At 48.0% G+C, this 115,343-nt stretch carries 86 protein-coding genes and 1 tRNA gene (2 of these 87 cut by a window edge); 63 read left to right on the top strand and 24 right to left on the bottom strand.

The window, feature by feature from the left end:
- Positions 1-477 carry the 3' portion of a sucrose-specific PTS transporter subunit IIBC gene (locus C9J01_RS06905; RefSeq protein ID WP_107297336.1) on the top strand. It extends 963 nt beyond the left edge of the window, so the window shows 477 of its 1,440 coding nt (coding positions 964-1,440); its start codon lies beyond the left edge, outside the window; it ends in the stop codon at positions 475-477.
- Between the two features lie 79 nt (positions 478-556).
- Here the strand turns inward: C9J01_RS06905 and C9J01_RS06900 are convergent, their stop codons facing one another.
- Entirely contained in the window at positions 557-1,768 is a 1,212-nt protein-coding gene (locus C9J01_RS06900; RefSeq protein WP_107297335.1) for a multidrug effflux MFS transporter, read from the bottom strand.
- 90 nt (positions 1,769-1,858) lie between these two features.
- Between C9J01_RS06900 and C9J01_RS06895 the strand changes: the two genes are divergently transcribed.
- Entirely contained in the window at positions 1,859-2,350 is a 492-nt protein-coding gene (locus C9J01_RS06895) for a MarR family winged helix-turn-helix transcriptional regulator (RefSeq protein ID WP_107297334.1), read from the top strand.
- A 65-nt stretch (positions 2,351-2,415) separates the two neighbouring features.
- Here C9J01_RS06895 and C9J01_RS06890 read toward each other — a convergent pair whose 3' ends face one another.
- Positions 2,416-3,513: an ROK family protein gene (locus C9J01_RS06890; protein ID WP_107297333.1), complete on the bottom strand. Its 1,098-nt coding sequence runs from the start codon at positions 3,511-3,513 to the stop codon at positions 2,416-2,418.
- Between the two features lie 234 nt (positions 3,514-3,747).
- On the opposite strand from C9J01_RS06890, the gene C9J01_RS06885 reads away from it, so the two are divergent.
- From C9J01_RS06885 to C9J01_RS06855, 7 genes are all read left to right on the top strand, one after another.
- The gene (locus C9J01_RS06885) at positions 3,748-5,046 is read left to right on the top strand and encodes an extracellular solute-binding protein (protein WP_107297450.1); all 1,299 of its coding nucleotides are present in this window, start codon (positions 3,748-3,750) and stop codon (positions 5,044-5,046) included.
- Positions 5,047-5,088: 42 nt separating this feature from the next.
- Complete coding sequence (locus C9J01_RS06880) at positions 5,089-5,970, top strand: carbohydrate ABC transporter permease (RefSeq protein ID WP_107297332.1); 882 nt, start codon at positions 5,089-5,091, stop codon at positions 5,968-5,970.
- Positions 5,971-5,972: 2 nt separating this feature from the next.
- A complete protein-coding gene (locus C9J01_RS06875) occupies positions 5,973-6,890 on the top strand; it encodes an ABC transporter permease subunit (RefSeq protein ID WP_107297331.1) in 918 nt (305 codons plus the stop codon).
- 2 nt (positions 6,891-6,892) lie between these two features.
- Entirely contained in the window at positions 6,893-7,969 is a 1,077-nt protein-coding gene (locus C9J01_RS06870; protein WP_107297330.1) for an ABC transporter ATP-binding protein, read from the top strand.
- Entirely contained in the window at positions 7,962-8,783 is an 822-nt protein-coding gene (locus tag C9J01_RS06865; protein ID WP_107297329.1) for an inositol monophosphatase family protein, read from the top strand. The genes C9J01_RS06870 and C9J01_RS06865 overlap by 8 nt, the downstream gene beginning before the upstream one ends.
- A gap of 18 nt (positions 8,784-8,801) precedes the next feature.
- A complete protein-coding gene (locus tag C9J01_RS06860; protein WP_107297328.1) occupies positions 8,802-10,457 on the top strand; it encodes a cellulose binding domain-containing protein in 1,656 nt (551 codons plus the stop codon).
- 173 nt (positions 10,458-10,630) lie between these two features.
- A complete protein-coding gene (locus C9J01_RS06855; RefSeq protein ID WP_107297327.1) occupies positions 10,631-11,128 on the top strand; it encodes a peptidylprolyl isomerase in 498 nt (165 codons plus the stop codon).
- 85 nt (positions 11,129-11,213) lie between these two features.
- Here the strand turns inward: C9J01_RS06855 and C9J01_RS06850 are convergent, their stop codons facing one another.
- Together C9J01_RS06850 and allE are read right to left on the bottom strand one after the other, a co-directional pair.
- Complete coding sequence (locus tag C9J01_RS06850) at positions 11,214-12,443, bottom strand: pyridoxal-phosphate-dependent aminotransferase family protein (protein WP_107297326.1); 1,230 nt, start codon at positions 12,441-12,443, stop codon at positions 11,214-11,216.
- Between the two features lie 268 nt (positions 12,444-12,711).
- The gene (gene allE, locus C9J01_RS06845; protein ID WP_107297325.1) at positions 12,712-13,500 is read right to left on the bottom strand and encodes a (S)-ureidoglycine aminohydrolase; all 789 of its coding nucleotides are present in this window, start codon (positions 13,498-13,500) and stop codon (positions 12,712-12,714) included.
- A gap of 300 nt (positions 13,501-13,800) precedes the next feature.
- Between allE and C9J01_RS06840 the strand changes: the two genes are divergently transcribed.
- Complete coding sequence (locus C9J01_RS06840) at positions 13,801-14,742, top strand: carbamate kinase (RefSeq protein WP_107297324.1); 942 nt, start codon at positions 13,801-13,803, stop codon at positions 14,740-14,742.
- Here the strand turns inward: C9J01_RS06840 and allS are convergent.
- Complete coding sequence (allS, locus tag C9J01_RS06835; protein WP_107297323.1) at positions 14,731-15,657, bottom strand: HTH-type transcriptional activator AllS; 927 nt, start codon at positions 15,655-15,657, stop codon at positions 14,731-14,733. The genes C9J01_RS06840 and allS overlap by 12 nt on opposite strands.
- A 359-nt stretch (positions 15,658-16,016) precedes the next feature.
- Between allS and fdrA the strand changes: the two genes are divergently transcribed.
- From fdrA to C9J01_RS06805, 6 genes are all read left to right on the top strand, one after another.
- Positions 16,017-17,678 carry an acyl-CoA synthetase FdrA gene (fdrA, locus tag C9J01_RS06830; protein WP_107297322.1) on the top strand — a complete coding sequence of 554 codons (1,662 nt, stop codon included), beginning with the start codon at positions 16,017-16,019 and terminating at the stop codon, positions 17,676-17,678.
- 12 nt (positions 17,679-17,690) lie between these two features.
- Complete coding sequence (locus tag C9J01_RS06825; protein ID WP_107297321.1) at positions 17,691-18,956, top strand: YlbE family protein; 1,266 nt, start codon at positions 17,691-17,693, stop codon at positions 18,954-18,956.
- Positions 18,957-18,995: 39 nt separating this feature from the next.
- Positions 18,996-19,808 carry an oxamate carbamoyltransferase subunit AllH family protein gene (locus tag C9J01_RS06820; RefSeq protein ID WP_107297320.1) on the top strand — a complete coding sequence of 271 codons (813 nt, stop codon included), beginning with the start codon at positions 18,996-18,998 and terminating at the stop codon, positions 19,806-19,808.
- 188 nt (positions 19,809-19,996) lie between these two features.
- Positions 19,997-21,046: an ureidoglycolate dehydrogenase gene (allD, locus tag C9J01_RS06815; RefSeq protein ID WP_107297319.1), complete on the top strand. Its 1,050-nt coding sequence runs from the start codon at positions 19,997-19,999 to the stop codon at positions 21,044-21,046.
- A 100-nt stretch (positions 21,047-21,146) separates the two neighbouring features.
- Positions 21,147-22,373: an allantoate deiminase gene (allC, locus tag C9J01_RS06810; RefSeq protein ID WP_107297318.1), complete on the top strand. Its 1,227-nt coding sequence runs from the start codon at positions 21,147-21,149 to the stop codon at positions 22,371-22,373.
- Between the two features lie 14 nt (positions 22,374-22,387).
- Positions 22,388-23,629 carry an MFS transporter gene (locus C9J01_RS06805; RefSeq protein ID WP_107297317.1) on the top strand — a complete coding sequence of 414 codons (1,242 nt, stop codon included), beginning with the start codon at positions 22,388-22,390 and terminating at the stop codon, positions 23,627-23,629.
- Positions 23,630-24,412: 783 nt separating this feature from the next.
- On the opposite strand, the gene C9J01_RS06795 is transcribed toward C9J01_RS06805, so the two are convergent.
- The 3 genes from C9J01_RS06795 to C9J01_RS06785 all read right to left on the bottom strand — a co-directional run bounded on the left by C9J01_RS06795 (position 24,413) and on the right by C9J01_RS06785 (position 27,458).
- On the bottom strand, positions 24,413-25,678 hold the full coding sequence (locus C9J01_RS06795; RefSeq protein WP_107297316.1) for a dicarboxylate/amino acid:cation symporter: 1,266 nt from the start codon (positions 25,676-25,678) through the stop codon (positions 24,413-24,415).
- A 328-nt stretch (positions 25,679-26,006) separates the two neighbouring features.
- A complete protein-coding gene (locus tag C9J01_RS06790) occupies positions 26,007-26,978 on the bottom strand; it encodes a LysR substrate-binding domain-containing protein (RefSeq protein WP_107297315.1) in 972 nt (323 codons plus the stop codon).
- A 279-nt stretch (positions 26,979-27,257) separates the two neighbouring features.
- A complete protein-coding gene (locus C9J01_RS06785; protein ID WP_107297314.1) occupies positions 27,258-27,458 on the bottom strand; it encodes a hypothetical protein in 201 nt (66 codons plus the stop codon).
- Positions 27,459-27,799: 341 nt separating this feature from the next.
- Between C9J01_RS06785 and C9J01_RS06780 the strand changes: the two genes are divergently transcribed.
- The 7 genes from C9J01_RS06780 (at position 27,800) to C9J01_RS06750 (ending at position 35,430) form a co-directional block, all read left to right on the top strand.
- Positions 27,800-28,711 (top strand): LysR substrate-binding domain-containing protein, encoded by a 912-nt coding sequence (locus tag C9J01_RS06780; RefSeq protein WP_107297313.1) that lies wholly within the window; start codon positions 27,800-27,802, stop codon positions 28,709-28,711.
- A gap of 143 nt (positions 28,712-28,854) precedes the next feature.
- The gene (locus C9J01_RS06775; protein ID WP_107297312.1) at positions 28,855-29,739 is read left to right on the top strand and encodes a carbohydrate ABC transporter permease; all 885 of its coding nucleotides are present in this window, start codon (positions 28,855-28,857) and stop codon (positions 29,737-29,739) included.
- 10 nt (positions 29,740-29,749) lie between these two features.
- Positions 29,750-30,727, top strand: a complete 978-nt coding sequence (locus C9J01_RS06770) for a carbohydrate ABC transporter permease (protein ID WP_107297311.1) — start codon at positions 29,750-29,752, stop codon at positions 30,725-30,727.
- 6 nt (positions 30,728-30,733) lie between these two features.
- Positions 30,734-32,017 carry an extracellular solute-binding protein gene (locus C9J01_RS06765; protein ID WP_107297449.1) on the top strand — a complete coding sequence of 428 codons (1,284 nt, stop codon included), beginning with the start codon at positions 30,734-30,736 and terminating at the stop codon, positions 32,015-32,017.
- Between the two features lie 69 nt (positions 32,018-32,086).
- Positions 32,087-33,550: a CehA/McbA family metallohydrolase gene (locus tag C9J01_RS06760; protein WP_107297310.1), complete on the top strand. Its 1,464-nt coding sequence runs from the start codon at positions 32,087-32,089 to the stop codon at positions 33,548-33,550.
- Positions 33,540-34,262, top strand: a complete 723-nt coding sequence (locus C9J01_RS06755) for an HAD family hydrolase (RefSeq protein WP_107297309.1) — start codon at positions 33,540-33,542, stop codon at positions 34,260-34,262. The genes C9J01_RS06760 and C9J01_RS06755 overlap by 11 nt, the downstream gene beginning before the upstream one ends.
- A gap of 37 nt (positions 34,263-34,299) precedes the next feature.
- Entirely contained in the window at positions 34,300-35,430 is a 1,131-nt protein-coding gene (locus C9J01_RS06750) for an ABC transporter ATP-binding protein (protein WP_107297308.1), read from the top strand.
- Positions 35,431-35,504: 74 nt separating this feature from the next.
- Here the strand turns inward: C9J01_RS06750 and C9J01_RS06745 are convergent, their stop codons facing one another.
- Positions 35,505-38,420, bottom strand: a complete 2,916-nt coding sequence (locus C9J01_RS06745; RefSeq protein ID WP_107297307.1) for an AMP-binding protein — start codon at positions 38,418-38,420, stop codon at positions 35,505-35,507.
- A gap of 232 nt (positions 38,421-38,652) precedes the next feature.
- On the bottom strand, positions 38,653-39,552 hold the full coding sequence (locus C9J01_RS06740; RefSeq protein WP_107297306.1) for an NmrA family NAD(P)-binding protein: 900 nt from the start codon (positions 39,550-39,552) through the stop codon (positions 38,653-38,655).
- A gap of 138 nt (positions 39,553-39,690) precedes the next feature.
- On the opposite strand from C9J01_RS06740, the gene C9J01_RS06735 reads away from it, so the two are divergent.
- On the top strand, positions 39,691-40,587 hold the full coding sequence (locus tag C9J01_RS06735) for a LysR family transcriptional regulator (protein WP_107297305.1): 897 nt from the start codon (positions 39,691-39,693) through the stop codon (positions 40,585-40,587).
- A gap of 28 nt (positions 40,588-40,615) precedes the next feature.
- On the opposite strand, the gene C9J01_RS06730 is transcribed toward C9J01_RS06735, so the two are convergent.
- The 3 genes from C9J01_RS06730 to C9J01_RS06720 all read right to left on the bottom strand — a co-directional run bounded on the left by C9J01_RS06730 (position 40,616) and on the right by C9J01_RS06720 (position 45,665).
- Complete coding sequence (locus C9J01_RS06730; protein ID WP_107297304.1) at positions 40,616-41,320, bottom strand: DUF1826 domain-containing protein; 705 nt, start codon at positions 41,318-41,320, stop codon at positions 40,616-40,618.
- A 320-nt stretch (positions 41,321-41,640) separates the two neighbouring features.
- Complete coding sequence (gene katG / locus C9J01_RS06725; RefSeq protein ID WP_107297303.1) at positions 41,641-43,842, bottom strand: catalase/peroxidase HPI; 2,202 nt, start codon at positions 43,840-43,842, stop codon at positions 41,641-41,643.
- A gap of 281 nt (positions 43,843-44,123) precedes the next feature.
- The gene (locus C9J01_RS06720; RefSeq protein ID WP_107297302.1) at positions 44,124-45,665 is read right to left on the bottom strand and encodes a bifunctional metallophosphatase/5'-nucleotidase; all 1,542 of its coding nucleotides are present in this window, start codon (positions 45,663-45,665) and stop codon (positions 44,124-44,126) included.
- 263 nt (positions 45,666-45,928) lie between these two features.
- On the opposite strand from C9J01_RS06720, the gene C9J01_RS06715 reads away from it, so the two are divergent.
- On the top strand, positions 45,929-47,032 hold the full coding sequence (locus C9J01_RS06715; RefSeq protein WP_107297301.1) for a transposase-like zinc-binding domain-containing protein: 1,104 nt from the start codon (positions 45,929-45,931) through the stop codon (positions 47,030-47,032).
- Positions 47,033-47,071: 39 nt separating this feature from the next.
- Here the strand turns inward: C9J01_RS06715 and C9J01_RS06710 are convergent, their stop codons facing one another.
- Positions 47,072-48,919: an ABC transporter ATP-binding protein gene (locus tag C9J01_RS06710; protein ID WP_107297300.1), complete on the bottom strand. Its 1,848-nt coding sequence runs from the start codon at positions 48,917-48,919 to the stop codon at positions 47,072-47,074.
- Positions 48,920-49,265: 346 nt separating this feature from the next.
- Between C9J01_RS06710 and C9J01_RS06705 the strand changes: the two genes are divergently transcribed.
- Together C9J01_RS06705 and C9J01_RS06700 are read left to right on the top strand one after the other, a co-directional pair.
- A complete protein-coding gene (locus C9J01_RS06705; RefSeq protein ID WP_107297299.1) occupies positions 49,266-49,673 on the top strand; it encodes a GNAT family N-acetyltransferase in 408 nt (135 codons plus the stop codon).
- A gap of 113 nt (positions 49,674-49,786) precedes the next feature.
- On the top strand, positions 49,787-50,650 hold the full coding sequence (locus C9J01_RS06700) for an SMP-30/gluconolactonase/LRE family protein (RefSeq protein ID WP_107297298.1): 864 nt from the start codon (positions 49,787-49,789) through the stop codon (positions 50,648-50,650).
- A 70-nt stretch (positions 50,651-50,720) separates the two neighbouring features.
- Here the strand turns inward: C9J01_RS06700 and C9J01_RS06695 are convergent, their stop codons facing one another.
- Positions 50,721-51,941 (bottom strand): response regulator, encoded by a 1,221-nt coding sequence (locus C9J01_RS06695; protein WP_107297297.1) that lies wholly within the window; start codon positions 51,939-51,941, stop codon positions 50,721-50,723.
- A 540-nt stretch (positions 51,942-52,481) separates the two neighbouring features.
- Complete coding sequence (locus C9J01_RS06690) at positions 52,482-53,585, bottom strand: M20 family metallopeptidase (protein WP_107297296.1); 1,104 nt, start codon at positions 53,583-53,585, stop codon at positions 52,482-52,484.
- Between the two features lie 179 nt (positions 53,586-53,764).
- On the opposite strand from C9J01_RS06690, the gene C9J01_RS06685 reads away from it, so the two are divergent.
- From C9J01_RS06685 to C9J01_RS06675, 3 genes are read left to right on the top strand one after another with little or no spacing between them, the layout of a single operon-like run.
- Entirely contained in the window at positions 53,765-54,757 is a 993-nt protein-coding gene (locus tag C9J01_RS06685; protein WP_107297295.1) for an ATP-grasp domain-containing protein, read from the top strand.
- Positions 54,754-56,202 carry an ATP-grasp domain-containing protein gene (locus C9J01_RS06680; RefSeq protein WP_107297294.1) on the top strand — a complete coding sequence of 483 codons (1,449 nt, stop codon included), beginning with the start codon at positions 54,754-54,756 and terminating at the stop codon, positions 56,200-56,202. The genes C9J01_RS06685 and C9J01_RS06680 overlap by 4 nt, the downstream gene beginning before the upstream one ends.
- Positions 56,199-58,862, top strand: coding sequence for a M14 family zinc carboxypeptidase (locus tag C9J01_RS06675; RefSeq protein ID WP_107297293.1), 2,664 nt, complete (start codon positions 56,199-56,201; stop codon positions 58,860-58,862). Before C9J01_RS06680 ends, C9J01_RS06675 begins: the two co-directional genes overlap by 4 nt.
- Positions 58,863-58,982: 120 nt before the next feature.
- On the opposite strand, the gene C9J01_RS06670 is transcribed toward C9J01_RS06675, so the two are convergent.
- Positions 58,983-62,984 (bottom strand): AsmA family protein, encoded by a 4,002-nt coding sequence (locus tag C9J01_RS06670; RefSeq protein ID WP_107297448.1) that lies wholly within the window; start codon positions 62,982-62,984, stop codon positions 58,983-58,985.
- Between the two features lie 267 nt (positions 62,985-63,251).
- Between C9J01_RS06670 and C9J01_RS06665 the strand changes: the two genes are divergently transcribed.
- Together C9J01_RS06665 and C9J01_RS06660 are read left to right on the top strand one after the other, a co-directional pair.
- The gene (locus C9J01_RS06665) at positions 63,252-63,893 is read left to right on the top strand and encodes an ABC transporter ATP-binding protein (protein ID WP_107297292.1); all 642 of its coding nucleotides are present in this window, start codon (positions 63,252-63,254) and stop codon (positions 63,891-63,893) included.
- Positions 63,886-64,656, top strand: a complete 771-nt coding sequence (locus tag C9J01_RS06660; protein ID WP_107297291.1) for an ABC transporter permease — start codon at positions 63,886-63,888, stop codon at positions 64,654-64,656. Before C9J01_RS06665 ends, C9J01_RS06660 begins: the two co-directional genes overlap by 8 nt.
- A 69-nt stretch (positions 64,657-64,725) precedes the next feature.
- Here the strand turns inward: C9J01_RS06660 and C9J01_RS06655 are convergent, their stop codons facing one another.
- Positions 64,726-65,448 carry a YebC/PmpR family DNA-binding transcriptional regulator gene (locus C9J01_RS06655; protein ID WP_107297290.1) on the bottom strand — a complete coding sequence of 241 codons (723 nt, stop codon included), beginning with the start codon at positions 65,446-65,448 and terminating at the stop codon, positions 64,726-64,728.
- A 237-nt stretch (positions 65,449-65,685) separates the two neighbouring features.
- On the opposite strand from C9J01_RS06655, the gene C9J01_RS06645 reads away from it, so the two are divergent.
- Positions 65,686-65,988: a PTS fructose transporter subunit IIB gene (locus C9J01_RS06645; protein ID WP_107297288.1), complete on the top strand. Its 303-nt coding sequence runs from the start codon at positions 65,686-65,688 to the stop codon at positions 65,986-65,988.
- A gap of 41 nt (positions 65,989-66,029) precedes the next feature.
- Positions 66,030-66,821 (top strand): PTS sugar transporter subunit IIA, encoded by a 792-nt coding sequence (locus C9J01_RS06640; protein ID WP_107297287.1) that lies wholly within the window; start codon positions 66,030-66,032, stop codon positions 66,819-66,821.
- A gap of 36 nt (positions 66,822-66,857) precedes the next feature.
- Here the strand turns inward: C9J01_RS06640 and C9J01_RS06635 are convergent, their stop codons facing one another.
- On the bottom strand, positions 66,858-67,703 hold the full coding sequence (locus C9J01_RS06635) for an AraC family transcriptional regulator (protein WP_107297286.1): 846 nt from the start codon (positions 67,701-67,703) through the stop codon (positions 66,858-66,860).
- Positions 67,704-68,114: 411 nt separating this feature from the next.
- Between C9J01_RS06635 and C9J01_RS06630 the strand changes: the two genes are divergently transcribed.
- The 4 genes from C9J01_RS06630 to C9J01_RS06610 all read left to right on the top strand — a co-directional run bounded on the left by C9J01_RS06630 (position 68,115) and on the right by C9J01_RS06610 (position 72,683).
- Positions 68,115-70,016: a PTS fructose transporter subunit IIABC gene (locus tag C9J01_RS06630; protein ID WP_107297285.1), complete on the top strand. Its 1,902-nt coding sequence runs from the start codon at positions 68,115-68,117 to the stop codon at positions 70,014-70,016.
- A gap of 304 nt (positions 70,017-70,320) precedes the next feature.
- Entirely contained in the window at positions 70,321-71,514 is a 1,194-nt protein-coding gene (manA, locus tag C9J01_RS06620) for a mannose-6-phosphate isomerase, class I (protein ID WP_170114878.1), read from the top strand.
- 107 nt (positions 71,515-71,621) lie between these two features.
- A tRNA-Ser gene (locus C9J01_RS06615) sits at positions 71,622-71,712 on the top strand.
- 239 nt (positions 71,713-71,951) lie between these two features.
- Positions 71,952-72,683: a glutathione peroxidase gene (locus C9J01_RS06610; RefSeq protein WP_107297447.1), complete on the top strand. Its 732-nt coding sequence runs from the start codon at positions 71,952-71,954 to the stop codon at positions 72,681-72,683.
- A 79-nt stretch (positions 72,684-72,762) separates the two neighbouring features.
- Here C9J01_RS06610 and C9J01_RS06605 read toward each other — a convergent pair whose 3' ends face one another.
- Positions 72,763-73,176 carry a VF530 family protein gene (locus C9J01_RS06605; protein ID WP_107297282.1) on the bottom strand — a complete coding sequence of 138 codons (414 nt, stop codon included), beginning with the start codon at positions 73,174-73,176 and terminating at the stop codon, positions 72,763-72,765.
- 201 nt (positions 73,177-73,377) lie between these two features.
- Between C9J01_RS06605 and C9J01_RS06600 the strand changes: the two genes are divergently transcribed.
- The 3 genes from C9J01_RS06600 (at position 73,378) to C9J01_RS06590 (ending at position 75,053) form a co-directional block, all read left to right on the top strand.
- Complete coding sequence (locus tag C9J01_RS06600; protein ID WP_107297281.1) at positions 73,378-73,797, top strand: GNAT family N-acetyltransferase; 420 nt, start codon at positions 73,378-73,380, stop codon at positions 73,795-73,797.
- Between the two features lie 47 nt (positions 73,798-73,844).
- The gene (locus C9J01_RS06595; protein WP_107297446.1) at positions 73,845-74,336 is read left to right on the top strand and encodes a nucleotidyltransferase domain-containing protein; all 492 of its coding nucleotides are present in this window, start codon (positions 73,845-73,847) and stop codon (positions 74,334-74,336) included.
- A gap of 66 nt (positions 74,337-74,402) precedes the next feature.
- Positions 74,403-75,053, top strand: a complete 651-nt coding sequence (locus C9J01_RS06590; protein ID WP_107297280.1) for a LysE family translocator — start codon at positions 74,403-74,405, stop codon at positions 75,051-75,053.
- Between the two features lie 26 nt (positions 75,054-75,079).
- Here C9J01_RS06590 and C9J01_RS06585 read toward each other — a convergent pair whose 3' ends face one another.
- On the bottom strand, positions 75,080-76,804 hold the full coding sequence (locus C9J01_RS06585) for a sodium:solute symporter family transporter (RefSeq protein WP_107297279.1): 1,725 nt from the start codon (positions 76,802-76,804) through the stop codon (positions 75,080-75,082).
- A 401-nt stretch (positions 76,805-77,205) separates the two neighbouring features.
- On the opposite strand from C9J01_RS06585, the gene C9J01_RS06580 reads away from it, so the two are divergent.
- The 22 genes from C9J01_RS06580 (at position 77,206) to C9J01_RS06475 (ending at position 112,721) form a co-directional block, all read left to right on the top strand.
- Positions 77,206-78,174, top strand: coding sequence for an AAA family ATPase (locus tag C9J01_RS06580; RefSeq protein ID WP_107297278.1), 969 nt, complete (start codon positions 77,206-77,208; stop codon positions 78,172-78,174).
- On the top strand, positions 78,171-79,091 hold the full coding sequence (locus tag C9J01_RS06575; protein WP_107297277.1) for a DUF58 domain-containing protein: 921 nt from the start codon (positions 78,171-78,173) through the stop codon (positions 79,089-79,091). The genes C9J01_RS06580 and C9J01_RS06575 overlap by 4 nt, the downstream gene beginning before the upstream one ends.
- Positions 79,084-79,569: a DUF4381 domain-containing protein gene (locus C9J01_RS06570; RefSeq protein ID WP_158264499.1), complete on the top strand. Its 486-nt coding sequence runs from the start codon at positions 79,084-79,086 to the stop codon at positions 79,567-79,569. The genes C9J01_RS06575 and C9J01_RS06570 overlap by 8 nt, the downstream gene beginning before the upstream one ends.
- Positions 79,563-80,531: a VWA domain-containing protein gene (locus C9J01_RS06565; RefSeq protein WP_107297275.1), complete on the top strand. Its 969-nt coding sequence runs from the start codon at positions 79,563-79,565 to the stop codon at positions 80,529-80,531. Before C9J01_RS06570 ends, C9J01_RS06565 begins: the two co-directional genes overlap by 7 nt.
- Complete coding sequence (locus tag C9J01_RS06560) at positions 80,524-82,389, top strand: VWA domain-containing protein (RefSeq protein ID WP_107297274.1); 1,866 nt, start codon at positions 80,524-80,526, stop codon at positions 82,387-82,389. Before C9J01_RS06565 ends, C9J01_RS06560 begins: the two co-directional genes overlap by 8 nt.
- Positions 82,390-82,395: 6 nt before the next feature.
- A complete protein-coding gene (locus tag C9J01_RS06555) occupies positions 82,396-83,640 on the top strand; it encodes a BatD family protein (RefSeq protein ID WP_107297273.1) in 1,245 nt (414 codons plus the stop codon).
- A gap of 597 nt (positions 83,641-84,237) precedes the next feature.
- On the top strand, positions 84,238-84,633 hold the full coding sequence (locus C9J01_RS06550) for a DUF2799 domain-containing protein (RefSeq protein ID WP_107297272.1): 396 nt from the start codon (positions 84,238-84,240) through the stop codon (positions 84,631-84,633).
- Between the two features lie 396 nt (positions 84,634-85,029).
- The gene (bglX, locus tag C9J01_RS06545) at positions 85,030-87,417 is read left to right on the top strand and encodes a beta-glucosidase BglX (RefSeq protein ID WP_107297271.1); all 2,388 of its coding nucleotides are present in this window, start codon (positions 85,030-85,032) and stop codon (positions 87,415-87,417) included.
- Between the two features lie 46 nt (positions 87,418-87,463).
- Positions 87,464-89,116, top strand: a complete 1,653-nt coding sequence (locus tag C9J01_RS06540; RefSeq protein ID WP_107297270.1) for a sulfatase family protein — start codon at positions 87,464-87,466, stop codon at positions 89,114-89,116.
- Positions 89,117-89,191: 75 nt separating this feature from the next.
- Positions 89,192-92,542 carry a hypothetical protein gene (locus C9J01_RS06535; RefSeq protein ID WP_107297269.1) on the top strand — a complete coding sequence of 1,117 codons (3,351 nt, stop codon included), beginning with the start codon at positions 89,192-89,194 and terminating at the stop codon, positions 92,540-92,542.
- Positions 92,543-93,018: 476 nt separating this feature from the next.
- Positions 93,019-94,137 (top strand): ABC transporter ATP-binding protein, encoded by a 1,119-nt coding sequence (locus tag C9J01_RS06530; protein ID WP_107297268.1) that lies wholly within the window; start codon positions 93,019-93,021, stop codon positions 94,135-94,137.
- 39 nt (positions 94,138-94,176) lie between these two features.
- On the top strand, positions 94,177-97,560 hold the full coding sequence (locus tag C9J01_RS06525; RefSeq protein ID WP_107297267.1) for a GH36-type glycosyl hydrolase domain-containing protein: 3,384 nt from the start codon (positions 94,177-94,179) through the stop codon (positions 97,558-97,560).
- Between the two features lie 216 nt (positions 97,561-97,776).
- Positions 97,777-98,763: a LacI family DNA-binding transcriptional regulator gene (locus tag C9J01_RS06520; RefSeq protein ID WP_107297266.1), complete on the top strand. Its 987-nt coding sequence runs from the start codon at positions 97,777-97,779 to the stop codon at positions 98,761-98,763.
- 134 nt (positions 98,764-98,897) lie between these two features.
- Positions 98,898-100,142, top strand: a complete 1,245-nt coding sequence (locus C9J01_RS06515) for an extracellular solute-binding protein (RefSeq protein ID WP_107297265.1) — start codon at positions 98,898-98,900, stop codon at positions 100,140-100,142.
- Positions 100,143-100,495: 353 nt separating this feature from the next.
- The gene (locus tag C9J01_RS06510) at positions 100,496-101,098 is read left to right on the top strand and encodes a carbohydrate ABC transporter permease (protein WP_237156886.1); all 603 of its coding nucleotides are present in this window, start codon (positions 100,496-100,498) and stop codon (positions 101,096-101,098) included.
- Between the two features lie 2 nt (positions 101,099-101,100).
- Positions 101,101-101,922 (top strand): carbohydrate ABC transporter permease, encoded by an 822-nt coding sequence (locus C9J01_RS06505; RefSeq protein WP_039464854.1) that lies wholly within the window; start codon positions 101,101-101,103, stop codon positions 101,920-101,922.
- Entirely contained in the window at positions 101,922-102,401 is a 480-nt protein-coding gene (locus C9J01_RS06500; RefSeq protein WP_107297263.1) for a hypothetical protein, read from the top strand. Before C9J01_RS06505 ends, C9J01_RS06500 begins: the two co-directional genes overlap by 1 nt.
- A 94-nt stretch (positions 102,402-102,495) precedes the next feature.
- Complete coding sequence (locus C9J01_RS06495) at positions 102,496-104,667, top strand: glycoside hydrolase family 3 N-terminal domain-containing protein (RefSeq protein ID WP_107297262.1); 2,172 nt, start codon at positions 102,496-102,498, stop codon at positions 104,665-104,667.
- A 90-nt stretch (positions 104,668-104,757) separates the two neighbouring features.
- The gene (locus C9J01_RS06490) at positions 104,758-106,356 is read left to right on the top strand and encodes a sulfatase family protein (protein WP_107297261.1); all 1,599 of its coding nucleotides are present in this window, start codon (positions 104,758-104,760) and stop codon (positions 106,354-106,356) included.
- 117 nt (positions 106,357-106,473) lie between these two features.
- Positions 106,474-108,135 carry a methyl-accepting chemotaxis protein gene (locus C9J01_RS06485; protein WP_107297260.1) on the top strand — a complete coding sequence of 554 codons (1,662 nt, stop codon included), beginning with the start codon at positions 106,474-106,476 and terminating at the stop codon, positions 108,133-108,135.
- Positions 108,136-108,160: 25 nt separating this feature from the next.
- Positions 108,161-110,791 carry a glycoside hydrolase family 3 C-terminal domain-containing protein gene (locus C9J01_RS06480; RefSeq protein WP_107297259.1) on the top strand — a complete coding sequence of 877 codons (2,631 nt, stop codon included), beginning with the start codon at positions 108,161-108,163 and terminating at the stop codon, positions 110,789-110,791.
- Between the two features lie 448 nt (positions 110,792-111,239).
- Complete coding sequence (locus C9J01_RS06475) at positions 111,240-112,721, top strand: alkaline phosphatase (RefSeq protein WP_107297258.1); 1,482 nt, start codon at positions 111,240-111,242, stop codon at positions 112,719-112,721.
- A 159-nt stretch (positions 112,722-112,880) separates the two neighbouring features.
- On the opposite strand, the gene C9J01_RS06470 is transcribed toward C9J01_RS06475, so the two are convergent.
- The 3 genes in view from C9J01_RS06470 to C9J01_RS06460 are tightly spaced (at most 17 nt apart) and all read right to left on the bottom strand, a layout consistent with a single transcriptional unit that may run on beyond the window.
- Positions 112,881-113,825, bottom strand: a complete 945-nt coding sequence (locus C9J01_RS06470) for an aldose epimerase family protein (RefSeq protein ID WP_107297257.1) — start codon at positions 113,823-113,825, stop codon at positions 112,881-112,883.
- Complete coding sequence (locus tag C9J01_RS06465; RefSeq protein ID WP_107297256.1) at positions 113,825-115,300, bottom strand: sulfatase-like hydrolase/transferase; 1,476 nt, start codon at positions 115,298-115,300, stop codon at positions 113,825-113,827. Before C9J01_RS06465 ends, C9J01_RS06470 begins: the two co-directional genes overlap by 1 nt.
- A gap of 17 nt (positions 115,301-115,317) precedes the next feature.
- A protein-coding gene (locus tag C9J01_RS06460) for a CehA/McbA family metallohydrolase domain-containing protein (RefSeq protein ID WP_107297255.1) crosses the window boundary here: on the bottom strand, positions 115,318-115,343 show its 3' end. It continues 1,393 nt past the right edge of the window; the window shows 26 of its 1,419 coding nt (coding positions 1,394-1,419); its start codon lies off the right edge, out of view — the gene reads right to left on this strand; the stop codon is at positions 115,318-115,320.

Here is a 115,343-nt window from a genome sequence, read left to right as displayed (position 1 = left end):
GGTATGCACCACAGTTTCATCGCGTTTGAAACCCAACTGCTTGCTGATATTGCGGTAACAGGCGGTACTTTCATCTTCCCAATTGCGGCAATGTCCAACGTGGCGCAAGGCGCGGCTTGTTTGGCGTTTGGCCTGACAACCAAAGACAAAAAAGCTAAGGGTATTGCGATGCCATCAGGCGTGACAGCCTTGCTGGGTATTACGGAGCCTGCGATGTTTGGTGTGAACCTGAAATATCGCTACCCGTTTATTGCTGCCATCATCGGTGCGGCTATCGCAAGTGCTTTCATTACCTTGTTCAAGGTAAAAGCAACGGCCCTGGGTGCGGCAGGTTTGCCGGGCATTATCTCAATCGACCCTAACTCGGTGATGTATTACATCCTTGGTATGGTAATTTCCTTTGGTGTTGCGTTCTGCCTGACTATCTTGTTCGGCTTGAAGCAAAAGAAGGCTGCACAGAAAGCTGCTATGGCTTAATTAAAGGCTAAAATCGAGGTTCGGTTACCAATAGAAAAGGGGCTGCCATAGCCCCTTTGTCATTCAAGGCGTTTGTATTTCATTGCTGAGAAGCTTGAGTAACCTGCTCTACATCTTCTTTGTTACAGCTTTCCATCCGTGCGCCGATGATCGCCCCGGTCAATGCGATTGTTGTTGAACCAACCATTGCGATGATCATCGGCCACAGTGATGTGCCACCGAGCATCGCCGCCAGCGCACTGACCCCTGCACCAACACCATATTGAACCGCACCTAGCAGGGCTGATGCGACCCCGGCATTTTTACCGTAATAACGCATAAAGCAAGCGCTTGAATTCGCCATGATACCGCCGTTGGCAGCAATCGAAATGACGAAGCCCGGTACGATAAACCACAGCTTTTCCGGTGCAATAAAGTGGCTGGTGATCAGCACCATACCGCCGATAAACTGCAGGGTTAGGAAAGCCTTGAGCAAGGTAGACGGCTCATAGGTACGCAGCAGAAAAGTATTGGTCCGGTTGATGATCACAATGCCGATGACATTGGCGATAAATAGCCCCGAAAAGAGCTCGGCTGAGACACCGAAGTGTTCGATATAGGCCAAAGGAGCACTGGTAATAAACGTCATCAGTACCGCATAACCAAATGCCTGAGCGACAAGAAACCCCAGAGCCCTGCGCTCTTTGATGACTGATAGGTAGCCACCCGATCCCTTTTCCTTTTTAGTCGGTTTGGTTTTTGGCATGACGACCATGGCATTCAGTGCAATCATAGCTGATAGGAAGCAAAGCAGATAGAAGATCCAATGCCAGCTTTGGCTGCGAAGGATCAACGTACCGACCGTCGGGGCGATGGAAGGGGCTAGCATCATGATCAGCGCAATGAGAGAAAACAACCGGGCGGCTTCTTTGCCAACTGCGTTGTCCCGGATGGTAGCAGGCACTCCGACAACAGCAATACCGCCGCCTAGCGCTTGTACTACCCGCCATGCCCATAGCATTTCCAAAGACTCCACACCCGCCATCATGAAACTGCCGGCAGCAAAGAGCAACAAACCGGCCACCATGGTCGGTTTACGGCCCAACTGATCAGACAGAGGCCCACCGATCAGTTGGCCGATAGCCATTCCGAGGACATAGATACTGACAGTGACGGCTACCAGCGAGGTGTTTACGCCAAGATCGCCGGCAATGATAGGGATCGCAGGTAGATAGCTATCAATTGCAAAAGGAGAAAGGGCAAAAACGGCGGCAAGCAATAGCAACAAGGAAGTGGGAATGTGTTTACTCATAGAACCTCTTATTTATCTTTCTAGAAAGATAATATATAGCATTTGTCTTTCCAGCAAGATATATTTGGCGTGTTAGGAAGGAGAGTGCTGATGGCAAAACAAGAAACTATCGCCAACATATTGAAAAACATCGAACAAAACTGGCCGGAGTCATTCGAGAAATATTCGCCGCCTAAGCTGCGGATCCACCGCCTCCATGACTACTTTCAGCAAGATTTGGAAAAAGTAATTAGCCAGCATGCGCTTCAGCACGCTGATTTCGGTGTATTGACCACATTGAGAAGGGCGGGGGAGCCTTACTGCTTATCACCAACCGAACTTTATAGTTCAATGCTGTTGAGTTCGGGCGGCCTGACAAAGGTATTGGCCCGGGTGACTGACGCTGGCTTTGTCGAGCGGGTCGATAACCCAGAGGATAAACGCAGTAAATTGGTTCAGCTTACCGATAAAGGACGGGGGTTGATTGACGTCATCATTCAGGAGTTGCATTTGGTCGACCAGCAACGCCTCAATGTTCTTAGCCAGCAAGAAAAACAACAGCTCGATGGTTTGCTGGCAAAAATGCTGACAGCCTGGGAGTAGTTTACTTTTGACCTTGGGTGATCTGGCTTGATATGGGCTCCATAGTGGTATGGAGCCGATGTTGGCTAAGAGAATACCTTAAAGAAAGGGATACTGGCTGCCCCTAGACTAGCGGATAACAGGCCATTGTCTGCAGCGAGTATTTTGGGTTTAGAGTAATTGGGTTTTACTGCAATAATTTTTTCCATATCCATTTCATCAGCAATGTACTGGGCGATTTGTTTAGGGATCAACCCGCCAATAATGATTGCATCGGGTGCCAACAACCACACAACTGGCTCGATAACTTTTTCAAGTTGAGTGGCTGCATGTTTTGCCCATTGTCTCGTTACGGGGTGGCAGGTAATACTTTCTTCAGCTAAGTCTGAAAATGATTGGCACTCTATGCCATTTTCACCAAGCTTGTTGACCAAATCCAGTGCTGATGGGCGTGGCCTGCCATGAGGAAAGAGTGCCCCAATTTCACCAGCATTGTTAACATTACCCCGGTATAGCCCACCATTTAGGATGCTCGCAGAGCCGACGCCGTAGCCTAGATGAAGATAAAAGACATTGTCATATTCTCCCCAGTTACCGGCATATTGCTCCCCAATCGCACCCGCATTGGCGAGGTTGTCAACAAAAGCCGGTAATCCCACTTTCTCTGAGAAGAGCTGTTCGAGATCTTTTTCACGCCATTGCTGGATTATCTCTGGTGGGTACAGGTAGCCATTATTTCGGTCAAAATAGCCAGACAGTGCCAAGCCAACGCCATAGACTTTATCCGCTGGGATTTTCTTAGCCTTAATCATTGCTTGTGAGACCGATTTTAGTTTTTGCGCGACATGCTCCGGAGTTGATATGTCACATTCGATACTCCTTGAAGCAACGATATGGCCGCAGAAATCAGCCAAAACCACTTGTATCCTGTTTAGCTCCAGTGCTAAACCGATGGAATACCCACCACAAGGGTTTGCTTGGAGGGGGACAATAGGTTGGCCCCGCCGAGTCGGAACCCGCTCGCCTTCAACAAGAAATCCAGTAGAAACTAACTCTTTGCTGATCTTTGTAACCGCACTGGCAGTGAGGCCAGTGATCTGGCTTATCTGAACCCTTGATAGCGATTTATGCTTTTTTACAAGGGAAATCAGCTTCTTATGGTTGGTGTTTAATCCGTTATCCATGGCTGTTGTTAAGTCATCTACAATGCTCTCATATTGCTTTAAACCCCTGGTTCAGTCAAATGATCGCACTTAAGTTGAATTTATAAACTTAAAATAATTTTAATTATCAATGTCTTAACATCAAAAAAGAAAAGATAAATTTTTCTTAAATAATTATGAAATATTAAGTTGATTAAATGAACTTAATTGAGCGGCTGGAGCTGCATTTTGTATTTTGTAATGGGTTTAGAGGGAATGATGGTTACAAAAACGGCGTTATCAAGCTTAGTGCTATTGGCATGTACATCAACAGTGCAAGCGTCTGAGAAGACAGAAATTGAGTTTTGGCATGCGTTGGGTGGCAAGAACACCGATGCGGTTGAACATTTATGTTCAGCGTTTAACGAGCAATCAAAGACTGCCCAAATAGACTGTATCTTCCAAGGGGATTACCAGACCGCGATGCAAAAAGCCGTCGCTTCTGTGCGTTCAAAGACTCACCCGGTTCTAATGCAGTTCAATGATGTTGGTACCACAGATATCATGATGTCGGGAATTTTCAACCCAGTTGAAGAAACCATTACCGATGCCAATTGGGCATCGTACATCAGTGGTGCACGGGGCTATTACGAGTCTGCTGATGGGAAAATGATGTCCCAACCATGGAATAGCTCGACCCTAGTCATGTATGCCAACAAAAAAGCACTGGCTGATATTGGTGTAGAGCAAGTCCCTACAACCTACGAAGCCTTGTTACCTGTTCTGGAAAAGCTTAAGGAAAATGGCCATCAGTGTCCTATGGTTACCGATGGTGGCTCATGGCGTATCCTCGAGCAGGTTGCTGCCCGCCACGGTGCTGAAATCGCGACCAATGCCAATGGTTTTGATGGCTTGGATGGTGAATATGTCGTTAACCAAGGCCTGATAGCCCAGCATTTGAACAACCTGAAAACATGGAACCAAGAAGGCTTACTCAAGCTAACTGCAGAGACGGCTTCGGGTAACCAGACTGCGGCAATGGCTTCAGGTGAATGTGCTTTGATGGAAAGCTCCCTATCAGCTTACGGTGCGGCCAAGTCAACCCTAGGGGATGACCTTGAGCTAACCCTTGCCCCAATGTACGAAGGTCATGAGCGACATAATACTTTTGTTGGTGGCGGTTCGGTGTGGCTGCTTAAAGGGCATGATGCCAAGAAAGATGCGGCAGCTATTGAGTTTCTAAATTTCATTCGTCAACCAGAGCAACAGCTGACGTTCACTTCAATGACCGGCTACCTGCCAGTAACCAGTGATGGCTATGACTTCATCAAAAAAGCTGGTGTATTGGAGCAGGCTGAATTTGGTTCTATTGCCCCGGGTTTTGAATCGCTTGATCAGATGAATAACCCTGCATCTAAAGGTATTCGCCTTGGGTTTTATACCCAATTCCGCAGTATCTTTGAAGAAGAGACCCAGAAGGCCTTTGCTGATCAAATCTCAATGCAGCAAGCGCTGGACAACACCAAGGCTCGCGGTGACCAGTTGCTTCGCCGTTTTGAAAGAACCTACCAGTAGTAATGGAGAGGGGCGCGCAAGGCGCCCCGATACGAAAACCCTATGACATCTGTCTATAACAAAAAGTGGCTGGCAATGTTTCTCGCCGGTCCCCAGGTTCTCGTTCTATCGCTGTTTTTCTATCTGCCGATAATGAAATCCATCGAGTGGTCGACAACCTTGCAGCACCCTTTTGGTGGCCCATCGAAATGGGTGGGTATTGAGAACTATATTATTACCCTGACTGACGCCGAATTTTATCGCAGCCTGATGTTAACGATGAAGTTTATGTTCTTTGGCTCGACGTTGTCGGTGTTAGTGCCTTTGATTTTGGCTTTGGCTGTACATCGGCAGGTACGGATGTCGGGAATGGCGAGAAATTTACTGGTATGGCCCAAGGCCGTTGCCGGCGCATCTATTGGTGTTGTGTTCGCATTTATTTTTAATCCATTTGTGGGTGTTTTTTCTTTCGTAAATAGTATTGAACCTAACCTTTGGAACCCGGGATTGAACGGTAATGATGCCTTTTGGACAATCATCATCGCCCATGTGTGGGGAGGGATACCGTTTAACTTCATTATTTTCCTCGGGGGCCTAAATGCGATACCCCACAGCCTTAACCAAGCGGCAGCAATGGATGGAGCATCAGGGTTACGGCGGATATGGGATATCTATATTCCGCTGCTAACACCGCAATTGTTCCTCAGTTTTGTGCTCGAAGTGACGGATTCTGTGGTATCAGCTTTTGCGTTAGTTGCCAGTATGACTCAAGGGGGCCCTGGAGGGTCAACCAAATTTCTGGTCTACAAAATTTATGAAGACGGTTTTTTAGGGCTGGATTTATCCGGTGCGTCAACTCAGACCGTTATTCTAACTGTATTTGTATTGTTGGTTGCATTCTGTCAGTTCTTATTCCTTGAAAAGAAAGTGAAGTACGCAAGGTAGTTATGATTGAAAATAACAAAAAACTCGACCGTGTTGCGGTAACCATTATTGGTATCGGTTTATTATTTATTCTAATGCCAATTTATTTAATGGTTGTCACGGCGACCCATTCATACGATGACTTTATTCGAAATGGCGTAAGCTATTTCCCTGGAGGTCATTTTATTGAAAATATTAGGTTGGTTGTCAGTGAAACAATCTTGCTCAAGCAGTTAGTAAATAGCATTATCGTGGCAACATTATCAGCAACAGGAAAAGCTTGCTTTGCATTCTTTTCGGCTTTTGTCATTGTCTATTTTAGGATCCGTTACGGAACATTACTGTTCTTCTTTATCTTGCTTTCTACCATGGTACCGATGGACTTGAGGGTAGTCGCGAGCTATGAAGTTGCTTCAAACGTACTGTCACCGTTCAACTACCTGATGGGCTTACTAGGCATTAATAGTTTAATGAGCTTTGCCTTTGGTAAAGAAGTCTATTTAGAGTGGAGCCTATTGGATTCATATTTAGGAATGGCCGCACCTATTTTGGCATCGGGAACGGGGACTTTTTTATTCCGCCAATTTTTCAAGACCATTCCAAAATCATTGGTTGATGCTGCAACAATGGATGGCGCTGGTCCATTAAGGTTTATGTATGACATTCTTTTACCACTTTCTAAGTCTACATTTATTTCCCTTTATGTACTGATGTTCATGGGAGGTTGGAACCAATATTTGTGGCCGCTCATTGTTAGTTCGAAACCAGAAATGCAGACCTCACTTATAGGTTTGGTAAATATGACCATTGTTACTGATGGGGCGATACCTAATTACCCTATGGTCATGGCTGGTGCGATATTGGTTAATATAATCCCCGTATTATTAATTGCCATTATGCAGAAGTATATTGTTCAAGGTTTAACTCTTTCGGAAAAATAAAAATGTCAGTAGAACTAAGCCACCATAACGGTGAAGACATTACCCTTAGGAATATTAGTAAAAGCTACGGTAATAGTGATGTTATCGATAAGCTAAATATTACATTTAAATCAGGCGAGTTTAATGTCATTTTAGGCCCGTCAGGGTGCGGTAAATCAACAACGATGAATATGATTGCTGGTCTTGAAGGGGTAACGTCTGGTGAAATTTATATTGGCCAAACCGATATCACTCACCTAGAGCCCAAAGACCGTGGTTGTGCCATGGTATTCCAAAATTATGCCCTCTATCCGCATATGACAGTGTTTGACAACATTGCTTATTCGCTAAAAATCCGTCGGGTGCCAAAGCATGAGATCAAAAAGAGGGTTGAAGCAGTTGCCAAAATGGTCTCTTTAACCGATTACCTAGATAGGCTTCCCTCAGAACTGTCTGGTGGTCAGCGTCAGCGGGTGGCTATTGGTAGGGCGATTGTGCGAGAGCCTAAGGTTATGCTATTCGATGAGCCGTTATCAAATCTAGATGCCAAGCTCCGCCATGAGATGAGGATGGAACTCACCATGCTGCACAACCGTTTGGGCGCGACGTCTATCTTTGTGACCCATGATCAGGTAGAGGCGATGACTTTGGCTGATAAGATTTTGATCCTCAACCAGGGCAAAGTTGAACAGTTCGATACACCAAAGAATATCTACCAAAAGCCAGCTTCCACTTTTGTTGCAGACTTTATTGGTTCGCCGGCAATGAATTTATTTGCAGTTCACAAAGTCGATGGTTGGTACTTTGATAAAGCGGGAAATGAGGTAACCAAGGGACATGATCTTGAGCGAGCCGTTTTGGGCGTACGCCCTGAGGGTATTGCCATCAACCCTGAAGGCCGGATTAAGGGCAAACTTAAGTATATTGAAGATATGGGGGCATATCAGGTTCTGACATTGGACGTTGGGCATGATCAAGATTTCCGAATTAATACGACGCTTGGGCTAGAGCTGAATGTTGGTGAAAAAGTCAGTTTTGATATATTAGAGGAAAACTGCCACTTATTCCATCCAGATACAGGAAGGAGGATAGGTGAATAATATTCCAGCAATTATTGATGACGTGCTTCACGTCATCAAAAAATGTTCAAGGCAAACTATTCTATCTGGTCTTAGCGCATCTTCAAATGTTGAAAAGAATCAAAAAAAATCTGCTAGTGATATTGCAACACAAGATGATAGGGAAATAGAAAAGCAATTAAGGCAATCACTTTCACATATTTTTCCAACAGCGCTCATTATTGGCGAAGAAAGTGTTTATGAGTCCCCGGAACTTTTATCCCAGGCAGAGGCTGCTAGCTTATCTATTATTATCGATCCCATAGATGGTACTTGGCATTATGCTCATGGTAGTAACTTAGTCGGCGTAATGATCGCAATATTAAAAAATGGTAGATGTATCTTTGGTGTCATTTATGATCCACTTAATGATGAGTTTATTTATGCTGTTGAAGGGGAGGGAGCCTTTGTCAGAACAAAGGACAATGTCACGAAAAGTGTCGCGATTTCAGCTAACTCACCCAATATTGGCCTATGCTCTCCTTTTCATTTTAATGATGCAAAGATAAGAGAAGTTATTTCAAGTTGGATGAATAACTATGACAGGGTCTTTTCCCTCTCATGCTCAAGTTTTGAATATAAAATGATCCTAAATGGCGGGGCAAGTTTTTATTTAACCCATGAGTCGCCGAAACCTTGGGATCATTTGGCCGGGGTGTTAATAGTTAACGAAGCCGGTGGCTATGCAGCAAAAATAGATAATACGGAATATTTATTATCAGATAAGGATAATAATTTACTTGTTTGTTCATCTGAAAAAATTTGGCAACAAATAGTGACTCAACTCCCTTTATAATATTTTTAAGGATTAAAAATGAAACTTGTAAACATGCTCGGGATCTCATTGATCTCGGCGAGCTGTTTTATTGGTGCTGTCAACGCTCAAGATATCTCCCGCGATGACATAATGATCATGGCTCACCGTGCTGATTGGCGGGCATTTCCAGAAAACTCTTTGCCAGCGATTCAATCTGCATTGGATAAAGGAATTGAAATAATCGAAGTTGATATACGAATGACTTCTGATGGGGTGATTGTGTTATCCCATGATACTTCAGTGAACCGAACAACTGACGGAAGTGGTTCTATATCATCTATGACCTATGATGATATTTTGCAATTGCGTCTGCGTGAGTATCTTGGCGGTGAAACGTCGGTTACTGAATACCACATGCCGACTCTAGAAGAAGCGCTCGAGTTGATTGATGGCCAAGCGATGATCTTCCTTGATAAGGGGTGGGCTTTAAGAAATGAAGCGTATGAATTGGTCAAATCCATGGATATGCTGGATTACGTGATCTTTGATACCAGTGCAGGACCTGATGAGGTAGCGACTTTCGGTCGTAAAGATAACCGCATCAAACAGCTTTACCGGATTAATGAAGATAAAATTGATCATATCCAACAATTTGAAGATTTGAACTATGTCCCATATGCCTATTCATTGAATTATAACGACTACCTACAGCCGCATATCCAGCCTGAGACACTGGATCGTATTCAGGCTAATGGTACCAAGGTGATGTACAACACCCTGTGGTATGGCCAAACACCGGATGCGACTGATGAAGTCAGCCATTTCAATCCTGACGCAGGATGGGGACGCCTGATCCGCCACATGCGAGCCGATATCATCCAAACCGATAATATTGACGAGATGACCTACTGGCTTGATACTAAGTCTTTACCTCACCTTGATAACAACTCGGTGATCGTAATGGCAGACGAGTTTGGTATGGAAGGTTTTGGTGTTTCTTATTCTGATTCGGTCGCAGCCCCTTCGAATGGCCCAACACGTCCAGCTGATGCTATCGAGTTCTGCGATAAGAACGGCACCTTCTTGATGTGCAATATCCGCCATGATGAGTGGGTAAAATACGATATAACCATTCCTCAAGCAGGTTACTACGCTGTATCTGCCCGTGTTTCATCAAGGCAGCAAAATGCTGGGGCATTCTTCCTTGAGTTTGGAGAAGGGAATAACAACTTGCACCACAAGGTAATGAATACTAGTACTCACGATATCATGATGCATGACAATGTAGGTGAGGTTTACCTTGAGGCAGGGAAGCAGGAATTTACATTCCGTGTTGATAACAGCACATCCAATAATAACTTCAATGTCCATTATTTCATGTTTGAACCGGTAGATATGTCATTGCCAATGGCTAGCTGTGAATACCATATTTCTAGCGAGTGGGATAATGGCTTTATTGCCAATGTCCGCATCCAGAACCATGGCCATGAAACCATTTATGGCTGGGAAGTTGACTGGAACTATACGGATGGTGCGAAGGCCGATAGTGTTTGGAATGCCAACCTGCGTGGGAGTAACCCATACACAGCGAAAGATCTGGAATGGAATGCCCTCATTCGCCCTGGACAAACGGTGGAATTTGGCATCCAAGGTAAGAAACAGCAGGGTACTGCCCACCAAATCCCACATATCAACGGTGATATATGCGGTTAATTCTGACCGCAGGCTAGGTTGAGCAATAAATACAACGTGGATGTAAGCAAAGCCAGTAGGGGTAACCCCGCTGGCTTTTTTTGCTTAATTGAGGTTCGACTTCGTGCCCGGCATTGCGTTGAAAGCTAAGCTTTGTATACTGCCCGCAACGCACATCTAGCTAAGATATTAATATGATTATTTTCACGACAAACTTTGGCGATATCGAGATTGAACTGGATTTCGATAAAGCGCCGGTGAGCTCAAAGAACTTCCTGCAATACTGCAAGGATGGATTCTACGAGGGCACGATTTTCCACCGTGTTATTGATGGCTTCATGATTCAGGGTGGTGGCCACATTCCTGGTATGAAAGAGAAGCCAACCCGAGACCCGATTGTTAACGAAGCCAACCGTGGCCTTAAGAACAAAGTCGGCACCATTGCAATGGCTCGTACCGATGCACCGCACTCGGCTACTTCGCAGTTTTTCATCAACCTTGAAGATAACGATTTCTTGGATTTCACTGCAACGACTAACCAAGGCTGGGGTTATGCCGTCTTCGGTAAAGTCACTGCGGGGATGATGGTGGTGAACAATATCGGTAAAACGCTAACTATGACCCGTTTCGGTCATGAAGATGTGCCGTTAGACGACATCATTATCGAGAAAGTGACTATCAAAGAGTCGTAATATCACCTCAAGCGTGATGCTAGAAGAAAGCCACCTGAGCAAGGTGGCTTTTGTGATTTTAACAGGGCAATAGAGCCTACTGAAATCAGTAATACTTCATCGCTGTTGCTACGGACTCGCCAACATGAATCTTGGCTTTGTGTTTCAACAACACAGCTTCAAGTGCAGCTAATGTCTGCAGCACAGCTTCTTGGCGGGCGTTGTAACCCATAGTACCGATGCGCCAGATTTTGCCTTGCAGTGGGCCGAATGAAGTGCCGATTTCAATGCCAAAACGTGTTAGTAGCTCTTGGCGGATCTGCTCACCGTCGACGTTATCAGGGATATAGACGCCCACAACATTGTTCATCTTGTAATCCCTGTCACCAAATAGTTTGAGCCCCATAGCTTCAAGCCCTGCGGCCATCGCATCACCGGCTTGCTTGTGTCGGGCAATCACATTGGCTGGGCCTTGCTCTAGGAAAATCCGAGCACACTCCCTTGCCGCATATAACATTGAAGTGGCTTCGGTATGGTGGTTCAGCCTTTCTTCTCCCCAGTAATCGAGGATCATAGGCAGGTCAAAATAGTTGGACTGGATCATCGCCTCTTCACCATCGATATGGTGTTGTGCGCGGATACCTTTTTCAACATGTTTACGACGGTTGATTTGCTCGACAAATTGCGGGCTTAGGGTCAGTGGTGCACTGCCAGATGGGCCACCAAGGCATTTTTGCAGGCCAACTGACACAGCATCGAGGTGCCAGTCGTCAACCAACAGTTCATTACCGGCTACTGATGCTGTTGCATCACAGTAATAGAGCACGCCATGACGCTTACAGATCTCACCAATCTCTGCCAGTGGTTGGTTCATTGTGGTGGAGGTATCACCTTGAACAGTGGCAACGAGTTTTGGTTTGTCACGTTTGATAGCGTCCTCCACTTGCTGGGGATCACACACCTTACCCCACTCAACATCAATCGTGGTGATTTTAGCCCCTGTACGATGGGCTATTTCACTAAGTAGATGGCCGAAGCGACCAATAACCGGAATCAAGACTTTGTCTCCCGGCTGGAGGATTGAAACTAGCACTGCCTCAATACCGGCCCTTGCCGTGCCGTCAATCAACAGGGTTTCTGGGTTTTGGGTGTGGAAAACCTGACGGTATAGCTGCTGGGTCTGGCGCATATACTCAGTCATGACAGGATCGTACTGACCAATCAGCTGGCTGGAGATAGCCTGATGAACCCTTGGGTAGGCATTGATTGGACCTGGCCCCATCAGAAGGCGCTGGGGCGGATTCAGGGTTTCAAAAAGATCGTAGTTAGTCGTCATCGAATGTGAACTCCTAGAAATTATAATTTGCTTCCACTGTGACAGGCCCAAAGCTTGTTCTCTGTTCACAATTATTGCGGCACATGGATTGAGAATATAAGGATTACCATTGGGGCGTCATTGATTAAAGTGGAAATCTGGTATTTTTATAAAAACTTTTGATAATCAAATCAAGATTAAAAATTAGAGATTAAAAAAAGGAAGCGGAGAGAGGATTTCTGCGCTTCCTAGAGACGTGATTTATTTAATCAATGGTCATGCAAGATAATTACAAGGCAATATCACGGTTACAGTCTTTAGAGTAAATGTAGCTTAGCGGCTCACCTCGGCCAGTTGCGTAACAGGCCTGTGGGACATACGCTGCCATAAACAGGTAGTCACCTTTTTTTACCGGTATCCAGTTATTATCAAGGTTATAGACACCCTCACCACTGAGAATGTAGGCACCATGCTCCTGGACATGGGTTTCGATATAGCCGTGGCTCGCCCCGGGAGAAAAAGTTAGGACATGGAAATTCATGTCAAAGCCCAGATCTTTGGGAAGCAGATCTTCAACAATCACATTTTCCATTCCTTCGTAATGTACTTTCTCAAGCTTATCACGGTGACTGACGACCAAATGGGGCTGGTAGCCTGAAATCGGCTGGTACTTGCGCTTGTAAAGGAATCCTTGGCTGTCTTTGCCTTGATTATTGTTTTCTAACTTTAGTAATGTGCCCGGTGGGCAATAGAGGTAACCTCCAGCCGAGAGTGAATGACGTTGTCCATCAGCCTCGACCGTAACTTGACCAGAGATTACATAGAAAAAGGTTTCAATCTCTTCGCCGCCAAAACCTGCGCGGTTGTTTCCCCCGTCATGTAGGGTAATCAGGTAGTCAACAAAGGTTGCCCCGAGTTGTGGTGAGGAAAGGATTGTCAGATCGCAGTTTTCAAAACCAGGTACAACATTTTTTACCAATCCATCCGGTGGTAGAATGGCAAAATTATTTTTTTTAATCACGGCTCGGGTAGCCAAAAGATCGTTCGCATATCCCGTATTATTGTTTAAATATCCCATGATTTTCCTCGAACAGAAGCTAAAAAAAACGGGCCCGGAAGGAGTGGACCCGGTTAACAGTAAGCTGTGTTGTTGACAGGTAAATAGTATCCCACTATGGCAATAAAAGTGTGATCTAAGTACACCAATAATAACTGAAAGGTTTAATTTTATGCTGGCTGATAAATTAATTAAATTTGTTTTATAAAGCATGAATAAATGGCTTTTTTCTGGACAGTTAAATAAACCATTAATACTTTATTTATATAGGTTGATGCGTATTCAGATATTAATTACCAAAAAAGATAAAGTGGGTGAGCGATGGAAAAGAAACGAATTGTGATAGCTTTAGGTGGTAATGCAATGCTTAAACGAGGTGAGGTGTTATCAGCAGAAAACCAGCAGCGTAATATCAATATGGTTGCAGGTTTGATAAAAAGTATTGAATCGGATTACGACATCACCTTGGTGCACGGGAATGGGCCTCAGGTTGGCTTGTTGGCATTGCAAAATGCAGCCTATGATGCCGTGCCTGCCTATCCGTTGGATAATTTGGTTGCCCAAACCCAAGGCATGTTGGGGTACATGCTGATGGAAGCCCTGACTGCAGAGGGCATGCAAGATGTGTCCTGTTTACTTACTCGGGTTGAAGTGTCAGGCAATGACCCGGCTTTTGCTGAACCTACCAAGTATATCGGTCCTGTTTACTCACCTGATCAACAAGCAGAACTTGAAAGACAGTATGGCTGGCAGATGAAGCAAGATGGCCAGTATGTTCGCCGGGTTGTGGCATCACCGAAGCCGATCCAAGTACTTGAGGCAAGTACTGTCGTTAGCTTACTAGAACAGGGTAATACCGTTGTGTGCGGCGGCGGCGGAGGGATGCCGGTTGTCTATAATCAAAACGGCTACAAAGGTGTTGAAGCTGTTATTGATAAAGATCTGGTTGCTGCAATGCTAGCGGAGCAAATAGGGGCAGATCACTTGATGATCCTAACTGATGCCGATGCCGTGTATCAGCACTGGGGCACCCCACAGCAAAAAGCATTGCGAGATGTGACAATCAGCCAATTGCGTCCGTTTGCCACCCCAGATGGCGCTATGGGCCCTAAAGCCGAGGCGGTTATTCAGTTCGTTGAGCGTACAGGCCAAGTGGCATTTATTGGTGCCCTTCAGGACGTCGAGAAAATATTGGTTGGAGAGAAAGGCACATGTATCAGGCCTGCCTGTACACATGCCCCTGCCGAAGCATTAGCGGTGTGATTGATCAATATTTTTTAAGAAACCCTGGATTATCGGGTCGTTGTTAGTAAATAGGTCGATAATCCACTGGGTCACTTCACCTCTGGAATCCTGTCGCCAGCCAATAGAAAGCGGTGATGGGGTCCGGCTCCACTGTACTTCTCTCTCAATGAGCTTTCCCTCATCAATTAATGGTTTGACCAAGTTTTTCGGCAAAAAGCCAATGCCAGCGCCATTGATGTGGCAAGCGACCTTGGTTGCGAGATCCGGCACTTTAATCTCTTTTTGGTCACGTAGAAGCCAGGCTGTACGCTTGTTGATATGCTGCGAGGTATCTTCAATGTTAATAGCAGGGTGATGCCTTAACTGTGATTCTTTTAGTGGCGGCTTGAGTGTAGCCAGCGGGTGAGTTGGGGTGATGGTAAAGCTCCAGCTTAGTTTGCCCAGTGGGTGTAGCTCCACCGTGTTATCTATGGTGTCGAGCCCGGGTACACCGATCGCTAAGTGGTAATCATTGTTGAGCAAATCATCCCAAACCCCCATATAAACAGCATTTGAGATATTGATTTGGGTGAAAGGGAAGGCCTCATGAAGGGCAAGGGTCAGCCTAGAAACTGACTCTTGGTCAAACAACAAGTTATTAATAACAATGTTTATTGAGCGCTCGACCCCATCAGCTATCTGACGCAGCTCATCGGGCATGCTCTCCATCCAATCGAGCCATTTTTGGCATTGGCTCAAAAGGTGTTCACCTGCTTGTGTCAGGTTGACGCTACGAGTCGTACGGGTAAAAAGCTGCGTATCGACAGCATCCTCTAGTACCTTGATCCGATAACTGATGGCAGCCGGTGTTTTATGGAGTTCTTCTGCGGCTTTGGAAAAGTTGGCATGCTCTGCCACTTTCATAAATGACCGGATGGTTTCCCTGTCTAGCATGTCGATCCTTGGGTTAATCGTTTCCACTCTTATATAAATCAATTGTGCCATAAAAACCTGAAGCAGGGTCGAATATTAATAAGGATGTAATGGAAGAACTGTAACTAAGTGCATTTTTAAAATAACCGCTTTATTAGAAAAATATTCTTGATAGACAACGCCCGTCAAACCTGTTTAATCAATATTGATTGAACGATGATTGGGTTATTTTTCAAAATATTAAAACAATAATTTGGGTGTGATACTGCTCAATATTTTGTAGTTTCGGCTGACATAATCTTGAAATAAAGACAGGGTTTGCGGTTGCAATAAAGCGCTTACCTACCGTCAGTGATTATGTGATGAAAAGGTGGTCATAGATGATCCAAGCATTTTTAAAAAAGGGGTGTTTCCAGGACTCAGTCAGCCTGATGTTAATATCAAGGCAATTGAGCAATGGAGAGACTGTCGAAGAGGTGTCCGTGATGATGGGGACACCAGCCAATAAATCGCTGCTTGAAAATACCGGTTTATGGCACCCTCTGTTCGATGATGCCACCCCCAATGATATCTGTGTCGCTATTCGTCCAACACCGGATGCTGGTGATGTGTCGCAAGGCATTGCCGAACAACTGGATAACGCGCTGGCGTCTGTGGCCCAGTCTGCTGCAGGAGGCAAGCGGCTTGATGTTGTCCGCCGTTGGCCAACGGCGCTGGCCAAACAGCCTGAAGCCAATTTGGCGTTGATTTCTGTTGCGGGTGAATATGCTGCTGATCTTGCCAATGAAGCATTGGAAAATAACCTCAATGTTATGCTGTTTTCCGATAACGTCCCGGTAGAGTCTGAAGTTGCGCTAAAAGGAAAAGCGGCTGAAAAAGGGTTACTCGTAATGGGGCCTGATTGTGGCACGGCCATGGTTGCAGGCTCGCCTCTAGCCTTTGCCAATGTCATGCCAGCTGGCCCAATTAGTATTGTCGGGGCATCTGGTACAGGGATCCAGGAGCTAGCGTCACAGGTGTGTTTGGCTGGTCAAGGGATCACCCATGCTATTGGGCTAGGTGGTCGCGACTTATCGAAGGATGTCGGTGGAGCCAGTGCTTTAAGTGCCCTTAATATGATAGAGCAAGACCCGGATACCAAAGTGGTCGCTTTTGTCTCTAAACCGCCAGCTCCTGAAGTCGAACAAAGCGTTATTGCAGCAATGAAAGCAATGACCAAGCCGGTTGTAGCATTGTTCCTGGGGACTCGCCGGACCGTTAGGCGAGAGGGCAATGTCTTTTTTGCCAATAGCATTGCTGATGCCGCAAGATTAACCGTGATGCTGGCCAATGTCCGTCAGCTAGTGCCAAATTCCTCTCAAGCTGAAAGTAAACATATTCTGGGTCTGTACACTGGGGGGACGCTTGCAGCAGAGGCGGCAATGCTAACTGCAGAACAACTTGGTCTGGCGGTGGACGAGGCACACCATCAGGGCATTATGCTTGATGCTAAAGGCCACCTTATTATTGATTTAGGTGACGACCACTACACCCTTGGCCGCCCGCACCCAATGATTGACCCCACCACTCGTAGTTTGGAAATTGAAAAGCGCGCCAGCGATGAGCAGGTTGGTGTGTTGCTTCTGGACGTTGTTATTGGTTATGGCGCAACTGCTGATCCGGCAGCCGCAGTGGTCGAAGCGGTAGAGAGTGTCAGGCAGCAGCGGCAAACCCCACTGCATGTTGTCGCAACTGTTACCGGTACTGAGGCTGATCCCCAGCAACGGTCCAAGCAAATCGAGTCTTTGGTTGACGCAGGGATTTTGGTCGTCAACACCCTGGAAGAAGCTGTTTTGCTATCAGAGGCCTTGCTCGAGGAGCAACCACAGGTAAGCGAAGGTGAGTGCCCGCCACTGTTAACGGGTATTAAGGTCGTCAATGCTGGTCTGCGTAGTTTCGCCGACGATCTACAGTCAGCGTCGACGCCAGTCGTGCATTATCAGTGGGCCCCCATCGCCGGCGGAAATGCGAAATTGGCCAGTCTATTAAAACAAATGCAATAGGGAAGTAAACATATGTATTCATCGATTAATGAAGCCAACGCTGCCGTGCTAGACAAAGTAAAATCCGCTCGTCCTTTCTGGGTGGATGTGACGTCAGCTGGCGAAGTGATCCCTTGGCTTGCTGAAGGTAAACACCTGTTGCATGCTGGACCAAATATTCAATGGGACGAAATGACCGGCCCAATGCAGGGAGCCTGTGTTAGTGCGTGCTTGTATGAAGGTTGGGCGAAATCAGATACTGAAGCAATGGCAATGCTTGACGCTGGCGAAGTGAAGTTTAGCCCTTGTCATCACCATAATTCGGTAGGCCCTATGGGCGGGATTACTTCGGTTAATATGCCGGTTATCGTGGTAGAAAATAAGGCAGGTGGTAACTTTTCTTACTGTAACCTCAACGAAGGCATTGGCAAAGTCATGCGTTTTGGTGCCTACGGTGATGAAGTTCAGCAGCGCCTTCACTGGATGCGCGAAGAGTTGATGCCGGTGCTCAAAGATGCACTGGCGCATACCGATGGCGGTGTAGATCTTGGTGCAATCATGGCTCAAGGCATTACCATGGGTGATGAATTCCACCAACGTAATATTGCCACCTCGTCATTATTGCTAAGAACTATTGCCCCAAGCATCGCTTGTGTCGATGCTAACAAGGATGTCTTGGCCCGAGTCTTCAACTTCCTGAGTGTGACAGATCAGTTTTTCCTCAACCTCGCGATGGCATTCTGCAAATGTGCGATGGATGCAGGAGCTAGTGTTAAAGCCGGCTCAATCGTCACGGCAATGACCCGCAACGGTAAGGATTTTGGTATTCGAGTCAGCGGGTTGGGTGACCAATGGTTTACAGCTCCGGTGAATACTCCAGAAGGCTTGTACTTTACGGGCTATTCCCAAGAACAAGCCAATAAAGATATCGGCGACAGCGCAATTACAGAGACCTACGGTATTGGCGGGGCGGCAATGGTTGCAGCGCCAGGAGTAACCCGCTTTGTTGGGGTTGGCGGTGTTGATGTCGCGCTGGATGTTTCTGAGGAAATGGCAGAGATTTTTGTCGAGCAGAATTCGCTGTTGCAGATCCCGTCATGGAATTTCCAAGGTGCATGCTTGGGGCTAGATGTCCGCCATGTTGTAGAGACAGGTATTACGCCAATTATCAATACCGGTATTGCCCACAAAGAACCTGGTGTTGGCCAGATTGGGGCAGGAACAGTAAGAGCGCCGCTAGCATGTTTTGAAAAAGCACTAGAAGCCCTTGCTGATAAACTGGGTCTAGAGGCTGAATAGCATTTGTCCGAAGTCGTTAATACCGGTAGAGGCTCATCTATGGTACACCAAGCGTTAGCTTTCAGTGAGACTGCACCTTCAGTCCTCGGTAGTTTGCAATTTGCAGGTGCCGGAAGTAAGGCGATTAACTTTCTCACGGAAGATAATAAAGTACTGACCCTTCACCTCTTTGGAGAAGGGTTGAGCCCTTCTGGTTGGTCTATCTCTGGTCCGGTATTCAGGCATATTAGCCAATTAGCCCCTAAGGCCAGTAAGATACGATTGCAAGACAGTGGGATCTGTATTGATAAACTCCATTTAGCAAAAGGGAAAAATGGACTTTGGTTAAAAGCGGCAAACAAAACAGAACTTACATTTGAGCTGCTATCTCAGTTTCTTTGTCTGCAGGAAGCGCAAACTGGTTTATATGGTCCACTAAGCGATTTAGTGCAGTCTGGCGATATCAGCGCATGTTTTCCTGTCCTAAAACCACTTAAATGTTGGTTTGAAGGGCGAGAGCCTGATTGGCAGGGCATTATTGGTGCAGGACCGGGTTTGACACCTAGCCACGATGATATGTTGGTGGGGATGCTAGCTTGCGCTTACTCTATCCCGGAATTTAGGGACAAGGCGTCGGCGTTATTGCCTGTTTCACTAGATTTAGACTACTGGACGACTTCAGTCAGTGCTGGCTATTTGAGTCAGGCGAGAAATGGTTTCTTTTCTGACTCATTATTAGCTGTTATTGATTCATCGCCAGATACACTTTATGACAATGCCGGGCACTTTTTGAGTCATGGCCATTATTCCGGAGCCGATACATTATTGGGTATGTGGCTATTCTTGAGCCTTTATTATCACCTCTTCAAGTAACTTCTAGCTGTTTGATGCACAAACTATACAAAACCTTTTAATGATAATTTGAAGATAAACAGAAAAAATCTTCTAGTTAACTGGGGTATTTGTGGATCACAAAATAAATTGTTTCACTGGCTATTATGGGATAGCAAAAGCCACACCTTATTGGCCTGTGACATCGTGAAATTAGTATGGAGTAATATATGAACCTTTCTATCTCTCAGCTTCATCAATTAATGAAAAATAAATTTACCCTTGCTGGGTTAACTGATGAACACGCCGACATAGTTGCTGACGTTCTTGCTTTTGCTGATGCGCGTGGTGTCCATTCTCATGGTGCAGTCCGCGTAGAATATTACTCCGAGCGTATTTCCAAAGGTGGTATTAATACCGCACCACACTTTAGCTATGAAGAAACAGGACCATGTAGCGCAGTGTTTGATGGCGACAATGGCGCTGGCCATGTGATCGCCAAGTTGGGGATGGAAAAAGCCATTGATATGGCCAAGGCGAAAGGTGTGGCAGTCGTTGGTATGAAACGCATGAGTCACAGTGGGGCGTTGGGTTATTTCACTAAACAAGCGGCCGAACAAGGGCTCGTAGCTATCTCTGTCTGCCAGTCTGATCCTATGGTTGTGCCATATGGTGGCAGTGAGGTGTATTACGGCACTAACCCGATAGCATTTGCAGCGCCAGGGCCTGATGGTAAGGCTATTAATTTTGATATGGCCACCACAGTTCAGGCGTGGGGTAAGGTGCTGGATGCTCGGTCTCGTAACAAAGAGATCCCAGAATCTTGGGCGGTAGACGGTGATGGTAATTCAACAACCGATCCCCACGCAGTTCGTGCCTTGGTGCCTATTGCAGGGCCTAAAGGTTATGGCCTGATGATGATGGTCGATATTTTGTCTGGCGTGATGTTGGGCCTGCCATTTGGCCGCAATGTTAGCTCAATGTATGAAAACCTTTCCGAAGGGCGTGAGCTTGGTCAATTACATATTGTTATTAACCCCGAGTTTTTCACCACCAAAGAGTATTTCATCGATGCGATCGCCCAGACCATGCAGGACATCAGTGGAATTCGCCCAGCACCGGGTTTTGATAAAGTGATGTACCCTGGGCAGCGAAGCGATGCTAAAGCTGAAAGAGCAAAAGAGAATGGTGTGGAAATTGTTGATGAAATTTATCAATATCTGATTTCTGAACATATCTACATTAACTCTTACGATCATAAATCGGCATTTAATGGATAGTTTTAAACAGTAACAAAATAAAAATAGTGAAGAGAATACCTATATCGATACAAACAGCCTGTCATAAACACAAACTTGAAAGAATATAAGGATTGAATAGATGGAGCTATTAAAAAATAAGGTAGAAGAGACCTCGAAGAAAATCACACAGTATGGGTATCAGGAAGGAGCTGGTATGACGCGCTTGCTTTATACCGAAGAGTGGTTAGCAGCACAGAATACTTTCTTGGATCTATTCGAAAAAAATGGTTTGCAGGCTTATTCAGACGATGTGGGTAACGTTTATGGCCGCTTGGAGGGGAGGGAGTACCCTGATCAGGTCATCATGTCAGGCTCGCACATAGATACAGTCGTTAACGGCGGTAATCTTGATGGTCAATTTGGTATTGAAGCGGCATTTATTGCTTTGCAGTACCTAAAAGACAAGCATGGTTCGCCTAAGCGTACCCTTGAGGTGGTCTCCCTAGCTGAAGAAGAGGGGAGTCGTTTCCCTTACGTGTTCTGGGGAAGCAAGAATATCGTTGGTATTGCCGACAATGAGGCGGTGAAAGGTCTTACTGACAATAAGGGCGTTAACTTTGTTGATGCAATGAGAGAGTGCGGTTTTGATTTTGCTACTGACCGCACTGTCCGAAAAGACATCAAAGCCTTTATCGAGCTGCATATCGAGCAGGGAAAAGTGCTGGAAACTGAAGGCAAGCAACTGGGTGTCGTGACCAGTATTGCCGGTCAGCGCCGTTACAATATCACGCTTAAAGGCGAAGCGAACCATGCCGGTACAACACCGATGGGTTACCGCAAAGATACGGTATATGCGTTTAGTAAAATCTGTAGCCAGTCTATCGACAAAGCCAAGGCTGAAGGCGATCCGCTAGTACTGACTTTTGGTAAAGTCGTGCCTAAGCCAAATACCGTGAACGTGGTTCCGGGGGAAACTTTGTTCTCTATGGACTGCCGCCACACCGATAAGGATAAGCTGATCAGCTTCAGTAACCAGATGGTTGAGGATATGAAGCAGATCTGTGCAGAAATGGAGATCGAAATTGACGTTGATCTGTGGATGGATGAAGAGCCGATCCCAATGGATCCTACTTTGGTTGATCTGATTGATACTACCTTCGAAGCAAAAGGTGCCAACTACAGACGCATGCACTCTGGCGCAGGTCATGATTCGCAAATTTTTGCTCCACGCATCCCTACAGGAATGATCTTTATTCCAAGTGTGGCTGGGATAAGCCATAACCCGGCAGAGCATACTGATATTAGCGATTTGACTGTTGGCGTCGAGGCACTGATCAACGTGCTTTACGAGCTAGCATATAAATAATTACGGAAGATGATATGGAAAAGAACCATCAGCACAGTGTCGAATACTGGAAAAAACTGGTTGTCGTTTTATGTTTTGGCTGGGTAGCCATTTGGATTTACCGAACCGTACTTACCCCTATATACCCCGAAATCCAAGCTTCACTGGGGGGGATAAGTGATGCAGAGATCGGTGCCATTGCAAGCTTCTATTACCTAGCCTACTGCTGTATGCAAATACCTTGTGGCATTTTGGTCGACAAATTGGGCCAGAAGGTGATGCTGGCTGGTGGCTTTTCTCTATTCATTATTGGCACCTTACTGCTGGCTAGCGCCCACAGCCTGTCGTTGATCTATGTCGGGTCAATGCTAGCCGGTGCCGGGTGTGCGTCTTTCTTTTGTTCAGCGTATTCTTTATCGTCTCAAAATGTCCCCGAAACTAGCCGTGCAATGGCCAATGCCATCATCAACAGTGGCTCGGCAATCGGTATGGGGATTGGCCTAATTGGCTCGACAGTATTGGTTAAAAACATGAACATGAACTGGCAGCATGTCATGTTCATGATTGTGGCTATTTTGGTGGTGATGGTTGCGGTATTTTTGCTGGCTATCCGTTCACACCAGAGCCAGTCATTGAAAGCTGAGGAAAAAACTGACCAAGCTGCTACGGGTAAAGTACCACTGTCAGTAATGTTCACGCCTAAGCTTTGTAGTGCTTATTTCCTCTACTTCTGTACTTGCTATGGTTATTACCTAATAGTGACCTGGTTGCCATCATTTCTGCAAACCGAACGTGGATTCGAGGGGATGGCGATTGGTTTTGCTTCTGCGTTAGTCGCGTTTGCTGGTATTCCAGGAGCACTGTTTTTCAGCCGCCTGTCGGATAAATTCAGTAATAAAAAGGTCAAGATCTTACTCTATCTTGAGGGTGCAGCTGCCCTACTGCTATTGCTAACGGTCATGGCACCGAACACCTGGGTACTGATGACAAGCCTAATTTTCTATGGATTGCTCGGTAAACTGGCAGTCGATCCTATCTTGATCTCTTATGTATCAGAGCAAGCTTCGCCTAAAAGCCTTGGCCGAACATTTAGCCTACTGAACTTTTTTGGTATGAGTTCTGCGGTCATCGCCCCGACACTGACGGGTTTTATATCTGACGTGATGGGCTCAAAAGAGATGAGCTTTATTATGTCTGGTGCGTTAGTGGCTGTGGGTGCCTGCATCTTTGCGCTAATAACGCACAGGAGCAAAGCACGGGAAGTAGCGACAGCATAACCTTTCACATCGGTGTACGAAATAAGCCCTGTCATGTTTGATGGGGCTTTTTGTTTATTAGTCGGTCCAATTTTTTGGGTGCTGATCTAATACCATAGCGCTGCTAGATGAGTACCGTGGAAAGGAAAGATAAGTGATTATCTCTCTGGCAACTATCTCTTTGACACAGAGCGGCTAGAGCTCCCCCTGTCCAGTGAGCCTTATGGTTTATGCTTATTATGAAGACGGTAAATTTTATGTTTCAACAGATGCAACCAGTCATAAAGCGCTGCAAATAGAACAAAGTAGCAAAGAGGTTGTCGCGGGGATTGACTGGTTTGGTTAATAGGGCGACGAAGGTAATCTGCGGTGTGAATTAAGGAGAAATCGTGCTGTAAGCTAGCGCTAATATTTGCAACTATTCAATTGAACAGGCAGAGGCAGAGGCAGAGGCAGAGGCAGAGGCGGAGGCAGAGGCAGAGGCAGAGGCGGAGGCAGAGACAGAGGCAGAGACAGAGACAGAGGAAGCGGCAGAGGCAACGGGTGATATTATTCCCGGAGTTGCAGCTACAGAAAATGAGCGCCATTTCGTCTTTCATCGCCGAATTAAAGGCAAAAGAGTCGGCTAACCGTGCTGCGCAGGTAGTGCTTGAAGCAGCCGTGGAAGTTGAAACGCCAGAAAGTATTTTTGGTTAGGTTGAACAACCCAAGACTAGAACAGATGTTATCAGGTAAATGAACAGGCTTAACGAAAAAGAGCAAATAACAATATTTGCTCTTTTTTAGTGAAAGTACCGACGCGGATTAAACGGTTAGGTACTCTGCTTTTTTCTCGTCGTTGTAGACATCGCGGTCAAACTCGCCCAGCTTGTCTGACACTAACATACCAATCATCACATCGACCACATTGTTCAACAGTGTACGGAACATGCCTGAGAACCAGTCGATACCGATAAGGATAGCGACACTTTCAAGCGGCAGGCCCATTGACGTTGCAAGGAAGGTGTAGACGATAATCATACCGCCAGGTACGACGATGGTGCCCATGCACATCATCACAGATAAGATGATAGCCATAACCATTTGGAAAGGTTCAAGCACAATACCTGTTGCCTGGCTCATGAAGAATATAGCCAACACATAACACATTACCGCGCCATTGGCATTCATTGACATAGTAATTGGGCCGGTGAAGTCAGCAACCTTACGGCTCACACCAAACTTGGTGACAGAGTCTTCCATTTTGGTTGGCAGGCAAATAGCCGATGAAGTGGTGGTCATCGACATGATAGAAAGTTTGGCAAACTTCTTAGGCATTTTCAACGGATTGACTTTAGTCAGAGCGGCTGTCAAAGGACCGTACATTAGCAGCAGGATAATATCGCCGATAGCCAATGCACCAAGGAACTTAAGCATAGGCACGATAACCTTGAAGCCAATTGCGCCTGAAACATTCGCCAACAGACAGAAGATACCGATAGGCGCCAGTTTCATTACCATCTTGATGATGTTCATGATCACGGCGTTGAAGCTGACAATAAATTCGGTGACGATTGTATTACCGGAGGTGCGGGCATAGGAACCCATAGCCAGACCGAAAATGATGGCAAAGACAATGCAAGGGATCATCGCCCCGCTAGCCATAGAGCCAACAATATTGGTTGAGAAGAAGCCTAAGATAGTTTCGCGTATAGAGGCTTCCGGTGCGGCTACTGCGGTTGCCGCACCTTCAATACTGATCCCTTCCCCAGGCCTGATGGTCAAGGCTAGAAAGAGTCCGACTAATGCAGAGACAATAGTCATCGAGATGATCCATTTGAAGGTGTGGAGGCTCATTTTACCTGCCCCTTTACCATCAACATTACCGATTGCTGCTGAAACTGCGGTCATAACGAGCAAGACAACGGACATCTGGATCAAACGAATAAAAATATCACCGATGAATTTGATATTTTCTGCCCATGGTCCCACGATACTGCCGAACGCTATCCCTGCTGCAGTGGCAATCAGTATCTGGTTGGTGAGTGACATAGTAAATCGGGGCTGATTTTCTGCCATACTAAGCGACATGTGTGTTCCCTCATTTCAGTTCCATTCTGATATTTAGGTCAGCAAATGTTTTTCACTTTGGGGATGATAAACATTACTACTTAGCTTTAACCCTAGTTATATCGGTATATGCATTTTTCTGTTGTGTTTTTATTACACTTAGAATAAGCGGTGTTGAATATGAATTAAATGGGGGAGAGTTATAGTTAAGATAAAAAATAAATCGTTTTGACAAAAAAGGGAGGAGTGTTAAAAATGTTTAAATATTTAAGTTGGTAACGAAATATTACTTCACCTTTCGAATTATATTCTAAAAGGTGAAGTTTATGATAGTGCTTTATTATGGAAATTAATATTCCGGTAATTCAAATTGCTCGGAAATCTTTAGAATCTCGTTATCTGAACAGTGAGCGATATCTTCCATTACTTCCCGTGTGAGGTGCGGACAGAACAGCTCGATGAAATCTAGCATGTATTTTTGCAGGAACAAGTTGCGACTGTAGCAAAGCCAAGCGTCACACGCTGGGATGATATCATTGAGCGGAATGCTGACTAGGTTTTCGTCCACCACATCTTGGGCGGCCACTTGGGCAATAATGCCGATCCCGTAGCCGAGGTTGACGTATTTCTTGATAACCTCGACATCCATTACCGTCATGAAGTAATACGGCGAGATCCCTTTTTCCTTGAAGGCTTCGTCTTGTGCCGAGCGGCCGGTTGAACCCGGCTCGTAGCTGATCAGCGGGTAGGCACCGATTTTCTCGATGGAGATATCGCTGTCATTAGCCAGCGGGTGGTCTTTTGGCACGATTAAACTCAGGTTCCACTTGTAGGCTGGCAGGACGATAATGTCTTTTTCGCGTTCGACGTTCTGGGCCAGTATCGAAAAATCTGACTGGCCACGTTTTAGGATATGACCGTATTTGTCGAGCTGCGAAGTACCGATGTGGAACTTGATTTTCGGGTAGCGTTTGACGAAACGTTCTACCGCTTCCGGAATGAGATAGCGGGCAATGGTATTGGTGGTGTAGATGTTCAAAAAGCCTTCTTCTGGCTTGATGTGATCGCGGACTATCGTCTTGATGCGGCTTTCTTTTTCCAGCATGTCGATAGCTTCGTCGATAATCTGCTTGCCGATAGGTGTCACGGCACTGATGGACTTGCCTTTTCGCTCGAAGATTTTCACCCCCAGCTCCGACTCCAGCAGCCTGATTTGCTTGCTGACACCCGGTTGGGTGGTGAACAGGGAATTGGCAGCAACCGAGATATTCAGGTTGTTGTCTATCACCGCCTTAAGGTAACGCAGTTGCTGTAATTTCATTGCTTTCTCATTATTTCCGCAATAGTTTCATACCCTTGATTGTGCCTCAAGTAACAAAATTATCATATAACAAGTGGTGATAATATATTCATTTTACTTTGATCGAAGTCTGTCTGATGGCAGTCATGGCCAGCGGTTCTTACTATGTGGGATTTACACTCAGCTGAGTCTGGCAGAACAGGCGGCGTAGAAGGAGTTCATCGCCGCCCCCATCTTGAGCTCATCTTCTGTGAGCAATGAAATGGCTGCCTTGCGCAGCCATTTCTATTTCGCAAGTGACTAACTGCGCGAGATCACCCAAGTTGATTGGCAATCATTGCAACAGATTTCGGCATCGCTGATGCTTTTGTTGATGATCTGGGTGTTTTCAGAATCGCATTTCGGGCAGTGGGTCCGCGTCGGTGGGCAGTTGAGTTCAACACAATGGTTATGGTTGTCCTTCGCTTTGACCATAGGTTGTTTGCAATCTGGGCACAACATGATTTAACACTCCTTATATTTTCTACTGACTTCATGTCAGCTTTGCTGTTATGCATTTCATCTCTCTTAGATATGTGGCACAAAAATTGTGCCAAAATGGCAGAAATAAAAGGCATGCAATGTAATATCACCGTTGTTGTGGTGTGACCAGCATGCGGGCTGAATTGTTGGCAGTTTGTTGATCGCAATCATGAATAGGCAAAAACAGTGAATAATTTTGCGAACTATTTTTCGAGCTTGTAACAGAACTGCATTCGACCTGTCACTATACTTTCTTTTCTCTGTCACCTTAGCTTCAAACAATTGAATTATTTTGCCTTTTTCTGAAATAAAGGTGAAATATGTTGCCTCCATTACGTGCCCTAGTGGCTTTCGAAGCGGTTGCCAGGCTAGGCTCTATCGGGGCAGCAGCCAGAGAGCTCCATGTTACACAAGCTGCGGTGAGCCAGCAGTTAAAGAGCCTGGAGCAATTTCTTGATTGTGCCCTATTCGAGCGTAGCCAGCGCGGTGTCATGCTGACAGCCAGCGCGCAGCAGTATTTGCCTGCGGTCACCGGTTCGCTTCATCACCTCAAGCTGCAAACTGAACTGTTGTTCGGCAAGCAGCAGCCCGATGTGCTTAGGGTCAAAGTTAACCACTCCATTGGCCATAACTGGCTGATCCCCAAACTAAAAGATTTCACCGAGAAGTTTCCCTTCATTCGACTGGATCTGTCTTTGGTTGATTGGCCATCTAGGGAGCCCTGTATCGATGCCGATGTTGAAATTACCAACGGTTACCTTGAGAGCGAGTCGACCCGGGCGGAGCGGCTTTTTGAAGAGCAGTGGTTAATGGTGTGTTCACCTGCATTCAAGCAATCCCATGCGGAGCAGTTGGCAAAGGGGGATATTGCTTCACTGCCGGCGATCCAAGTTAAAGGTTATGAAGAGAGTTGGATGCAGTGGTTGGCCCATAACCAGCGACTGCCAGAGGTGCCAAATATCCAGTTGGAGTTGAGTAACTCACTCCATGGCCTCGAAGCCGTCAAGCAAGGGATAGGCATGATGCTGGTGCGATCCTTAGTTGCCGAGCGAGATTTGCTCTCTGGCTCAGTGGTGACGGCGATTGATGGCAGCATGCCCTCGGAATCTGGCCACTACCTGATCACTGCCAATAAGCGTGATGCCAAGGTGAATTTCTTTTGTGACTGGCTTCATAAGCAGACGCAGGGTAGCCAAGCACAACCGGTCGCTGAGAAGCGAATTAGTGCCTAGCCCCATACCATTTCTAAACCCAAGCAGAACAACCCCTAAGTTTTTCTTATGGCTGGCATCGGAAAATATGACGTTGAGCCAAACAAGCTTGTCATACACGCCAACTAGGATAGCGGACATAGAGTAAAGGAAGTGCTTATTCCATGAAAATTACATCTCAAATACTAACGGACAAAGCCAGGGTCTTGCTGTTTATCGCACCCTTGATGGCGCCACTGATGGCATTCTGGCTGATCCCATTTGGCTGGAGCGTTTATATCAGCTTCACCGACTGGGACTATATTTCACCTGATTACTACTATGTCGGTTTCGAAAACTACCAGTACCTGCTGGAGGACCGAGATTTCCATCAAGCGATGCTCAATACCTTCTGGTTTGCATTGGGTGTGGTGGTGCCGACTGTAGGCCTTGGCTTAGTGTTCGCACTCATGTTGCACAAGAATTTTGCCGGCAGCCAGTTCTACCGCGCAGTGATTTTCTCGCCATGGATCACCCCAACCGTTGCGGTGTCGATAGTGTGGTCTTGGGTGTTCGAGACCAAGGCTGGCCTTGCCAATCTCTTGCTGGACAAGGTGGGCTTTGCCCCTATCCCTTGGCTGGAAAGCGGCGATACCGCCATGGTGGCCGTGATTATTGTCACCGTGTGGCAGGCGATTGGCTGGACCATGCTGTTCTATATCAGCGCCTTGAACAAGATCCCAACCTCCTTGTATGAAGCAACGTTGATCGATGGTTGTAGTCCGCTGACACGCTTTTTCAAGATCACTTTGCCGCTGATTTCGCCGACCACTTTCTTCTTGGTCATTGTCAATGTCATCAATGCTATCCAGGCATTTGACCAGTTCCAGATCCTCACTCAGGGTGGACCGAGTGGCAGTACACGTACCCTGCTGTACCTGTTCTACCAAACGGCGTTCGAACAATATGACATGGGGCCAGCAGCTGCGACCTCAATGATCATCCTGCTTATTACCGGGGTGCTCACCATTATCAATACCGTTATGGGTAAACGTTGGGTGTATTACTAAGGACAGTGTTATGACAATGCAATCTGTAGATTTTCCAACCGGAAACCAGCCTGCGGCAAAGGCGATTAAATTGGCCAAGTCGGTGCAGGGCGGTATGACTGAAACGGCAACAACAGCAGGTGATAAGTCTCCATCTTTAGGCAAGCTATCTGTAACGGCCAATCTTGCCAAGGCGACCATAGCCAAACATGTATTCCTGGCCTTTTCCGGCCTGATCATGGTGTTCCCGTTTATTTGGATGTTATCGGGATCGATGAAGTCGAATGATGAGATTTTCAGTAATCCGCTCAACATCATTCCTGAGCAGTTCCGCTGGGAGACCTTTGTCGATACGTTCCAGTTGGCTCCATTTGGCCAATATATTTTCAACAGCTTCTCGGTGGCATTTTTCACTACGCTGTTTGTGATTGTGAATTCGGCTATGTTTGCCTATGCCATTACCCAGCTTAAATTCCGCTCACGCACCTTGCTGTATTTCGTGGTGATGGGCAGTTACATGCTGCCGGGGGCCGTCACTTACATTCCTTCGTATATCACGTTGGCAAATATGGGGCTGCTCGATAGCCATGCTGGTCTTATCTTGTCCAGCGCTGCTAGTGTGTTCGGGGTGTTCTATCTGCGTCAGGTGTTTCAGAAGATCCACCCTTCTCTGATTGAGGCGGCGCGTATCGACGGTGCCGGCGAGCTGAAAATTCTGTGGGCTATCGTGTTGCCGCAGTGCAAGGCAGCATTGGCCACTTTGTTCCTCATTACATTTATCACCAACTACAACAGCTACATGTGGCCGAGTTTGGTGATCACCACCCAAGAGTTGCACCTGATTGCAACCGGGATCCGCCAGTTCTTTATTGCAGAGGGTAACTACGGCCTTAACTGGTCGCAGATCATGGCTGCCAGCACCATCGCTGTCGTGCCCCTGCTTGTTTTATTCATGATTTGTCAAAAAACGATTTTGTCCGGCATTGCCGATAACGGTGTTAAAGAGTAAATGGATATGAAACTAAAAACACTCGCAATTCTATGTGCATCTTTTGCTACAGGCTCTATGGCTATTTCAGGAACGGCAATGGCCCAGACTGAGGTGAACTTCTGGTATTCAGGTGGTACCCAACCCCAGCAGATGATGACCAAGCTAATCGAAGAGTTCAACGCCAGCCAGGATGACTACGTTATCCGAGGCGCATTGCAGGGCAACTACCAGGAAACATTCCAGAAATTGCAGGCTGGTATGGCTTCACGAACCGCACCGGAATTTGTTTTGGTTGGGGCTTCTGAAGCAAGCTCGATGGAGAACCGTGGCCTGACCCGAGACCTACGTGATTTCATTACCGAAGATTTCAACTACAACGACTTTATCCCAGCCTTCCGTGCCCAGGGCACAGCCGATGATGGTTCGGTATTTGGCCTGCCGGCTTACGGCACAACGCAGGTGCTTTACTACAACAAAGCCAAGTTGGCTGAGCATGGCTTTACCGAAGCAGATCTGGCGACTTGGCAGGGCCTTGCCAAGGTTGCACAAAAAGTCGTAGTCAAAGATGCCCGTGGCAATACCGAGTACTACGGCTGGGAGCCAATGTGGGGTAAGGACAACCTGATTGACGCCGCATTCTCCAATGGTGCCAAAGTGATCAGTGACGATGGTAAAAAAGTACTGATTGACTCGCCGGAGTGGGTTGAAGTGTGGGAAAGCTTCCGTCAATGGATCCACGATGACAATGTGATGCGTATCCACCACGGAGGTCAAGGCTGGGAATACTGGTACAAGACCATTGATGATGTGATGAAGGACAATGCTCTGGGCTACACCGGTTCATCGGGTGACCAAGGTGATTTGGACTTCACTAAATTGGCCGCAACGACCCAACCGGGTTGGGGCGATCATCCAGCTGCCCCTCAGGCAGGCTCTTTGATGTTTGTTATGCCTAAAGGAACCAATGACAAAGCTGCACAGGGCGCGTTTGAATTCATGGAATTCTACACCAACGCGGCAAACACCGCGCGCTGGTCAATGTTTACAGGTTACATCCCAGTTCGCCAAAGCGTGAATGAGGTACCTGAGTACCAAGCCTTCACCAAGGAAAACCCACAAGCGCTGATCCCGCTCAAGCAGGCGACAACGGCTTCGGTTGACTTTATGGACCCGACCAATGGCCGTATTCAGGACGCCCTGTCTATTGCCGCCGATCAGGTGCAGATTGAAAACATCCCAGCTGAAAAAGCCCTGAAGGATGCAGCCAAGCGCGCGCAACGTGCCTTGGATAGAGCGAACCGCTCTTAATCAGATGAACAGGCACCAATCAAATTTGGTGCCTGTTCACTATCAAAAAACCATTTAAGAGAATTTTTCATGCTGACGTTTTCGGGTGAGTTGGCTTTTGGCCATCAAGTCGAACGCTTTGTGGTGCCAGAGGGTACCCAAAAACTATCGATAACAGGTACCACGGTAAAACAGGGCTTTCTTTACGCTTACCTCTATGATGCCAAACAGCAACTGCGCACGGCGATTTTGTGGGTAAAGCCAGAGAAGCAGGTAGTGATAAGCCAAGATATGGCCTCCCTTGGCGGTATTGCCGGCGAACTTCCTGCCGGTGAGTGGGAGCTGCATATCTATAACCTGGAAGGCGAGGGCCGTAACCATAAACCGATGCAGTATCAGGCTGATATTACGTTTGGCATTGCCACCGGTGAGGCCAGCGTGCAGGCTGTAGCTTCTGCCATTGCCGTGCCGACCACAGCCAGTTTGAACGCAGCGAATCAAATAGAGTTCGATTACACCAAGATAAAATCGCCAGAATCGCGCTGGTTCCGGGGCGATTTGCATGCGCATACCGTGCTGTCTGATGGCCATAACACATTGGAATCGGCAACCGAGATTATCGAGCGCCAGCAATTGGACTTTATGTTCCTGACCGAACACAACATCTGCCATCCAGCTTTGCCAGATAGTGACCGAACCCTGATCCTGCCGGGTGTCGAGGTAACGACCGACAAAGGGCATTTCAATGTCCACGGCCCGCTAGCCGGTCTTGCGATGCGTAATGCCGATTACAGCAGTGAGGCGTTGATCCATCAAGGTTTGGCGATTGCCGGCAATATCAGCATAAACCACCCGATGATGAAACCTTGGCACTGGCACTACGCTGACATGCCTTTGGCAAGTGTCGACACCATGGAGTTGTGTTGCGATCCGACTTGGTCGACGTCACCGGCATCGACAGAATCGGCGCTGGAAGTACTCAGTGCAATGTGGAACTGCGGACACCGTATCTATGCCGTGGGTGGCAGCGACTCACATCTTGAACCCCACGAGCGCAACCCCAAAGCTACCGAGCCTTCCATCTATGGCGATCCGTCTACCTTTGTGTTCTCCCATGGTTTGAGTGGCGAGGGTATTTTGGCTGGATTGAGACAGGGCCATGTTTACTTGGAGCGCCGGTGTGGACTGGCGGTTTCAATCAATAATGGCAGTGTGTTGCCGGGCCAAGATGTCGCTGAAGCTGAACTGGCTTATCACCTTTGTGTTTCGGACAAATCTAATCCGTATTTTGCCGAATGTGTGGCAGACGGCGAGGTGATTGCGCGCTACCAAATTAACCCGGAAGGCGTTGAGTTCGGGGTTGGGATGCGTCACCACAACTGGGTTCGCATCGATATCCGCCGTGGTGATCTGGCTAATATGGCAGCAGATGAGAAAGGCGAATTTGAAGGGGTGATCAACCCAGTATTTAACGGTCTACAAGCAGTATTTGCTCAGCCTTTGGTATCAACCTGGGGTGAGCTGATGGAGACGATGGAAGAAAATGGAAATTAAAGGCGTATTGTTCGACAAAGACGGGACTTTGCTCGAATTTCACCAAATGTGGCTAAAGGTATCACAAGGGGTGGTTGCGGCACTGTTGGCGCATTTCCCAGAGCATGATGAAGTAACGCCAGAGGCGTTGCTAGAAGCGATTGGTGTGTATGGCGAGCGGGTGGATAACTACGGTTTGCTGGCTTCGAATCCGGTTGAGGATACCTCCAGGAAATGGTTCGAGATGCTGGCACCACAGTGTGATTTCGAGGCTTTTAACCATCAAGTGAAGGGCTTGTTCAATCAGCAAGTTGAGCAGATGCCGGAGCTGATCCAAACCCTGCCGGGGATTGAAAGCACACTCATAAATCTGAAACAAAAGGGATTTAAGCTTGGCATTGCCACCGCTGATACTAAAGATGCCACCCTCTACTCCCTTGAACAGGCAGGCATTATCGGTCTATTCGATTTTATTGGTTATTCCGACGGGGACATTGAGCCAAAGCCTGCTCCAGCCCTGATGGAGGCCTTTTGTCACCACTGTGAATTGCAGGCCGGTGAAGTGGTCATGCTGGGGGATACGGTGTCGGATATGAAGTTCGGCATCAACAGCGGGGCTCGAAGCGTAGGTGTATTGACGGGTACTGCTTCTCAGGAAGAACTGGCACCCCATGCCGAATTGGTGCTTGATTCTGTGGCCGAGTTTACACCTTGCCTGCTTAAGTCAGCGTAAGTGATTAATTAGAATAAAAGACATAACGGAAAATATTATGGCTGAAGTCGTACTTCGTGAGGTAGAGAAGGTCTACCCTAATGGATTTAAAGCGGTGAAAGGGGTCGACCTGACGATCAAAGAAGGCGAGTTTATGGTCTTTGTCGGCCCGTCAGGCTGTGCAAAGTCCACGACGCTACGCATGATTGCTGGTCTGGAAGAGATCACCGATGGCGACATCATGATTGGTGACAAGCGGGTCAATGACTTGCCACCCAAAGACCGTGGTATTGCCATGGTGTTCCAAAACTATGCGCTCTACCCGCATATGTCTGTTTACGACAATATGGCGTTTGGCCTCAAGCAACAAAAACTAGACCGCCATGAGATTGACCGTCGTATTCGCGAAGCGGCAGAAACACTGGAGATCACCCATTTATTGGGCAACAAGCCGGGTGAGATGTCTGGTGGCCAGCGTCAGCGTGTGGCGTTGGGGCGGGCCATGGTAAGGAAACCGGATGTCTTTTTGTTCGACGAGCCGTTGTCCAATCTCGATGCAAAGCTACGAGTATCAACCCGGGTTAGCATTGCCCAGTTGCACAATGATCTGAAAAATGAAGGCCAAACGGCCACTATGATCTACGTGACCCACGATCAGGTCGAAGCCATGACGCTGGGCGACCGGATCTGTGTGCTCAACCAAGGGCAGGTGATGCAGGTTGACACCCCGATGAATCTATACCAGTTCCCGGCCAACAAGTTTGTGGCAGGGTTTATAGGTTCGCCGGCGATGAATATGATCAAGGCAGAAGTCTCTCTTGAACAGGGCAATGTTTACCTACAGCCTGAAAGTGGTCCGAAACTGCTGTTACCGGCAGACAAAGCCAGTAAAGTGATGGATAAGGTCGGCCAGCAGGTCTGGTTTGGTCTTCGTCCCGAGCATATCAGCGTGGTGGATGAACAGGGTATGGCGGCCTCAACCCAGGACATTGAGTTGAAAACAATCAATGTGGTGGAGTCGATGGGTAATGAGCTTTATCTCTACTTCAACATCGGCGATGTTAAGCAGGTGGCGCGAGTACCGTTCAACCCGCAGCAGTCAATCAGCCACGGGGAGCTAAAGCCGCTTCACTTCGATATGTCACATTGTCATCTGTTTGATATTGAAACCGAAACCTCTTTGCTTTAATGGTTGAAATAGCCTTATATATAAGAAGAGAGCGCCTGTCATTCGAATAGAAACAGGCGCTCTTTTTGTTTTCCTCAGCGGGTTATTTCCCTCGCCAAATCCGGCTCGCCACTATTGGCCAAAATGATTTTCCTGGCCGCATTGCGCAATGCTAGTGTTGCCTGCCAATCACTGCCATCAGGTTTGAGCAGGGGACTAATGATGACGTCGATATCCCCTTTGCGGGGAAATAGAGACTTATCCCTGAGTATTGAGCGGGTGCCCTTGAGCGTAACAGGCAGAATAGGAATTTGTTTCTCTACCGCAATTTGAAAGGCGCCGAGATGGAAGTCATGGATACCTGCCATGCGGTATAGCGTCCCTTCGGGAAAAATGGTGAGTGGGCTCGGGCTGTCGGCAAAGCCGGCCAACTGCCGGCTGTCGGTGAGGCTTTTTTGGGTATCAAACCGTTCGACGAAATGGGTTCCCAGTTTTTCGAGGAAGGTTCGGGCAAAGAAATTATCTTTGAGTTCGGATTTGGCGACGAATTGATGGTCTTTACCGGTTGCTGCCAAGAGTACCAGGCCGTCAAGGTAGCTGGCATGGTTGACGATAACCAAGTAGGGGGAATCACCACTGGGTAGGTTGTCGATACCCGTGATCTCCATTTTGGTCCGGGTGAGTTTCATGAGCATTCTGGCCCCCCAACGGGCTACGGACCAACATGCTTGCCGGGAAGACAAAAGCGCCACCAAAACCCATACCGGTGGTGCCAATAGCGCCATAATTAGCCACATGTAGAACGCAAATCCCCAGTCTGCAGCCAAGCGTTTGAATCGGGTAAAAGCCGGCTTGGCACTGGATATGAACAAGCGGGTTGCTTGCCACCATACCGCACGTTGTGGGGCATTGAGTTTGTTCTCCTCGAATAACGTCTTGCATGCAGAGCGGCGGATCTTGCCACTGGACGTTTTGGGCACCGTATGGGGTGGGCAAAGCGCTACCACATCAGTGGGAATACCAAGCAGGTTGATTGAGAGGTTTTGTATTTCATCGCGGAGCTTTTGCTTTTGCTGCTCATCATTGAGTTTGGTTTCGGCCAAAACGACCAGTTGCTCGGTACCGGTTTTAGGGTTGGCACTGGCAAATACGGCGATACAACCCTTGCGGATACCGTCCAACTGGCTGACTGCAGATTCCAACTCTTGCGGGTAAATGTTGCGACCTGCCTTGATAATGATGTCTTTGACCCGCCCGGTAAGAAACAACTCACCCTCCATCGTTAGGGCGCGATCGCCCGTGCGCAACCATTCGCCATGGTAAAGCCCTTCGGTTTTATCCGGTGCGTGATAGTAACCCGATGTTGAGGAGGGCCCCTTGAATTCCAACTCCCCCTCCTGCCGCTCGGGCAGTTCCCTGCCTTGGCTATCGACAACCCGTATCTGGTGTCCGGGAAGAGGGTGCCCGAGGCCAATCAGCGGAATATTATGCTCGAGCAGGGCGTTGATATCTTGTTGCTCGCCTTCACTTCCTTCTGGGTTTAAATGTTTGCCTGTAGCGGTTTTTCCTGAATTCAATACCGCTTTACCCGAGTTCATCATCGTTTGTCTGTCGACCCATTCAACCCTCGGGGTACGGGTGTTAAGCGGGAAGGTCAAACCTACCGAAGACTCTGCCAAACCGTAAACCGGGGTCATGGCCTCTGGGGTGAAACCATGTGGTTGGAACCTTTGGGTAAATGCCTTCATGGTTGCAGGGCTGATGGGTTCAGCGCCGTTCCAGCAGTGCCGGACGCTGGAGAGATCCAACCCTTCCAAATCGGTATCCGGTATTTTGTTTACGCAAAGCTCATAGGCAAAGTTAGGGGCAGCGGTAATGGTTCCACGGTGGTGGTGAAGCGCCCAAAGCCAACGTTTGGGTTGGGTCAGGAAGTTGAGCGGCGACATGATCACTAGGGGGATTGCATGGTAAAGGCTGCCGAACCAAGCGCCGATTAATCCCATGTCATGGTAGACCGGCAACCAACTGACAAACACATCATCGGAGGTTGCGCCGACGGCCTTGCCCATGGCCCGAATATTGGCAAGCAGATTAGAATGGGTGAGTTGTACCCCTTTCGGCACCCCGGTACTGCCCGAGGTGTATTGTAAAAATGCAATGTCGTCCGGTTGGGCTTTGCCAATTTGTTGTTGCTCAGAAGAGACCGATTCGGCTGACAGCGTTTCAATTTCTTCTGCCGTAACAATGTGCTCCAGTGCCGGTACATGGAGCTTGAGCAGGGTAGATAAGCCTTTGGCCTGTTCTACTGTGATCAGCATTTTTGTCTCGGCGTTTTGCAGTATCTTACTGTGCCTGACAAGGTGGTCCTCAATTTGTGATGGCCTTGCGGGCGGGTATATCGGTACCGGGATCGCCCGTGACAACAAAATCCCGAAGAAGCAATAGAAATAGGCATTACAGGTAGGCAGCATGATTGCCACGGTATCTCCCGGGCCGATACCGAGATCTTGCAGCCGGCTAGCGATGATCTGTGCCTGCTGGTATAGGGTTTGGTAGTTGATGGACTCAACATTATCGGCATCTTGATAGACATACAGGTGCGGGCGGTCACCATGTTGGTCCACATGCCATCGCAGCAACTCTTGCAAGGTTTGGACTTGATCCGGGTAACTCGACGCTGTCGGTAGCTCTATCTTCTCTGCGGTGGCTCTAATCGCGGTTGGGTGTTGCTCGGCATTGAAAATGGCATTGAGCAAGTCACGGGGGGTATCAATTTCTGCCAGTGTCTGCGAAGGCAGGGTGAGGGCAAAATGTTGTTCAGTACGCTGGATAAGTTCAGCCCGGCTTAAACTGTCGAGACCAAGGTCTTGGTCTAGGCTGCTATCAAGTTGAACCGTACTGCTGTCAAAATTGTCTGGATTGACTTCCTTGGCCAGTTCAGTAACCAAGTCGAGTAATGAATGGGCAGCCTGTTTGGGATCGGAGTAGGGTGGGATATTCTGGCTTTCCATGGGCTACCCTTTTTCTTGTTATGATGCCTAAAGTGTAGCCAAAATCGGCATTAGTGCCGTTAAATGTATGAAAAGTGTGGTGATGTGCACAGTCGGTAGAGTGCTTGAGCGAACATGTCATATTGGCTATCTCTTTAGATAGCTCAAGGGATTATCAAGTTTGAATTGATACCGATGTTCGTTATCACAAAATATGACAACAAACACCGATACCTCTTTATATGTGCTGGGGTTAAGCGCCCTGTGCGATCTGGCTCAGCATGGCTTTATTGGCTTCAAGCCACTGTGAAAAGTCTTGGGGCTTGCGGCCTGTCAGCACTTCGAAATCCTGGCTGCTGCCATCAGAGAAAGCACCACGGGCATGTTGGTCCATGGTGGTGACCAAGGCGACGATACCTTCCGGCAGGCCGAACGATTCAAGTTGTGCCTTCAGCTCTTCATCTGATTGGTGGATGACCTGGATATTAAGCCCCAGCGCTTGGTTGATCTTGGCTGCCATTTGTTCAGTGGTCAGAGACTCTGGACCATTGAGTGTCAGGGTCTGTTTGCCGTTTAGGGCTTTTGCGACAGAAGCTGCGGCAGCATAGGCAAGGTCAAGGCGGCTGAGTTGTGCCGTTTTGCCTTCTTTCGCTGCGGTTAGCCACGCTTGGGTTTGTAGTGTGCTGGCGAAGAACTCAGCGAGGTTCTCGAAATACCAGTTGTTGCGAAGGATAGTCCAGTTGCTGATTTGGCTATCGGTAATCGCTTTTTCTGTCGCTTCATGCTCAAAGGCAAAGACGACTGGCGAGGTATCTGCTGCAGGCATTGAAGTATAGGTCAGGTGCTTAATACCCACATTTTGAGCTGCCAGTACCGCATTGCGGTGGAGTTCACTGCGCTGGCCAATGGCATCAATACTGATCAACAGCAGGTTGTCGGCACCGGCAAAAGCGGCTTCCAGCGAGGCTGGATTCGAGAAGTCAGCCTCACGGACATCGACACCTTTATCAGCCAGTTCTCTGAGGCTTGCAGCGTTACGGCTTGTTGCAATCAGTTGGTTCGCTGGAATATTGAAATCATTCAAAAGGTATTTAATGACTTGTTGCCCAAGTTTACCTGAAGCGCCTGTAATAAGAAGTTTGCGATCTGACATGGTGTTTCTCCTGATAGTGACATCGTCGGCTGGTTTCGCCGTATGTGCTGTTGGTACTCACTATATCGTTTACTCTTTGATTGATAATTAGCATGAAGATAAACTTACTGTTTAGTTTTGGTAAACAATAGGTCAGGTATGAATATCTCATTGGATGACATGGTGGTGTTTGCTGTGGTGGTGGAGCAGCAGTCGTTTACCAAGGCGGCTGATACGCTGGGCCTTGGCAAGGCACGGGTATCACAGGTGGTGTCGAAGTTGGAGTCTAACTTAGAGACAAGGCTACTTAACCGGACTACCCGCTCTTTGTCACTGACGGAAGCGGGGGCGCTCTATTACCAAAAATGTAAAGAGATACAGGACATCGCCAATTTGGCCAACACAGAAGTGCAGCAAGATACTGCTGAGCCAAGTGGCCTGATACGTATTTCAACTCCAGTGGGTAGTCCTGAATTAGTCAGGCTGCTGAGCGAGTTTTTAAAGCTGCATCCCAAAATCCGTTTGGACATCCTTGAAAGCGATGGTTACCAGGATTTGACCGAAGAGCGTTGCGATATAGCTATCCGTGCATCGGCTGCGCTGGCTGATTCAAGCTTGTATGCGGTCAAGATTGGTGAGTTTACTGACATGCTCTGTGCATCAAGGAGCTATCTTGAGCGCTTTCCACCGGTCAATGGGTTACAAGACCTTGACCAAATGAACTGGCTTAGCCATGCCATTGTCCACGGGCACAAGCATTTGGTATTGAAGAACAACCAGCAGCAGGTAAGTGTGCTAAACAAAGAGCCGTCGCTCTCGGTGCGAACGACAGCTATGTTGCGTGATTTCGTGCTGATGGGAGAAGGGTTCGCCGTAATGCCAAGCTTTGTGATTGAGAATGAGCTGAAATCAGGTCGGATTGTCCGGTTATTACCTGAGTTGCATGGTGTTACAGTGTCCCTTTATGCGGTGTACCAGCACAAAACACTGATGCCGAAGAAAGTGAGGGCGTTGATTGATTTTTTCAAAGCGCACCCGCTGTCGTCATCGGTATAATCTAGCCCCAGATAGCCGGGGCTTGATGTTAGTCGCTGAAGTCCAGCGACAGGAATAACCGTTTTTCATCACTGAGCAATGTTGGCGAGCGGTGAACAAGGGCAGTACGTTCGTTTCCTTCCCAGCGCTCTCCCTTGAGAAGCGCAACGTCACCGACTGTGAGTTGCTGGACATTCGCTTCTCTAGTATATAAACCCGAAACCGAATCAGGCCGGCCAAGGCTACCGTGCCCTAGCTTGGCACGATCGATGAGATGATTAGGTAGCCATTCTGTAGCCAGACCTTGATAGGTTGTCACTAGGCGGCAAGGGACTCTATCGACATGAAAGCGCGGGCACATTGCGGTGTCTAAGATAGCCAAGCGAAGACCTGCCCGCTTGAGATCAAACAGGCAACAGAACATATCGACAAGCTCGGCCATATTTTCTAATAAAGCTCGTGGGGCAGTTCCTTTGGTTAACTCCTCCAGATCAGCGTATGCCGAAGAGGGGGAAAGGGTGATGGACTTTTCAAATTTCTCATTAGCTTCAAGAAATTGGCTGACGGCATTGCTGAGCGTTTTGGTTATGGAGCGCTGCCAAATAGCGATGTTGATTTGCTCTTGGTAAATATCGGTTAATACCGTCGGGTTTTTGCCACAGGCGGCAAACGATTCTCGCTTGGGTTGTTCGATATTGTCCTTAATCCCAATGATGTCGTCAGGCGAGAGTTGTTCTGTTACAGCAGCATTCATTGTATGTCTTCCCATGTTACAAGCGGATTGCCTGTGTACTTCAATTACTCTGGACTTATACCAGTACAGAGCAAAGGTTGATTATTGTTATGTTATAACATAGCAAGTGTGTCATGGAAAACAACCCATCACCATAGGATAAAAAAACATACCCTAACTTCTGTCGTAAGAGAGGTTCATTGGCGATGAGAAGAGGTGACGAGCGGAAGGGAGAAACTTCTTAATAAATCAGGCCCAATTTCGAATTAGCGGGTGCTAAAAGGGACGAAACTGGGCCAAGGGTTGATTAAACCTAACGGGCTTAGTTTAGCTCGTTATGCTTACTTTAGGTCAAAGCGGTCTGCGTTCATAACCTTGGTCCATGCTGCGATGAAGTCTTTGACAAACTTCTCTTTGGCATCATTCTGGGCGTAGACTTCGGCAATAGCGCGCAATTGCGAATTAGAGCCAAAGACCAAATCTACGCGGGTTGCGGTCCATTTCTTCTCACCGGTCGCTCGGTTCGTTCCCAAGTAAGCACTGTTGTTAGGGCATACTGGTTTCCACTCCGTCGCCATATCAACGAGGTTAGTGAAGAAGTCGTTGCTTAGCACACCGACTTTGTCGGTGAATACGCCGTGTGCTGTATTGTTATGGTTTGTGCCAAGGACACGCAGGCCACCAACCAGTACTGTCATCTCCGGTGCTGTTAGGCCAAGCAGTTGTGCTTTATCAAGCAGCATCTCTTCGGCTGGAACTGAGAAGAGTTTTTTGGCGAAGTTGCGGAAACCGTCGGCTTCTGGCTCCAATACTGCAAATGAAGCTTCATCTGTTTGTTCTGCTGTAGCATCAACGCGGCCTGCCATGAATGGCACATCGACATCATAACCACCTTCTTTCGCCGCTATCTCGATAGCGGTATTACCTGCTAATACAATCAGGTCTGCGATAGAGACGCCACGCTCGCTGTTATTGAATTTGGCCTGGATAGCTTCCAGGGTCGCCAGCACTTTTCCGAGCTGCTCAGGTTGGTTTGCTTCCCAGTCTCGCTGTGGCGACAAGCGAATACGTGCACCGTTTGCACCGCCACGGAAGTCTGAACCACGGTAGGTCGATGCACTGGACCAAGCCGTTGATACTAGTTCGGAGACGCTGAGCTCTGAGTTGATGATGGCCTGTTTAAGCTCGGCAACATCGCTGCTTGATAGCGCGCCAAAACTTAGTTGTGGCAATGGATCTTGCCAAATTAAATCTTCTAACGGCGATTCTTCACCAAGGTAGCGGCTTTTAGGCCCCATATCACGGTGTGTCAGCTTAAACCAGGCACGGGCAAACGCATCGGCAAATTCTTCAGGGTTGTCATGGAAGCGCTTTGAGATTGGACCATAGATCGGGTCCATGCGCATTGCCATATCAGCGGTTGTCATGATGGTTTTCACTTTTTGTGACGCATCATGAGCCTTAGGTGCCATGTGCTCTTCAGCGACACCGATAGGCTCCCACTGCCAGGCGCCAGCCGGGCTCTTCACCAGATCCCAGTCGTAACCAAACAGCATATCGAAATATCCGTTATCCCAAACGATAGGGTTTGGTGTCCAGGCACCTTCAATCCCCGAAGTTGTCGTGTCGTCACCTTTACCGGAGCCAAAGCTGTTCTTCCAGCCAAAGCCCATCTCTTCCAGTGGGGCTGCTTCTGGCTCAGGCCCCATCTCTGCCTCGGGGCCTGCGCCGTGGGTTTTTCCAAACGTGTGGCCACCGGCTACTAGGGCAACGGTTTCTTCGTCATTCATCCCCATGCGGCCAAAGGTATCACGGATATCGCGGCCCGAAGCGAGAATGCTAGGGTCGCCGTTTGGTCCTTCTGGGTTTACGTAGATTAAGCCCATTTGCACTGCGGCAAGTGGTTTTTCTAAGTCCCGCTCGCCTGAGTAACGCTCGTCACCCAGCCATTCGCTTTCCGCGCCCCAATAAATGTCTTCTTCTGGTTCCCAAATATCGGCGCGGCCACCGGAGAAGCCAAAGGTTTTTAGTCCCATGGATTCGAGGGCAACGTTACCGGCGAGGATAAACAAATCAGCCCAAGATAGGTTGTTGCCGTATTTTTGTTTGACCGGCCATAGTAGGCGGCGGGCTTTGTCGAGGTTGCCATTATCCGGCCAGCTGTTTAGTGGGGCAAAGCGCTGGTTACCAGTATTACCGCCCCCGCGACCATCTGAAGTACGGTATGTCCCTGCGGCGTGCCACGCCATACGGATCATGAACGGGCCGTAATGGCCGTAGTCTGCAGGCCACCAATCCTGGGAGTCGGTCATAAGAGCTTCAAGGTCTGCTTTGACCGCCTTTAGGTCCAACGATTTGAAGGCTTCCGCATAGTTGAAATCTTCACCTAACGGATTTGATTTTTTATCATTCTGGTGCAGGATTCTGATATTCAATTGGTTTGGCCACCAATCAACGTTCTTGGTGGCCTTGCCACCTAGCGTTGTATTCCCGCCATGCATAACGGGGCATTTACCGGTAGTACTTTCTTGACCATTACTCATAGTGAACTCCTTCTCTGTCAGCAACTTGTGCGGCAGTCGATATGTTTGGAAAAATCAGTATGAATATAGCGAGAATGAGAAATGTTTACAGATGGCTGTATCGATAGTTGTGATAGATGGAGCCTATCTGAGGCACTGATTTGAATGTTAATTGATTTTAATCAAAATGTTACAGTGAGACGGAGGGGGGAAATACTTCCGGCTTGGCAGAAGCCCTGTATGGCTAAATATGTACCATACAGGGCTATGATTAAAATGCTTTAATCTCTTTTGTGGAAGTATTATTGTGCGATATCTTTGATGCGAACCTCATTGATTTTTTCAAAAGCATTTTTACTTGCAAGGAAACGCTTTACGGTATCGTGTAGTGGTTCGTCAGGAATGTTGATGCGATCTGTACCTTCGGTAAATGCGCTAAACCCGTCTCCACCATCAGCCAGGAAGTTGTTGGTAGCAACGTGGTATACACGCTCTTGCTGTAATTTTTCACCATTCAAGGTTACGCCGGTAATTCGTTCACCTACTGGACGCGATGAATCATACTCGTAGTAGAAGCCCGTAGATGTTTGCATGACACCGTTAGTGAGTCCCGCAGCATGCTCAAGCAACGTTTCAATTTGCTTGCCCGTTAGTTTTAGGAATACTGGGTAGTTAGGAAATGGAAGGGCATCAATCAGATCACCGTAACTCATTTCACCAGCATTGATATCCTCACGAATACCGCCACTGTTGGTGAAGGCTAATTCTGCGTCTTTGAAGGTTGCAAGGATACTGTCTGCAACTAAATTACCTAGCTTCGACGATTCGCCATAGGCTCGGGTTAGTGCTTCTGGAGCTGTAGTGATTTGCTCATCCGTGATAGCTGCTGCGTATTGGTTCCATTTGTTAATTGATGCTTGAACTTCGGCCTTCGGTGTCCACTCGTCAGCCCAAATAGACTGAAGATTAAAGTCGTAACCACGGATTTGGCGTTTGTCTTCATCAAAGTCAATCACTAGCTTACCCACATTGATCCCATACCCATCGGTAGACAAGATTAATGTGTCATTGACTTTGATTGGCTCAGGAGTCCCCACATGGGCATGGCCTGTGATTAAGAGATCCAGTCCTTCAACCTGCTTTACTGTTTCGATATCTTTATCTAATGCACGTCTTACATCCGTTGCCCCAGAGCTTGATTGGCGGGCAGGCGTACCTTGGTGGATTAGGGCCACGGTTATGTCAACTTGTGGCTTTAGTACATCAATGTATTTCTGCAGGAAGGCAACTTCGTCCCTTGCTTCGATGTTTTGGCGCATTTCAGCCGCAACAGTATCATCAAAGGCAAAGACGCCATGCAGGCCAATGATACCTAGCTTGATGCCGTCACGTTCGATGATGGTGTAGGGCTTGTCCCAAAACAGCTTGTCAGAGCCTTCGAAAAACACATTGCCAAGCAGTACTTCAAAATTGGCTTTTGACAATTGGACAAGGGTGTTGTCCCAACCGTAATCAAATTCATGATTGCCAACAGAGACGGCATCGTAGCCCATGTTGTTCATGATATCGATGATAGCTTCGCCCTTGGTTAGGCTATCGATTGTTGAGCCTGAGAAGTAGTCACCGGCATCTAGGAAAACAGAAGTCGGGTTCTTGGCTTTCTCTTGTTCTACATAGGCAGCAATATTGGCAAAACCGCCGACCTCACGGTTTTCATCGATGTAGCGGGCAATAAAAGGATCTGCTTTAGAATGGATATCATTGGTGTAAAGGATGGTGAGATCTTTTGCCATTAACGGTAGCGCTGTACAGGCAAGCAGTGAAGCGATCAGGGTCTTTCTCATGGTCTTAACTCGTCAGTGTTGGGGCTGGCGGTAAAATAGGGGAGGGGGAGCTTGATAAAGGCGACGCAGATCACATAAATTTCGCCAATACTCAATAATATTGTCAAATTTACAGAAAGTGTTGCCAGTTGCGTGATTTAAACGTTTGCAAAACAAGTTCCTGCCCCAACCTTGGTGTGAGTGGCTCTCCCGACTACGAGTACGAAACTTATAATCTGGGCTTTAGAGCGCTTCATTGTAAGCGCTGTGGAGCTAACCCTCCCATGCTGGATAACGATAGTTTCAATATGATGGTTGATTACTGGCAGGAAGTGATTGGCAATACGACTGGGAGGTGGTGCCCCAGGTGTGGACATGACGAAAACAAAAGATTTGGTTTTACCAAGGCACAAGCGCAGCGTTTTCGTTGTAAACACTGTGGTGTGACATTTACCAAGAAAGCCCATTCTCAACAAGCTACAGATAGGTGTGCAGAATTGTTGCAGTGGCTGGAAAGCCATAGCGAGAAAAAGCCCGAAACGGTACTTGGCTTGTCGGCAACTCAGATTGACCGCTGTTTTGATGCTATGCAGCAGGAAGCTATCTCACAGCTTGTCTTGCAACCCCCGGAAGAACGGGTCGCTACCATTACCTACCGAATGCCTTTCAAAGGAGGGTGGTGCTGGATAATGATAAGTTGCGGCCTAGGCAGTGGTCGAGTGTTGTGGCTAACGCCTATGTGTATTCCGCTGTGTTTACCTGAAACTGGCCGCTATTCTGCTTTGACGATGGCTGATAGAGATATCCCCAACGACATATCCGGTATTGATTTGGCTGTATTTAAAGAGAATCAGTTTATCCTGCGGTCTCAATTTGACCGCTTGAATATTGGTGAGTGCCACTCTACTTCAAAGCGTTATACGTTTGCCTTACCTGTTCTAACGGCCCATACGCACTTCAACCTGCTTTGTAAGCTTGGCCATGGTCAAAGCCTACATTCCCTCGAGCATGAAGTATTTTTGCGGGGAGCTTGTATTACGCAATTTTCCGATGCTGTAAAAAACAGGAATACGGCTTTGTATTACTTTGTTGGTCGGCCAAAAGGGAAGGAAAAGCTCAAGCGAACTCAGCGAGTAGGCTGGTGGAAAAATTTATGGCGTGAATATTGTACTGAAGACGGCAACAAGTTTGCGTTCTCTTTGTTGTGCGGAAAGGAGTTGAGTTCTCAAGAACAAGTACAAGATATCTCATTGGGGGCGGCACAAGATTTTGTTGATTTCATAATGCCTTATCAATCAGTATTCGGAAAAATGGTACTGCAGCGAGCGATATGCTTGTTGGGCTTTTTAGCGGTGAGGTTCAATGAAATAAGACAGGGTGAAAAGTAAACAGCCTAGCAAATGCTAGGCTGTTGATTGAAAGCGTGGTTAGGCTTGTTTCAGCTCGACCTCGTCGGCAATGAAACCGCCGGTTTGGTGCTCCCAGAGCTGGGCGTAGATACCGTCATGATCGAGCAGTTCCTGGTGGGTGCCTTGCTCAACGACTTCGCCTTTATCAAGTACGATCAGGCGATCCATTGCAGCGATAGTCGACAGGCGGTGGGCAATGGCAATTACCGTTTTACCTTCCATCAACTGGTACAGGCTTTCCTGGATTGCAGCTTCGACTTCTGAGTCAAGCGCCGAGGTTGCCTCATCAAGGATCAAGATCGGGGCATCTTTTAGCAGCACACGGGAGATGGCAATACGCTGACGTTGGCCACCAGACAATTTCACACCGCGCTCACCGACCTGTGCATCGTAACCAACGTTGCCATGGGGATCGCTCAGTGTTTCTATGAACTCATGGGCGTGGGCCTGCTTGGTGGCGCTGAGTAACTCCTCTTCAGTCGCATCTGGGCGACCGTAGAGGATATTTTCTCTAATAGAACGATGCAGCAACGATGTATCCTGTGTCACCATACCGATTTGGCCGCGCAGTGAATCCTGTGTCACGTCGGAAATCGTCTGGCCGTCAATCTTTATGGCCCCTGCTTCTACATCGTGGAAACGCATCAGCAGGTTAACCAAGGTGGACTTGCCCGCTCCGGAGCGGCCAATTAAGCCAATCTTCTCACCCGGTTTAATGTTCAGGTTAAGTTTTTCGATCACCCCTTTTGCTTCGCCGTAGTGGAAGCTGACATCATTGAACTCAATACCACCTTTTTCAACCTTCAAATCCGGCGCGCTAGGCTTATCCTGGATATCGACAGGTTTGGATAGGGTTTTCATCCCATCAACCACGGTGCCGAGGTTTTCAAACAGGCTACCGACCTCCCACATGATCCATTTAGACATGCCGTTGATACGAAGTGCCAAGCTAACTGCAATCGCGATAGCCCCGATGGAAATAGCGGCACTCGACCACAGCCAGATAGACATGCCGGCAATAATGAAAACCAGCAGGTAGTTGATGGCTTCTACCGAGATGTTAAAGCCAGTGACGAATCGCATCTGGCGGTATACGGTGTCCATAAAGCCACTCATGCCCTGCTCGGCATATTCGGTTTCGCGGTTAGTGTGCGAGAACAGCTTTACGGTAGAGATGTTGGTATAGCTGTCAACAATGCGGCCGGTCATCATTGAGCGGGCATCGGCTTGTTCGGTAGCAACCGCTTTCAGCTTAGGGACGAAGTACAATTGGATGCCGACATAAGCCGCCAGCCAAAGTAGCATTGGGATCATCAAACGGGCATCGGACTGACCAATCATTACCACCATAGAAGTAAAATAGACGGTGATGTAGACCAGTACATCAAGCAGTTTCATCACCGTTTCCCTGACTGCTAGGGAAGTTTGCATGACCTTGGTTGCAATGCGCCCGGCAAATTCATCCTGGTAGAAAGAGACACTTTGACGCAGCAGGTAGCGGTGCGCCAACCAACGGATCGACATTGGGTAGTTGCCCAGAAGGGTCTGGTGAACAACCAAAGAGTGAAGGGTGATAAGGATTGGGACGACGATCACCACCAATAACCCCATGCCTAGCAACTTGCCGCCCTCTTCGGCCCAGAAAGTATCTGGGTTGTGTTCGGCCAACCAGTCTACAAGTTGGCCCATGAAGCCAAATAGAGAGACTTCAACAATGGCAATCAGTGCACTGAGCACCGACATAGCCAGTAGGGGGAGTTCAAAACCGCGGGTATAGTGGCGGCAGAAGGCGAACAGTCCTTCGGGTGGCTGCTCTGGCTCGTGTGGCGGAAAGGCCTGTGCGAGCTTTTCGAAACGTTTGTACATATATTGATGGTTCCAGTCTGGCAGATGTGTTTGGCAAAATAGCACTATCGAAGGCTAAAGCCCGGAAAGCTATGACTTGATGCGCGCAGCATGTGAGGCATAGGGGGAAGTGAAACCGGAGCGTTATCCCGACAGGAAAAAGGAATGTGTTGTAGTAAAACTCACGTCTGAGTTTACACATTATGGTTGCAGATTGTACATTTCTGCAACTAAGAGGTTAAGACATAATTGTGCATCAATCTTGCCTGATTCTACTTTTTTCCTCGTTTGTTTTTTCTTTCGGGATGAGCGTTGACAAGCATACAGAGTTAAAGGTTCTGTTTTGAGGGATTAGGTAGATATCATTGTGAACATTACAGAAATAACAGCGGAAGAAACATTACCTATTCGACACCGGGTACTGTGGCCCAATGAGAGTGTTGAATTTTGCCGGGTGCCAGATGATGCGGATGGCCTGCATTATGGTGTTTATCATGATGGGGCGCTGGTCTGTGTGGCATCAGTGTTTGTGTTGGGTGAGAAGGCTAGGCTACGCAAGTTTGCCACACTGCCTGAGTACCAAGGCCAAGGAATAGGATCTTCGATGATTGAACATATTCTAAAAGCACTGAAAGAAAAAGGTGTGAGCCTTTTTTGGTGTGACGCCCGGGAAACGGCTGGTGGTTTTTATCGTCGATTTGGTATGGCGCCAGAAGGTGAGCGATTTTACAAAGGTGATGTCCCGTATTTCAAGATGGCAATGCGCTTGACATAAATACAAGTTAGGCTGGATGTTACCGGTAACGAGTGGTTTAATGGCAGGATTGCCAAGGTACCTATTACGCTTAAGGCAAGCGAACGGAAAATAAAAAGTTAGCAGGAAGAACAATGAAAGAAAGTCAGCAATTGAACCTCGAATTTTCCCCTTTGGTGGAGCAGGGCTTTGACCTGGCCGAATGCCCTCGTTGGGACTGGCGCCAGCAAGCCTGGTGCTGGGTAAATATCCCTGCCGGTGAGTTATGGCGCTTGAAAGATGGTCAAGCCGAGTCTCGCCAGTGGGATGACATGCTCGGCTGTGCGGCAATGTGGGGTGAAGACGGTTTTGTACTCGGAACAAAATCTGGCGTATACCTGCTGGAAAGTTGGGATGCGGAACGTCAGCAAATTGCCCCGCTGGAGAAAACCCACCCAAGAATGCGCTTCAATGATGGCCGTGCTGCGCCGGGTGGCCGTTTCATGGCCGGCACGCGCAACGGTGCCAAAGAAGGTGATCAGGGCCAGTTCCATCAGTTGATGGCGGGCGGCAAATTGGAAAAGATGCCGATGTTTGCCTGGACATGCAACGGCTTGGCATTCTCGCCTTGTGGCAAGATATTGTATTGGGCGGATACAGGCTCTAGCTTGGTTTACCGTGCGGACTACAACCCTGAAACCGGTGAATACGGCGAAAGCACCGTGTTCTGCGATTTGACCGATTTTGATGGCCGCCCTGATGGCGCCAGCGTCGACAGCGAAGGGGCTTACTGGGTGGCAATGTACAGCGGTAAGTCTGTGGTTCGTATTGGTACTGATGGGGTAGTGACCCACGTGATCCCAGTCCCTGCCGACAACCCGACAATGGTCGCACTGGGAGGCGAGAAAGGTAACCAACTCGTGGTCACTAGCGCTGAGGGTAGCAATGGCCCGGGCCGCGTATTGACGGCCCTTGTTGACTGGCAAGGCGTTGAAGAGTCGCTAGTCACCGTGCTGTAAGCGCAACGGGTTCTCCATCATTATCAAAAAAGGGCGTAAGCTTTTGGGGTTACAGCGTAGTTATGTTCGCTTATTCCACCACAAGGCAGTTGCGCCCTTCTTCTTTAGCCTGATACAAGCAGTTATCAGCGCGTCGGATCAATGAGTGAATGTCACTCTCCGCATGGGTTACCCCCATACTGATGGTGTACTTGATGGTATTGCCAAGGATGGTTAACTCAGAGCTGGCAATTTCCTCAATCATTCTGTTTAACCTTTGGACGAAAATCTCTGGGGAATTACCGAACAGAATGCAGAACTCTTCACCACCGAAACGAGCCACCAAAGCATCAGGGAAGTAGACCTGTAAGGTGTTCGCCAACTCAATCAGTACCATGTCGCCGATATGGTGACCATAGTTGTCATTGAGATGCTTGAAGTTATCAATATCGAGCAGGGCAAGGCATCGCGGTCCGTTATTTTTCTTCACCAAGTGGTGATTGAAGAAATAACGGCGGTTCCATGATTGAGTGAGGTAATCACGGTTAGCTAGCAGGTAAAGGTTACGTTCTGAGTCAAGGATATTTAGGGTGCTGTGCAACCGGCAGTAGAACTCTTCCTGATTAAAGGGCTTTTTGAGGAAATCGTTGGCACCTGCTTTGAGGAACTTTGCGGTAAGGGCTGGCTCTTCACTGGCAGAGAGGCCAATGACAGCAAGTTGGCCTGGTCGAAAACGCTTTCTGAGTTCTTTGATCAGGCTAACGCCATCGCGTTCCGGCATCGAATAGTCGGTAATAACCAGCGAGATTGATTTATGCTTGTTGATCATCTCCAGCGCTTGTTCGCCATTTTTGGCCTCTAGCACGGTGAGATATTGCCTTTCCAGCAAGCTACGGATGTATTTTCGTGCAGTGACTGAATCATCAACAACCAAGGCTGTATGGTCATGGTTGCGCTCCAGGCGCTGCAGGATGGGGATAATGCTGGATATACAGGTTGGGCTGTCTTTTGGAATGTAATCAATAACCGTTTTTGCTAGCACTTTTTCACGGGTCATTTCATCCATAAGTGCTGTCAAAACAATGACTTTTATCCCAACCGATAAACACACATCGATAATCTCACCGTCTTGGCCATCCGGCAAGCAATAGTCGAGAATGGCGCAGAGAAAATCTGTGCTGTTGTCCAAAACAGCTTCAGCTTCAGCGATGGAGTTGGCAATGACCGGGGTATAGCCTGCTTGTCTTAGTTCACTTTCAATAACTCGACGGAATGGGCGGCTATCCTCGACGACCAAAATTTTTTGTTCCATCACTCAAACCCTGTAGCTGTCTATTATTATGCTTGTTTATAAGGCGCAGTATTATGAGCTATTTTATTTTGAGATACAATTAACACATTCTTTTGTTTGCAGAAATACAATTACTTGTCTGTTTCGGCGACATTAGAGTACTGATGAAAATCAACCAGCCAATACTTTTTACTGAATAGTTATTCTGATAATGGAGATGTGAAATTTTTAAAGTGGTGTTATCTTACTGATGTGCAATCAAGTTTTGTTACTATCCCATTAGCAAAGAAGAAGTTATTTCTTAAGGAAAATGTAAAAGCACAATCTTGATGGTTTTCTAATGAGAGGGATTAACCCCTTTGAGTCATTAAGGCACTCAATTAGGGAAAAATAAAGCCTTAATGCGTTCAGGCATTATTTATCTCTTTTATCTTTTTTCAAGTAATAAACTGGTAACTTATTTTTCATTACAGCTATGATACTTTTCTTTTGCTAACGACACTGAGAAATTCGGAAATGAAAATGGGCAATGTCACAAGGTGGCTTGCCCATTATTAGTGTTTATTGTCTTAAGCTGTAATGCTCGAGGATAGCAGTGACCTCTTTTATCCGCCGCTCAAAACTGCTCTTTGATGCCCGCTCGTGTTCGGTATGATCACCATCACCGAAAGGACCAAATCCATCCAAAGTCGGGACGCCAGCCCCCGCCATAATATTGGCGTCGCTGACCCCGCCTCGCTGTTCTGTTTTCAATTCATAGCCCAAAATAGCAGTGATTTTTTCAAGTAATGCCCGCTGTTCCGGGGTGGGGGTCATGACATCCCGTTGCAATCCGCCTTCAATTTTAGCAGTTACTCCTTCTATGCCATGCTGGTGGATCAGTTCAGGGATGGCACCCAGCACTCTTTGCTGTTCTTCTGGTTGGGTAAAGCGTGCTTCAACCATTAATTCTGCATGGGGGGAAATCGTATTGGTGCTGATACCACCTTTGATTTTGCCGACATTGACGGTTGTTCCTTGCGAAATCTTTGTTAATTCATCTAAAGCAATCAGCAATTTGGCGGCTGCAAGGTTGGCGTTTTTACCCAGGTGGTAGTTATTGCCGGCGTGGGCAGCGACACCAGTAAGCGCTATTTTGTAGGTGGCGACCCCTTTGCGGCCGACGACGACTTCGTGATCAGGACCCGCAGCCTCGAAATCTATACAGGCGGAATATTGATGGGCAATTTGGCGGGTAACAAACTTACTGTCATCGCTGCCAGTCTCTTCATCACTGACCAGCAACACATCGATGTTACAGATTTGACCATGTTGTTGGTGTAGGTTTCTAAGAGCACTCAATGCAACGAAATTGCCGCCTTTCATATCACAGGTGCCTGGTCCGTAGACCCATTCATCGTCCTCGGAGAACTTTTCAAATATTCCTGGTGGGAATACAGTATCGAGGTGGCCGAGTAGTAAGATTTTAGGTGCGTTATTTTGCTGCGGTGTCGTAAACAGTAAATGATTTCCCACATTTTCCCGCTGGAACACTTCCACATTGAAGTCAAGTGGTTTCAACCAATTTTTCATGGTCTGACCACTTAGATCTACGCCTTCCTTGTTTCCTGTCCAGCTGTTTATTTCAACAATAGTTTTTAAATCAGTGAAATCGATAGGTTTCATAATTTGATTCCTTGCACAGCTTTAGTGTTTTTTCTGCGCTGTTTGAATGAAAGTTCCACATAGCTCACTGTTACCACATATATGCAACATTATGATGTCAAACTATGTTAATACTTGGTTGGTTTTTCCCACAATGCCATTTCGGCATTTTTTAGAACTGCTCACAAAAGGAGTGACACATGGCAAGGCGTCGGGTCGGTTTATGGATGTATGAAAACTGTGGAGGTAAAGAAATAGAACAAAAAATCGTCAACAAATTGCGAGAGCGAGAAATTGATGCCTTAACTGGGCTGAATTTGGCGTACGCAACCGCATTTGACGGCAATATTGTATGTAATGGGCAACAACTTAACGAACTCGACCTGTTTTTCTCTTATAACGCGGGTCAGCAGACGCCGTATCAGGTGTACCTCTATCAGGTACTGAACTCGATGATGCCGATGATCAACAACTATGAATCCTTTGCGTTGACGGAAGATAAATTCCGTACTGCTCATGTGTTGAAGACCAACGGCATTACAACGACCGACTATGTGATTTGTAATAAACACAACTTGGAGCAGGTCCGGGCCCACATGCAGTTCTGGGGTGGCAAGGCAATCTGCAAGCCGGTCGATGGTTGGGGCGGCAATGGCATCATCAAGCTAGAGAGCGAGCGCGATCTCGAACTGCTTATACCGTTTATCAATCACCAACAAGCGCCGCAGTTCTATATCGAGCGGGTTATCGAGAATGACTTTTCTGATTACCGTATCGATATTGTCGATAACAAGTATGTCGCCTGTTATGGCCGTAAAGCGGCTCCGGGGAGTTGGAAGACCAATGTCACCAGCGGCGGCAGCGTGATTAAACGCGAACCTGTTCCTGAAGTGATCGAGCTGGCACTGAAAGCCGCGAAGGTAACAGGTTTGGAGGTCGCTGGTGTTGATATTATCTATGACGTTGAGCACCAGCGTTATGTGGTTATTGAAGTCAATGGTATCCCTGCCTTTGCTACCCCTGATCAAGAGGCGTTCGGACTCGATTTTAATGACACCAAGATTGACTACTTAGTCGATCTAATTGACCGCACCGTCACCCAAGATACCAAAGAGCCTGCCAAGGGCTTCATCCCTTCACTTTCAGAAGCGCTAATTAAACCTAACCTGCTTACCGAGGAAGCTGCAGTATGAACACCCAGAATCACACTCGTCCCAAAATCGGCCTGTTGTACCTAGATCATGTACTGCGCTTCTTTAACCGCTCTAACTTTAAGGGGTGGCCGGATAAAATCGAACAGGTGACTTACCATTGGGGTAATGACAAAGACCGGTTTGTTGCTGAGGTCAAACGGAAGAAAATCGATGTGCTGATCGGCAATATTCCGGCTACCGCTTACGAGACGTTCCGTGAAATCGCCCGTGAGTTGCCCGATGTTCGTTTCCTGCCGTCACTCGATAGCCAGTTCAGCAATAAATCAAAAGAAAACGTGACTCACTTCTGCGAGAAATACGATTTGCCTATCCCGCGTACCCGTATTTTTTATGAAGTCGAAGAGGCATTGGCCTTCCTGACCAGCACCGATTACCCGAAAATCGTCAAGCGTTCGTATGGTCCATCCAACTACGGGGGCTACTTCGTTCATAAGGTTGATGATGCCGAAGAGGCCCTACGCCTGTTCTCGGAAAAACGCTATTACCCCGCTTATATCCAAGACTTTGTGCCAATGAAGGCTGATATTCGGGTAATGTTGGTGGGGCATCAACCTGTCTGTGCGTTCTGGCGTCGTCCACCGGAAGGCGAGTGGTTAACCAACACTAGTCAAGGCGGTAGTATGGACTATCAGGCAGTACCAGATGGCGTGCTTGAGTTGGCGGTGAAAGCTTCCAAGGCGGCCAATGCCGAGTACTGGGCGTGTGATATTGCGGTGAGCATGGATGATGACTACACCATTTTGGAATGTGCGACTGCTTTTGCCGCCTTCCCATATATCCGTGACTGGATTGGTCAGTACTTGATGTGGCTGTTGGCGCCGCAAGACTTCCGTAAACCGTATTTTGCCCACCGTAACTGGGAAGAAATCGGCAAAATCGATTCATCCCTTCTTCGTACCATGCGTTATATCAGTTTCGGCCAGGCAGACTACTCGACCGATACCGGAGAATATGCACCGCAAGATGATCGCTACCGCCTGATTGAGACGAGTTACCAGCGCGAGGAAGAGTGGCCGAGTGAAGCATGGAATTTCCAGGGTAATACGCCTTATAAAGTCATTGCTGCAGGTAGCGAGCCGGTTGCGAAAGCCTGTCTTGGTATGGAGCAGGAGCTTGATACCGGCATTGAGCAACAACAAAAGGTGGTCATTGCCCCCGAGCAAGAAGTAGCCGCTGATAGCCAACCGTTGAGCGAAGAAGAGTTGCTAGCGTTTTTCCTTCAAGTGAAGAGCGTCGGCAAAACCTTGGCCGGTGATATCGTCACCACCCTTGGCGCGGTTGAGGCCGTTCGGGTTCTCAATCATCAACCAGAAATCCTGTTGCAGTTCAGAAACCTCAAGCACAAGAAGTTAGCCATAATCATGGATGCATGGCGTGAGTATTGTGCAGAACACCAGTATCGCTACGAAGAGGCGGTTGAATGAAGAAACAATATATCTCTTACCGGGACATGATGGACTTCCTGGAAGAGGCAATGGCGAAATACCCGGATTTAATCCGCTTGCAGAGTATTGGCGATACCCATGAAGGGCGGCCCATCATGATGGTCACCATATCGCAGGATGTAGCCTATGCTGATCTCAAGCCGGCTCTACTCTATACCGGTACCATTCATGCCAGAGAGTGGATTGGTATTGAGTTGGCGGTGAGCTTTGTCCAGTATTTGCTGGACAACTACCCATCCAACCCTGATGTGGTAGAGGCACTGACCCGCAATACCTTATATATGGTGCCTTGCCTTAACCCTGATGGTTTCGAATACTCCCGTAAGCATTTTTCATTCTGGCGTAAAAACCGCAGAGATAACGGCGACGGCACTTTCGGGGTCGATCTTAATCGTAACTTCGGTATCAACTTCCGCCAGTCGACCCAGACCAACTCGAATATCTACGGTGGCCCGGGGCCGTTTTCCGAGCCGGAAACACAAGCGATCAAGCAGTTTGTGGAAAGCCGTGACAATATCTGTGTTGCGCTGGATTACCACTCGCAGGGCAATGTGTTTTTCCCTGCCCACAAGTTCAACCACGAAGCTGAAATTGAAGGGACTGACTTGAATATCCTCTGCGCCAATATGGCTCGGGAGATCTACAAAGTTACCAATCGTCAGTATGGTATTCATCGTGGTAAGCCGCCCGCGAACCTTATCCACGGTAGTGGGCGTGAGTATTATTACGATCGTGGCATCTTGTCGACCGTGGTCGAGGTGGGGAGCCGAAATATACCGGATTACCTGATCAATATGTCCCAGAGTGTCGATGAAAACATTCCCGCGCTGCTTTATGCCTTGCGGACGACTATTGATTATTCGAAGCTTGCGCCAAGCCGTCCGGAGAGTTTCTCGACCAAGGAAATCATTGCCAATACGGTAGAATTGGTTTGGGAGTCCGGTGCTGAGGATGAAGGTTGTTATTACCAGATCTACCGCAGTGAAACGCCAAAAGCGCCTTGTACTCGCGATAACCTGATCGCAATCACCTCACAGTTACGCTACACCGACAAGCAGCTCAAATCAGGCCGGCGTTATTTCTATAATTTGCGCAAGGTAAACCGGGTAACGCGGATTAAATCGCCGTTTGCCCCGGAGCTGAAAATCAAAACCTTGCTAGAGCGTGATGAGTTCTCGTTTACCTTGTTCCCGAGCCCGGAAAAAATCGGTTATGTCGGGGAGCTGACCCGAGGCAATAATGCCGAACACTTTGGCCATAACTCGCTGTTTATCGGAGTCAATAAAACCAAGGGGATCTGTTACGGGGTGATTGATTATGACATGAGCCGGTTGCCGGCTGATGCCAAGATCAAAGACGCACTGTTCTCGCTTTATCCGATGAATCGTGTCGGGGCGAAAATTGAAAACTACGGGGAATGGTCGGTGTCGATCCTCGACCCGGACGATATCAACGACATTACCGATTTCGAGCAGATCCACAACGCGACGCCAATCCAAACGCTGGGTGATGCCATCGACTCCGATCAGCTGACCCAGGGGATTTGGAAAAGCTGGCATTTCAGCGCAATGGAGAAAGAGCTGATTGAGCAGCAGCTTGAGAAGGGACGTTTGTTACTTAGGTTACAGGGGCCGGTGAACTTGCCGATGGGCAATGACTCGCAGATGATGCAGTTTGATATCGGTTATGGCCGTTTCGGTGGCGGGATTCATTATCGCCCGAATCTGGATTTGATTTATCAGCGCAAGCCTTACCAGTTGGCGGTTGGGGCCAGTGCCTGCCATACGGTCAAAGCCGGCGCAGTTGAGGCGAGTAAGCTGCAGAGCGGCTATGATGCCAACGGTGAGCGCATTTTCGGCGTGGTGGACTTCACCCTACCTAGGATGTCAGAGCAAAGTGACGTGGTGTTTACAGATGCCTACTTTGTGCTGGAAAGTGCATCACTGACGGGGATCAACCAGCCAATGCGCTTCCTTGTCGAGATGGTGGATGTTGATGAGCCTGATTTTGAACAACTGACCACGAGTGAGCCGATAGAGTTTATTGGCTACGAAGTCAGTAGCGAAGGGTTAGCCAAAACTGCTCGTCAGACGTTTATGTTTGACAGTTCAGCTCGGCAATACCTTGAAGATTGCTATGATCAGAGCCGGGCTGTAAAGCTGGTCATCAAGGCAACCTCGGCTTCCCGCCAGCATGATGCAGTAGTTGAGTGGAAGACGGACTCGAACGACGGCACCATGTCGACCCAACTGGTGGTGGAGTATATCGAGCGTCGCAAACAGCCGCTTGAGACGCCGGAAAACTTCCGGGCCAGCCTAGAAGGTGGCATGGTTAAACTGACGTGGGATAACCCTGAAGACAGCGACTGGGTGGGTACCTATGTGGTTCGTAACAGCTTCCATCCTCCCCGATCCCCATTCGATGGTGTCAAGCTGTATGCCGGCAAAGATGGTTATACCTTCGATAAGTTCGGTAATGCCAACCTAGCCAAGTACTACTCAGTGTTCAACTACGATAACGTGCCGAACTACTCTGCACCTGCGTCACTTAAGTTCAGCACGGATGAAATAACGCCGGTTGAATTTGATGAGTTCGAAGCCCAGGACGAGGTCGAACAGCGCTACCGCCAGGGTGATTAATTAAGGCGATTGAGCAAAAAGAAAAGCCGCCAGCATGAGTACTCATGCTGGCGGCTTGTTTTTTTAGCAAAACATTCAGGCTAAATCGCCAATCGCCAATCGCCAATCGCCAATCGCCTCTTAGCTTTGCCCCTGCCAGATCAACTCACATTGCTGGCTACCATCTTGGGCAATCGGTTTTTCAACCAACCAACGCAGTGGCGAAACTACTGGGCTGGTGGTGAAGCGTACCGAAGTTTCCAAAATTGCCGATAGCGGTACCGAGAAGTCAAAGTCCTCGAACTTGCCATAGACTTCAACTGGCGTTTGCAAGCTGAAGATCTGGGCACGTTTTGATTGTGGTCTCAGGTATAGGGCAAAGTCGCGGTTGGCATAGCTGGCATCGAACTGACCGTTGACTTGGATGCGCGAAGTATCAAGCAGCAAGTCACGTTGGCTCATCGTTCCTTGGTGGATATCCAAACCGGCAGCGACACAGTTGAGCACAGACGGATCATTGTTGGTGAAGTTAGGAATGATCGCGTCGGTCAGGCTCACGGCCCAGAGGTCGATAAGGTCTGATTCAAACTCCTGCGGCCAGGCAGCAAAACCGATGAAGCCATTGGCATTGTTCATCAGGGTATCTGGTGAATTGGCCAAACTGGTCAGGTTGAACTGAGTGGAAATATTGCCGTGCATTCCGCTTTCCGGCGCCAAGCGACGGGCCAAAATCCCGTAATCGAAGTTTTTGACGTTACCCGTGAGCTGGATATCGAACATATCGTCCTTGGCCTTGATTTCACTGGCAAGCTCGATATTGCCGCCCGGCAGTTGGACTGTCATCGGCTTGAGGGTGAATACTCCGTTTTCCAGCGCCCAATGCAATTGGCCTGCACCTAACCAGTCTTTGCCTGAACGAACTTCATCGACATCCAACGAGAAGGTGGCGTTAAGCATGTTTAGACCTTCAGTACTGATCAGGGCAGTATTTAGCGTGTCGTCAGCTGGCTGTTCGTCGCTAGCTTCCTGTTCGGTGCTTTCTTTCTCCCAAGCTTGCCAGTCACCAACTTTGAAGTCATCAATCTGGATAAACGGCGCACGGAATGCTAGTTCAAGGCGCGGGAGTTGGTCTGCCTTGAGTGGCGGCAACCATGCGCCCTTACCGTTAAGTTGGCTGTCATTGACCTGTACCTTCATATCATTGAGGTGGTAGCCCTTGGTATCCATCGCCAGGCTTGCTGTCAATGTCATGGGCCCGTAAGGCGGCAAATCAATATCGCTGAAGGCCTCCAACCGGTCGAGGTTCGGGGTAAATGCCTCAAAGGTGAGGTTGAGCGCTTGCGGGTCAATCGGCAGTGTCAGGTTGGAACTGGCATCGAAACGCATGTCGCCCAGATTGGCTGCCAATGTGACCGGTAGCGTTGAACGGCCGTCATTGGCTTCCTTAAGAGATAGCGATGACAGTTTGAACGAGGCTGCTTTGCCAGCAGCCATGCCATTGATTGTTAGGCGGGTTGATGTATCCGGCCCTGTCACAAACTGGCCTTGATCTAGTTTAACGGCGAGCGCTTTGCCGGTGTAGCTATCGGCAATATTGGCCTGACCGCCTATCAGTGCTGCATCGACTTCCGTGTGTTCCATAAGCTCCAAGATAGTTCGACCCGACAGGGAGACAGCAAGCTTGGCACGATCGAGCTGCATATCAAAGTCATCGGTCACATCGAATCGACTCAGGATGGCGCCGATATCCGGCTGATCCACTGCAAGGTTAAGGTTGGCCTCGATATTGGCGGCATTCACCCCCAAACTCAAATCACCCTGATAGGTGCTGCCGGCAAAACTTGCACTGATCGGTGCTTTGCTCATTTGGCCATCACGGACTTTACCGCTGAAAGACAGCTTGTCTAGTTGCTGGTCTGCCCATTTCAGTTTGTCTGCCCGGAAGTTAAGGTCTGCATCGGCAATGACCAACTCGCTTCCCAATAGCGGCATATCGAGGTTTACCCCTTGGGTTGGTACCGTTTGTTCAACCTGCGGTAGCTCTTCATCGTTGATGAACTGGCCGAACTGGGTGAAATCCAGCTGCGAGAACTGCGCATCCATCACAAGGAAGGGGCGTAGCTGGTCAGGTTGCCAGCGCAGGGTGACATCACCGTAACTTTCCAAGAGGGCCAGATCCGGCATGGCAAGATCTATCCAGCCATTTTGGTAGCTGAGTTTACCGTCAATATTGATGGTGCCGGAAATGTTTGTCTGGGTACCTAACCACGGGTTAAGCAAGCTAGCATCTTCACTATTGACCTTGAGATCAAACCAACTGCCTTCTTCCCAGCGGGTATGCTTCAGTAAACCTTTGGCTTCGACCGATATTGCCGGGGAGTCGAATGTTAGCGTTGTCGGCCAGTCACGGCCCATCATGATATCTTGTAGGGTTCCGGCTTCGGCTTTGACATGGGCCGGAATGCCCATTAGTTGGCCTTGGATATCCGACTGGAACGGACGGGTGATACCTGCGTTGAGCCTGGCTTGGTCAATACTGAAACTGGCTTCGCTTCCCCATTCAACCAATGCCTTGTCGATAGCAAGGGACAGTTCGGCACGCTCCAGCCATTCGCTTAGTTTGGTGCCGTTGGTGGTAACAGCAAGTTCGGCACGGTCAAGGTGGCCACGGGAGTAGGGCATACCGGTCAGCCAGCGGGCCATTTCTCCCAAGGGTGATTGTTCGGCACCCAAGCGGATATCCAGGTTAGAAACCCAACCCGTGGCATCAAGGGAGGCTTGGCCACGGAAAGGGACTTCGGCAATGTCGGCGGTCATAGGTGCAGATAGCACTCCTGCCTTGCCATTGACCGACAAGGAGAGGTTTTCAACCGGGGTGCCAAGGCCTTTTATTTCGTCAATCGAGAGATCGACACGGGTTGTTGTTTTTTCCAACCATTGTTCAAGCGCGCGCTGCAGCGGAGACTGTTGGGGGGCAGCGGAAAAGGCGCGCATCATAGGTTGCGGCTCTGGCTGCAACCAAGGACGTAGGTCTATCAATGGGATGTTCAGTTCACCATCGATAACGTTGTGATCGCCAAGTTCGATATCAAGGTAGCCAGCGCCGTGGGTGATCGGACTGTCGATAATTAGATCACTGACCTTGATGTTGTTGGCCGCCGCACTAACGTGGGTGGAAATCGTCAATGGTGCTACGTGTTTAACATCCAGACCGAAAAGCGCTTCAATGGGGCCGGTATCCTGCCATTGCAGGTTGATATCGGCGTTGACGGTATCTGCGGCATCGGCCTCGATATTCAGCTCAGCACCGGCGAAAGAGCCCTTGGCTTTGACCTTGCCGGTTTGCTGGTTGAACAGTTGCTCAAGGTCGCCCGTTAGCTGGATATCATAAGGCTGGCCGATTATTGCCCCTTTAGCCAAAAACTCCCATTGTTCATCGGGTTGGCTGAGGTTCAGGGAGTCCAGATACCAGTCGAAATATTGCCCTTGGCTTTGATCTTCGAAAACAACAGAGAGGTTGCTGGCACTGATTTGGTCAGTGAGTGCTAACTGTAACGATGAACCCTCGCCAGCAGATGAGCTGTCTGCTGCCGAGTCATCATTTGAGTTGGCAGTGTTATCTTGAGGGCCGAGTAACCAGTTCGCCTGACCATCATGGGCTTTGGCAAGGTGTAGGTTGATATTTTCTAGCTCAAGATAATCAACAGCCAAAGTACCTTTTAACAGCGGTAGCACGGCGACCTTTGCATTAATCTTGCCTGAGGTCAGCATTGGCTGCCAGTTGAAGGCTTCAATGTTGTCAATGTGTACCCCTTCAAGGTGCACTTCGGGGCGGAATGACAGCACCAACCCCATCTCCCCATCAATACGGGTTTCGCGGTCCATGTTGGTGGTTAGCCACTGGTTGATATCGTCTCGGTATGGGGTGAGGTCAACCTTAACGCCGACGGCAAGTGCAGCGGTAATAATGGCAGTAGGCGTTAGCAGGCCAAGGCCTACCCACTTGGTGATTTTCTTCAGGGGTGACTTGACCGTTTTTGTCGCTGTGGCAGCAACCTTGTTTCCGGCTGATGCATTGCTGTTTGATGCGTCTGGCGACGTGGGCTGCTCGTTCGCAGTATGTTTGTTATTTTCTGGGCGCATAATGATTGCAAGAAGGCGAAAGACAAAAGGAAAAAGCACAGCAAAATCAGCTGCGCGCCATTTTGGATATTGTTTTATTAGCAGTGGCAACCATACCATGAAAAGGGTATTTAGGGCATCAAAGGCAACGGAATTTACACACCACTGACGGTTATTTCAGTCTGTTAATCTGTGAAACTATTATTTAAATCAATGTTTCTGATGACTCCTAACGGTTTGAGTCATAGGGGATAGGGACGTAAAATCTCTGTACGATTGGAGTAGTGTATGACAGAACAACGTACAGAAATATTCAGCGCCGAGCGGCTAGGTTCTGGCTTTGAAGCCGATCAGGCCTCGCATTTGACAGTGAACCTTCAGCCCGGGCAACATTTGGCAATCAGTGGTCCTTCTGGTTGCGGAAAATCAAGCTTGTTGCAGGTCATTGCAGGTTTACGCCCTGCATCTGTTGGATCTATTCGCTGGCAACAAACCTCGATTAAAGAGCAAAACCTAACTTGGTGGCGTCAGCAGCTATGCTATTTACCCCAACAAGCTGTCATGGGCGGAGAAACGATATTGAAGGCGCTATTGCTGCCCTGGTATCTAAAGGCCAGTTCGCTTCCTGTCCCTTCAGATCAGAAATGTCAGCAGGTTTTGGCCACACTGGGAATCACTCATTCTCTCGAGCAACTAACTCACAAACTCTCAGGCGGGGAGAGGCAACGCTTAGGGATTGCCCGTGCGCTGTTGATGGAGCGTTCTCTGTGGTTGATGGACGAACCAACTTCGGCATTAGATCCTGCCAGCAGGGATAACGTCATGTCACTGCTCACCAAGCAGTCCTTCACCGTGATATCTGTTTCTCACGACCCTGTATGGGTTAACTCGGCACAGCTGCAGCACATGATGGGAGGGAGTAATGAGTGATACTCTGGTGATCAGCAATTGGGCACTGGCAGGGTTTTATCTACTCTTTCTTATTCCCCTAGGTTTGTTCCACCGTTGGGAGTTTGGCCTCGGCAAGACCTTGGTGTCGGCTGTGCTGAGGATGACAGTACAGTTGTCGATAGTAGGCATTTACTTACAAACGCTATTTGCTTTTCAGAACCCATGGCTTAACACCTTGTGGTTGTCGGTGATGGTCATAGTCGCCGGGTTTAGTATCTGCCGTCGGGCAGGCGTACCGCCTAAATCTGTTTTACCAGCAGTGTTGAGTGGTCATATGGTTGCGCTGTTGGTGGTGTTGCCCTTGTTATTGGCGGGAGTGATCCAGGCTGAGCCGTGGTGGCAGGCGCAATATCTGATCCCGGTCGCGGGTATGTTGTTGGGAAATTGCCTCGCAGCGAATGTATTGGCATTGGAGCGTTGGTATAGCAGCTTGAAAGACAAGCAGGACGAATATCAGTTTTATCTGGCGATGGGGGCCCCTAAGCCAGAGCAGCCATTTATTCGCGCGGCAGTCAAAGCCGCCTTGGCACCACAATTGGCGTCAATGACGACATTGGGAATAGTCAGCTTGCCGGGAATGATGACGGGTCAAATTCTCGGTGGCACAGAGCCTTTGTTGGCGGTGAAATACCAGTTGGTGATTATGGTGGCGATTTTTATCTCAGCCACGTTGTCGGTGACGACGACCCTGACCGTTGCCAGCCGCTCGGCATTCAACAGCTATGGCCAGCTGAAGTATTGATAGTGCTAGAGGAAAAGCGCAGATAAAAAAACAGCCGGCAATGCCGGCTGTTTTTTCGAGATTTCACAATTATTCTGCGATTTCTGCGTTGTGGTAAACGTTCTGCACGTCATCACAATCGTTTAGCGCATCAAGGAATTTCTCGAATTTCGCAACGTCTTCACCAGCAACTTCAGTCATGGTTTGAGGTACGAAAGAAATTTCTTCAACGTCTAGTGTTACTTCTGGCATAGTCGCAGCCAGTGCGTTTTTCACCTTGAAGAACTCAGTGTGAGGGGCAAATACAGTGATCACGCCGTCTTCGCACTCGATGTCAGATACATCAGCATCTTCCATCATTAGGTTCTCAAGTACTACTTCCTCATCGTCACCTTTGAACTGGAATACAGCTTGGTGCTCGAACATGTGGGCAGTAGTACCAGGAGAGCCGATTTTCGCACCGTTCTTAACGAACGCCTGACGAACATCCATGAATGTACGGTTGTTGTTGTCTGTTAGACAGTCAACGATCACCATGGTGTTACCTGGACCGAAACCTTCATAGCGTGCAGTTGCGAAATCTTCACCGCCGCCACCTTTCGCCTTGTCGATCGCTTTCTCGATAACATGGCTTGGAACCTGATCTTTTTTCGCTTTTTCAATTAGGCGTTTCAGGGAAAGGTTGCTATCAGGATCAATACCACCGTTTTTCGCACTTACGTAAATTTCTTTACCGTACTTTGAATAAACTTTGATTTTTGCGCCCTGTGTTTTTGCCATAGAGGCTTTACGGACTTCGAAACTGCGTCCCATAGGAATCACTCTCTTTTAGATATTTGGGATTTCTGTTGGAGGCGGATTTTATCAGGAACCAAGGCGGTCTGGCTAGGGGGTATAGATTGAAAGGCCGCTTGAAAGGCGGCTTGATTGGTGGGGTAGATCAAGTTCTGTTTTGAAATTTGAACCAATCTTCTCTCTCTCGCTAGATTATTAGCGGTGAAAACGGTACAAAGCAGGCATAAAAGAGAAATATAAAGAGACGTAATACCCATGAAAATTGTTGCTGTCACCGCTTGTCCTACAGGGATTGCCCATACTTACATGGCTGCATCTGAACTGACCAAAGCTGCCCAGCAGTTGGGAGTACAAATGATGGTCGAGACTCAAGGTGCGATGGGAATCGAAAACCAGTTGAGTTTTCAGGATATCGGCCGGGCCGATGTGGTCCTGATTGCTTCGGATATCGAAATCGAACACCGGGCCCGATTTACCGGCAGCAAGATCCACTGTGTGACAATCGAAGAGGTGTTGACCGATCCAGTTGGGGTGATCAACCGCTGCAAAGAACTGTAATCCCCCCAACCCTGCGAGATAATGAAAGACTCAAACAACTTATGATTGAACGCCGTATCACCTTTACCCTCGATGCTGAGGGGCTACCTGCCTGGAAGCTCAACCGGTTAAAAACGCTGGCGGGCTTTTTCCGCTCGGTAGTGGTGATACACAATATTTCCCAGCTTAAAATGGCCAATGCCGAGCAGGCGATGCGGATGATGAGCCTAGGTTCTATGCCGGGCGACTTGTGCCAGTTGATGATTGAAGGTTCAGATGCCGAACTGGCCTGTATGGTGCTGACTGACTTTGTCTCAGAGCATTGCCACTTGATTTGTACCGGCCATCGCCACATTAGCCAGCGTGAGGGAACCGGTTGTATAACCCTACCGTTTGATTACGAGCTGAGTTTTTTGCCCCCGCTTTCCCAGTTATCGGTCAGTACCTTTGAAAAATCAGACGTGTTAACCGAGATTTGCCGCCAGTGTGCGCCTAATCAACCGACCAAAGCCAACCGCTTATTCGAGCAAATGCAGGCGAGGGAAGCTGTATCTTCAACGGCGATGGGCAATGGTGTCGCTCTGCCGCATATACTTACCCCTGATGTCGACATACCTACCTTGGTGATTGCGCCGTTGGAGCGGCCGCTGGATTGGGGATCAAAACGAGGCCCGGTGACCTGTGTGGTCGGATTGGCGCTTCCTGCTCCTCCACAACGTAAGCATTTACTGGCTTTCTCGTCATTCTCCAAGCGATTGCTAGAGACTGATTTTTGTCAGCTGCTCACAGAAGATGAACGCCCAGAGGTACTGCGAGCTGTCGTCCTCGACAGTTTGTCGCTGCCTTTCCGGTAAACTGGCGCTTTAGTGCCCTTTGCACTAGGTGCCACTCTAATCCCTGCCCCGGTAATCTGACGGAGTCATCCCCGTTTTATTCTTGAATACTCGGTAGAAGTAGTTCACGTCCTGAAAACCACAACGGGTCGCTACTTCGTTTAAACGGAAGGTGTATTTTTTCAACATGAACTTTGCCCGTTCAATCCTCACCCAGGTAATGTAATCAGCCATACGCATATGCCCCTGTTGGCGAAACAGCCGCGATAGGTGGTTGGGTGTGATATTGAATCGCTTGGCGATGGAGTCGCGGGTGATAGGACGGTGGAAGTTCTCCTGGATATAGATACAAATCCCTTGGTAGAGATCTTCACTGCGTTTTTTATTGGTGCTGCTCGGGGTCGCAAGCATTTGCTGGCAATAGCTCATCAAGGCCTGCAGTAGATGTTCATCCATCGGTTTTTGTAGAGGCTCTTTGGCTAGTGCATTTAATGCCGCGAGTATGTGGTCTATGGCGAAACCCGTTCGGGTCTGGATACTGTGCTTTTGCACATCGTAGAAACTCGCTTGCCCTTTTGATTTACTGACCAAGCTAAATCCAAGCTGGCGCTTGCCAAAGAGCAGGCTCAGCACCGAGCAGTCGGTATCCCAATTGGGTTTGTTCCAGCTATTGGGTGGAATATACAGCGCATCGCCGGCCATGATCTTCACTTCAGTAATACCATGATCCGGATCTTCCAACTCGTTGAGATACTCGCCGCTGATCACCATTTCCAACCGGGGGAAGTTAACCTGATAGCTAAATGGTGGCGGGGTGACATGATCGCCGGCGAACCAAATTCGGTTGAAATGCTCCCGTTCGGCAAGCAGGGTCTCGAGTAACTGGTGGAAGACTTGGCTCATAGTACAAATTGGCCTTGGCAGAAGTGATTGCGTAATGGCTATTATCTTTTGAGCTTGCCTCTATTGTCCTTGTACTTGGTCAGATATCGTGAAGCGGATCACTAAAATCCACAGTGCAAGGTTGAAAAATCGTGTTACTTAAATCTAGTTATTATTCATTTTTGATTTTATATATGCAGGATTTATAGTTATTATTTTACCTTTATGTCATTGATTGTTAATGGATAAATGCTATTTTAAGCTGTCTTTAATTAGGGTTGTCAGTATGAGAGTCCGATCACACAACAATACTAGTGTTACAAATATCCAGTAAATGCCCCTCTGGTACACTATAAGAGGTGTGCTAAAAAGCCGAAAATATCCCCAACGGCAAACAGTATGCCGATATAAATAATCAAAGGGGGAACACTCATGATCACCAATCTGATTAATGAGCAGTTGATTTGCCTGAACCTTAAGGCAACGACGAAAGAAGAGGTGTTTGTTGAAATGATCGATATCCTGCACGCGCAGGGTCGAGTCAGCGACAAGCAGCAGTTTTTGGCCGACATCCATGCCCGCGAAGAGCTGGGCAATACCGGTTTTGAAGAGGGCGTTGCCCTGCCTCATGCAAAGAGTGCCGCAGTGTGCGAACCGGCTGTCGCTATTGGTATTAGCCGTAGTGGTATTGAATACGGTGCCGAAGACGGTCTACCTTCAAAGCTGTTCTTCATGATTGCCTCTCCGGACGGTGGTGCCAACCATCACATTGAAGTGTTGGCTGAACTGTCTTCCAAGTTGATTGAGGACGGCTTTATTGATGCCTTCCTTGCAGCAAAATCTGAAAAAGATGCCCTTGCCTTACTGCTGGAAAAAACAGAAACCGCAGAGGCACCAGCAGCTGAAAATGGTTTCCTTATTGGCGTAACCGGTTGTCCTGCTGGCGTTGCGCATACTTACCTTGCAGCAGAAGCGCTAGAGAAAGGCGCGAAAGCAATGGGTTACGAAATCAAAGTTGAAACCAACGGTTCTATCGGGGTGAAAAATAGCCCAACAGCCGAAGATATCGAGCGTGCCGAAGCAATTATTGTCAGCTGTGACAAGCAGGTGGACATGACCCGCTTTGCTGGCAAGCGTTTGATTAAAACTGGTGTTAAGGCCCCAATCAAAGATGCCCAAGGTTTGATTGGCCAAGCTTTGGCTGCGCCTCAATACCAAGCGTCTGGCGATGATGCGCCAGCCGAGAAAGAAAGCAAAGTGACCCAGGCCCGTTCGGATCTTTACCGCTACCTGATGAACGGTGTATCACACATGATCCCGTTTGTTGTTACCGGTGGTTTGTTGATTGCCCTTGCACTGGCAATTGGTGGTCAGCCTACAGAAGCAGGTATGGCTATTCCTGATGGCAGTATGTGGAACAAGGTACTGGATGTTGGTGTCGTTGCATTCACATTGATGATCCCTATTCTGGCCGGTTATATCGCCTACGCGATTGCTGACCGTCCTGCGCTTGCCCCGGGTTTGATCGGTGGTTGGATTGCCAACAACGGCTCATTCTACGGTGCAGAGGCGGGTACCGGTTTCATCGGTGCTATCGTTGCCGGCCTGTTGGTGGGTTACTTCGTTAAATTTATCGTTACTCGTAATTACCACAAGTTTATTCAGCCGCTTGTGCCTATTATGATTGCGCCAATTACTGGTAGTTTGTTTATCTCGAGCTTGTTCATCTTCGTTATCGGTGCACCGATTGCGAGCCTGATGGATGGTTTGAATGCGCTACTTACCAGCATGAGTACCGGTAACGTTGTATTGCTCGGTATCGTTTTGGGTGGCATGGCCGGCTTCGATATGGGTGGCCCATTCAACAAGGTTGCCTTCCTGTTCTCGGTCGGCATGATTGCCAGCGGCCAAACTCAATTTATGGGTGCGATGGCGTGTGCTATCCCTGTCGCTCCACTGGGTATGGCACTAGCAACAGTGATTGGTCGTAAATTCAATATTTTCGAAGAGTCTGAAATTGAAGCCGGTAAAGCATCTGGCGCAATGGGCTTGGTGGGTATCTCTGAAGGTGCGATCCCATTCGCAGCACAGGATCCAATGTCTGTCATTCCTGCCAACGTGCTAGGTTCAATGGTTGCAGCAGTTATGGCCTTCTCGTTCGGTATCACAAACAGTGTTGCTCACGGTGGCCCAGTTGTGGCGCTACTTGGCGCAATGAACAAACCTATTCTAGCACTAGCATGTATGGCTGCAGGTGCGGTTGTTACAGCACTCGTTGCAGTATCACTGAAAAAGATGCGTCAGGGCAAAACACAGCAAACCGCTGTTGCTTAATTCCCCCTGCTAGCAATAGCGATATACGGTAAAGCCTGAGTTACCGTGTCCTTGAAGCTCCCTTGTCTGAGGGAGCTTTTTGGCATAAGGCCCATGAGGTGACTTGTTCTGTATGCCTGATGTTGGTTTGCATGATTAACCATGAAGAATTGACGAAAAGTAATGAAAAGCCTCTCTTTGCTTGTGTATTTTGGTAGTATGCGCTGCTGGAATGAACAGAGCGCGCAAGCTAGTCGAATTTCATCAGAGTCCCAGCCTTTTGCTACGGGCTTTAATGAAATCTGCATTAGAAATAAGGAAAGCTATGTCTACTTCCCCTCGTTTTTATCGTATGCATAACGTGATTCAAGATTATGCATGGGGCAGCACAACCTCGATTGGTCAGTTGTTTGGTATTGAAAACCCGGAAAGTAAGCCTCAGGCTGAAATCTGGATGGGCGCACACCAAAATGGTTGTTCGCAGATTGACATTGATGGTAAGCCAACTCTGCTGTCTGACTTTATTGATGCGGATAAAGCGACTTTAGTAGGAGCGCAAACTGCCGAGACATTTGGTGAGCTACCTTATCTTTTCAAGGTGCTAGCGGCTGAGAAAGCCTTGTCTATCCAGGTTCACCCAAGCAAAGCCCAGGCGGAAGCCGGTTTTGCCAAAGAAGAAGAACTGGGTATTCCGCGTACGGCCGGTAACCGCAACTATAAAGATCCAAACCATAAGCCTGAGCTGGTTTATGCCCTGACGCCTTACCAGGCCATGAACGGTTTCCGTGAGTTTGCAGATATTGTGGCTAATTTCCGTAAACTGGAAATTGCTGAGATCAACGCTTTGGTTGATGCACTTGAAGTAAATCAGAATGAAGCGGGCCTAGAGACGTTCTTTGAAGCGATGCTGTCACTGGACGGCGAAGCAAAAGATACTTCTGTTGCCAAGCTACTGGCTTATGCTGAAGTAAATAAAAGCCAAGAGCTGTTTGCACTGATTCTGGACTTGGCAGAGCAATACCCTGGTGATATCGGCTTGTTTGCTCCACTGATGCTAAACACGCTGACCTTGCAGCCTGGTGAAGCTATGTTCCTGTATGCCTGTACCCCGCATGCCTACATTAAGGGAACGGGCCTTGAGATCATGGCGAACTCTGACAATGTACTGCGTGCCGGCCTGACACCTAAGTATATGGACGTGCCTGAGTTGGTTGCTTGTACTACCTGCCAGCCAATTCCTTTCGATTCGCTATTGATGGCACCGAAAGTTGAAAATGGTGCAGAGCATTACCCGATCCCAGTGCCAGACTTCAAGTTCAGCGTTTACCAGCAAGTGGAAAATCAAGCGCTGACAACTGACAGTGCTGAAATCCTATTTGCTGTTGATGCGCCATTGACGCTGAGTCATGAAGAGGGTGAAACGGTGACTATCAATAAGGGTGAGTCTGTCTTTATCCCGGCAAATGCTGGTACTTACCAGGCCTCATCAACAGGTAAATTTGCTCGCGCCTACAACTAATTGTTGCGTGTTTGAGCGAGGTGCGGCTTTGTTGCTCGTTCGGTTTGTGTGGGCGTGAAAAGCCCTTTACAACAACCGAATCAGCCCGTATTATACGCCGCACTTAAGGAGAGATGGCTGAGTGGTTGAAAGCACCGGTCTTGAAAACCGGCATACGTTAATAGCGTATCTAGGGTTCAAATCCCTATCTCTCCGCCACATTCTAAAATAGCCCTGTCGAAAGACGGGGCTTTTTTGCATTTGGCCCCTAGGGTTCAAATCCGCCATACCCAAAGCGCTCCGCCACATAGATTCCACGATAGGCATTACCTATTGAAACGATGAGTAAAATCAAAGTGAACTCTATCGTCAAAATGGCATAATGATTCCATCAACAAGGAGCAATGTTGAAAAAGCTCCGGTTGCAACAGCAGCTTTTTAATTTTAGGGAATTTAGTATGTTTGAATCTAAAGAAGGCCAAGCGGTACCTCAGGTCACTTTCCACACTCGCCAGGGCGACCAGTGGGTAGACGTTACAACCAATGAGCTATTTGCTAATAAAACCGTTATCGTCTTTTCGCTACCGGGTGCATTTACCCCAACGTGTTCTTCAAGCCACCTTCCTCGCTATAACGAGTTGGCGCCAGTATTTGCTGAGCATGGTGTTGATGACATCCTGTGTGTTTCAGTAAACGACACGTTTGTGATGAACGCTTGGAAACAAGACCAAGAAGCTGAAAACATCACTTTCATTCCAGACGGCAACGGTGAGTTCTCTAAAGGTATGGGCATGCTGGTAGCTAAGAACGACCTTGGCTTCGGTGACCGCTCATGGCGTTACAGCATGCTGGTTAAGAATGGCGTTGTCGTAAAAATGTTTATCGAAAACGACGAGCCGGGCGACCCGTTCAAGGTTTCTGATGCAGACACCATGTTGGCCTACGTTGCGCCAGAGCACAAAGTACAAGAGTCAATTACAGTATTTTCCAAGCCGGGTTGCCCATTCTGTGTCAAAGCGAAGCAGAGCCTGATCGATGCTGGCCTGAACTACGAAGAAGTGGTTCTTGGCAAAGATGCAACTACGGTTAGCCTACGTGCAATTACCGGTCGCAGCACGGTACCTCAGGTATTCATCGGTGGCCAGCACATCGGTGGCAGCGAAGAGCTAGAAGTTTTCCTAGCCAAGTAATGCTTTAATAATTGCTTAAAGAAAAGCCAAGTAGGGTGAACCTTACTTGGCTTTTTTGTTTTCGGTGCAAATGAAGCCGTTAGCGGCGCTGACGGCGTCCGCGAGATGAGCGCTCTTTGTGGGCAGAGGCTGCCTTTGCCTGTGACTTCAAAATTGACTCTACGGTTAGTTCCATCGGCTCTTTCGGCTTTAGGCCATGAGGGAAGGTACGGGCACGTGGCGGCAAGTCGTATTCTTCTGCTGAAGCACGTGGCATGCGCTTGAAGCGGTAGAGGTAGAAGTTCTCAAGCTTCTCACGCGCCCAGTTCGTCTTCTTTAGGTATTTTACACTGCTCGCAATGGATGGGTTGGTGTGAAAGCAGTTGATACGCATGGCGGTATCAAGGATTTCCCATCCGTAATAGTCCACCAATTCTTGTAGCAAGGTTTCTAACTTAAGACCGTGTAATGGGTTGTTTTGTTGTAATTCAATTCTTTCTTCATCTGTCATCATAACAAGTTCCTAAGTATTCAACTCAACCTAGACAGGTTGGACAAGGTGGCTTGAGGGAGCGGGATTCTAACAGAGTAAACCAATCTTCCCTATATTTATCGACTTATAGGTAGCTAAATGAGACGCTATCTTTTGAAATGAAGCATACACACGCCAACTAATAGTTGGAAGTTGTGTATCTAGAATGACAAGGAGGGTTGATTGAAGACTACTATTCGGTTGGCGACAGAGGCTGATGCCGAGGGGATAAACCAAGTTTCAAGCTATCTAGGCTACTCTGAACTGTCAGATGACCAGGCTAAGGATAAGCTTTTTCAAATGTGCACGTCTACATCCGATGAAGTCTATGTCTGTGAGATGAGCGGCAACATTGCCGGGTGGCTGCATTTGTTTTATGCCCGACGATTAGCATCGGATGATTTCTATGAAATTGGTGGGCTTGTCGTTAACCCTGAGTTTCGCGGCAAAGGTATTGGTCGTGCTTTAGTTGCGCATGTTGTAGAAACACACAAGGGAAAGATCAGGGTTCGCTGTAATGAGAAAAGGCTAGAGTCCCATCAATTCTATGAGGCTGTCGGGTTTGTAAGGAATAAAGCCCAATGTGTATTTGAAGCCGGTTAGTAGCATGCATTGAAAGTGTTCAGGGAAAAATGAAGAAAAGGTTCAGGATGAGCGAAAAAGTACAAAATGCACTGGTGTGGGTTAAGGACATTTTTGATTCGCAGAAGGTGCAGTACCAGATAGTTGGCGGTTTAGCCGCGACGATTCATGGTGGGAGCCGCGAGGTGGCGGATATAGATCTGTATATTCGAAAAGCCGATGCCAACAAAATTCTACCGCAAGTGAAAAGCTATATATCGAAGCCCTTAACCCATTATGTTGAAGGTTCATGGGATTTGGAATATTTTCAATTGATATATAAAGGGCAGAAAATTGAAATCGGTTTGTCACCCGGAACCCGAATCAGGGCAACAGGGAAGGGGAACTGGGTTGAACTCAAAACGGATTTCTCCCAGTCTGTTGTTGGCACTTATCAAGGTGTTGAAGTGCCTACAATCCCAGTTGCCGAGTTGATTAGTTACAAGCGGGTGTTGGGCAGGGAGGTCGATCTGATTGATATCGAAGAACTGGCGGGTAGGTTAACCTCAAAAAACACTTAAACCATAGCTATTCGCTGCTGGTTGGTTATTGCAGAACGGACGCGTCAAGGGAAAGGAGTGATAGCATTGTTTGGAATAGAAAATCTTTGGCTGTTTGTAGTATCTGGCATTGTACTTAACATGCTCCCTGGGCCTGATTCTGTGCTTATTGCAGGGCGTGCGGCGAGCCAAGGTTTCAGGGCGGGTTCGGCAGCTGCGCTGGGTATTGGTACCGGAATATTTGTCCACATCGTCGCAGCGTCTTTGGGATTGTCGGCAATCTTATCAACGTCGGCAACAGCTTTCACTGTGGTAAAAGTTGTCGGTGGCCTGTATCTGATTTATATGGCGTTTTGCATGTACAAAGACAGCACGGTACAGGGCGAATCGACCACGAAGGTTTCCAAGCCAGTTGGACAGAAACAGACTTCGCTACTTAGCATTTATAGCCAAGGACTGATAACCAATGTGTTCAATCCCAAGGTTGCGCTATTTTTCCTTTCGTTTATGCCTCAATTTATATCAAGCACTAGCGACAACAAGGCCATCGCCTTTATGGTGCTCGGGCTAATTTTCAACTTTACCGGAATGATCTGGTGTCACTTTATTGCCTGGGTGTCAGCATCAATGAGCCGTAAGCTGTCAGCAAGCCAATCTGTCCGAAAGTGGTTTAGTCGGCTTGCTGCAAGCTTATTTGGTGTGTTCGGCGTGAAGTTGTTGATTTCCACCCAAGGCTAGGTTCTCGTTGTCCCAGAGCCCAGAATTTATGTCGCCATCGATAGCTTGTGCAGGCGGCTGGATTTATATGCCAGTCCAGAGCCGCACAATAAAATCAACCCGCCGATGCCAAGGAATATTGCGGCATCGCGCCACGTATCGGTAGACACCGCAATTAAGCTGACAAGTATGCCCAACACTGTCAACGCACGACCCATAAACATCCCGTTGGTATGATCTATTGGGCTTTGCTCCTCAATACTCATCGGTGTGGCCAAGCGGCGGCTGATTTCACTGGTGTCTTTCTTCACTCTTGATAGCCAAGGCGTCAGCATGAAGAAACCACCGGTAAAGATGACATGGGAGATAAAGGTCGCGGCTATTTTCAGGTCAACCTGCTCACGTGCTGTCAGTGAATAGTCAAACAAAGCGGCAAACCACTCGGCGTTAAAGCCAAAATGGACGATGAAGGAAACAACAAGGCCAACCAATATCGTTGCCCAGCCAGACCAACCCGGTGTGCGAAGGTTGAGTAGCGCCAAGAAGGACGGGATTGATAGTGGCATTTGAATCATGGCGGTGAACAGCATCATGATATCGAATAGGCTGTAGCCCTCAAGCCGGGAGAAAAACAGAGCCACGGTACAAGCCATTACGCCGGTTAGCAGTGTTGCCGATTTGCCCCATAGCATTTGCTGCCGGTCTGTCCCTTTCGGGTTGATCAAAGACAAGTAGATATTGTTCACCACGATGCCCGCATTGCGGTTGAGCGCCGTCGTCATTGGCGAAACGGTGGCTGCTAGCATGGCAACCATGACCAGCCCGAGAAGGCCGCTAGGCATATAGTGGTCGATGTAGTAGAGGTAGGCGGCATTATCAGCACCGGCTCCCAAATTTGGATAGCTGTCGATGAGGTTGATATCTAGCGAGGCAACAAACCAAGGGGGCGAGAACCATAGCAGGGGAGCAAACAAGAACAATACGCCAGCCAAAGTTGCTGCCCGGGTCGCTTCTTTTTCATTGCTGGTGATTAAAAAGCGGTAGCTGCTAAGGGCATTGTTGGTGTTGAGAGTCTGGCTCAAAAGCATTGCACCTATCCACAAGACGAAGATCTGCCAGGTGGCAATGCCTTCACCCATTATGGTATGGGATAACGACTCAACCGGCAGTGCCACGACTTCACTGGCCGCAGTGAAACCAACAATCATGGTAATGCTAATGAGCAGGACAAGTTGAATGACATTGGTTGCCGAGACTGTCCATACACCGCCAGAGACCGCGATGAAGGTGACCAGCAGGCTGATGCCGATGATAGTGATATCGATGCTTATCCCGAATGTTGCCGACAAGAAAGCCCCAAGTCCGTTAAGCCAAATGCCGGCACCGATCAGAGTGATAGGAAAGCTCAGCCAAGTAAACATCTGCTCTGAGGTTTTGTTAAAACGCAGTTTTATAACGTCCATTGCCGTATCGACACGTAAGCGGCGGTAACGCTTGGCAAAGTAGAGCGCTGAGATAAAGAAGCCGAGCGCATTACCCCAGAAAACAAACATAACACTGAGCCCGTCGGCGTAGGCTTTTGCTGCTGCACCGGTAAAAGTCCAAGCCGAAAACTGGGTCATGAAAGCCGTCGCGCCTGCCATCCACCAGGTCATTGCCCCACCGCCACTGATAAATCCGCTGGCATTGGTCGCCTTGTGCCGAAAAGCCTGAGTCACTTTGACAATGAAAACAAAGTATAGGGCGAGCATGGCCCAGTCGAGATATGTCACTGATATTACCTGCAGGAGCTAGGGGTTATTTGTGAAACGACATTTTAATTTTTTAAGAACTGTAATTCAAATTTCATTTGTAAGCTCATGCGTCGGTCGATATCACTCGGTGGTGGTTGAATTGCAATGATAAGCAGAGTTTCTGATGAGAATCGGTATTATTTTCGAAATGTTTTTACAAGCTATGAAAGTGCATGACGAAAGGAGATGATAAAAATTCTTCTCTTTTTAATCTTGGTAATCTTTTGTATGGAAGGCTTTTAGCGAAAGTTAATAGTGAGATTACATTCACATAATCTGACTTCATGGCTACAACGGTGCAGATAAATTGCTATTCTTCTCGAAAATTGTATAAACGTTTCGAATGGCAGTTGTTATAACAGAATCGCAGAGGTCTTCCAATGTCAGCCCACTCTCTTATCGAGACTTTTCAGTCTTTAAACCGCTATCTTCAGTCTCAGGTTATTGGCCAACCTGAATTGGTCAAGCAACTGCTGATTTCCCTGCTGGCTGATGGTCATATTTTGGTCGAAGGCCCGCCGGGATTGGCAAAAACGCGAGCGGTAAAAGTGCTGGCAGATTGTATTGAAGGCAGTTTCCAGCGGATGCAGTTTACCCCTGATCTGTTGCCTGCGGATTTGACCGGTACCGATATCTACCGCCCAGAGACGGGGACTTTCGATTTTCAGGAAGGGCCTATTTTCCATTCGTTGGTGCTGGCTGACGAAATCAACCGTGCTCCCGCCAAGGTGCAATCGGCGATGCTCGAGGCGATGGCTGAAAAGCAAATCACCGTGGGCAAGAAGACGTATGAACTGCCAGAGTTGTTCCTAGTGATGGCGACTCAAAACCCGATTGAACAAGAGGGAACCTATCCGTTGCCGGAAGCGCAGCTGGATCGATTTTTATTACAGCTTCAAGTCGAATACCCTGATAGCGAAAGCGAGTTGGCGATTCTGCGGCTCAATCGCGGAGAAGCGTTGGGCGTGAAAAACGAAGACGCCGTGACTCTTTCGCAGCAGAATATTTTTACGGCCCGACAGCAGGTGTTGGAGTTGTATATGGCCGAAGAAATAGAGCAGTACATCATTCGGCTGATCATGGCGACCCGGACACCAGAACGATACGACGACCAGTTGGCAGGATGGCTACAAATGGGCGTGAGTCCACGTGCAACACTGGCTTTGGACCGCTGTGCCCGTGCCCATGCGTGGCTGGCCGGACGCGATTTCGTGACGCCTGATGATGTAATGACAATGGCTTATCCGGTGTTGCGCCACCGATTGTTGCGTAGCTATGAAGCTCAGGCCGAGGGGATCAACAACGATTTCATTATCAAGCAGTTATTGACCTGGGTGACGAGCGCATGATCCTTCCTGCCCACAGTGATGGTATTCATTTGTCGCTGGCGGAACTGTTGCATTACCAAAAGCAGTCAGTGCGCTGGCTTCCTCCTGCACGTAGCATCTGGTCATATCTCAGTGGTCAGCATGACAGTGCCGGTAAAGGGCGAGGGATGGACTTTGCCGAGGTACGCCCTTACCAGAAAGGGGATGATATTCGCTCTATTGATTGGCGTATTACGGCCCGCACGGGGAAGCCCCACACCAAGCTATATAACGAAGAAAGGGAGTGTCCGGTGATGCTCGCGGTTGATTTGTCATCAACGATGCATTACGGCACCCGGTTGTTGTACAAGTCAGTCCAAGCAGCGCATATCGCCAGTTTGGTTTGCTGGTTGACGGTCGCGCAAAAAGACCGGGTCGGCGCAGTTGTTATAGGGACTAAGCCGGTCATAGATTGCCCGCCGACAGCACGCCAGCAGGGGCCGCTGCAAATCATCAATGCGATAAAAGGTGTACATGAAATGAGCCTAAAGGTGGCTCAAGAGCAGAATCCAGACACTTTTTTACAGGCAATGAACCAGTTACATCGCCTCTGCCCCAAAGGCAGTGAGCTTATTATTATCAGTGACTTCAACCAGCTATCAGCTTGTGCTGAAAAGCGGTTGAAGCAACTGGCCCAGCACAATACCTTGAGGCTGGTTCATGTTTTTGATCCTATCGAAAAGGGTGAAACCGCATTTAGGGGGCGTTGTTGGCTCGGCGATCATCAAAGGTCGTTGCCAATAAGCTTTGGCCGCAAGTCCACCCGGCAGTCTTTGCAAACGGATTTTGAGCGTCACCAGCAGCGACTTGCAACACTCTCTAATCAACTCCAAGCCCCTGTTTACCATGTATCAGCTGGCAAACCATTGATCGATCAACTTGGAGGGTTACGTGGATAGCGCATTGAATCTTGCTCCTTTAGAGCTACCCGCAGAGCCTGGGTGGTGGCCTCTGCCAGCATCGGCTTGGATGTTACTTGGCGGCTTAGTTTTGGTTGTACTTCTTTGGCTTGGTTATCGCCATTACCAAGGCAGGTTCAAGCGAAAAGCCCTGGGGCTTATCTCACAGTTGGAGGGCAAACCCGATTTACCGGCACTGGATAGTTTATTGCGTCGTATTGCCCTGACCTATTATCCCCGCAATCAAGTGGCAGGGCTTTCGGGCGAAGCATGGTTGGCTTGGCTTGATGAGCAGGCGGATAAACAGCAGGACACACGACTTAATGGAAAGGCCGATAGCTCGCAATTTATGCCCTTGAAAGAGAGTTGGTTATCCGTTCTGTATGGCAATAAGCCACTTGAGCAAGAGCAATGGCAGGCGTTTATTGCAGCCAGCCGCCACTGGGTATTGCACTTTAAAACGGAGGGGAAATGCTAGCGTTTGATTACCTTCCTGTCGCTTTGATGCTCCCGCTGCCGTGGGTTGTACGGCGCTTTGCCCGTGAAGTTCAACCAACTTCTGTGCTAAGGCTCGGGCGCCTTCCCAATGATCTCGATGACAGTATTCACAACAGTAAAGTGCCAATGGTACTGAGTGTCGCCGCTTGGCTATTTTTGCTATCGGCCTTAGCGCGTCCAGTTTGGCTTGGTGAGCCAATCAGTGTTCCGATGGAGCACAGGGACGTCATGCTGGTGGTTGATCTGTCGGGCTCGATGGATATCGAAGACATGAGTGGCGGGGGAGACGAAGCCATAAGTAGGATGTCGGCGATGAAAAGTGTTCTCGTGGATTTTGTTCGTCGGCGTGAAGGGGACAGGTTAGGGCTTGTGTTATTTGCCGATCACGGCTACCTCCATACACCGTTAACACTGGATATCCGCAACCTCGAGCAACAAATCGAACAGCTGACGTTGGGGCTGGTGGGTTACATGACTGCTATTGGCGAAGGCGTCGCTATTGCGACTAAGACCTTCATCGATAGCGAAGCGCCACAGCGGGTTATGATTTTATTGAGTGATGGTAGCAATACCATCGGCGCGGTAGAACCGATGGCAGCGGCAGAACTCGCCAAGGACAGCAATGTCACCATTTACAGTATTGGTCTCGGGGCTGAATCTATGATGGTTGAGAATGCCTTTGGCGAGTTGCACGAAACCAATCCGTCATGGGATCTGGATGAATCCTTGCTAACGGACATTGCCGAACTTACCGGTGGTCGGTACTTCAGGGCACGCAATAAGGATGAGCTTACCGAAGTGTACTCTCTCATCGATGGTTTGGAGCCAATCTCCGATACCGAGCAAACCTGGCAGCCGCGTGATGACCTCTACCCTTATCCCTTGTTTTGTACTTTGGTGCTCATGGTAATGCTGGCGCTCTATCGGAGGCGTTATGGTTAACTTCTTTACCCCACTGTGGTTGTTGGGGCTTTTGCTCGCACCAGCTTTTCTGTGGCTGAAATACCACCGCCAGCAACAGGGCCTTATCGCTCCGCATCTACAACAGGAACGCTTTTATTCCCGAAACCGTTTCAGTTGCTGGCTCACCCTTGCATGGTCGATTGTGATGGTTGCAATGGCAGGGCCGCATTGGCGGGAGCAAGACCGGCCCCATTCTGAGTTGGAGCGGGCGCGGGTAATAGTGATGGATATGTCACAGGCTATGTATGCTCAAGATATTGCTCCGAGCCGTTTTCAGCAGGCTTTCTACAAAGTGACTGACCTCATCAACCTAGTGGATGAGGGGTATACCGGTGTGGTGGCCTATTCGAATGCGGGATACACCATCAGTCCGTTGACTCATGACAACAATACGGTATTGACTCAGATAGAGCACCTGTCACCGGATGTGATGCCGTCCACGGGTAAAAATGCCGCTTCGGGGGTGGCAGAAGCTGTGACATTACTGGAACAGACCCAGTTCGGCTATGGTGATATTTTGCTGGTGACGTCAGGGATTAGCGATAGGGAAAAGGCAGATATCGCAGCATTGCTGGTGGATACCCCTTACTCACTATCTACCTATGCCATCAGCACCCCACAAGGGGCTCCGGTGGTTGACCAGAATGGCAAGCCGCGCCTTGACGATGATGGCCAGCCAGTAATATCCCGACTTGTACCTGAGAGACTCAGTGCGCTATCGGTTCAAACGGGCGGTATTTCGGTGACTTATCAGCATTCTCAACAAGATATTGAGCAACTATATCGATTCTTGGCAAAAATGCGCAGTATCGAAGATTTGAGCGAGCAGTCAGGCGGGCTTTCTAGCCAGTTCATCAACGATGGTTATTGGCTGTTATGGCCTTTAGCCGCAATGCTGTTGATGACGTTCAGGCGTGGGATGGTCTGGTCGGTTGGCTTGGTGATGTTGTTGCCAAGTTTTCCCTCAGAGGCTAGTGAAATCAGCCGGCTATGGAGTAATGCGGATCGGCAGGGCTACCAGCAATACCAACAGAAAAATTACCAAGAAGCAGCCAACTTGTTTGCAGATCCAGCTTGGCAAGGAACAGCTTTGTATGAAGCGGGGGATTACCAGGGCGCAATAGAGGCCTTCTCTCAAGTGACTGATAATAAGAGTGATTACAATCTTGGTAATGCGCTAGCCAAGGCTGGACGCTTGGAAGAGGCGCTCATCAAATATCGTGAAGTGATAGAAATCAATCCCGGGCATCAAGGCGCCATGTTTAACCTCAGCTTGGTTGAAGGGGCGTTGCAAGCGCTGGAAAACCAAGATCACGATAACCAGCAGCAAAGTGGCGAGGCTGGGGACGACGGCAATTCTGATGAAGAGGAGAGCGGTGATAGCGATGGTGACGAGGAACGTGACGACACGGGTTCTGATGACAATAGCGGTGGTGAGGATAACCTAGAGTCAGATCCCGACACGGAAAATGTGCCTGAGCAGCAAGGTGAAAGTGATAGTACCGGCAGCAGCGATTCACAGGGGAACCAATCAGAAAATCCCCAGTTTACCCCTGACAGTGGCGGTGATTTCCATCCTCCGCAGCAACAGTCCGGTGAATCGGGTGAATATGATGCCGATGAATTTACAGCCGGTGCGACCGATGTCGATTTCGGGACTCCGACCGAAGAAGATATAGAGGCGATTCGTCATCAACTGAGTGAACTTGGCGAAATGAATCCAGTCCTGAACCGCCTCACCCAAATTCAAGATGACCGCACGCTGCTGTTGAGAAACCTGCTGCTGTTGCAGGCTGAATTGAAAGAGCCTGCCGTACAAACCGAGATTGAGTGGTAACTGAAAATGATAAGAAGAATTTTAGTCTTGTTGTGTGGCTTAGTATTCGCCCCGCTGAGTGTTATGGCACCGCTTACTGCAACAGCCGGGAGTTTGGGAGAGGGCAGGCTTGATGACTTAATTGGTTTATCGGCTGAACTGGTGCGCGATACGGTCTATCCGGAAACCGAGGCGACCTACATTCTTCGGGTGGAGTCACGGGCAGATATTCATTTCTCTCGCGTGAACCCTCCTCGGGGGGAAGGGGTTAATGTTCGAAGGGGGAGCCAAGATCATGAGTATTATTTTGTAGGTAATGATGAGTTCAGGATCTCGACATACCGCTTTCTTATTTCGGCAAAACAAATTGGCGCAATTACCTTGGAAGGAGCGTCGTTAACCCATGTTGCGGTTAATGAAAATGGTGCCCGTCGCCGGGTGAGAAACCAGTCGAACGTCGTGACCCTCGAAAGCCGCCCAAAGCCTGAAAGTTATCAAGGGTATTGGCTGCCATCGCAGCAGGTAACCCTCGAGCAGCATTGGTCGACAGAGGCTTCAGCCTTACAGGTTGGTGGCTCTATCACCAGGACACTCAGTTTGTACATAGAAGGCAGAAACATTGACAATTTTCCCGAGCTAACTGTGGACTACCCTGAAAACATGAATGTTTACAGTGAACAGCCAAAGTTTATAGCGGTTGATGATGGGATGAAATTAACACTAAGGCAGGTTATCGTCCCTCGCGAGGAAGGGATGTTCGAAATACCGGGTTTGTCGATCCCGTGGTTTGACACCGTCCATAGCAAAAGCACCGTTGCCTCTGTAGAGGGATTGGCATTGAATATATTACCGAACGAAACGCAGACCTTGGCTATTGAGGGGTTGGAATCGGAAATGCCTGAACATAGCCATTGGCGGTATGCGACGTTGGTTATCTCTGTACTATGGTTGGTCACGTTACTGCGTCTTTATCAGGTCCATAAGCGCCTTCAAAGCCAACAAGTCCACCCAATGTCCAAACACTCAAGCAAAGAGTGTTGTCTGCATACTGCGCTTGAACAAGGTAACCATCAAGATGTTGTCCGGGCGTGGGGGAATGCAAATCCAGAAGTGAAGAGTGAGTGCGGCCGGTTGATGGATGCTTATTTTGCTGCATTTTACAGTACGTCACCAACAGATGGCAAAACGGAGCGAACTGCGGTGTTGACTCAACTAAAAGAAATGAAACGGGGAAGAAAAGCAAAGACTGACTTTGCGCCAATAGAGCCCTAGGGTAGATATAAGTAATAAAATGAGAGACTAAAGCAGCCCAGAATCGGCTGCTTTTTTTGTTTCGTTAAGCATGGGTTCAATATTGGTGAGTGGGTTTGCTAATCAATAAATAATAGCTTTAGTTATCCTTCATGAAATGCGCTTTTATTTAAGTAAAGCAGTGTAAATTATTTGTCTTTTGCGTGGTTAAAAATATCAACATTTAGTTGAAATACAAAGATTAGGGTTTGTCTATTTCGATTAATCTAGAGGTAACAATTCATCACTATATCGCTATTATCTTCTTATCCATATGATTTTAATCGTTTTAAATTTATGTTTGTGTCGAACTTGATTGCCTATTTCGATAGTTTTCAATTTTTTAAGTGTAATAATAAGATAAAATATTAGAAAAATTTTAAGAAGTTGGCTTTATCGATTCGTATCTCAAGCCTGAATTATAGCCATGATAAAGTCATGATATTGGTATATGTTATAGTTATTGATAAGCATAAATTTACCAGTCTTATCACGTTGTAAAATTATCTTGTCTTAGATTGACGCTAATTTAAAAAATGTTCTTTACCTGTTTATTGAAGCTTTATCATTGAGGAGTAGATGATGGGGATTAATAAGAAATTAATGACTGCGTGTCTTGTTATCATTCTTGCGGGATGCTCTTCCACTATCGCGCTGAAAAAGGGCGAAACCTGGGAGCAATTTGGTTACGATCTTGCCATGGGCGGTAGCAAGATGATTGAAACCTCTCGCCTTGAGTCGGTCGATGTAGCGGCCTATCAAAAAGGGTATGTCTCTGGCCTGAAAGCATTTTGTGAGCAAGATGGATATGATGTGGGCCTAAGTGGTGTGTTCTATCAGGGCACCTGTGATGAGCTGAACCCTAACTTTGCCGAGCAATATAATATTGGCTGGGTTGATTATGAAATCAACCAGCAAAATTATGACTGGGAGTTGGGGACTTACGAGCCGTCGATCGATAGTTACGACTACTAGTTCCCAATGACCGCCTCTCCCTTACCACAAAGCCTGCTGTGATTGTTTCAGCAGGCTTTTTCTATCGTACCTTCCCCGTCACCATTACCTCGTTGAATTTTTGCTTCCCCTTTTCCTGAACACCTTGCCGCAAAGTAAATGGGTATTGGGTCTCATTTTTCAACATATGCTGTTGTCGAAATGATTCGACTGAAATAGTATTCGCCGTAATGATTATGGATGTATATAGCGCTTAAATCCATGCTTTAAATTATTGGTATGTTTTTAATTTGCTGATTTTAAAGGTTTTGGTTGTTTTGGGGTGTTTTTCGAAACGATACGGCTTTGAGGCGGAGATTATCGTCCTTTCCGTAGCACAGGGCTTCCAGATAGATTTGATGATTTTTCGGGAATGGTATGAAAACAGTGATAAAGCCGACCTTGCTCGCGCTTAGTATGACAATGGGTGGTTATGTAATGGCAAGTTCAACCATGTTTAGTGACATGATCAATGTTGAGCGTACAGAATCTGCGTCAACGGCACATTGGCAAGATGACAAAGAGAAAATGGATGCCTTCATTGGCGGTTTGATTAACCAGATGACATTGAAGGAGAAAGTCGGGCAGTTGGATCTGCAAAGTGGCTTCCGCAATGTGACCGGTCCTTTTATCAATGAGTCCTACGAGCAGCAAATCAAAGACGGTCAGGTCGGGGCTATCTTCAATGCCTACGGGGCTGATTTCGGTCGCGAACTTCAGAAAATCGCGGTTGAAGAAACCCGTCTCGGTATTCCGTTGATTGTCGGTCACGACATCATCCATGGCCATAAGACCATCTTCCCGCAGTCAATTGGTGAAGCTGCCACATGGGATCTTGACGCTGTTAAACTCAGCGCCCGCGTTGCTGCAAAGGAAGCATCTGCTGATGGCATCATGTGGACATTCGCTCCGATGGCTGACTTAGTCCGTGACCCTCGCTGGGGCCGCGTGTCTGAAGCTGCCGGTGAGGATCCATTCCTATCAACAGCGATGGCAGTTGCCCGAGTCGAGGGCTTTCAGGGTGATGACCTGAGCCAAGAAGATACCATCATGGCGACAGCCAAACACTTTGTTGGCTACGGCCTGTCCCAGGCTGGTCGTGATTACCACACCACCGATGTGTCGGAGCACGAACTCTGGACGACGCAGATGCCTCCGTTCAAAGCCATGGTGGATGCCGGTGTTGCAACATTCATGACCTCATTCAATGACTTGAATGGTATTCCAGCCACAGGTAGCAAACGCCTGCTGACTGATATCCTGCGTGACCAATGGGGATTTGAAGGGTTTGTGGTAACTGACTACACCGCTATCAATGAACTGGTTCCCCACGGTTACGCCCGTGACGATAAGCATGCCGCAGAGATCGCGTTTAATGCCGGTGCCGATATGGACATGGTTGGTCAGCTGTATATCAACTATCTCGAAGAGCTTGTTGCCGAAGGCAAAGTGTCCGAAGAGAAAATTGATACTGCAGTTCGCCAAATCCTCGAGATGAAATGGCGTCTTGGCCTGTTCGAAGACCCATACCGCTACAATGATGAATCTCGCGCCAAGCGTGAAATCCTCAGCGTAGAAAATCAAAATGCAGCGCGCGATGTTGCCCGTAAGTCTTTCGTACTACTCAAAAATGACAACCAGACGTTACCGTTGAAAGACGATGAAATTAAGTCTATTGCCTTGATTGGACCGCTGGCGGACAGCAAGTTTGACATGATTGGCAACTGGGCAGCCGCAGGGGATCGCAAGTCGCATCCTGTGACAGTTTTGGAAGGGTTCAAGCACCGTTTCGGTAAAAACGTCAAGTTCAACTATGCCAAGGGTGCAAGCTACGAATACATCACTTCGCAACAAGAAATCGATGCCCTTCAGGGTATCGGCGTACCACGCATTACAGCCGATGACTCATCGCTAGAGAAAGAGATGAAGCGTGCAGTAGCAGCCGCGAAAAAGTCTGATGTGATTGTTATGGTCATGGGCGAAGAGCAACGTATGTCCGGTGAAGCATCAAGCCGCACTGAGTTGACCCTGCCGGGCAACCAGCAGCAGGTGATGGAAGAGTTGAAGAAGCTTGGCAAACCTATGGTGTTGGTAGTGATGAGCGGTCGTCCGAATGATTTGCGCTGGGCTGACGAGAATGTCGATGCCATCCTTCATGCCTGGTACCCGGGCACCATGGGCGGTATTGCTCTTGCCGATGTTATCTCCGGTGACTTCACACCATCAGGCAAGCTGCCGATGACCTTCCCGCGCTCTGTGGGCCAGGTGCCAATTTTCTACAACGAGAAGAATACCGGTCGCCCTTACTTTGCGGACAACCCGAACCAGCGCCAGGAGCATTACAAGTCTCGTTATGATGACTCTCCGAACACGCCTCTGTACGCGTTTGGCCATGGCCTGAGCTACACCCAGTTTGACTATGGCGATATCCGTCTGAGCAGCGAAGAGCTGGCAGTGGATGGTGAACTGACCGTCTCTGTCGATATTACCAACAGCGGTAACTACGCCGGTGAAGAAGTGGTTCAGCTATATACCCGCCAGCATGTCGGCTCTATCACCCGCCCGGTAAAAGAGCTTAAAGGCTTCCAGAAAGTGCATTTCGACAAAGGCGAGTCAAAAACGATTTCTTTCACTTTGACGCCGGCTGATCTTGCATTCTACCGCGCCGATATGAGCTGGGGCGTAGAAACCGGATCGTTTGACGTTTTCGTCGGAACTGCCTCGGACGACGTGAAAAAGGCAAGCTTCGAATTGGTTGAAAAATAATAAAAAGTTAGCCCGTCATTGGCGGGCTTTTGCGAAGGAATCATTTATGAAAAAAGCGCTGATTTCATGCTTGGTCGCAGGGGCATTCACCCAACCTTTGATCAATACTGCAGTAGCAGATGAGCAAAGTAGCGGGGCTAGCCAGGAGCGTCCGAATATCCTGTTCATCATGTCTGATGACCACGCCGTGCAAGCGCTGAGCGCTTATGGTCACCCTATTTCCAAATTGGCACCTACCCCAAATATTGACCGCATTGCTGCCAATGGGGCCCAGTTCCAGCACTCATATGTCACCAACTCCCTGTGCGGGCCGAGCCGCGCAGCGATGCTCACCGGTAAGTTTGGCCATGAGAATGGCTTTACCTACAACGGTCAGATCTTCGATGGCACCCAGTTTAACTGGCCTAACGCGCTGCAGGATGCCGGATATACCACCGCGATGATCGGTAAGTGGCATATCAACCGTATCCCCAATGGTTTTAACTTTGACCATTGGGAGATCCTCAATGATCAGGGTGAGTACTACAACCCGGATTTCATCACCGTTGACGGCGTGAAAATGGAGATGGGTTACACCACCGATTTGATCACTGATAAGACCCTTGAGTGGCTGGATGAAGGGCGGGATAAATCCAAACCTTTCGCATTGCTGATGCACCACAAGGCCCCGCACCGCAACTGGATGCCGGCTCCTCGTCATACCCAGCTATTTGAGAACGTTGAGTTTCCGCTGCCAGATAATTTCTATGATAATTACGATGGGCGCAAGGCGGCTAGCAAGCAGTCAATGACAATCGCTAACCATACCCAGGACGGCCACGATATCAAAATGACCGTCGCTGAAGGTGAGGGGGAGTGGCGCGAGGATATTTGGCCGCACTTGTTAGCGCGTTTGACCGATGAGCAACGTGCCGAGTGGGACAAAGCCTATCAGGCCCGCAATGACTACATGAATGCCAACGAAGCCTACTGGACAGAGAAGCAGATGGCGGAATGGAAGTACCAGCGATACATGCAAGATTATCTGGCGACCATTGTTGCGGTGGATGAAAGTGTGGGTGAGGTGCTGGATTACTTGGAGGAAAATGGACTAAGTGAAAACACCTTGGTGGTGTACACCTCTGATCAGGGCTTTTTCCTTGGCGAGCATGGCTTCTACGACAAGCGTTTTATGTATGAGGAGTCGTTCTCGACCCCGTTGGTAATGCAGCTTCCTGGCGTTATCAAACCGGGCACCGTCGTCGATGAGCTGGTGCAAAATATCGACTATGCCCCAACCTTTATGCAGCTAGCTGGTTTGCAGACCCCGAAAGATGTTCACGGTAAATCGCTTTTGCCACTTCTGGCCGGGCAGGGCGATGCGGGTTGGCGTGATGCGCTTTATTACCACTACTACGAGTATCCAGGCTTTCATGATGTTGCCCGTCACTATGGTGTATCTGATGGTCGGTACAAATTGATCCACTTCTACAACCCGGATGATCAGTGGGAGTTCTACGATCTGGAGGCGGACCCATCTGAAATGGTCAATGCAATTGATGACCCCCGCTACAAACAAGAAATAGGGCGCCTTATTCACCGTCTTGCCGAATTGCAGGATGAATATGGAGTCCCCCCATTGAAAGAATGGCGTGACGCACCGTTAGAGCGTCATCCAAACCCATCTTTGGAAGAGTTGTTCCCCCATAGCTTCAAATAATTCATATAGCCGGTAGCCGCAGGGTTACCGGTTTTGCCGTTTATATCCAAGCGTGAAGAAAGAGGAAAAGTGACGATGACAATAACGGTCACGAATAACTATAAAAAAATGTTTTCTGTCGGTTTGCTTGCCGCGTCTATTGCCGGTTGCGGCGGTGGCTCCGGTGGCAGTGATAGCAAGCCGGGTAATCCGCCACCTGATTCAGGTTGGCCGGAGCAAGATGTCTCCATCAGCACATGGTCATTCAATGGCGGAAGTGGCCAAAGTGTGGCCGCAGCAAAATTAGCTGGCAGTTATGCTGTTGCCGATCCTGCAGGTTTGAACATTGAAATCAGGGATGTCCGCCAAACGTTGAAACACCGCATTGAAGCTACCGATATCGTGGATTTGCTGCCTGACATGAACCTTAATCATGATACGGCACTGTGCGGAATGACTTTCACCCCTTCAGGGCGCTTTCTGTATTTGGCGGTATGTGACAGCGAAGGCGGCCAGAAGGATGATGCAATCCTAGCCTACAACACTAACACCGAAGCGTTGACCGTATTCCACCGCTTGCCGTTACAGGCAAAAGGCGAGGGGAATGTGGCGCGCGTCGGTATGAACTATTTTTCATCGACCTTGTTTGTCGGCGGTGATTCGGCAGTATATCGCATAGAAGCGGATCGCAATGCAGCCTATGAAGTTGAAAATGATGGCCGTCAGCTTGCCGTGGACAAGGTATCGGTAACGGATACAGTCCAGGATATCGCCCTTGATATAGAAGCGGGGAATCTATTTCTTCAAACCCCTAACAGCATCTATAAATTGCCGCACAATAGTCGTTCGGTCCAGCGTGTATACCAGCAAGAGAATTTGACGGGTGTCGCATTCAGTCGGGTTTTCGGTAATGAAGAGGCGGCTGGCCTTTACATCAGCATGGACCATGACGGCAAAACCGGTCTGCTGTTCTCGTCCAAAGACAAAGTACGCAGCAGTGGCCAGTTATCACCGGTTCAGTACATGCTCTCAGATACACCGTGGCATGATTTCGCTCTGACCGCAGAAGGTCAGCTATTGTTTGCTGATGATAGTGCTTTCATGCTCAGCGATGATAAAGATAAGCGGATGGATTTTGACCAGTGGACGCGCGATGAGCTGGCCCAGTATGTCAAGGCCATCAAGGGCCTGACAGCGTCAAGTATGTCGGGCAATTCGGCTTCGCCGGAAGGTTTCCTTCACCGCAAGCTTGAGCACACCAATCCTAATACCACGCCTATCGCCGACAATGTAGGCTGGGCCCTGTATTTGCTGATGGTGGCTGACCAGGTGGAGTATGACCCTGAAATTGAGCACTATGTCGAACTCTTGATTAAACGCCACGCGGGCCTGCATGAAGACGGTAAGGGTGGGGTAAAAAGTATTGATGGCCATTTTGTCCGTAACTACAACAGCGACGGGTCTATTAACGCCAGCAATCCGCAATACCAAGTCTATATCAGCATGAAATTCCTGCCTGCTGCCATCAAGGCGGCAGAGATGTACCCAGACAACCAGAACATTGTCAGCTATGCCAAATACCTACAACAGGTGTTCCAGCGCTCCGGGGATGTGGTGCGGGCAGAGCAACGGATAACCTGGGATTCAGATGACTTTGGCCCTGTTCGATTAAATCGCCTAATGTCCAACGAGACTTGGTTGTATGGGGATATCGCTGCAGCCCAGGACCCGATTGCGACCCGCAATTACGGCAAGTTTACCTATGAAAGGGAAAACTTCCTCTATGACTACGAACTGCTGGATCAGCCGGTGATTAAATCATCCCATTCGGCATTTATTATCATGGGGGGACCGCTTATTTTGGACCACCACTTCAACGGTAAGTCGTGGGCGGAACAAAATAATAACTATTATGCGCTGACCCAGTCGGAAACCGATGAACTTGGCTTTAATTATTTTGCCGGTTTCTCAGCAGGACATAGCCCTAATTCAAACGGTAACTATTATAACGACGGCCCGACCGATCACCCGGATGATTTTATCCACTTCCCGGCGGTAAGCGGTTTTGGTCAGTTAGGCAAAACTGAAGCGGTTGTTGGCGCCTACATGGCCTACCGAGATGGTCGTCGCCAGACAATGATCAGTGCCGGCGATGAAGATGCTCGTCTATTAATGCGTTGGTCGGCCAACATGCCTAACTACGACAAAATGAGCGTCGGGATTGCCGATTTCTGGTACGGCGCAATTGGGCTGGCGGAAACTATCCAGCCGGGCGTGGTGCAGCAATTCAGAAATACCTTCTACCGTCCTGAAGTCCAGATTGGTTTTACCCCCCAAGGTAGCCAGCAGGTGCTGTACTCAACCATGACACCAAGATTGGTCACCGGGATGCGTGCCGACGGTACCAAGCAAGAGTTCGGCTATCATCGCTCACCTTTTGTCGTGCCAACCGGGGAGGTTTTTGTTGATATTGACGTAGAAGATCCACAAGGAGACTGGGTAGAACTGGATGATATCGTCGGTATCCACAATATTACTGCGCCATTGGCAGGACGTGACGTCATATTCAAAAACCCGAATTTCGAACAGGGTATTGAAGGGTGGCAAGTGACAGAAGGAAACGTCAACGAAAATGGTGGTATGCATGGTAACGGCATAACCCTAGAAGGCCAGTCAGGTATAACCCAAGCGGTACATTTACCTCATGGCCTCGAAGGCAGTGAGTACACTGTATCAGCGCTTATCGAACCTATGTCAACACCGGGAGACGCGAGGATTCGTCTAAGCTGGTCAAATACGGGTGAGCTTAAAGATGCATACGGTGCTGTTGAGAGTGATAAAGTGTATGCGGCTTGGGACCCGACTGTCATGAGTGTTCATACCCAACAACCAGCAGGGGCGACGCATTTACATATAGAGTACCTGACAAATAGGGAAGGCTCCTTTGTCTTTGGTAATACGGCACTGCAATCTTTTGGCGCACTGCATCCTGATGAAAATGATGATTTGGGAGAAAGTAAGCCTATTGAATTTAATTTAAGTGGTGGCAATACAAGTTGGCAAAGTGTTGAACGGAGAATCGATATTGCAAATGATCCTGAGGGAATGCGGTATTTGGTTAGTTTCAAAGTGGGTGATGATCGTAAACTGACGGGTGCTAAATTCGAAGTGAAGTTCGATATCGAGAACCCACAGACCCCGCCGAACTCAAGTGCGAACCCTACGGGTGATTGGCGAGATGTTGGCTTTATTGATGATGATACGCCAGAGGAAGTAACCGTTACAGCTCGCAAGCGACCTGGAGAAACGGCACTAACCTTGGTGCTCCGCATGAAGCAAAACGAAGGCTACACCGGGACTAACTACGTAACGTTGGATGATGTGCGGGTGTACCAGCAGAAGTTGCTTGATGACAACTACTGTAACCACAGTTCACAGTGCTACTAAGCAACTAACAGTTAGCGAATAATTGATCTAATTGTAAAGCCCAACTGCAACGCAGTTGGGCTTTTTTGTGGGTGCCATACTATCTATATAACCACCGTTTGCACCAGAAATGGTTTACGTTAGATAAAACGTTTCGAAATGAGTGAAAAATATGCAGTGTTATTTCAATAATATCAGGGTCAGAAAGTTAGACTCATATCAAAGTTTTGACTAATAATAACCGGAATAGCAGCAACATAGTGCGTATTTATCACTGTGTATTTGCCTGTTTACTAAGTAGTATTATGATGCGTGCTGGGTTTAAGGTGTTGAAATTAAATGGTTTTAATGGGGTTTGATAACGGTTTACTTTCTGGCTGACAAAAAAGTGTGACCCATGTACCTGATTTGCGACCTTTTGTTGACAGTAAATAGGGCATTACTTACTATCTGTAGAAACGTTTCAACACAAACAATTTTCTACGAAGAGTACGGTTATGGCCCAGGTCAAGCTGCAAAACATAAACAAAATTTATAAGAATGGTTATCACGCTGTTCATGATTTTTGTCTGGACATCAAGGATGGTGAGTTCATGGTGCTGGTTGGTCCTTCGGGCTGTGCCAAATCAACCACACTGCGAATGATTGCCGGGCTTGAAAGCATCACCAGCGGTGATCTTCATATCGGTGATAAGCATTGCAACTCAGTCCTGCCGAAAGATCGTGGTATTGCCATGGTGTTCCAGAACTACGCACTGTATCCACATATGACTGTGCGCCAGAATCTGGCTTTTGGTTTGGAAACTCGCAAGAAGTCGAAAGAAGAAATTCATCGCCGGGTGACAGAAGCGGCAGAATTGCTTGAAATCACAGAACTACTTGACCGCAAACCAGGCCAAATGTCTGGTGGTCAGTGTCAGCGTGTTGCTTTGGGCCGTGCCATGGTTCGTAAGCCAGAAGTCTTCTTGTTCGACGAACCTCTTTCGAACCTAGATGCGAAATTGCGTGTTTCGATGCGTATGCGTATTTCCCGTTTGCATGACGAACTCAAGCAGAGTGGCAAACCTGCAACCATGATTTATGTCACCCATGATCAGGTTGAAGCATTGACCATGGGCGACCGCATCTGTGTGCTAAACCGTGGTGCAATTATGCAGGTTGATACGCCAATGAACCTGTACCACAAACCAGTGAATAAGTTTGTCGCTGAATTTATCGGTTCACCGACCATGAATATGCTGGAAGGCAAACTGATTAAAACCGAATCCAATAAAATGGCGGTTGAAGTTGATGGTCATTTATTCGAATTGCCAGAAGCGAAGCAAGCCCGAGCTGAACAATATAACGGCCACGAAGTATTTTTAGGTTTGCGACCAGAGCATATTAATATCGGTGAAGCTAACAACATCTGCGAAGCCAAAATTACAGAAGTGGAAGAAATGGGTTCTGAATCTTTTGTTTATCTTAACTTTGCGGGTAAGCAGTTGATTTGTAAATATGTAAACCCAGATATCGCATTGTGCAAACAAAGCATGCATCAAATTTCTTTCAATATGGATAAGTGCCATATTTTCGATAGAAGCACCGAAGAAAATATTTTTATTCCGACAGAATAACAGACAGTTTTAAATTTATATTATAGGTATTTTAATTTCATGATTCACACTATTTCTGACTCAAGCCATGTAGTCTCAAATGGCTTACTAAACCTAGAATTTACTGAGCATAATGTTCTGAAGAATATTAAATCTGGCAATGTAATGGTAAACCTTTACGAGCCGAGTGAATTCGAAGGTGCTTTGTCAAATGTATATATTCGAGTGAAGAGCGATGCTGGCATTTCATTTATGCCGCTAATGCACCTTAACCACAATATGCGCACTTTCCGCACTGAAGCAGGTCTTGTTGGCTGGGAAACCACCACAGAAGCTTTCCGTGCAACAGTTGTTATTAGCCTGGACGCTCAGTCTGAAAAAGTATTCTTCACGACCCAGATCGAAAACTTGCAGCAAGACGCGCTGAAATATGACTTGGTATTTGGTCAGGATCTTGCTCTTGCTGATGAAGGCGGCGTAAAAAGCAATGAATGCTATGTTAGCCAATACCTTGACCATCAGGTATTTAACCTAGAACACACGGGTTATGTCATCTGTTCGCGCCAGAACCTACCGCAATCTACGGGCAATCCTTGTTCCCAGATCGGTTCACTGACTGATTCAATTGTTGGTTACTCAACGGATGGTTATCAGTTCTTCGGTAAAAACTACCGCTTTGAGCCAACACCTGTTGTACTTTCTGAGCCGACACTAGCAAACGAAAAACTTCAGTTTGAAATGGGTTATGTCGCGTTGCAAACCGCTGACATTACTCTAGCTCCGGCGCAGCAGTCCCAGTCTGTATTCTATATTTCATTCGCGACTAACCTTGAAGGTTCGAATGTTGATAAAGCTGGTGATCTTGACGCTATCAAAGCAGCATATTCAGCCCCTGCAATGGCCGCGGCGACAGAGCAAACATTGCCTTCATTCTTCTTAAATGGCTATAACGTTCTTGTTGGTGACGAGCTTAGCGCAGAAGAAATCAAACACTTCTTCGGTGAAGAGCGCCGCTTCGCAGAAGAGCAAGACGGCAAGCTATTGTCTTTCTTCTACGGCAAGCAAAAAGGCGAGAGCCGTTATGTGACACTGCCTGCTAAAGAACGTGTTCTTGAGCGTTCTACCGGTCACATGGTTTCTTCTGGTAACTGCCAAGACTTCCAAAACGCAGTGATGAGCTCGACCCATGGCATGTATGGGGTGTTCAACTCTCACGTCGTTATTGGCAATACGTCTTTCAACAAGTTGTTGGGTGTAGATCGTACGTCTCTTAACCTATTCAAGTACAGCGGTCAGCGTATTTGGGTCAAGGAAGGCGAAGACTTCCGTATCCTTTCAATGCCATCAGCTTACGAAACAGGCCTTAACTTCTCACGCTGGGTGTACAAGTACCAGCAAGGCTATATCGTTGTAACCAGCTTCAGTGCACAGGATACTTCTTCAATCCAGCTAGACATCGAAACCGTTAATCTATCAGATGCGCTTGAAGTCATTGTGACCAACCAAATGGTAATGGGTAACAATGAAAATGATGCCACTGTCGTTGTTGAGCACAAAGATGAGTACATGACAGTTGCCGGCGATTTCGAACTGATGAACTCGGTTCACCCAGAGCTAGCTTATGCGATTCGCCCTGATGCTTCACTGGCGGAAGTGTCGCTTGTAAAAGCTGACGACAGCGTTCGTTACGTACTGTTCCAAGGCAAGGTACAAGACAAGGCAAGCCTGACGATTCAAGGTGCACTGAGCGCTGACCAACTGACGGCTCCGCAAGCGTTGGACTTTGCTGCTGAAATTGAAAAATACCAAGCTTCACAGCACGCACTGATCAATAACTTCCACATTGATTTCGAGAACGACAGCTACAACGCACAGAAGCTGAATGACACGATGCAGTGGTTTACCCACAACGCATTGGTGCACTACAGCACGCCGCATGGCCTTGAGCAATACTCGGGTGCGGCATGGGGTACGCGTGATGTTTCCCAGGGCCCATTCGAATTCTTTATGTCGATGCAGCGCTATGACCGTGTGGTTGACCTACTAAAAACCATTTACAGCCACCAACATATCGAAACCGGTACCTGGCCACAGTGGTTCATGTTCGACAAGTACGCCAAGATCCAGCAGGAAGACTGCCACGGTGACATCGTTGTTTGGCCGTTGAAAGCCATCGCTGACTACATCACGGCTACAGGCGATCTGGATGTACTGAACATCGAAGTCCCATACACCAGTATCGAAGACGGCTTTGCCTTCACAACGGAAACTTACACCCTGTTTGCCCACGTTGAGCGTCAGGTTAAGCACATTATCGACAACCTGATCCCTGGCACATCGCTATCATGCTACGGTGACGGCGACTGGGATGATACCCTGCAGCCGGCCAATCAGGCCCTGCGTGAAAACATGGTGAGTGGCTGGACAATCCCGCTAACACTACAAGCGCTGAAGACGTTGAGCGCTGCGCTGGAAGGTAACCCTGATTTCGCCGTTTTTGTCCATAAGATCAATAAACTGGCTATCGAAATGGAAGAGGATTACAACAACCTGTTGATCAAAGACGGTGTTATTGCCGGCTTTATCCACCTTCCGAACAAAGACGTCGATCAGGTTGAGTACCTACTTCACCCTTCAGACAAGAAAACAGGCATCAAGTACCGCCTGCTGCCGGCATCACGCTCTATCATCTCTGAAACGTTCGACAAAGAGATGGCAGACAAGCACATGGCCATTATCGAAGATAACCTGGTTCACCCTGATGGCGTGCGTCTGATGGAGAAAATGGCGAAATACCAGGGCGGTAAGCAGAGCTACTTCAAGCGTGCCGAACTGGCTGCAAACCTTGGCCGTGAAGTGGGTCTTCAATACTGTCACGCCCACATTCGTTTCATCGAAGCACTGTGTAAGATGGGTAAAGCGGATGAAGTCGCGCAGAACCTGTACAAGATTGTCCCTGTGGGCATTCAGAAGGCCGTACCGAACGCAGAAGTGCGTCAGTCTAACGCTTACTTCTCAAGCTCTGACGGTAAGTTCAATGACCGTTACGAAGCGTACCGTGATTTCGACAAGCTGAAGAAAGGCGAAGTTGCAGTGAAAGGCGGCTGGCGTATCTACTCAAGCGGCCCGGGTATCTACATCAACCAGGTGATCAGTAACGTACTGGGTATTCGTTTCGATAACGAGTCTTTGGTATTGGACCCTGTGATTGCCAAGCAAATGGGTAAAGTGACACTGGACTTCACGCTATACGGCAAGCCATGCCGTTTGGTGATTAACCCAGAGCAGGGCACTTACACACCGAAGCGCATTGAGCTAAACGGTGAGGAGCTTGCTATTTCGCTAATGCCAAATGCCTACCGTACCGGTGGTGCGCTAATCGAGAAGCAAGTCGTCGCTGAAATGCTGCAAGATACGCAGAACGAACTGGCTATCTGGCTATAGCCGTAGGGCCTGACACCCCGGTTTCCGGGGTGTCAACCTAATCATCTGTCGTATTATGTGTTGTGCGTCAATGTTACTCACTTTCGATTTGTAGAAACGTTTTACATGATCCGTTATAATTTAGGTTGATAACTAGCTACAATACAAAAAATTATATTTTTAGTACGCAAGGCTGCAACTAATTACGGTTTAAGTGAGAGGAATAAGGTTTAGCTAATGAGGCCTACAATCAAAGATGTCGCTAGAGAAGCGAAAGTATCTATTTCGACAGTGTCTTACGCGATTAACAACAGTGATCGTATCAGCGAGAAAACTCGCAACCATGTACTCGAAGTCGCCAAGAAGCTGAACTACTCGGCAAACAGCAATGCTAAGCGCTTAAGACAAAAGAATGTGGGTGCCATTGGTATCTTCTTTAACTCTTGGTTCGGTCCTATCTATAGCGAATTAGTCCAGGGTATCGAGCGCAAAGTACATGAAATGGGTTACGACTTAATTGCATGTAGCCTGTTTGGTGGTGCGGAATCAACTGCACACCGCTACTTAAAAGATCAGATGATTGACGGTGCTATTATCCTGAGCAATGCGTTTGATGATGACTTCCTTAAAACAGTGGCTTCCAAGGACTTGCCGATTGTCGCGCTAGACCGTGAAGTGAAAGCAGAGCATATCTACAACATCTTGATTGATAACTTCGGTGGCGCATTCGGTGCAACCAAACAACTTATTTCAAGTGGTTGTAAGCAAGTTCATTACTTCTGTGGCCCGGATGACTCATACGACAACCAGAAGCGCCTGGAAGGCTACATTGCCGCGCTTGGCTTCTACAATGTCAAATTTGATAACAACTTAATTATTAAATCTGATTTCACTGAAGAAGACGCATATTTGAAAATGAAGGAAATTATTGACCAAGGTGATGCACCGAAAGCAATATTTTCTGCAAACGATGAAATGGCTCTCGGTATTATCCGAGCTGCAAATGAAAACGGTATTAAAATTCCAGAGCAATTAAAGCTAATTGGTTTTGATAATATCAGAGAATCTGAAAGAACGACACCGGCATTAAGTACTGTTACTCACCATAAGTATGAAATGGGTGTTAAAGCTGTTGAAGTGCTATTTAGCGCAATGAACAGCGAAGAAGAAATCGAACAAGTAACAATTCTACCGACTCAAATTGTTGAACGAGAAACCGTGTAGTTTTAAATATTTGATTTATTCTTTCTTTTAGGTCCAAAAAACATATCTAATAATTGGTTGCCATGAAATATTCATGGCAACAGCCATGTTTTGTGATTTGGGGCGATTTTATATAGCCTTATAAGGATAGCGAAATGAAATACAAGTGGCTTACAGTTCTCTTAGTTGCCATGGCAAGTTCTGTTTGTGCCAAAGAAAGAATAGAGTTTATGGTGTCATCGGGTGACCAGATGGCATTTGTAAACGAAGTCATTAAACCCGAATATGAAAAGCGTTATCCTGATGTTGAATTAATTCTAACTAACGACGGCAACCTTGAAACGCGTATGGCAGCGGGTGATTACCCGAATGTATATGCTGGCATTTTTGGTTACATGGTACCAAGGTACGCCAAGTTAGGACGCCTGATGTATCTTGATGATTTCGAAGGCTTCGATGAAATGACAGATCGCATCGAACCACAGTTTATGGAAAAGCACTTCGGTCGCCAGTATTACATCCCGTGGCACGCTACCACGCAAATGATGATTTACAACAAGGACCTATTCCGCGAAGCCGGACTTGACCCAGAGCTTCCGCCTCAGACCTGGGATGAGCTGTTAGTTGCAGCAGAAAAAATCAATAACTTGCCAGCACGCTCAAATGGTAGCAGAGTTCATGGTGTTGCCCTGTGGAATGATGCGCTAGCAAGTGGTGGCTGGTACTGGAATATGCTGTCACCAATGTACTACAACTTTAATGACGGTGAATACCAGTTACTCAATCGCTACGGTACCCATCCGGTATTCGACAAAGAAGAAGCGGGTATGGTGCCATTCCTCGAGACGATGAGGAAGCTTCAGCAGTTTGCTCCGTTGACCATGGAACAGAACTTCTTTTCCCGCACTATTGGTATCTGGCCGCAGTACGGCATTGCCTGGCGTGCCAACCTCCAGGACGCAGCAGGTAAACCAATGGTCATTGGAGAAGATGTCGGTATTGCCCCAATCCCGGTTCGTGAAAAAGGTGATACGCACTACTCCAACCTTGATGGCCGTGCCTTGATGGTATTTAAGAATACCCGCCATATCGAAGAACGCAGCTGGCAGCTTATCGAGCTGTTGATGGAAGATGATTTCAACCTCAAGGCGAATATGGCGCTGCAGAACTTGCCGACCCTGGCATCATTGCAGGAGCATCCATATTTCCAAACAGAAGATATCAAACCGTTTGTTGACCAGCTACAGCATGTCGTGATGAACGAGTCCAATGCAGCAGTATCGGAAGTATCGAGCATCATCCTGAATTATTATTCGCAGTCAGTTGTTATGAACAGGCTAACACCAGAAGAAGCAGTTAGCGCAGCAACAGAAGACGTTAAGAAAATAATGCACCGGTAACGGTTAACTCTATTGTGAATTCGGCTGCAGACCTTTCTGCAGCCAACCAAAGATTTTAATTTTTTAAATGGAATAAAACCATGAACATAAAACGTTACTGGGTGCCATACCTGTTTATGTTGCCGTGGGTAGCATATTTCATAATATTTATGCTGTACCCGTTCTTCTTGTCATTACAAAATAGTTTTCTAGATATAAATATTCTTAACCCTGAAAATACCCGCTTTGTTGGTTTAGGCAACTGGGTTAATTCAGCAACAGATTATAAATTTTGGAAATCTCTTTTTAATGTTTTTTTCAATCAGATAATTTTCATCACATTAAGTTTCGTCTGTGCAATGGGTGCAGCCCTAATGCTGAACGAAATTACTTTCTTGTCGAGCCTATTTAGAACCGTCCTTTTCATTCCAGTTGTGACATCAATCACGGTTGCAATGATTATTTTTGATTTTGTTGCAGGCCCGAATGGTCCAATCCAGTCATTGATGATGGATTGGAATGTGCTGAGTTCGCCAATCTTCTGGAAATTCGAAAAATGGCTACCTATGCCGGTGATCGCGGTATTCAGTGCCTGGAAGTGGTTCGGTGTCCAGATGATTATTTTCCTTGGTGGTATTGCCAGTATTAACCGTTCATTGCTTGAAGCGGCAGATATTGATGGCGCGACCTGGTGGCGCAAGATCACCAAGATTATCTTGCCGCTGATCAAACCGCAGATTGTCTTTGTTATGACCATCAACGTGATTAACGGTTTGCAGATGTTTACCGAAGTATTCATGAACTTCGATTTGCAGGGTGGCCCTCATAACTCGGCACTAACGCCAGTACTTCACTTGTACCAGACTGGTTTCGAACAGATGAAGATGGGCGAAGCGTCAACCATTGGTCTTCTGCTGGCGATTGTAATTTTCGTGTTGACCATGCTTCAGTTGAAATTGACTAAGGGTAAGGACTAACCATGAATAATTCCAATAAAGGTAAGCTGCTCATTTATATCGGCTTGTTAGCTGCCAGCTTGATCGTGCTATACCCGTTCTTCTTTATGATCATCAACTCGTTCAAGTCGGGCTCAGAGATCATGCACTCGCCGAATGCTTTGCCGACCTCATGGTCAGCCAAGGGTTATATCGAGGTGTTTGATAGCGTTAATCTATGGCGCATCTTCTTCAACACGATTTTTGTCTCGGTATCGGTGATGGTGCTGAACTGCCTGTTGTCTGCCATGGTCGCCTTTGCGATTGCCAAAACAAAAATGCCTGGCCGCCAGGTATGGCTTCGCTTGATTCTGTCATCAATGATGGTACCGGCGATTTTGTTCACCATCCCTGTGTATATGATGATGTATGACTGGGGATGGGTGAATACCTATCGCGTGTTGATCATCCCGGGGGCGATCAGTGCTTATAACATCTTCTTGTTGTACCAGTTTATGACCCAGGTTGATGAAGCCTACCTTGAGGCAGCACGTATCGATGGTGCCAGTGAGATGCGCATTTTCTTCAAGGTCGTATTGCCAATGATGCGCCCTGCGATGGCGACGGTCGGTATCCTGACCTTCATGGGGGCGTGGAACGATTTCATGGGGCCACTACTTTATATCCGTGACGATTCAATGCTGACCCTTCAGTTAGCACTGTTTAAGTTCCAGCAAGATATCCCAGCCGGCAACCTCGAACAGGTCTGGGCGATGACGACCATGATTGCCGTACCCGTTGTGTTTGTATTCTTCTTTATGCAGAAGAACTTCATCAAGGCGTTCACTGGGGTGGGGGTTAAGTAATGAATGTATCTCAGCTTAAAAAAATTGTTCTCCTATTCTCGGTAGTTCTAGTGGCTTACTGGGCCGCATGGGGCAAGGCGTATTTCTTGTCCAAAAGTTATTTCGACTATGCGGTAGAGCAAGAAACCGCGGGTAATTACATCATTGCGCTTAAAGGGATGAACAAGCTGGAATTACGTATCGACGAGCAATACCTCGGTGGCTACCAGCAAGTTATCGAATCTTGGGAGCATGCGCTGTTCGGCATCCGCCCCGCTTTCTATGAGGAAGCATTGGTTGCGCCCGGCCGATTAATCCCGCAATTTGCCGATGAAGATCTTCAATCGTTTATCGATATTTATGTTCAGCTCGATAGCAAATACGTACCGGAAGTCGCTTATGCGCAACTTCAACGGGCACGACAGGCTGGTAATGGCGAGTTGGCGGCAGAGATGGAAGATTTCCTTACCCAAGCATTCCCTTACTTTGATTTTGAATAAATCATTTTTCACCTTGTTGCCGCCCTGTTGGGGCGGCTTTTTTTCGATGATCTCTGCAGAGATGAATTCGCACCAATAGATTTCGGAGTATTGTATGGATTTCCCATATAAGAACAGCACTTTACCTGTTGAAGATAGAGTCGAAGACTTGTTGTCACGAATGACAGTGGCAGAAAAAATTGGCCAGTTGTGCCAATCCCCGATGCTGGAATACAACATCAATCGCGAGACTTACCTTGAGCATATCCGCCAAGGGCACTGGGGCTCTCGCATTTTAGCTGACACGGCATGGGCCGGAAACGCGCCGGGTGAAACGGTAAGCCCTGCCCAGCTCAATGAAATCCAACGCGCTGCTGTTGAAGGAAGCCGTCTTGGTATCCCGCTTATCATAGCCCGTGACGTGATTTATGGTCAGCAAACGGTATTGCCTATTCCGTTGGCACAGGCGGCATCATGGAACCCTGAGCAAGTTCAGAGCGCTTATCGCTGTATTGCCAAAGAAGCGGCGTCACTGGGGATCCACTGGACGTTTGCACCCATGCTCGATATTGTTCGCGACCCACGCTGGGGCCGAGTTATCGAAAGTAGCGGTGAAGATCCATACTTAACCAGCCAATTTGCCAAAGCCGTGGTAAAAGGCTTCCAAGGTGATTCGCCTGCAGATGAAGATTCGCTGGTGGCTTGTGCTAAACATTTCGTCGGCTACGGTGCTTCAGAGGGTGGCCGAGATTATGACACCACCGAGATCTCCGACAATTCACTGCACAACGTTTACCTGCCACCGTTTGCCGCTGCCGTTGAAGCCGGTGTTGAAACGGTTATGTCTGGTTTCAATGACTTGGGTGGTACGCCAGTTTCAGGCAGCCAATCACTGATCAATGGCTGGCTCAAATCAGAGCAGCAATTTGATGGCATGGTGATCAGTGACTGGGGCTCTATTTCTGATCTTGCCTATTTCGGTGTTGCTAAAGGTGCCGAGGGTGCTGCTGCAGAGGCGCTGAAAGCCGGTGTCGATATGGCGATGACCAATGAAGCCTATGAAGACCACCTAGAGGCACTGCTGGAAAAAGAAGCCATTGATATCACCCATATCGATGAGGCAACCCGCCGGGTACTTCGTACCAAGTTCAAGGCTGGATTGTTTGAGCGTCCTTATGTCGATGAGTACAAGCATAAGAGTGTTATGCGCCACCCAGAGCACCTTGCACAGGCCCTGACTGTTGCCGAGCAAAGTATGGTGCTATTGAAAAACAACCATGATGTGCTGCCAATCGAAGCTAAGCCGATGACTATCGCGGTGATCGGCCCACACGCTCACTCTAAGCGCCAGCATTTGGGCTCTTGGTGCTTGGACGGCCGTGCCGAGGATGTGACGAGCATTTATGAAGGTATCAAGGCGTGGACGGCTAAGATCGACTGCACCATTGAATTGCTGACTGAAGAGGCGGCATTCACGGATGAAATGGTTGAATGTGCCCACCGTGCCGATCTTGTGATCCTGTGTACCGGCGAAAGCCACCGCCGCACCGGTGAAGCTCGCAATGTTGCCGAGCTGACGTTACCTGCTGGCCAGGAAGAGCTGATCCGTGCTATCGGTGAAGTTGGTAAACCTTTAGTTGTGGTGCAATGTACCGGTCGTCCGGTTCCGTCCGCAGCAACAGAGCAGTTTGCCGATGCGCTTCTGTACGCATGGCAATCCGGTACTGAAGCCGGCCATGCCGTCGCACGTTTGTTGTTTGGTGATGTATCCCCGTCAGGCCGATTGCCGATGTCGGTGCCGCGCAGTACCGGTCAGATCCCGATGTATTATGCCCGCAAGCCACTTGGCAAAATGCGTGATTTCCAAGACTACCAGCCTTACAAAGATCAAAAAGATACCCCGCTGTACCCATTCGGTTTCGGCCTGACTTATGGTGAGTTTGACTATTCCAACCTGCGTTTGAGCCAAGCAGAACTAGCTGCAGGTGAGACCTTGTATGCAACGGTGACTTTGCGTAATAAAGGCAAACTAACAGCAACCGAGGTTGTTCAGTGCTATATCCGTCAGCAAGTTGCTTCTACCACGCGTCCAGTGCGTGAGCTGAAAGACTTCTGTCGAGTGACACTGGAACCGGGTGAGTCCAAAGAAGTCGTGCTATCGCTACCTGCTGAAAAGCTACGATTCTACGGCATCAACAAAACTTTCTCGCTGGAACCTTCGACGGTCGAGTTGTATGTCGGCGGTGATAGCAATGCCATGCTTGGTACCACCGTTGAGGTGAGCTAACTCACCTCAAACGCATTTATTCATCAATTCTTTTCTACAATATGCAGCGCTCCGTTGAGTTTAGCGGGGCGCTGATAAGAGCCAGCTATCATGACGAAAGAACGACAGGCTGAGCCGTCAACGACTCGCCCCAACATTATCTACATCATGTCTGATGACCACGCAATTCGGGCATTGAGTGCTTACAACAGCGATATAGCCCACCTTGCTCCGACGCCTAATATCGACCGTATTGCCCAAAACGGTGCGCGGTTTGACCAATCCTTTGTGACCAACTCCCTGTGTGGCCCTTCGAGAGCTGCGATGCTGACGGGCAAGTTTGGCCATAAAAACGGTTTTAACCATAACGGACAGTTGTTTGATGGTTATCAACCAACCTGGCCAAGGCTGCTCAAAGCCCACGGCTACACGACAGCTTGTATTGGCAAGTGGCATATCAACCTCACCCCAGAGGGGATCGACTTTGATCATTGGGAAGTACTTAACGATCAGGGAGAGTATTACAACCCTGACTTTATTACCGCCCAAGGCGTAAAGCGGGAGCATGGATACACCACTGAGCTGATCACCCAAAAGTCCCTCCGTTGGCTGCAAGAGCAACAGCAGAGTGATAAGCCTTTTGCCTTGTTGCTTCACCACAAAGCGCCTCATCGCAATTGGATGCCAGCCCCGCAACATATGCGTGCGTTTGAGAATACGACCTTCCCAGTACCGGATAATTATTTCGACACTTATGAAGGCCGTGCAGCGGCTGCCATGCAAACCATGACCATTTATAGGGATGCTCAGGAAGGTCATGATTTGAAAATGACCAAAGGGGTTGGTGAGACGGAATGGCGCGAAGATATCTGGCCGTTTTTGTTGGCACGTTTAACCCCGGAGCAGCGTCAGGCTTGGGATGAGGCCTACCAAGACCGTAATGATTGGTTCAATGCTAACGAAGCCAATATGACGGCAGAAGAAGTTGCCATTTGGAAGTACCAGCGTTACTTGCAAGATTATTTGGCCACCATCAAGTCGGTCGATGAATCTGTAGGGGAAGTGCTGGATTATCTTGAAGCGAACGGCCTCGCGGATAACACCATTGTTGTTTATACCTCAGATCAAGGCTTCTACATGGGGGAGCATGGTTGGTTCGACAAGCGTTTTATGTATGAAGAATCGTTCCGTGCGCCTTTACTGATCCAGTACCCGAACCGGATCAAACCGGGCACCGTCGTTGAGCACCTAGTGCAGAATATCGACTACGCGCCGACCTTCCTTGAGTATGCGGGTCTTGACGTACCTGCCGATATCCAAGGTGAATCTATGGTGCCATTGCTCGATGGCGAATCACCTGCGGATTGGCGACAGTCTCTTTACTATCACTTCTATGAATATCCGGCAATGCACGATGTGACAAGGCATTACGGTACCCGTGACAGTCGCTATAAGTTGATGCACTTCTATTACGATATCGACGAGTGGGAGTTTTACGATATTGAAGAAGATCCTACCGAGATGAACAACGCGATTAACGATCCTCGCTACCAGCAAGAGATCGCGCGGCTAAAAGCAGAGATCAGCAAGCTCGAGGCTAAGTACGATGTGCCGCCACGGGAGGAATGGGTCAATTTACCGCTTGAGTATGAGCCAGCGCCAACGCTGGAAGAGCTTTTCCCAGAAAGCTATCAGGTTGCTTGCCTGTAAGTGTGGGCGAAATACATCTGTTCGTGCTTTGCGTATGTCAATCGATCAGGGCTTGGGCCGCGAGTTCTGGTTTAAGCCCGGATTTTTAAAAACCTACAGAAGAGAATAAGAATAATTATGTCATCACTATTCACATGGACGAGAAAAATCACCAACCGGCTTGTGGTCACTATCGCCATTGCTTTTTGTTCGATTGCCTTTGTCGGGTATGAAGGGTTGAGCGGGTTAAGTCAGTTGTCTGATCAGACTGCCACCTTGGTTGAAGATGATTTGGCAAAAGTCATCACCATTAGTGATATCCAGCAGCGAGTTGAGCAGGCTAGGGTGCATAGCTTACTGGCGATACAGCATGATCCCAATGCCTTTAGCGGTAGCTATCATGACCATCCCATTTCGGTGCATACCGATCTGATCTATGAAAGCTATGATGATCTTCAGGCGCTGTATTTTGATTTGATGACATTCAATATGGGAGCAAGCCTTGAGGCGGCGGCCACCCAGGCAAGTTCCCTGACTGATGAATTGTTCTTTTCGGGCTTTGAGGTCATTGTTGATTTGTTGGAGCAAGGTGAATTCCAGCAGGCCAATGTGCTGCTGCTCAGCGAGGTGAACCCTAAAATAGAGCAACTCAAAGCATTGCTTCATACGATGAATGACTTGAGTGCGACTGGCGCGAGGGATGCCTATACAGAAGCTGTCAGCGACGGCCAGAGCTTTGTCTTCAGTATGAGCACAGCGCTGATTGTGAGCACACTGCTGCTGATTGGTATTGCCTATTTAACTATCCGCCGTATTGTATTTGCGCTCAGGGGGCTTCAGGCGACCGCAAACAACATAGCGGAAGGCAACCTGACTAGCCGGGCACAGGTTCAAGGTCAGGATGAGTTTACTGTGATTGCCGATGCCGTTAACAATATTGCGGCAAGGTTCCAGCAAACCGTGTCATTGATTGGCGACTCGGCCAACCAGCTCAATATCGCCTCGCAACAAAACACCCAGTTGAGCGAGCAGACGGCTTCCAACGCTGCCTCGCAGCAGGAACAAATCCAGCAAATTGCTACCGCTACCGAAGAGCTAACCGCAACGGTGAGTGATGTTGCGGCCAGCGCAGTGGCAGCGGCTGAAGCTTCCCAGAAATCGGATGAATTGGCCCAGAATGGTGTCGGAGTGGTGAATGAAGCCATTGCCCAGTCTGTTGATCTAGCAAAAGAAATTGAGCAGGCCAAAGAGGCAATTAATGAGCTTGGTAAACATTCGCAAGATATCGGCAGCGTGTCAGAGACAATAAGCGAGATATCCGATCAAACCAACTTGCTGGCTCTGAACGCAGCTATTGAAGCGGCGAGGGCGGGTAACTATGGGCGCGGATTTGCCGTTGTAGCCGATGAAGTCCGCACCTTGGCTCAGCGCACCAAGAATGCCACCGAAGATATCCAAGAGACTATTGCCCGCCTACAAAACGGTTGCCAGCATGCCATTGAACGCATGGAATCTGGCGATCAATATGCCCGCGAGAGTACGGTCAAAACCAAGCAGGCAGGAGAAGCGTTGCAAGCTATCACTGAAACGGTTGCTGGTATCGCAGAGAAAAACATCCAGATTGCCTCGGCGGCAGAGCAACAGGCAGTGGTGACCGGTGACGTAAATACCAACGTGTTTGAAATAAACGCATTGGCTGATAAAACCGCAGCAGATTCCGAATCAAGCAAAGGGGCCTCAGAATCTATTGTCAAACTGGCCCACTCCCTCACCAGCGAAGTGAACCGCTTCACGGTGTAGTTATTACGTTTTAATTGAGGCGAAAATGAAACTGAAAATGATAGCTGTCGGCGTCAGTTTATCTGCTGTTGCCATGGGGGTAAGTGCCGAAAGTTACACCGGGAATAGCGGTGGGTATATTGCTTTTTTTGATCACACCTTACCAATTGAGGAGCGGTTGGACGATATTAGTACTCGTTTAACCGACAAGGAAAAAGGCAATATGATCACCTTGTGGAACGAAGGTGTTCCGCGTTACGGATTAAAATCATTTATGCCCGGCGAAGCCTTACACGGCCTTGCGGCACCTCGTCGTAATGCGGCGACCGTTTTCCCTCAGTCAATTGGTTTGGCAGCTACTTGGTCTCCTGAGGCGATAAAGCGGATGGGTGATGCGGTATCTGATGAGGCTAGGGCTCAATATCACAATGGGCCGGTGATCAGAGACGGTAAGCGCGGCCCGCTGACATTCTGGTCCCCTGTGATAAATATTGCCCGTGATCCCCGTTGGGGGCGAACCCAGGAAGCCTATGGTGAAGACCCGCTACTTAATGGGGTTATGGCCAGTGCCTATGTTAAAGGACTTCAGGGGGATCACCCCAAATACCTCAAGACCGCTGCGGGTGCCAAACACTTTGTCGCTAACAACGAAGAACACAACCGTTTTCATGGCAACGCAGAAATTTCTGAGAAGCAGCTTCGGGAATATTATTTCCCCGCCTATAAGCAGGTCGTCCAAGAAGCCGATGCCCAGATTGTTATGACTGCCTACAATGCCTTGAACGGCAAACCGGCAGTGACTAATACCTGGCTTATCAAAGATATTTTGCGCGGCGAGTGGGGTTTCGATGGGTTTGTGCTGGGGGATTATGGCTCAATCTTGATGACCACCAAAGGCTGGCAAGAGAGAGGTTTTCGCGGTCACGATATTTATGACAATTACGTCGAATCTGCAGCGGCGGTGTTGAATGCCGAAACGTTGGATTTCGACAATACCCGTATCTTCCGCGATGAAGCCATCACGGCTATAAAGCAAGGCAAAACAACATCAGAACAGTTGGACCGTGCATTTCGTAATACCATGCGGGTTGGCTTGCGACTGGGTATGTTTGATCCAGAAGAGATGTCTCCTTGGAAAGATCTGCCGTTTGAGATCATGACTACCTTCAAGCCGTTGGCACTTGAGCTTGCTGAAAAGAGTATGGTCCTGCTGCAAAACAAAGATGTTGAGGGCTCGCCATTGTTGCCATTGGATAAATCAGCACTTAAAAAAGTAGCGGTGATTGGCCCTAACGCCAACACGCTCAACTTTGGTACGTACTCAGGAACCCCGAGAAATCCAGTCACAGCGTTAGATGGTATTAAGGATTACCTAGGCAGTGATGTCGAGGTGGTATATGTACCTTGGCAAGGTAGTAAAAATACCTTAAGCGCGATTCCGATGGATAACATTACTCTCCTAGATACCCAAGGGATGGGGGTTTGGCAAGCTGAATATTTCAATAATCGTGCTGCCAGTGGTCAGCCGATAGCGTCCAACACCGCAGGTGATATTGATTTTAATTGGACGGCTTCCAAACCTCATGCTGATATCAAGGACAGTAATAGTTACTCCGTCCGTTATACCACCACGATAGTTCCGCCGCAGAGCGGCCTGTATACCCTTGGTTTCGAGAGTCTCGGTGCCAACGTCACCTTGAACGTCAATGGTTCAACCGTGCTTCGTAGCCATGGTGATACTAATAAGCGTCTACCATCAACGGTTGAGATTGAGCTTGACGGCGAGAAGACCTATGAGCTTGAGCTTTACTCAATGCGTTTGCCTAGAGCAAAAGGCCACGAGCTAATGTTTGGCTGGCAGCTACCACAGGTCAATTCAGCGAGTGCAGGGCAGGAGCTGGCCGCTGCAAAAGAAGCAGATGCCGTTGTTGCGTTAATGGGCTTGTCGACTGATTACGAGCGTGAATCGATTGACCGTATTGCTGAAGGCTTGCCACGCGAACAGACCGATATGCTCAAAGAGGTTGTTGAGGCAAACCCTAATACTGTAGTTGTTCTTCAATCCGGTTCGTCTATTGAAAGTCCATGGTTGAAAGACAATGTTCCGGCAATACTTCAGAGTTGGTATCCAGGTGAGCAAGGTGGTGCTGCTATTGCCAATACTTTATTTGGTGATAATAACCCAGGTGGCAAGCTTCCGCTGACCTTTGTCAAGTCGTGGGCTGACTTACCTGCCTTTAATGATTACGACATCAGCAAAGGCCGTACTTACTTGTATTTTGACAAGGAGTCATTGTGGGCATTCGGCCATGGCTTGAGTTACACCGAGTTTGCTTTGTCTGACTTGAAACTGGCTAGCAAGGTAACTCAAAACGGCCAAATTGACGTCACGGTTACTGTCGAAAACACCGGAAAAGTGGCAGGCGATGAAGTGGTCCAAGTCTACGTGACAGATATGTTTGACCGCAGCGAAAAACCTATCCAACGCTTGAAAGCGTTTGAGAGAGTTGCACTCAAGCCGGGTGAAAAGCGTAAAGTAAACCTAATTTTCGATACCGCTGATTTAGCCTATTGGGACGAGCAAACCAAAGGTTGGTTGCTGGGGGATAAGTACGAAATCCGGGTAGGTAACGCGTCGGATAATATTGTACTGACCGACATAATAACGGTTGAGTAGTAACATCCACATTATTCAGTGCACCAAAAACTGGAAGTAAGAAACCTGTTTTCTTGATTGGTGAATTAAAAAACGCTGTTAGCTGAGCTGGCAGCGTTTTTTGTAACTCATATTCTCCCCATATGTTATCGAGTGCGATTTGATTGTTAATTGACTGGTGTTGTGATGTTTTTATTTGGTTGCTATTTTTTTATTGGGTGGTGCAATAATTTTAAATAAATGGAACCGACTCTGAAAAATTAAATTTATATATCGGGAAGTGACTTGTTTTATTTCATTGGATGAAGAGTGAAATATTTATTTGATAGGCGGCTTCGCTAATTGCTTTTAATGTCTTTTATCAATAATTAATTATTTTGTATTTAATTTCATTGTCATGTTTGATTAATTTAATTTTCATTTTTATAGCGCAATTTATAGTTTCTTTCTCAACCAAGAAAATATAAAGATGAAACTTAAACTAACCACAATCGCTATTTCTACGGCTCTATTTCTAACTGGGTGTAACTCAAGCTCAAATGATGACTCTGGCAAAACACTTCCTGGAGAAATTAATCAAGCTAAGAACGTCATACTCATGATCACAGATGGTGCGAGTGACGGTGCTTGGGATATCTCCTCTTATTGGAGCCACGGCCAGGCACTTAATGACACGGTTCCGTATTCTGATATCGAAACTAGACTTGCGATGACCACATTCCCATTAAGCCATGGCCAAATTGACTGTGACGACGAGCAAGCAGAGGTCGGTTACGATGCCTCCAAGGCGTGGGATGAAGAGATTGTGGATGAGCAGGACGGTAAATATATGCGTCCGTTCAAAGGCTACAGTTACATCAATAAAGGTGCCACGGATTCAGCTGCCGCAGGTACTGCCCTTGCAACGGGTAGTAAGACATTCGGTGGTGGCATTAGTGTGAATTACTGTGGCCAACCGCTTGAAACTATCTCACAAGTTGCGAAAAGCACTGGCCGTATGACAGGTATTGTCACCTCTGTACAGTTCAATCACGCAACACCAGCGGTATTTGGCGCCAATAACACCAGCCGAAGCAATTACACCGAAATTGGCAAATCAATGCTGACGGAAGGCATGGCAGATCTCTTGATGGGTACGGGCCACCCTGAATACGATGGGAACGGGGTTAAGCGTGAGACGTATGACTTCCGATACATTACACAGGGTGATTGGAATATGCTCAAGAATGGGGCTATGTATTCCCAAGGGTCTACTATTCCGTGGACGCTAATTGATTCTAAAGAGCAGTTTGAAGAGCTCGCAAATGGTCGTGCGCCAAATGATGTGCTCAATGGCCCGCTCATCGGGCTTGCTCAAAACCACAGTACACTCCAACAAGGCCGCTCTGGTTGCGAAGCCGATGCCCAACCGTTCGAGTGTGAGTTTCTTGATAACCAACCAAGCTTGAGAACGATGACGGAAGGTGCACTGAACTACCTTAGTCAGGGCGAAGAAGGTTTCTTCTTGATGGTCGAAGGTGGTGCGGTCGATTGGGCGGCTCACGCCAACGATACAACCCGAATTATTGAAGAGCAAATCGACTTCAACCGTTCCGTACAAGCGGTTGCTGACTGGGTAGAAGAAAACAGCAGTTGGGAAGAAACCTTGTTGATTGTTACAACGGATCACGGTAACGCTTATGTGCTTGGAGAGACGTCTGATCAAAACGCATATGCCCCAGTTGAGAACCCTGGCAAGCACAAGATGCCAAATGTTAAATACTACAGCGGCGACCACACCAATGAGCTAGTCCGACTGTATGTTCATGGTGCTGGCGAACAACTAATCAACGATTACATTGTTGGCAACGATGAGCAATATGCTGAAAGCTATAACCATACTGGCTCGAACGGAGATTATGTTGATAACACTCATATCTTTGATTTAATGAAAGCCGTAATGACAAATTAGTCATTAATTAAATCAAATTAATGAGATTGAATGATAGTTAACTCAAGCTAGCTATCATTGGTCAAAAATAAATAAACAGGATCTCATTGATTGAGATCCTGTTTTTATTTTCATTAAAGTTACGGGCTTTAAATTTCGAGAATCACTTCTCCGTACGGGCTAATACACTCGATACTCAGCGCTCCAACTAAAGCCTTCCCCGACAGGGACATTGACCTCAATGAAGTTCTCCGGAGATATCGCGCGATCATTTGCCCAAACAACTAACTTGTTTAGTGGTTGGTCTAACTGGACGTCAATGCCTCTGTTTAGCCCGTGATGATGGATACGGAACTGGTGATCTTCAGGGGTATTGGCAAAGCCAGTCAGTGGGACATAAAGACGTTTATCGTCGCGGATTTCATTGAGTATCTTGAGGCTATTCGCTTGTAGTTTTATTCGCGGCTCACTTTTATCCTTTTGAGGAACAAAAGGGAAAGATACCTGATACTGCTCATCGACGTTTTGCTCGCCAATGACAAAGAAGTGGTGGTTGAAAACGGTCGTTTCAATCGTCTTGTCACCAGTATTCTCCAGTAGGTGCGACATGGTAAACCCTTGCTCATTGAGGTTTATGGTCTTCTGATAACGATAGCCGTAACCGTTGTCTGACAGTAACGTGTGTATGAACTCTACACTGTCTTCCAACGTGTTAACTTGCCAATCACCATGATCAAGGATCTGGTAGGGATTGGTAAAGTTAAACCGCTTTTCGTGCTCGGGCTTTTTCAAAACACCGATACCGATGCGAACAAAGGTATCGGATTCACCATAACCCAGATTATCGAATATCTGGGCAGGCCCGTTTACGCTGAAGTGTTGCTCTGGGTCATGCACTGGTTCAGGCCGCCAGCGACCGAAGTACTCAATGCCTTCAAACTTTAACGAGTGAATCAACCCTGACCAATCAAACCGAACCGAGCGGTAAGAACCGTTTTCGGGATCAGGCAGATAGATTGCCATTTTAACCGCGTCGTTTGCCAACCGGGCTTCCGGGTAGCTGGCCGCTGACACGCAAGCACTGACCAAAGATAAACAGCCACATAATAAACCGAAGACTTTCATTACAAATCTTCCGTAAACTCGACAGTGTAAGGGGTTTGGAACAGGGCTGGGAATTCCGGCTCTGGGAACTCTTCCAGTAGATCCAAATATTCATTGAATAGCTCCTGGAATTTTTCAGGTTGCTCATGCCTTAGATCGCGGCGCTGGGCAACATCGTCATTGAGGTTGAACAGCATGGCTTTGACTTCTTCTTTGACTAACTCACGGTTGGCGCGCTTTTCACCGGCAACTTTGTGCTGGTCATTCCAAGTTAGTACCCAGTCACCCTTGCGGTAGGCGATATCATGGAAGAAACGGAAGAACATGGTCTCATGCGGACGTCCTTCTTTTTCGCCATTGAGGTAAGGCACAAGGTCAACGCCGTCTAGCTCCGGGGTGTTTTCTACCAAAGGAATATTCCGCGTCAGTGTCGGCAGGATATCCAGCGAAATAACCGGTTTGGTATATTGCTTCCCAGCTGGGACAACGCCCGGCCAATTAATCACAAATGGCACCCGGATACCGCCTTCGAAGGTGTCACCTTTGAAGCCCCTGAGATCAGCTGGGTTACCCGCGAGGTTAACCGGCTCCTTGCGGCGAACAATGGTTTGGTAACCGTTATCAGACAAGAACACGATGGCGGTGTTATCCGCAATCCCCTTCTCATCCAACGTTGTCATAATATCGCCCAAGCCATCATCCATGGCCAGCAGCATGGCAGCGATAACGCGGCGGTGCCAAGTGGCAAATTCACCATCCATCAACTCATCAACACGTTTTAGATAGTGCTCAGGTGCTTGGTAAGGGGCGTGCACTGCGTTGTAGGCAAGGTGCAGGAAGAATGGCTTGTCGTGATTGCGCTCGATAAATTCGACCGCCTCGCGGCTGAACTCGTCGGTTAGGTAGGTGCCATTAGGGTATTCAACCATTTGGCCATTGCGGTAGATTGGCGAGCGGTTGTTTCTACCGTTGTAATGCATATTGGCATTGAAATAGTCATGGCCACCGCCGAGGAAGCCATAGAAATAATCTAGGTTGCGGTTCCAAGGTTTGTGCTCTTCTTCGAAGTGGCCGAAATGCCACTTGCCGATAGCTGCTGTGGTGTAGCCTGCTTCCTTGAAGTGGTCCTGCATCATCGGTTGGTTGGTCGGGAAACCGATTTTGGCATTACGGGAAAAGTTACCCCAAATTCCCAGGCGGTCTTGATAGCGGCCTGAAATCAGCCCGGCACGGGACGGGCCACACACCGATGAAGTAACATAGCCCTGGGTAAAATGGGTACCGCCTGCGGCTATTTTATCTAAATTGGGCGTGAACATATCATCAGCGCCCATAAAGCCTGATTCGTCGTAGCCGAGGTCATCGACCAACACCACAATGAAGTTAGTATCGGTTTGCACAGGCTTGGCAGGTAATTGTTCAGCACTAGGCTGGCCAGCCACTGACAAACCGGGCAACAAGGCAAGGCCCAGTGCCGCTTTGGTGAATGTTTTCATGGAGGGTACTCTCTAATTTATTGTTGTTGCCAGAAAATAGGGT

The organism is Photobacterium rosenbergii, from assembly GCF_003026455.1.
In the GTDB taxonomy this organism is placed as follows: Bacteria; Pseudomonadota; Gammaproteobacteria; order Enterobacterales; family Vibrionaceae; genus Photobacterium; species Photobacterium rosenbergii.
The sequence above is the reverse complement of the archived record's forward strand: the minus strand, read 5'-3'. Positions and strand labels throughout refer to the sequence as shown.

What these genes read in the sequence shown, in the direction of transcription:
- C9J01_RS06900 (WP_107297335.1), bottom strand. Translation starts at nt 1,768, where the DNA reads ATGAGTAAACACATTCCCACTTCCTTGTTGCTATTGCTTGCCGCCGTT.
- C9J01_RS06895 (WP_107297334.1), top strand. Translation starts at nt 1,859, where the DNA reads ATGGCAAAACAAGAAACTATCGCCAACATATTGAAAAACATCGAACAA.
- C9J01_RS06890 (WP_107297333.1), bottom strand. Translation starts at nt 3,513, where the DNA reads ATGGATAACGGATTAAACACCAACCATAAGAAGCTGATTTCCCTTGTA.
- C9J01_RS06885 (WP_107297450.1), top strand. Translation starts at nt 3,748, where the DNA reads ATGATGGTTACAAAAACGGCGTTATCAAGCTTAGTGCTATTGGCATGT.
- C9J01_RS06880 (WP_107297332.1), top strand. Translation starts at nt 5,089, where the DNA reads ATGACATCTGTCTATAACAAAAAGTGGCTGGCAATGTTTCTCGCCGGT.
- C9J01_RS06875 (WP_107297331.1), top strand. Translation starts at nt 5,973, where the DNA reads ATGATTGAAAATAACAAAAAACTCGACCGTGTTGCGGTAACCATTATT.
- C9J01_RS06870 (WP_107297330.1), top strand. Translation starts at nt 6,893, where the DNA reads ATGTCAGTAGAACTAAGCCACCATAACGGTGAAGACATTACCCTTAGG.
- C9J01_RS06860 (WP_107297328.1), top strand. Translation starts at nt 8,802, where the DNA reads ATGAAACTTGTAAACATGCTCGGGATCTCATTGATCTCGGCGAGCTGT.
- C9J01_RS06855 (WP_107297327.1), top strand. Translation starts at nt 10,631, where the DNA reads ATGATTATTTTCACGACAAACTTTGGCGATATCGAGATTGAACTGGAT.
- C9J01_RS06850 (WP_107297326.1), bottom strand. Translation starts at nt 12,443, where the DNA reads ATGACGACTAACTACGATCTTTTTGAAACCCTGAATCCGCCCCAGCGC.
- allE (WP_107297325.1), bottom strand. Translation starts at nt 13,500, where the DNA reads ATGGGATATTTAAACAATAATACGGGATATGCGAACGATCTTTTGGCT.
- C9J01_RS06840 (WP_107297324.1), top strand. Translation starts at nt 13,801, where the DNA reads ATGGAAAAGAAACGAATTGTGATAGCTTTAGGTGGTAATGCAATGCTT.
- allS (WP_107297323.1), bottom strand. Translation starts at nt 15,657, where the DNA reads ATGCTAGACAGGGAAACCATCCGGTCATTTATGAAAGTGGCAGAGCAT.
- fdrA (WP_107297322.1), top strand. Translation starts at nt 16,017, where the DNA reads ATGATCCAAGCATTTTTAAAAAAGGGGTGTTTCCAGGACTCAGTCAGC.
- C9J01_RS06825 (WP_107297321.1), top strand. Translation starts at nt 17,691, where the DNA reads ATGTATTCATCGATTAATGAAGCCAACGCTGCCGTGCTAGACAAAGTA.
- C9J01_RS06820 (WP_107297320.1), top strand. Translation starts at nt 18,996, where the DNA reads ATGGTACACCAAGCGTTAGCTTTCAGTGAGACTGCACCTTCAGTCCTC.
- allD (WP_107297319.1), top strand. Translation starts at nt 19,997, where the DNA reads ATGAACCTTTCTATCTCTCAGCTTCATCAATTAATGAAAAATAAATTT.
- allC (WP_107297318.1), top strand. Translation starts at nt 21,147, where the DNA reads ATGGAGCTATTAAAAAATAAGGTAGAAGAGACCTCGAAGAAAATCACA.
- C9J01_RS06805 (WP_107297317.1), top strand. Translation starts at nt 22,388, where the DNA reads ATGGAAAAGAACCATCAGCACAGTGTCGAATACTGGAAAAAACTGGTT.
- C9J01_RS06795 (WP_107297316.1), bottom strand. Translation starts at nt 25,678, where the DNA reads ATGTCGCTTAGTATGGCAGAAAATCAGCCCCGATTTACTATGTCACTC.
- C9J01_RS06790 (WP_107297315.1), bottom strand. Translation starts at nt 26,978, where the DNA reads ATGAAATTACAGCAACTGCGTTACCTTAAGGCGGTGATAGACAACAAC.
- C9J01_RS06785 (WP_107297314.1), bottom strand. Translation starts at nt 27,458, where the DNA reads ATGTTGTGCCCAGATTGCAAACAACCTATGGTCAAAGCGAAGGACAAC.
- C9J01_RS06780 (WP_107297313.1), top strand. Translation starts at nt 27,800, where the DNA reads ATGTTGCCTCCATTACGTGCCCTAGTGGCTTTCGAAGCGGTTGCCAGG.
- C9J01_RS06775 (WP_107297312.1), top strand. Translation starts at nt 28,855, where the DNA reads ATGAAAATTACATCTCAAATACTAACGGACAAAGCCAGGGTCTTGCTG.
- C9J01_RS06770 (WP_107297311.1), top strand. Translation starts at nt 29,750, where the DNA reads ATGACAATGCAATCTGTAGATTTTCCAACCGGAAACCAGCCTGCGGCA.
- C9J01_RS06765 (WP_107297449.1), top strand. Translation starts at nt 30,734, where the DNA reads ATGAAACTAAAAACACTCGCAATTCTATGTGCATCTTTTGCTACAGGC.
- C9J01_RS06760 (WP_107297310.1), top strand. Translation starts at nt 32,087, where the DNA reads ATGCTGACGTTTTCGGGTGAGTTGGCTTTTGGCCATCAAGTCGAACGC.
- C9J01_RS06755 (WP_107297309.1), top strand. Translation starts at nt 33,540, where the DNA reads ATGGAAATTAAAGGCGTATTGTTCGACAAAGACGGGACTTTGCTCGAA.
- C9J01_RS06750 (WP_107297308.1), top strand. Translation starts at nt 34,300, where the DNA reads ATGGCTGAAGTCGTACTTCGTGAGGTAGAGAAGGTCTACCCTAATGGA.
- C9J01_RS06745 (WP_107297307.1), bottom strand. Translation starts at nt 38,420, where the DNA reads ATGGAAAGCCAGAATATCCCACCCTACTCCGATCCCAAACAGGCTGCC.
- C9J01_RS06740 (WP_107297306.1), bottom strand. Translation starts at nt 39,552, where the DNA reads ATGTCAGATCGCAAACTTCTTATTACAGGCGCTTCAGGTAAACTTGGG.
- C9J01_RS06735 (WP_107297305.1), top strand. Translation starts at nt 39,691, where the DNA reads ATGAATATCTCATTGGATGACATGGTGGTGTTTGCTGTGGTGGTGGAG.
- C9J01_RS06730 (WP_107297304.1), bottom strand. Translation starts at nt 41,320, where the DNA reads ATGAATGCTGCTGTAACAGAACAACTCTCGCCTGACGACATCATTGGG.
- katG (WP_107297303.1), bottom strand. Translation starts at nt 43,842, where the DNA reads ATGAGTAATGGTCAAGAAAGTACTACCGGTAAATGCCCCGTTATGCAT.
- C9J01_RS06720 (WP_107297302.1), bottom strand. Translation starts at nt 45,665, where the DNA reads ATGAGAAAGACCCTGATCGCTTCACTGCTTGCCTGTACAGCGCTACCG.
- C9J01_RS06715 (WP_107297301.1), top strand. Translation starts at nt 45,929, where the DNA reads ATGCTGGATAACGATAGTTTCAATATGATGGTTGATTACTGGCAGGAA.
- C9J01_RS06710 (WP_107297300.1), bottom strand. Translation starts at nt 48,919, where the DNA reads ATGTACAAACGTTTCGAAAAGCTCGCACAGGCCTTTCCGCCACACGAG.
- C9J01_RS06700 (WP_107297298.1), top strand. Translation starts at nt 49,787, where the DNA reads ATGAAAGAAAGTCAGCAATTGAACCTCGAATTTTCCCCTTTGGTGGAG.
- C9J01_RS06695 (WP_107297297.1), bottom strand. Translation starts at nt 51,941, where the DNA reads ATGGAACAAAAAATTTTGGTCGTCGAGGATAGCCGCCCATTCCGTCGA.
- C9J01_RS06690 (WP_107297296.1), bottom strand. Translation starts at nt 53,585, where the DNA reads ATGAAACCTATCGATTTCACTGATTTAAAAACTATTGTTGAAATAAAC.
- C9J01_RS06685 (WP_107297295.1), top strand. Translation starts at nt 53,765, where the DNA reads ATGGCAAGGCGTCGGGTCGGTTTATGGATGTATGAAAACTGTGGAGGT.
- C9J01_RS06680 (WP_107297294.1), top strand. Translation starts at nt 54,754, where the DNA reads ATGAACACCCAGAATCACACTCGTCCCAAAATCGGCCTGTTGTACCTA.
- C9J01_RS06675 (WP_107297293.1), top strand. Translation starts at nt 56,199, where the DNA reads ATGAAGAAACAATATATCTCTTACCGGGACATGATGGACTTCCTGGAA.
- C9J01_RS06670 (WP_107297448.1), bottom strand. Translation starts at nt 62,984, where the DNA reads ATGCGCCCAGAAAATAACAAACATACTGCGAACGAGCAGCCCACGTCG.
- C9J01_RS06665 (WP_107297292.1), top strand. Translation starts at nt 63,252, where the DNA reads ATGACAGAACAACGTACAGAAATATTCAGCGCCGAGCGGCTAGGTTCT.
- C9J01_RS06660 (WP_107297291.1), top strand. Translation starts at nt 63,886, where the DNA reads ATGAGTGATACTCTGGTGATCAGCAATTGGGCACTGGCAGGGTTTTAT.
- C9J01_RS06655 (WP_107297290.1), bottom strand. Translation starts at nt 65,448, where the DNA reads ATGGGACGCAGTTTCGAAGTCCGTAAAGCCTCTATGGCAAAAACACAG.
- C9J01_RS06645 (WP_107297288.1), top strand. Translation starts at nt 65,686, where the DNA reads ATGAAAATTGTTGCTGTCACCGCTTGTCCTACAGGGATTGCCCATACT.
- C9J01_RS06640 (WP_107297287.1), top strand. Translation starts at nt 66,030, where the DNA reads ATGATTGAACGCCGTATCACCTTTACCCTCGATGCTGAGGGGCTACCT.
- C9J01_RS06635 (WP_107297286.1), bottom strand. Translation starts at nt 67,703, where the DNA reads ATGAGCCAAGTCTTCCACCAGTTACTCGAGACCCTGCTTGCCGAACGG.
- C9J01_RS06630 (WP_107297285.1), top strand. Translation starts at nt 68,115, where the DNA reads ATGATCACCAATCTGATTAATGAGCAGTTGATTTGCCTGAACCTTAAG.
- manA (WP_170114878.1), top strand. Translation starts at nt 70,321, where the DNA reads ATGTCTACTTCCCCTCGTTTTTATCGTATGCATAACGTGATTCAAGAT.
- C9J01_RS06610 (WP_107297447.1), top strand. Translation starts at nt 71,952, where the DNA reads ATGTTTGAATCTAAAGAAGGCCAAGCGGTACCTCAGGTCACTTTCCAC.
- C9J01_RS06605 (WP_107297282.1), bottom strand. Translation starts at nt 73,176, where the DNA reads ATGATGACAGATGAAGAAAGAATTGAATTACAACAAAACAACCCATTA.
- C9J01_RS06595 (WP_107297446.1), top strand. Translation starts at nt 73,845, where the DNA reads ATGAGCGAAAAAGTACAAAATGCACTGGTGTGGGTTAAGGACATTTTT.
- C9J01_RS06580 (WP_107297278.1), top strand. Translation starts at nt 77,206, where the DNA reads ATGTCAGCCCACTCTCTTATCGAGACTTTTCAGTCTTTAAACCGCTAT.
- C9J01_RS06575 (WP_107297277.1), top strand. Translation starts at nt 78,171, where the DNA reads ATGATCCTTCCTGCCCACAGTGATGGTATTCATTTGTCGCTGGCGGAA.
- C9J01_RS06565 (WP_107297275.1), top strand. Translation starts at nt 79,563, where the DNA reads ATGCTAGCGTTTGATTACCTTCCTGTCGCTTTGATGCTCCCGCTGCCG.
- C9J01_RS06560 (WP_107297274.1), top strand. Translation starts at nt 80,524, where the DNA reads ATGGTTAACTTCTTTACCCCACTGTGGTTGTTGGGGCTTTTGCTCGCA.
- C9J01_RS06555 (WP_107297273.1), top strand. Translation starts at nt 82,396, where the DNA reads ATGATAAGAAGAATTTTAGTCTTGTTGTGTGGCTTAGTATTCGCCCCG.
- C9J01_RS06550 (WP_107297272.1), top strand. Translation starts at nt 84,238, where the DNA reads ATGATGGGGATTAATAAGAAATTAATGACTGCGTGTCTTGTTATCATT.
- bglX (WP_107297271.1), top strand. Translation starts at nt 85,030, where the DNA reads ATGAAAACAGTGATAAAGCCGACCTTGCTCGCGCTTAGTATGACAATG.
- C9J01_RS06540 (WP_107297270.1), top strand. Translation starts at nt 87,464, where the DNA reads ATGAAAAAAGCGCTGATTTCATGCTTGGTCGCAGGGGCATTCACCCAA.
- C9J01_RS06535 (WP_107297269.1), top strand. Translation starts at nt 89,192, where the DNA reads ATGACAATAACGGTCACGAATAACTATAAAAAAATGTTTTCTGTCGGT.
- C9J01_RS06530 (WP_107297268.1), top strand. Translation starts at nt 93,019, where the DNA reads ATGGCCCAGGTCAAGCTGCAAAACATAAACAAAATTTATAAGAATGGT.
- C9J01_RS06525 (WP_107297267.1), top strand. Translation starts at nt 94,177, where the DNA reads ATGATTCACACTATTTCTGACTCAAGCCATGTAGTCTCAAATGGCTTA.
- C9J01_RS06520 (WP_107297266.1), top strand. Translation starts at nt 97,777, where the DNA reads ATGAGGCCTACAATCAAAGATGTCGCTAGAGAAGCGAAAGTATCTATT.
- C9J01_RS06515 (WP_107297265.1), top strand. Translation starts at nt 98,898, where the DNA reads ATGAAATACAAGTGGCTTACAGTTCTCTTAGTTGCCATGGCAAGTTCT.
- C9J01_RS06510 (WP_237156886.1), top strand. Translation starts at nt 100,496, where the DNA reads ATGCTGAACGAAATTACTTTCTTGTCGAGCCTATTTAGAACCGTCCTT.
- C9J01_RS06505 (WP_039464854.1), top strand. Translation starts at nt 101,101, where the DNA reads ATGAATAATTCCAATAAAGGTAAGCTGCTCATTTATATCGGCTTGTTA.
- C9J01_RS06500 (WP_107297263.1), top strand. Translation starts at nt 101,922, where the DNA reads ATGAATGTATCTCAGCTTAAAAAAATTGTTCTCCTATTCTCGGTAGTT.
- C9J01_RS06495 (WP_107297262.1), top strand. Translation starts at nt 102,496, where the DNA reads ATGGATTTCCCATATAAGAACAGCACTTTACCTGTTGAAGATAGAGTC.
- C9J01_RS06490 (WP_107297261.1), top strand. Translation starts at nt 104,758, where the DNA reads ATGACGAAAGAACGACAGGCTGAGCCGTCAACGACTCGCCCCAACATT.
- C9J01_RS06485 (WP_107297260.1), top strand. Translation starts at nt 106,474, where the DNA reads ATGTCATCACTATTCACATGGACGAGAAAAATCACCAACCGGCTTGTG.
- C9J01_RS06480 (WP_107297259.1), top strand. Translation starts at nt 108,161, where the DNA reads ATGAAACTGAAAATGATAGCTGTCGGCGTCAGTTTATCTGCTGTTGCC.
- C9J01_RS06475 (WP_107297258.1), top strand. Translation starts at nt 111,240, where the DNA reads ATGAAACTTAAACTAACCACAATCGCTATTTCTACGGCTCTATTTCTA.
- C9J01_RS06470 (WP_107297257.1), bottom strand. Translation starts at nt 113,825, where the DNA reads ATGAAAGTCTTCGGTTTATTATGTGGCTGTTTATCTTTGGTCAGTGCT.
- C9J01_RS06465 (WP_107297256.1), bottom strand. Translation starts at nt 115,300, where the DNA reads ATGAAAACATTCACCAAAGCGGCACTGGGCCTTGCCTTGTTGCCCGGT.